Raw genomic sequence first — 88,337 nt, forward strand, 5'->3', positions numbered from 1 at the left:
CCACACGACGGCTGCAACGGGCGGATCACCGGCACGGACCCGACCCACCCACCGGACAGACGCCGCCACCCCCGCTCCGGGCCGGCCTCGCCACCCCCGCTCCGGGCCGGCCGACACATCCGCTCCGGCCCGGCACCGGACTCCGGCCCCGCACCGGCCCGGCACCTGACTCCGGCCCCGCACCGACCCGGCACCGGACTCCGGCCCCGCACCGACCCGGCACCGGACTCCGGCCCCGCACCGACCCGGCACCGGACTCCGGCCCCGCACCGGACTCCGGCCCGGCACCGGACTCCGGTCCGGCACCGGACACAAACGGAAGTCCGTTCATGCCCGAATCGAGCCCGAACCTGTTTACTTTCCGGAAATCCGGGCGTAGCCTCCGAGTGAAACCACAGGTTCGGGCACCATGCGGAGGCGAGCGGACATGTACGCACCGGAGCGACAGCAGGAGATCCTGCGGCTCGCCCGTGACGGCGGACGGGTGGATGTGCTCTCGCTGGCCGAGGAGTTCCAGGTCACCGCGGAGACCATCCGCCGGGACCTGAAGGCCCTGGACCGCGCGGGTCTCGTACGCCGCGTGCACGGCGGGGCGATCCCGGCCGGGCGCCTGGACTTCGAGCCCGACCTCGCCGAGCGCGAGTCCACGTCCGCCGACGAGAAGGACCGCATAGCGCGGGCCGCCCTCGCCGAACTGCCCGGCGACGGCACGGTGATCCTGGACGCCGGGTCGACCGTCTCCCGGCTCGCCGGTGCGCTCCCCCTGGAGGCGACGCTCACCGTCGTCACCCACAGCCTGCCCATCGCCGCCCGCCTCGCCGACCACCCCGGCATCCAGCTCCACCTCGTCGGCGGGCGCGTCCGGCACCGTACCCGCGCCGCCGTGGACGCCTGGGCGCTGCGCGCGTACGGCGAGATCCGCGCCGACGTCCTCTTCATCGCGGCCAACGGCTTCTCGGCCGAGTACGGACTGACCACCCCCGATCTGGCCGAGGCCGCCGTCAAGCGCGCCGCCCTGCACGCCGCGCGCCGCGTGGTGCTGCTCGCCGACTCCTCCAAGAGCAGCCAGGAGCACTTCGCCCGCTTCGGCGACCTGTGTGACGTGGACCTTCTGATCACCGATCGCGGGCTGAGCCCCGAAGACGCCGCCTCTGTCGAGCGCGGCGGAACCGAAGTGCTGTGTGTGTAGCGCACGGCGCGCGAGTGCCGTGCGGAGATCGCGGCATGCGAGTGCCGCGTGGAGAACGCGGGCCCGTCAGTACCGTGGCCGAGAAACGAGTGCGCATGATCCTGACCGTCACCCCCAACCCCTCCCTCGACCGTACGTACGAGGTCCCGTCGCTCGACCGCGGCGAGGTCATCCGGGCCACCGGCGAACGCATGGACCCGGGCGGCAAGGGCGTGAACGTCTCGCGCGCGGCCGCCGCGGCCGGACGGCACACGGTCGCCGTCCTCCCGCTGGGCGGAGCGCCCGGCGCACTCGTCGCCCAGCTGCTCGACGCGCAGGGCATCGAGGTCGCGCCGGTCCCGGTCGCCGGAGCCACCCGCTCGAACATCTCGATCGCCGAACCCGACGGCACGCTCACGAAGATCAACGCGCCGGGTCCCGAACTCTCCGCGGCCGAGGCGGAACTCCTCCTGGAGACGGTCCGCCGGCACTACCGCCCCGGCAACACCGACTGGATCGCCTGCTGCGGCAGCCTTCCGCGCGGGCTCGCGCCGTCCTGGTACGCGGATCTCGTCGCGCGAGCCCACGCCGCGGGCGCCCGGATCGCGCTGGACACGTCCGGCCAGGCGCTGCGGGAGGCACTGCGCGAGCGGCCCGACGTGGTGAAGCCGAACGCGGAGGAACTCGCGGAGGCCATCGGGCGCCCTCTCGCCACGGTGGGCGACGCCGTCAAGGCGGCGGAGGAGTTGCGCGAGCAGGGCGCACGCGCCGTACTCGCGAGCCTGGGCGCGGACGGGCAACTGCTGGTGCAGGAGACGGGCGCCTGGTTCGGCAGCGCCCGCGTCGACGCCGTACGCAGCAACGTGGGCGCCGGAGACTCCTCGCTCGCGGGGTTCCTGATCGCCGGCGGGCGCGGTCCCGCCGCGCTCGCCTCCGCCGTCGCCCACGGCGCGGCCGCCGTCCAGCTCCCCGGCAGCTTGATGCCCGGACCGGCCGACCTCGACGCCTCCGCGGTGACGGTCACGACGGAGATCCCGATGGACCTTCCCCTCACGGAGCCGGTGCCATGACCGCGGCCGCCGGCCCGGCCCGTACGCCCCTGATACGACGGGGACTGCCCTTCCTCGCCGCAGCCGAACGGCTCCTCGCCCCAGCCGATCAGCTCCTCGCCGCAACCGAACGGCGAGGACTCTCCGGTCCCGCAGCCCCCTCCCCCACCGCTGCCACTTCCCTCACCCCTCTCACCCCTCTCACCCCTGTTCCCTCTGGGCGCAGCATCCCCGTCCTCACCCCCGCCCACGAAACCCCACGGGCGATACGCGTGCGAAGGAGCCCGCGATGAGCGAGATGATCACCGCGGACCTGGTCGACCTCGACCTGTCCGCCGATACGAAGGAAGCGGCGGCACGCGCCCTCGCGGAACGCATGGTCGCCCTGGGCCGGGTGACCGACCTCGACGGCTTCCTCGCCGACGTGGCGGCTCGCGAGGCCCAGATGCCGACGGGCCTGGACGGCGGCATCGGCATCCCGCACTGCCGCAGTGAGCACGTCACCGAGCCGACGCTCGCGTTCGGACGCAGCGCGGCTGGCGTCGACTTCGGCGCACCGGACGGACCCGCCGACCTGATCTTCCTGATCGCCGCCCCGGCGGGCGCGGACGACGCCCACCTCACCATCCTGTCCTCCCTGGCCCGTCAGCTGATGAACGCCGAGTTCACATCCGCGCTGCGGGCCGCGGACGACGCGGCGGCCGCGGCGGCGCTCATCCGCGGCGAGGAGCCCCCGGCCCCCGCCGCGACCCCCGAGAACTCCGCGACGGTGCCGAATGCGGCGGCCTCCGCCGGCACCGACGTGGACGGCACGGCCCCGGTGTCGGGTGCGACCGTCGAGGACGGACCCGCCCCGGCGCCGGGCGCCACCGACGCGGAGCCCGAGCGGCCGTTCCGTGTCGTCGCCGTCACCTCCTGCCCCACCGGCATCGCCCACACCTACATGGCGGCCGAGTCCCTGGAGAACGCCGGCCGCGAGGCAGGCATCGAGGTCGTCGTCGAGACGCAGGGCTCGGCCGGATTCACCCCTCTCGACCCCGCGGCCATCGCCGCCGCGGACGGCGTGATCTTCGCTCACGACGTGCCGGTGCGGGACAAGGACCGCTTCGCCGGCAAGCCGACCGTCGACGTCGGCGTGAAGGCGGGCATCAACAAGCCCGCCGCGCTCATCGCCGAGGTGCGGGACAAGGCGGCCCGCGGCGAGGTCACGTCCGCGGCGGCCCACAGCACGCCCGTCGAACGCGCCGGCGAGTCCGGCGAGGGCTACGGCACCAAGCTGCGCAAGTGGCTCATGTCCGGCGTCAGTTACATGGTCCCGTTCGTCGCCGCGGGCGGTCTGCTGATCGCTCTGGGCTTCGCGATCGGCGGCTACGAGATCAACAAGGCGCCCTCGGTCATGGACCACTTCCTGTGGACCCAGGTGGACAGCTGGGGAGCCCTGTTCTTCCAGATCGGCGTCGTCTCCTTCGGCTTCCTCGTGCCGGTCCTGGCCGGTTACATCGCCTACGGCATGGCCGACCGGCCAGGACTCGTGCCCGGCTTCGTCGGCGGCGCGATCTCCCTCACCATCAACGCGGGCTTCCTCGGCGGTCTTGCCGCCGGTCTCATCGCCGGTGCGGTGGTGCTCGCCATCCAGCGGGTCAGGATCCCGGCGGCCCTGCGCGGCATCATGCCGGTCGTGGTGATCCCGCTGATCTCCGCGGCGATCGTCGGATTCCTGATGTTCGTGGTGATCGGCAAGCCCATCGCCTCCGCGCAGAAGGGCATGACGGACTGGCTGAACGGCCTCACCGGCACCAACGCCATCCTCCTCGGAACCCTCCTCGGCCTGATGATGTGCTTCGACCTCGGAGGCCCGGTCAACAAGGTCGCGTACACCTTCGCCACCGCCGGCATCGCCGTCGCGAGCCCCAGCGACTCGGCGATGAAGATCATGGCCGCGGTGATGGCGGCCGGCATGGTCCCGCCGCTCGCGATGGCCCTGGCGACGACCGTGCGCGGCAAGCTCTTCACCCAGACCGAACGCGAGAACGGCAAGGCCGCCTGGGTCCTGGGCGCCTCCTTCATCTCGGAGGGCGCGATCCCGTTCGCCGCGGCCGACCCGCTGCGCGTCATCCCCGCTTCCATGGCGGGCGGCGCGGTCACCGGTGCGCTGTCGATGGCGTTCGGCGCCACCCTGCGGGCCCCGCACGGCGGCATCTTCGTGGTCCCGCTGATCGGCAACCCGTTCCTCTACCTGATCGCCATCGCCGCGGGCGTCGGTGTGAGCGCAGCTCTGGTCGTCGTCCTCAAGGGCATGCGCAAGCAGGCTCCGGCGGGCGTCGCGGCGGGGGCCGCGGACGCTCCGATATCGGCGAAGGCCGAGACGCAGCAGCCCCTCGCGGTGTGAGGGACGCTGCCCCTGCCCTTTTGCGGCATCTGTGAGTTGTTCGAGGTATCTGCGAGATGCGTCACGGTCCGGGATCAAAGTCCCGGACCGTGGTGTCTACTGGGACGCATGCCTGAGCACGTGTCGACCTTTCAGCTGATAGGCGTGCCCCTGATCGCCCTGGCGACCGCCATCTGGATCGTCGGGCTCTCACGCTTCATGCGCCGCGCCCGCCTCCGGGACGCGATGCGGCGCGCGGACGACACGCTGCGGGCCATTCCCGAGCAGTCGCGGTCCGGCCCGGTCTCCGAGTCGGTAGAGCTCACCCCCGAGGAACACGCCGCCTTCGCGGGCCTGGTACGCCGATTCGGCGACACCCGCCCCTAGATGCAACCCCGGCCCTCCGCGGCCGACACCTGCGCCTGGGTCCGACCCCCACCTCAGTGGCCGAGTCGCGCCGCGCGCCGCTCCATCGCCTCGCGCGCCGCCTCCTCCGTCGGGTACACCTCGCACATGTGACGCCGGTCCGGGGTCGCCGTGTGCTCGACCTCCCACAGGGAGATCTCCCGCCCGTCCCGCAGCAGGAACGCGTGCTCGTAGAGCGAGAAGCACAGCCCCGCCTGACCGGCACGGCACGGCTTCCCGAACGCCTGGGTGATCTGGTGCGCGAACGCCTCGCGCAGCAGCAGCGTCGACAGGTCGTCGCCCGGCCGGTCCGCGTTCTCCGCGCGCCGCAGCAGCCGGCGGACGTGGTCCGCCGAGTCGTCGGGCACGTACGCGTGGCGCGGCTCGGGGATCGGCGACAGCTGCACCAGCACGGGCAGCTCGAAGTCCGGTGCGTCCGGCGGCAGTGGCAGGCGCGCCGTGGCCGCACGCAGCTCCTCCTCGTCCACGTACACCTCGTGCTGAGGGTCACGGCCCGGGGCGGTGTTGTGCACGAGCTCCCACAGCGTGAGCGCCGAACCGTCGGCGAGCAGCCATGTATGCCGATACGTCTCGCGATGCAGCCCCGCGCTGTGGTGCGCGGAGTGCAGCGAACTGTCCTGGGCCAGCGCGCAGTCGAGCTGCCGTATCGTCTCGTCGGGCAGCTCGAAGGAGTTCAGGGCGCGGCCCAGGAGTCGCGCGAGATGCTCCTCCGGAGACTCGGGCGACTCGGGTGGTTCGTACGCTGCTGTCTCGTACGGAACGCTCAAGGCTTCTCCCGGCGTTGCTGCATGTCACCTTGTGGGTGCATACCGTAGCCCCTCGGTCGGACATCATGTCCGCGAACCGAGAAAACGTACGGACGGAAAACGGACGGGCCGCGCGGGGAGTTCCCGCGCGGCCCGTCAGGTCGTCAAAAACCGCTCGTCAGAGGGCACTTCCCGCCGTCCAGGCGCTCCACGACATGTTCCAGCCGTTGAGCCCGTTGTCCGGCGCGACCGTCTTGTCGGGGGAGTTCTTGACCGTCACGACGTCCCCGATGAGGGAATTGTCGTAGAACCACTTGGCGGTCGTGTCCCCCTGCGCGCCCTGCGTGTCGGCGAGTCCCACGCAGCCGTGGCTCGTGCCCTGCCGGCCGAAGGGCGGATTCCCGCGGTTGTACCAGTAGTTGCCGTGGATGAACGTCCCCGACGTCGTCAGCCGCATGGCGTGCGGCACGTCCGCGATGTCGTACTCGCCGCCGTAGCCGACCGTCGAGCCGTTCATCCGGGTCTGGACGAACTTCTCGGAGATCACCATCTGTCCGTTGTACGTGGTGTGCTCCGGGCTGCCCGCCGAGATCGGCACCGACTTGAGGGTCTTGCCGCCCCGCACGACCGTCATGGTCTGCGTACGGACATCGACCGTGGAGACCTGGGAACGGCCGATCGTGAACGTGACGGTCTTCTTCTGCACCCCGTACACGCCGTTCGCACCCTCTACGCCGTCCAGATCGATCTTCATCGTGACCTTGGAGCCGGCCTTCCAGTACGTCTCGGGCCGGAAGTCGAGCCGCTGCGCCCCGAACCAGTGGCCCACGACCTGCTGGCCGCTGCTCGACGTGACCTTGATGTGCGACTGCACGGCCTTCTTGTCGCCGATCACCTTGTCGAAGGTGAACGACACGGGCATGCCGACGCCGACGGTGGAGCCGTTGTCGGGCGTGTAGGTGCCGATGAAACTGTTGCCCGAAGACACCGTCGTGAAGATGGAGTTGGCCGCCGAGGTCCGTCCCTTCGCGTCCTTCGCGGTCGCCGAGATCTGGTACTTCGTGCCCCGCTCCAACTGCTCCTTCGGCTTCCAGGAGCCGCCGTTCGCGGATATCGTCCCGGGCACGGCCGTCCCGGTCCCGGCCACCGTCATCTTCACGTCGGTGAGCTCGCCGTCGCTGACCTTCACCCCGGTCGCGTTGATGGACGCGCCCGTCGAGCCGTCCTTGGCCGAGATGACGATCTTCGCCGTGGACGTCCTGGGCGCGCTCTTGCCGTCCTTGCCGCTGTCGGCGTTGGCGTCGCCGCCGCATGCGGTGAGCGTGAGGGCGCCGACCATCAGGGCGGCACAGGCCCCCAGTGCGCGCCGTGTTGTCCTGTCCGGCGTTGTCACGGGCTGCTCCAGTTTCGTGTGATGTGCGGGTTCCGCTCGGTTTCGAGGACAAAGAGCGAGCGTCGACGCGTCGGGTTCCCTCCGATCGCGTCGGATGCCATCACGTGACGGAACCGGGACAATCGCCCAGCGGCGGCTCCCCGTAGAGCTCCTCGTAGGACGGCCACAGGCCGCCCGGCCCGTCCACCGGCACGGCGGCCCGTACGGCCCGCACGATCGCCCGCGTCACCAGATCCGCGCCCGCCGCGAGGATCTCGTTGAGCGCGAGGGGGTTCTCCCCGGCGAGCGGCCGGGCACCCGTGGCCAGCGCGAACACCGTGTCCCCGTCGTTCAGCAGATGCACCGGCCGCACGGCGCGCGCGATCCCGTCGTGCGCCGTGCCCGCCAGCTTCTGCGCTTGGGCGCGCGTCAGATCGGCGTCGGTGGCGACCACGGCGAGCGTCGTGTTCAGCGGGGGCGGGGCGTTCCTCGCCGCGGCCTCGGCGAGCCGCGCCCGCGCCGCCTCGTGCACCGCCGCCGAGGGGTACTCGACCCGCCGGCTCGGCAACTCCCCGTACAGCACCCCGGTTTCCGGATCCGTCGCCGACCCCGCCGCGTTCGCCACCACCAGCGCGCCCACCGTGATGCCGGACTCCAGCACGGCGCTCGCCGTGCCGACACCGCCCTTGAGCCGCCCGACCACGGCCCCGGTGCCGGCGCCCACGCAGCCCTCGCGCACCGGTTCGCCCGGCTCGCTCGCGTCCGCCGCTTCGACCGCGGCCCGGCCGGTGGACGCGTCGGGCCTCGCCCGGAAGTCACCGCCGCGGCCCAGATCGAAGACGCACGCCGCCGGCACCACCGGCACCACGTGGGCCGGGTCTACTCCCACGCGCACCCCACGCCCCCGGTCCTCCAGCCAGGCCATCACGCCCGACGCCGAGTCCAGCCCGTACGCGCTGCCACCGGTGAGCACCACGGCTTCCACCTTCTGCACCAGATTGCGGGGGTCCAGTGCGTCGGTCTCCTTCGTGCCGGGCCCGCCGCCGCGCACGTCGACGGCCGCGATCGCACCGCCTTCCGGGGCGAGCACCACCGTGGTGCCGGTGAGCCAGCCGTCCCCGGTGCGCGTGGCGTGCCCCACCCGAAGACCCGTGACATCCGTCAGAGCGTCAACTGTCATGCGGTCACCCTTCCCCGCCCACCGGGTCATACGATCACATCACCGCACGACCACCCAGGCGCATGACCACCCGGGGACGACCGCCGAGGCCCCGGCTCCGCGGCTCCCCCCGACCACCCTCTCTCCGCCCCGCCCGCGCCTTCTCCGCCCGGCGTTCCTCGCCCCACCCGGCCGCCCTGTCTGCGCGCGGGCGCCCCCGTTCCCACCGGCCGCCCTTTCTCCCGTGAGGCCGCCCCGGTTCTCGCACGGTCGCCCGTCGGTGCGCAGACCTTCCGCGGCCCGTGCCCGCTTACGCGGTTCTCGGCGTCCGTCCCAGGACCGTCCGGGCCGGCAGCATCGTCCCGATCACCACCGACAGGGCCGAGACGATGCCCGCGGCGAGCACCGCCCACTCGCCCAGGAACGTGCAAACGATGACCAGCAGCGCGGTGGTGGGCAGGACGAGCTGCTGTGCGATCCCCACCTTGAAGTGGCGGGAGTGCAGCGTCCATACGGTGAGGAAGAACAGCGCCGTCGGGAGAGTCACCGCGGCGGACGCGGCAAGCGTCGAGACGTGCGCCTTGCCGACCGCCTGCTCGACCGCCACCTCCAGACCCGCGCCGATCGCGGCCGCCGACGCGAAGATCAGGTAGTGGCCGTACCCCCACAGGAACGCGTGCTTGCTGGAGCGCAGATGTCCGTGGATCGGCACCACGAAGTAGATCCACCAGGCGGAGAAGACGATCAGCAGCCCGCCCACGGCGATCGGGATCAGCTCGCCCACCGCCTCGTGCTCGTCGACGGCGGACTTCACGGCGATCGTGGCCGCGGCGATCGTCTCCCCGAGCACGATGATCGTGAACAGGCCGTACCGCTCGGAGATGTGATGCGGATGCCACGACGTGTTGAAGTCCTTCTCCGCGTACACCGGGACGCACACTTCGGCGATCACCATCACCAGGTACACCCACGGCCGGCCGGACTCCGGCAGGACCAGCAGCCCCAGCCAGCCGACCTGGCACAGCAGGACTCCGCCCGCGTACCGCAGGGCCATGGTTCTCTCGGCGCCCCGCGTGGAGCGTGCGGCCCGCAGCCACTGCGCGATCATCGCGAACCGCATGATCGCGTAGCCGAGCCAGACGAGCATGTAGTCGTGCTTCTCGAAGGCCTCGGACACCCCCGCCGCGAGGACGAGGACACCGGCGATCTGCACCAGGGTGACGAGGCGGTAGAGCGCGTCGTCGTTGTCGTACGCCGAGGCGAACCAGGTGAAGTTCATCCAGGCCCACCAGATCGCGAAGAAGATCATCGCGTAGTTCAGGATGCCCTCGCCGGCGTGACCCGCGGCCACGGCGTGCACCAGCTGCATGCCCGCCTGGGCGACGGCCACGACGAAGCACAGGTCGAAGAAGAGCTCCAGCGGGGAGGCGACCCGGTGTGCCTCGTCCCGGCCGCGGGCGGTCATGCGGCGCAAGGGCCTGCGGCCGGAGGGCCGCGGCGGGGCCGCGGCCGGCTCGGAAGGGGGGCTGGACGTCATACGGCCAAGCACAGCAGAAAAGCGCCGGAAATTCATGTGAAGGCGTTCACAAGCGATCCTGGGTGCGATGCCTCCGGCGTACCCTGAACGCATGAGTACCCCCGCCGCCCCCGAACCGCGCGATCCGAAGCCCGCGCTGGTCTTCGACGACCCACTGAACCAGCAGTCCTCGGACGACACGGACCGTGGGTGGGGCGAGCGGGCCGAGAGCACCGGCGACAGCGCGGCCGACCTGAAGCGCTTCCTCGACGAGAAGCCGCCCCACCACATCTGAGCGCGGCCACCGCGCCGCCGTGGACGGCAGCCGGGGTCCGCCGTCAGTCCTGGGCGCGTCCCTGGCCGCGCCGGGCCACGAGTTCGTCGCGGATCTCCTTGAGCACTTCCAGCTCGGTCACCTCGATGACCTCGTGCGTGCTCTCCTTCGCCTTCCGGCGGGCCTCCATCCGTGCGAGGTACTTGGCCATCGGCAGCACCATCAGGAAGTAGACGACGGCCGCGGTGATCACGAAGCTGAGCGTCGCGCCCAGCACCGAACCCCACAGGATCCGGACGCCCGTCGCGGTGTCCCCGCTGCCGCTGCAGGGGTCCTTGATGCAGGTGGTGTAGCTGTCGAGGTTCTTCGTGCCGATGGCGCCCACCAGCGGGTTGATGATGCCCTTCACCACGGAGTTGACGATGTTGGTGAAGGCCGCGCCGATGACCACCGCGACGGCCAGGTCGACGACGTTGCCACGCATCAGGAAGGCCTTGAAGCCCTCCCAGACGCCGGGTTGCTTCTTCTCGCCCACGAGCAGGCCCCTCCGCACAAGTTGTGGAACAACGCTCCGCAACCTACGTCAGGCCGTGCGGGGCCCGCCCAATGGGGCAACTTCGACGTGGCACTTGACACCACATCGTCAGTCATCGCAGCGTCACTGCCAGTCGTGCGCCGGCACTCGCGCCGGCCAGCCGTGCCGCCGCAGGCCGGGGGACCGAGAGGAGGACCAGCGCTCCGCTCTCGGTGGCCTCCGCCTCCGGCACCTCGGTGACGCGCGCTCCGGCCGCGACGACCCGGCCCGTGCCGCCGCCGTCCGCGGCGATCACGTCGATCAGGTCGCCCGGCCGCAGCAGACGGACCGTGGCGGCGTCCGTGATCCGCACCGGCGCCGTCACCGTGTCGGCCGCGCGGTGGTCGCGCACGGGATCGGAGGCGGCCGCGGACGCCGCTGCCGAAGGGGCCGGGACGGCGCCCGATGGATGCCCCCGCGCCCGCTCGGAGTCCCGCGGGCCCGCTGCCACGAGGGCCGCAGCCGTGACCGCGAGCCCCGCGGCCAGGGCCCGCTTCCGGTGCCGCGCGAGACGCCGCAGGGCATACCGTCCGCCGTGCACGCGCACGGGGGCGAAGTGCGGCACCTCGCAGGTCGAAGGCGCGTCCGCGCCGGGCGGGCGCACGAGAAGGGAGAGCTGAGCCATGGTGACCACCACCTGCGACGAGAGACCGGCTTGCGATCCCACGATGAGGCTTCGTGGCCGAGCCCGCCGCGCCCCGTGGACCACCCACGGGTTGTGGACAACTCCCTCACCCGAACGGGAAGTTCCACCTCTCACGTGTCCCCGCCGTCAAGCCAGGTGCCCCGCCGTCAAGCCAGATGCCCCGCCGTCAAGCCACTGCCCCGCGGTCAAGCCACTGCCCCGCCGCCGAACCAGGTGTCCCTGGCATCAAGGCACTCCCGCACCCGCCAGGAGAGCCCCGCCCCGCGTCACGGCAGGTCGAACCCCGGGTCCATCCCGCCGAGCGCCTTCGTGCACAGGCAGTCCCGCGTCCCGTTCTCCGGCAGCCCCGCGACCGCGTCGAAGAGCACGCCCCGCAGCCGGTCCACGTTCGCCGCGAACACCTTCAGCACCTCCTCGTGCGAGACACCCTCGCCGCTCTCGGCGCCCGCGTCGAGGTCGGTGACCAGGGTCAAGGAGGTGTAGCAGAGCTCCAGTTCGCGGGCGAGCGCGGCCTCCGGGTGGCCGGTCATACCCACCACCGACCAGCCCTGCGCCTGGTGCCAGAGGGATTCGGCACGGGTGGAGAACCTCGGCCCCTCGACCACGACGAGCGTGCCGCCGTCCACCGGCTCCCAGTCCCGTCCGCGGGCGGCGTCGAGGGCGGCCTTGCGCCCGACGGGGCAGTACGGGTCGGCCAGCGACACGTGCACCACGTTCGGCACGGAGCCGCCCGGCAGTGGCATCCCGTCGAAGTACGACTGTGTCCGCGTCTTCGTGCGGTCCACCATCTGGTCCGGGACGAGGAGGGTTCCGGGCCCGTACTCCTCGCGCAGCCCGCCCACCGCGCAGGGGCCGAGGACCTGGCGTACGCCCACGGAGCGCAGCGCCCACAGGTTGGCCCGGTAGTTGATGCGGTGCGGCGGCAGATGGTGGCCGCGGCCGTGGCGGGGGAGGAAGGCGACCCGCCGACCGGCGATCTCGCCGAGGAACAGGGAGTCGCTGGGCGCTCCGTAGGGCGTGTCCACCTGTATCTCGGTGACGTCGTCGAGGAAGGAGTAGAAGCCCGAGCCGCCGATCACACCGATCTCGGCCCTGGCCGCGGTCTGCTCCTCGTCGGGGCGCTGTGCGTTCTCCGTGTTCGCCATGGACCGCACACTAGCCGGACGGGCGACGTGGCAGCCGGGCCGGGGAACACCTAAGACCTCGCCCCTGTACGGCGGCGAGGTCTCGGGCGGGAGAACGGGTCCGGGGCCTGACGGCGCTCCGGGAGCGGTGCCGGCCGAGGAAGCCCGGCCGAGCCGTCCGGGCGAACCGGCCGAGTGGCACGAGACGGCCGGCCCGCCGGGGTGCTGCGGCAGCCGCGCCCTGGCGGGCTAGGCGGCGGAGCTGCTGGACGAGCCGGTTCCCGCCGACTTCGAGTCGGAGGACGACGACGAGGCCGTCGAGGACGAGGACGAGGCCGACGTGGAGGAGCCGGACGTCTTCGCGGACGCGGGCGAGCTGCTCGACGAGGAGCCGCGGCTGTCGTTGCGGTAGAAGCCGGAGCCCTTGAAGACGATGCCGACGGCCGAGAACACCTTCTTCAGGCGGCCACCGCAGTTGGGGCACTCGGTCAGGGCGTCGTCGGTGAACTTCTGGACCGCCTCAAGGCCCTCGCCGCACTCGGTGCACTGGTACTGGTAGGTCGGCACTTGTCTTCCTCCTGGCACTCTCACTCAATGAGTGCTAACGACAGTCCATAGTGACGTATTCCGAGAGATCAGTCCACTGTCACCGGCACTCGGTGACCGACGCCACGTGCCACGGTCCGCCCCGCACCCCTGGGTGTCAGGTGTGACCGCAGGGTCACCAGGGTCGCCAGAGCCAGCACCGTACCGGCCATCGGGACCAGGAGACCGGCACCGTCCCAGAGCCGGTCCTCCATCTGCCCGGCCACTGTGACGGCCGCGGCCTGACCCAGTGCGACGGCGCCGGTCAGCCAGGTGAAGGCCTCGGTGCGGGCGCCCTGCGGCACCAGGCCCTCGACGAGGGTGTAGCCGGTGATCAGGGCCGGTGCGATGCACATGCCCACGAGCAGGCCGATCCCGGCGAGCACGACCACGGAGTGGGCCGCCCACAGGCCGGAGGCGGTCAGCGCCAGCGCCGCGTACCCGACGACGAGGCGCCGCTGCGGCGCCGCCTTCCAGGCGATGGCACCGCAGACGATGCCGGAGAGCATGTTGCCCGCGGCGAAGACGCCGTACAGGACGCCGTTGAGACCGGGCTCGCCGATCGACTCGCTGAACGCGGCCAGCGAGACCTGCATGCCGCCGAAGACGGAGCCGATGCCCAGGAAGGTCACGATCAGGACCCGTACGCCGGGGACGCGCAGGGCGGAGACGTGCTCCACGCGCGCGTGCCCGGCGGTCGTGACGGCCGGCTGCGTGCTCCTCCGCGCGGCGAACAACAGACCGCCGACCAGGGTCAGCGAGGCCTCGGTCAGCAGTCCCGCGGTGGGATCCACGGCCGTGCACAGCGCCGTGGCGAGCAGCGGGCCGAACACGAAGGTCAGCTCGTCCGTGACGGACTCGAAGGCCGCCGCCGTGGTCATCAAGGGGGAGTCCTGGAGCTTCGCGCCCCAGCGGGCCCGCACCATGGGGCCGATCTGCGGCACGGAGGAACCGGTCGGCACGGCGGCGGCGAACAGCGCCCACAGGGGGGCGTCGGCGAGCGCGAGGGCGGTCAGGGAGAAGCCTGCCAGGGCGTGCACCAGGACGCCGGGCAGCAGGACGGCCCGCTGTCCGTGGCGATCGGCGAGACGGCCCGTGAAGGGCGCGAACAGCGCCATGGAGACACCGGTGACGGCGGCCACGGCGCCGGCGCTTCCGTACGAGCCGGTGGTGTGCTGCACGAGCAGCACGATGGAGATGGTCAGCATCGCGAACGGCTGGCGTGCGGCGAAGCCGGGGAGCAGGAACGTCCAGGCGCCGCGGGTGCGCAGCAGCTGTCCGTATCCGGGGCGGGAGGTGACCGTGGATGCCACGGCCCGTGCCTTTCTGCCACCTGGTAGCGCGACCCGTCGCGGCGTGCTCGCCTCAGGGGTGCCGGGGCCGGTGCCGGGCGGTGACCGTGCGGTCCCCTCGGACTCGTACGCTCACGCCCTGGGCACCGGCGCTCCCCTTCGACTCACTCGCCCTGCGGGGGCGCCGAGAGCTGTCCTCTTGCGCGGAACTGCGGTAGATACCGTCGCCCACTGCGGGAGGGCGTCACGGCCGCCGTGCGGTCGCGCCAGCTCTGCGTCAGGCAGAGGTGGTTCGATCTAGGTGTGCCTTCATCGTACAGGGGCCAAAGGGGCCGGGCCTGTGAAAATGAGCACCACGGCGGCGTCCGCCTGTGAATGCCCATCGCCCCTCAGTGGCCTGTTCGCCGGTGCGTTCCCGGGCCGTCGGTGCCCAGCCAGCCGGCCAGCTTGCCGCCGTGTCCCACGGCGCGCAGCCGCTTCTCGGCGGCGTCCCGGACCTCGTCGGTGGCGACGACCAGCAGTTCGTCGCCGCGCCGCAGCACGGTCGTGGGCAGGGGGACGAACGAGGTCTCGTCGCGCACGACGAGGGTCACGGCGGAGCCCGCGGGCAGCCGGAGCTCGCCCACCTCGACGCCGTGCATGCGCGAGCCCTCGGGGATCGCGACGGACAGGAGGTGGCCGCGCAGCCGCTCCAGGGGTGCCGACTCGATGCCCAGGTCGGCGGCGCCCGTGGTCTCGCCCAGGTGCAGCTTGCGCGCGAGCCAAGGCAGGGTGGGCCCCTGGACGAGGGTGTAGGCGACGACCAGGACGAAGACGATGTTGAAGATCCGGCGGCTGCCCTCGATGCCGCTCACCATCGGGATGGTCGCGAGGATGATGGGCACGGCGCCGCGCAGTCCGGCCCAGGACATCAGCGCCTGCTCCTGCCACGGGATGCGGAACGGCAGCAGGCCGGTCACGACGCTGAGGGGCCGGGCCACCACGGTGAGGACCAGGCCGATGATCAGCGCGGGCACGATGTCGCCGCCCATGTTGTGCGGGGTCACGAGCAGGCCGAGGAGCACGAACATCCCGATCTGGGCGATCCAGCCGAGTCCCTCCGCGAATCCGCGGGTGGCGGGCCAGTGCGGCAGCTTGGCGTTCCCCAGGAACATCGCGGCCAGATAGACGGCGAGGAAGCCGCTGCCGTGGGTGAGCGCGCCGGCGGCGTAGGCGACGACGGCGATGGCCATCACGGCGATCGGGTAGAGACCGGAGGCGGGCAGCGCCACGTGCCGCAGTCCGTACGAGCCGAGCCAGCCCACCGCGATGCCGACGGCCGCGCCGATGGCCAGCTCCAGTGTGATCTCGCCCAGCAGCTCGTACCAGTGCTCCACGGGGCCCGCCGCGCAGAACGCGACGACGAGGATCACGACGGGGGCGTCGTTGAAGCCCGACTCGGCCTCCAGGACGCCCGTCACGCGCGCGGGGAGCGGGATCTTACGCAGCACGGAGAAGACCGCCGCCGCGTCCGTCGAGGACACCACCGCTCCGATGATGAGCGCCTGCCGCCACTCCAGGCCGATGAGGTAGTGAGCTGCCGAGGCCGTGACGGAGACGCTCACCGCGATACCCACCAGCGCCAGCGAGGAGGCGGCCGGGAGGGCCGGCCTGATCTCCTTCCACTTCGTGCCCAGGCCGCCCTCGGCGAGGATCACGACCAGTGCCGCGTATCCGATGACCTGGGTCAGTGCGGCGTTGTCGAACTGGACGTCGCCGATCCCGTCCTGGCCGATCGCGACGCCGATGCCCAGGTACACGAGCAGCGTGGGGAGCCCGCTGCGTGAGGAGATCCGGACGGCCACGACCGCGAAGAGCAGGACGAGCGAGCACACGAGCAGGAGCTGGTTGAGGTGGTGGACAGTCAGCGGCCGTTCCTTTCTCGCCAATCCGGCCCCGCCACGGCGGGCACGCGGATGTGAGCACTGGAATCCGGTACTTCAGTGCAAGTACTTCGTTACCTTACCTAACTCTTGACGTTTTCTTGACGCTTCACGGGACAGGATCGAACGTCTGTGCTCCCGGCTACCCGACTCCGCGTCAAGGCGCTCTTGGCCCTGCGCCTATGGTTGCTCCAGCACTCCAGGACCGCCTGCCGCTCGCGTTAGGACAGCAAGGACAGCGATGCCCCCCAACACCACCGCCTCTTCCGGCACAAAGCCCGGCAAGTCCGGCAGGAAGAAGGGGCGCAAAGCCCGTCTGTTCTTGATTGTCCTGGTGCTCGCCGTCATAGCAGGCGTCGCCTTCGGCGCGTACTGGAGCATCAGCACGGTGCGCGCGTCCTTCCCGCAGACGAAGGGCAGCATCCGGCTCGACGGGCTGTCGGGCCCGGTCGACGTCGAGCGTGACAGCTACGGAATCCCGCAGATCTACGCCTCCTCCGACGAGGACCTGTTCATGGCGCAGGGCTTCGTGCAGGCGCAGGACCGGTTCTACGAGATGGACGTGCGCCGGCACATGACCTCGGGCCGGCTGTCCGAGATGTTCGGCAAGGGCCAGGTCGACAACGACGAATTCCTGCGGACCCTGGGCTGGGACCGGATCGCGAAGCAGGAGTACGACACCAAGCTGTCGGCGTCCACGAAGAAGTACCTCCAGGCGTACGCCAAGGGAGTCAACGCCTACCTGAAGGGCAAGGACGGCAAGGACATCTCCCTGGAGTACGCGGCCCTCGGCTTCACCAACGACTACGAGCCCCAGGCGTGGACGCCGGTCGACTCGGTGGCCTGGCTCAAGGCGATGGCCTGGGACCTGCGCGGCAACATGCAGGAGGAGATCGACCGCTCGCTGATGACGAGCCGGCTCGGCCCGAAGCAGATCGCGGACCTGTACCCCGACTACCCGTACAGCCGGAACAAGGCCATCGTGCAGGAGGGCCGCTACGACGACGCCACGGGGTCGTACGTCCAGGGCGACACCACCTCGACGGCCACCGCGGGCACCGGCCTCACGGGCGGCGCCACCGCCCCCTCCGGCTTCCAGAGCCAGCTCTCGGGGCTCTACGACGTCCTCGACGACGTGCCCACGGCCGTCGGCGTGAACGGCAACGGCATCGGTTCCAACTCCTGGGTCGTCTCCGGCAAGCACACGATCACCGGCAAGCCGCTGCTGGCCAACGACCCGCACCTGTCGGCCTCGCTGCCGTCGGTCTGGTACCAGATGGGCCTGCACTGCACCAGCCTCTCCGACAAGTGCCGGTACGACGTCTCGGGCTACACCTTCGCGGGCATGCCCGGCGTGGTCATCGGCCACAACAAGGACATCGCCTGGGGCATGACCAACTCCGGGGTCGACGTCACCGACCTCTACCTGGAGAAGCTCACCGGAGACGGCTACCAGTACGACGGCAAGGTGCTGCCCTTCAAGTCCCGCAAGGAGACGATCAAGGTCGCGGGCGGCGCCTCCAAGGAGATCGTCGTCCGGGAGACCAACAACGGACCGCTGCTGTCCGACCGCGACGACGAACTCGTCAAGGTCGGCAGGAAGGCCACGGTCGACACCGCGGCACCCGACCGCGGCGACGGCTACGGCATCTCGCTGCGCTGGACCGCGCTGGATCCCGGTACCTCCATGGACGCCGTCTTCCAGATGGACAAGGCGTCCGACTGGGCGGAGTTCCGCAAGGCGTCCACGTATTTCGACGTGCCGTCCCAGAACCTGGTCTACGCCGACACCAAGGGCCACATCGGCTACCAGCTGCCGGGCCGTATCCCGATCCGCGGCGAGGGCGACGGCTCGCTCCCGTCGCCGGGCTGGACCTCCAAGTACAAGTGGACCGGCTACATAAAGCAGGCCGAGCTGCCCTACGAGTTCGATCCGGACCGCGGCTACATCGTGACCGCCAACCAGGCCGTCGTCGACAAGGACAAGTACCCCTACACGCTCACCACGGACTGGGGCTACGGCACGCGCAGCCAGCGGATCGCCGACCTGATCGAGTCGAAGACCAAGGGCGGCGGCAAGATCTCGACCGACGACATGCGCCAGATGCAGCTCGACAACAGCAGCGAGATCGCCAAGCTGCTCGTGCCCAAGCTGCTCAAGATCGACGTCGACGACCCGGACGTCCGCCAGGCGCAGAAGCTGCTCGAGGGCTGGGACTACACCCAGGACGCCGACTCCGCTGCGGCCGCGTACTTCAACGCGACCTGGCGCAACATCCTCAAGCTCGCCTTCGGCAACAAGCTCCCCAAGGAACTGCGCGTCAAGGGCCAGTGCCTGTGGGTCGACCCGGTCGACACGACGGGCCCCGCGGACGAGGACCGGTCGGTGCGCGAGTGCGGCCAGCGCGACGCCGACCAGGCGCAGCCGGACGGCGGCGACCGCTGGTTCGAGGTGGTCCGCAAGATCGTCGACGAGGAGGACAACGACTGGTGGCAGTCGCCCAAGACGCGCACCGACAGGGCGACCGGCACCCGTGACGAGCTGTTCGGGCGCGCCATGAAGGACGCCCGCTGGGAGCTGACCGCCAAGCTCGGCAAGGACATCGACACCTGGAGCTGGGGCCGGCTGCACCGCCTGTTCCTGAAGAACCAGACGATGGGCACCGAGGGCCCGGCCTTCCTGAAGTACATGCTCAACCGAGGGCCCTGGAAGCTCAGCGGCGGCGAGGCGACGGTCAACGCCACCGGCTGGAACGCGGCGGGCGGCTACGGCGTGGTCTGGGTGCCGTCGATGCGGATGGTGGTGAACCTCGGGGACCTCGACAAGTCCAGGTGGATCAACCTCTCCGGTGCCTCCGGACACGCGTACAACGCCCACTACACCGACCAGACGGACAAGTGGGCCAAGGGCGAGCTGCTGCCGTGGGCCTTCTCGAAGCGGGCGGTCGACGGCAGGACGAGCGACACCCTGGTCCTGAAGCCGTGAGGCGCTGACGGAGCGGCGCGGGCATCGGCCCGCGGCCCGCGCTCCGGCCGGGGTGGCCCTCCACGCACGCGTGGGGGGCCACGTCCGTCTGCGGGCCGGACGGGCGAGGACGCGCTCGCGCCGAGGTCCCGCGTGTGCGGGGCCGGCTCCGGTCGCGCGGGTCACGCGTGCGTGGAGCCCCCTCGCGCGTCCGGGGCAGGGCGGGCCGTCAGCGGAAGCGGCGCACGCCCGAGGGGGTCACCACGGCATGGACGGGTCGGTCGTGCGCCTCGGCCGGCACCCGCTCGACGACCTCCGCGTCGTACAGCAGCACCACGAGGGCCGGATCGGCCCCCGCGCGCTCCAGGCGGGCCAGCACGCGGTCGTAGGAGCCGCCGCCCCGCCCCAGGCGCATGCCGCGCGCGTCGACGGCGAGGCCGGGCAGCAGGACGACGTCCGCGTCCCGGACGGCCTCCGGCCCGAGCCGGTCGCCGGCGGGCTCCAAGAGAGCCATCCTCCCGCCGTGTTGGACGCGCACCAGCGATTCCTCCCCGGTGTACGCACCCCAGTCCAGGTCGTTGTCCGACATCAGGACCGGCAGCAACACACGCACCCCGCGCGTAAGGAGCGCGTCCAGGAGCGCACGGGTGCCGGGCTCGCTCCCCACTGAGACGTACGCCGCCACCGTGCTCGCGTGCGCCAGTTCGGGCAGCTCCAGTGCGCGCAAGGCGAGTCTCTCAGCCGTTTTCCGCACGTCACCGGCCGTCAACCCGCTTCTCACCGCGAGGAGGTCTCGCCGCAACATTCGCTTGTCAGGCTCCGGTTCAGGTCCGCGCTGGCTCACTGATGGCCCCCGTATCCTTTCTAATGCGCTCATATGAGAGCGAATTAACCGGAGCCACATGTTCCGCACATAGCCACCGGTTATGGTTGCGGGCATGACTCAGTCGCACCCCAGGATCAGCAAGGCTGTCATCCCCGCAGCAGGCCTCGGCACCCGGTTCCTGCCGGCCACCAAAGCCACTCCCAAGGAGATGCTGCCGGTCGTCGACAAGCCGGCGATCCAGTACGTGGTCGAAGAGGCCGTGTCGGCGGGTCTCGACGACGTCCTGATGATCACCGGGCGGAACAAGCGCCCCCTCGAGGACCACTTCGACCGCAACTACGAGCTCGAGTCGGCCCTCCAGAAAAAGGGTGACGCCGACCGGCTCGCCAAGGTCCAGGAGTCCAGCGACCTGGCCACCATGCACTACGTCCGCCAGGGCGACCCCAAGGGCCTCGGTCACGCCGTCCTGTGCGCGGCCCCGCACGTGGGCCGCGAACCCTTCGCCGTCCTCCTCGGCGACGACCTGATCGACCCGCGCGACTCCCTGCTCGCGCGCATGGTCGAGGTGCAGGAGCAGCGCGGCGGCAGCGTCATCGCGCTCATGGAGGTCGCGCCCGAGCAGATCCACCTCTACGGATGCGCCGCCGTCGAGGCCACCGAGGAGGGCGACCTGGTCAAGGTGACGGGCCTGGTCGAGAAGCCCGACGCGGCGGACGCCCCCAGCAACTACGCGATCATCGGCCGCTACGTCCTGGACCCTCACATCTTCGACATACTCCGCAAGACGGAGCCGGGTCGTGGCGGCGAGATCCAGCTCACCGACGCCCTCCAGCAGCTCGCGGCGGACGAGAAGGTCGGCGGCCCCGTGTACGGCGTGGTCTTCAAGGGGCGGCGCTATGACACCGGCGACCGTGGCGACTACCTGCGTGCCATTGTCAGACTCGCATGCGAACGTGAAGACCTGGGCCCGGACTTCCGGGCCTGGCTTCGCAGTTACGTAGCCGAGGAGATGTAGGGATTTGAGCAGCGCCGCGACCCGCGCCACCGGCCAGGACCACCTCTGGTCGGTGACCGAGCACCTGGAGGACATCCTCACCACCGTCCGCCCCCTCGAGCCCATCGAGCTTCAACTCCTCGACGCCCAGGGCTGCGTCCTGGTCGAGGACGTCACGGTGCCGGTCTCCCTGCCGCCGTTCGACAACAGCTCGATGGACGGGTACGCGGTCCGGGTCGCCGATGTCGCGGGCGCGAGCGAGGAGTACCCGGCGGTCCTCACCGTCGTCGGCGATGTCGCCGCCGGCCAGGCCGAGCAGCCGCACGTGGGCCCCGGGCAGGCCGCCCGGATCATGACCGGCGCGCCGCTGCCGCCCGGTGCCGAGGCCGTCGTGCCGGTCGAGTGGACCGACGGCGGACTGGGCGAGGGCCCGGTCTCCGGGATGCGCGCCCACAGTGCGGCCCCCGAGGGAGCCTCCGGCCAGGTGCACGTCCACCGCCCGGCCGAGGCCCGCGCGCACGTGCGCTCGAAGGGCAGCGACGTGAAGGCCGGTGACCGCGCCCTCGAAGCCGGCACGATCCTCGGCCCGCCGCAGATCGGCCTGCTCGCCGCGATCGGCCGCGGCACCGTGCGGGTGCGCCCGCGCCCGCGCGTCGTCGTGCTGTCCACCGGCAGCGAACTGGTCCAGCCCGACGAGGCGTTGGGCTCCGGCCAGATCTACGACTCCAACAGCTTCGCCCTCTGCGCCGCAGCCCGCGACGCCGGCGCCATCTCCTACCGGGTGGGGGCGGTCGCGGACGACGCCGAGACGCTCCGCGCCACCATCGAGGACCAGCTCATCCGCGCGGACCTGGTGGTCACCACGGGCGGCGTGAGCGTCGGCGCGTACGACGTCGTCAAGGAGGCCCTGTCCTCCGTGAGCGACGAGGACGAGGCGGGCGGCGGCGTCGAGTTCCGCAAGCTCGCCATGCAGCCCGGCAAGCCCCAGGGCTTCGGCTCGATCGGCCCGGACCACACCCCGCTGCTCGCGCTCCCGGGCAACCCGGTGTCGTCGTACGTCTCCTTCGAGCTGTTCGTGCGCCCCGCCATCCGCACGCTGATGGGTCTCAAGGACGTCCACCGGCCCACCACCACCGCGACGCTGAGCGCGGACAAGGCGCTGACCTCGCCCGCGGGCCGCCGGCAGTTCCTGCGCGGCACGTACGCGGACGGCGAGGTGAAGCCCGTCGGAGGCGCCGGATCCCACCTGATCGCGGCCCTCGCGCACGCCGACGCACTGATCGTCGTCCCCGAGGACGACACCTCGGTCGAGCCCGGCGCCGAGGTGGAGGTGGTCCTGCTCGGCTGAGCCGGCGGGCCCCGGAGCCCGGCCCGCGATCCGGCGAAGCTGGCGGTCCCTCACCGGGGCGTGGGCGGAGGCGGACGGGCGGTAACGTGTCGCGCACAACAGGCCCACGCGCCGCACCGCGACGGGCCCGGACCGGGAGCGCCCACGCACATGAGTACGCAGGACCGACTGACGCACATCGACGAGGCGGGCGCCGCCCGCATGGTCGACGTATCCGGGAAGGACGTGACCGCGCGCACCGCCCGCGCCAGCGGCCGCGTCCTGGTCTCGCCGAGGGTGGTCGAGCTGCTGCGCGGCGAGGGGGTCCCCAAGGGCGACGCCCTCGCCACCGCGCGCATCGCGGGGATCATGGGCGCCAAGCGCACCCCGGACCTGATCCCGCTGTGCCACCCGTTGTCGGTGTCGGGTGTGAGAATTGATCTGTCGGTCGCGGACGACGCCGTCGAGATCCTCGCCACCGTGAAGACGACCGACCGCACGGGCGTCGAGATGGAAGCGCTCACCGCGGTCAGCGTGGCGGCCCTCACCGTGATCGACATGGTCAAGGCTGTCGACAAGGGGGCGGTCATCACGGACGTACGCGTCGAGGAGAAGACGGGCGGAAAGTCCGGCGACTGGAGCCGTTCATGACCGGCGGCCCCTCCCTGGGCGGCGCTCTCGCGGCGCCGTACAGCGCCCTCGTCGTCACGGCGTCCAACCGCGCCGCCGCCGGGGTCTACGAGGACAAGGGCGGCCCCCTGATCGCGGAGGGCCTGACGGCGTTCGGCTTCGCCGTGGACGGTCCGCAGGTCGTGCCCGACGGCGACCCGGTGGAAGCCGCACTGCGGGCGGGCGTCGAGGCCGGGTACGACGTCATCGTGACCACCGGCGGGACGGGTGTCTCGCCGACCGACCGCACCCCCGAGGCGACGCTCAAGGTGCTCGACCGCGAGATCCCGGGCATCGCCGAGGCCATCAGGGCGTTCGGATGGGAGAAGGTCCCGACCGCGGCCCTGTCCCGGGGGCTCGCGGGCGTCGCCGGCGGGACGTTGATCGTCAACCTGCCGGGCTCCACCGGCGGGGTGCGGGACGGTCTCGCCGTCCTGGAACCCTTGGTGGTCCACGCCGTCGACCAGATCCGCGGGGGCGACCACCCCAGACCCAGTGGCAGTGGGGGTGCGAGCTGAACAGCCCATCCTGGCCGGTCGAGCTGGTGGACGGCGACGTCGTCCTCCGGCCGATAAAGCTGCGCGACCAGCGGGCCTGGCGCGAGGTGAACCGGCGCAACCGGGACTGGCTGCGGCCCTGGGAGGCGACGATCCCGCCGCCCACGCCCAGCGGGCCCATCGCCCACCGGCCGACGTACCGTCAGATGGTCCGGCATCTGCGCGCCGAGGCCGGTGCGGGCCGGATGCTGCCCTTCGTGATCGAGTACCAGGGGCGCCTGGTCGGCCAGCTGACCGTCGCGGGGATCACCTGGGGTTCCATGTGCTCGGGGCACATCGGCTACTGGGTGGACCAGTCGGTGGCGGGCCGCGGAGTGATGCCTACGGCCGTGGCGCTGGTGACCGACCACTGCTTCCGCACGGTCGGACTGCACCGCATCGAAGTCTGCATTCGCCCGGAGAACGGCCCCAGCCGCCGGGTCGTGGAAAAGCTCGGATTCCGCGAGGAAGGGCTGCGTCCGCGATATCTCCACATCGACGGGGCCTGGCGCGATCATCTCGTCTTCGCACTGACCGCCGAAGAGGTGCCCGACGGACTCCTCGGCCGCTGGCGTCGCGCGCGCTCGGCGCAGAACCGTTCGGAGCAGGTGGGATCGGATCAGACGGGACCGCAGAAACCGAGTGGGCCGCGGAACGCCGGACGAGGCCGGGAAATGAAATAGGTGTTCGAAATTGATCGCCGGGTGATCGGCTCAGGGCATTAAATTCGCGCTCCAGGGCGAGCTGCTGATCGCATGGGTCACAAAAAAAGCTCGAAATATCAGCCAGATCGTGCGACACACCGGCCCAATTGGCAGATGGCCTCATGCAAACCCCTCTACCGTGTGAGGCGTGAGCAGCAGCGGCCTCATCTACGCAGTCATCGTCGGGGCCTGGGCCGCCTACTTGGTGCCGATGTGGCTCCGTAGGCAGGACGAGCTGAACGAAGCCCGTCCGACGGAACGCTTCAGCACCGCCATCCGGCTGCTGTCCGGACGGGCGGGTATGGAGCGCCGGTACGCCAAGGACCTGCGCGCACGCTCCGCCGACCAGGGGGAGTCCAGCGCCGACCCGGGCGACGTCACCGATTCGGTGGACGTCCGGGCCTTCGCCGCGCCTCCGTCCCGGACACAGGCGCATGCCGAGAACCGGCCGCAGGTGCAGGAGCGGGTCCAGTCGCAGGCGCCGGCCCAGGCGGAGCAGAAGCCGGCAGCGCGGCCCGCCGCCCGACCGGGCGGCGCCGCACAGGAGGCGCCGGGCGCCACCAGACCCGTTCCCAGGCAGCCGGGCAAGCCCGCACCGCAGTCCGCCCCGCCGTCCGCGACCGGGCGGCCACCCGGGGCGCGCCGCGCGCCGTCGGCGGAGGCCGCAGCGCGTGCCAGGCGCACGAAGGTGCTCGCGCGCCGCAGGCGTACGACGGTGCTGCTCTTCCTCGCCTTCACGCTCGGCGCGATCGTCGCGGCCGTGGGCGGCCTCGCCTTCCTGTGGGCTCCGGGCGTGCCGGCCATGCTGCTGAGCGGGTACATCGTGTACCTGCGGGCCCAGGAGCGGCGGCGCTTCACCTACACCATGGACCGGCGCCGGGCCGAGGCCGCGGCGCAGCGGCTCAGGGAACGGCAGCCGCGCCGTCGGCCCGCGCTCGACGAGGGTGTCGACGAGCCGGAGGAGGGACCAGCGACGGACACCGACACCGGTCTCTCCGCCCTCGCGGCCGACCGCCGCGCGCTCGTCGAGCAGACCGACCACGCCGAGTGGGTCGACCAGCAGCGCGAGCGTCAGCGCGGTCCGGGGCAGGGCGACAGCTGGGACCCGGTGCCGGTTCCGCTGCCGACCTACGTGACCGCGCCCGTCGCCCCGCGGGCCACGTCCAGCGTCGACCTGGGGGCCCCGGACGCGTGGAGTTCCGCGCGCTCCAGCGCCGCGGAACCGGCCGTGCCCGAGTCCGCCCCCGTGGCGGAGGAGGCCCCCGACGGCACGGAGGGTGCCGACGACGGCCGCAGCGACGCGCGGCGCGCCGCGTCCGCCCGGCGCGCCCGTGAGCGCGGTCGCACCCCGCTCTTCGACCAGTACGAGGACGGGGAACGGCCGCGTGCGGCCAACGAGTGACGGGTGGGAGGGGAACTGTCCGGGAGTCCTCGGCTGACCTGCCAGGAACGGATTTCCAAGCACCTCGATGAGGATGCTAGAGTTTCACTCGTTGCAAGGGCCTGTGGCGCAGTCCGGTAGCGCACCTCGTTCGCATCGAGGGGGCCAGGGGTTCAAATCCCCTCAGGTCCACTGCAATCACTGTTTCCGAGCTTTGCTCGGGGCAGTTGACTGGATCCCGTCCGATCTCATGATCGGGCGGGATCTTTGCGTTGCACTCAAAACGGCAGCCCTGACGGCCGGTCAGAAGACCGGCCCGAAGGGGGCGGCGGTGCCGGCCGCGGGGCTAGAGCGCCTTGGCGTAGCAGAGGCTCAGCTCGTGGAAGCGGTAGTAGCCGAACTTCACGCAGGGCTCGTAACCGCTCGACCGGTACAGGGCGACCGCCTCGGGCTGCTTGGAGCCGGTCTCCAGGACCATGCGGGCACGGCCCGCCGCGCGGGCGTCGTCCTCCAGCGCGGCCAGCATCCGGCGGGCGAGGCCGAGGCCGCGCGCCTCGGGGATCACGTACATCCGCTTGAGCTCGGCGTCGCCGTCGGAGTACCCCTCGTCGTTCTGCTCCTGGGTGCGCCAGCCGCCCGTGGCCACCGGACGGTCCTGTTCGTCGTACGCGATGAGGTAGAGCCCCAGCGGCGGGGCGAACATCACCGCGTCGAGCGGTGTGGCGTCGCCGTCGTCGCCGTAGCGCTCGGCGTATTCGGCCTGCACCTGGTCGTTGAGCTTGACGGCGTCGGGGTGGTCGAAGGGAACGGGCTGGATATTCATACAGGAAATCGTACTTCTATGCATAGGGTCAGGGTTACGGATTAAGTATCGTGCCCGGGTGCTGACTGTGACCTCTGTGAATGTGAACGGGCTCCGGGCGGCCGCGAAGAAGGGATTCGTGGAGTGGCTCGCGGAGACCTCCGCCGACGTGCTCTGCCTCCAGGAGGTGCGGGCCGAGCCGGGGCAGCTCCCCGACGAGGTGCGGGCGCCCGAGGGGTGGCACGTCGTGCACGCTCCCGCCGCCGCGAAGGGCCGGGCGGGTGTGTCCCTCTACACGCGCCGTGAGCCCGACAGCGTCCGGATCGGCTTCGGGTCCGAGGAGTTCGACACCGCAGGGCGCTACGTCGAGGCCGATCTGCCCGGCGTGACCGTGGCCAGCCTCTATCTGCCCTCCGGCGAGGTCGGCACCGAGCGGCAGGACGAGAAGGTCCGCTTCATGGAGGCGTTCCTGGCCCATCTGAAGGTGCTCAGGGAGCGGGCCGCCGCCGACGGGCGCGAGGTCGTCGTCTGCGGCGACTGGAACATCGCCCACCAGGAGGCCGACCTCAAGAACTGGCGGGGCAACAAGAAGAACTCCGGCTTCCTGCCCGAGGAGCGGGCCTGGATGGGGCAGGTCTTCGACGCGGGCGACGGCGGCTACGTCGACGTCGTGCGCGCCCTGCACCCCGACGCGGAGGGGCCCTACTCGTGGTGGTCGTACCGCGGCCGGGCCTTCGACAACGACACCGGCTGGCGCATCGACTACCAGGTCGCCACGCCGGGCCTCGCCGGCAAGGCCCTCAAGGGTTACGTGGAGCGGGCGGCGACCCACGGGGAGCGGTGGTCCGACCACGCGCCGGTCACCGTCGTCTACGACCACTAGGCGGCCACCCGGGGTGCCGTGCCCCCTCCGGTCCCCGCTCGCCGCTGTCGGGCCGCCGCCCGAGCGGTTCAGGCGTCCCGGTCGCCCCCGTGCGCGCGCAGGCGTCGGTCCAGTGCCATCGACAGCTCCGCCTCCACCACGCTCTTCGCGAGCGGGCGCAGGCGCTGGAGGTCCTCGGTGGAACGGTCCCGGGTGAGGACGAGGCCGGTGAAGAGCTCGGCGAGCGCGTCGGCGTGGTCGCGTACGCGGCGGGCCGCGCGCAGTACGTCCGCGAGCGGGATGCCCTCGCGGACCAGGGCCGCGGAGACGTCGAGCAGGCGGCGGCTGACGTGCACGATCTCGCCGCCGTCGGTGCCGAGGTAGCCGAGGTCGAGGGCGGCGGCGAGGTTCTCCGGGGTCGCCTGGCCCGCGAAGACGTCGGCCAGTGCCTCGGGGGAGAGGCGCACCGGGGTCTCCTCGGTGGGTTCGCCCAGGCCGAGCAGCTCGCCCACGTCGCGGCCGTGGTCGAAGGCCTCGGCCAGCTCGGCGATGCCGTTGAGGGTGTGGCCGCGCTCCAGCAGTGCCGAGATCGTGCGCAGCCTGGCCAGGTGGGTGTCGTCGTACCAGGCGATGCGGCCCTCGCGGCGGGGCGGCGGTATGAGCTTGCGCTCCCGGTAGAAACGCAGAGTGCGGACGGTGATGCCGGCCTCCTTGGCCAGCTCCTCCATCCGGTACTCACGCCTGCGGGGGCCGGTCGTTCCCGGTACGCGTGGGCCGGTGCCCGCTTCCGGGGCCGATGTCGCGCCGGGGCCCCGTGTCAGGCCTTCGGACCGTCCCGCCGTGCCGGTGTCCGGCTGATCCGGCGCCGCCGAGCCGTGCTTCCGTGTCGGGTCGTCACGTCGCGTCCGCGCCCTCACGCCCCGCTCGCGCGCCCCGGCGCCCCGCTTCCCTGATCCCTCGGCCACCTCCGCACCCTACGTCGTACCCCCGGTAACTTTCCCGGTCGCGACCCCTACCCATCAGTACGCCGCTGCTCTACTCTCCCCATTGCGCCAGTGTTCACTGGCAGAGTCGCGCGGCCCAGGGAGGCGTCGGGATGACCGAGCACGAGCATGTACGGGTGGCGGTGATCGGGTCCGGCTTCGGCGGGCTGGGGGCCGCGGTGCGGCTGCGCCGCGAGGGGATCACCGACTTCGTCGTCCTGGAGCGGGCCGGCGGCGTGGGCGGCACCTGGCGCGACAACAGCTACCCCGGCTGCGCCTGCGACGTGCCCTCCCACCTGTACTCGTTCTCGTTCGCGCCCAACCCCGAGTGGCCGCGCACCTTCTCCGGTCAGGAGCACATCCGGGCCTACCTGGAGCACGTGGCGGACGTCTTCCGGCTCCGGTCCCACCTGCGCTTCGACTCCGAGGTCAAGATGATGACCTGGGACGCCGAGAAGCTGCACTGGGCCATCGAGACCAGCGGCGGCCACCTCACGGCCGACGTCGTCGTGTCCGCCACCGGGCCGCTCTCCGACCCCAAGGTCCCGGACATCGCGGGGATCGACACCTTCCCCGGCAAGGTCTTCCACTCGGCCCGCTGGGACCACGACTACGACCTGCGTGGCAAGCGCGTCGCCATGGTCGGCACCGGCGCCTCCGCCATCCAGATCGTGCCGTCCATCCAGCCCGACGTGGAGCGGCTGACGCTCTTCCAGCGCACCCCGCCGTGGGTGATGCCGCGCGTGGACCGGGCCATCAGCGGGGCCGAGCGGTGGCTGCACCGGCAGCTGCCGTTCACCACCCAGGCCCGGCGCGGACTCCTGTGGGGCATCAGGGAGTTGCAGGTCCAGGCGTTCACCAAACGGCCCGACGAGCTCGGCCTGGTGGAGCGGCTGGCCAAGCGGAACATCGCGCGTGCCGTGAAGGACCCGGCGCTGCGCGCGAAGCTGACCCCCGACTACCGGATCGGCTGCAAGCGGATCCTGCTGTCCAACACCTACTACCCCGCGCTGACCCGGCCGAATGTCGACGTGGTGGCCTCCGGGCTGGCCGAGATCGACGGCTCGACCCTCGTCGCCGCCGACGGCAGCAGGGCCGAGGCCGACGCGATCGTCTTCGGTACCGGCTTCCACGTCACCGACATGCCGATCGCCGAACGGGTCGTCGGCGCGGACGGCCGGACGCTCGCCGAGGCGTGGAGCACCGGGATGAAGTCGCTGCGCGGCGCCACCGCGGCCGGCTTCCCCAACTGGATGACGATCATCGGGCCCAATACGGGTCTCGGGAACTCGTCCATGATCCTGATGATCGAGTCCCAGCTGAACTACATGGCCGACTTCGTACGGCAGTTGGACGTCCTCGGGGGCCGCGCCGCCCTCGACGCGCGCCCCGCCGCGGTGGACGCCTGGAACGACCGGGTCCAGGAACGCATGAAGCGCACGGTGTGGAACACCGGCGGCTGCACCAGCTGGTACCTCGACGCCAATGGCGTCAACACCACCATCTGGCCCGGTACGACGAGCGAGTTCCGCAGCGCCACACGCCGCGTCGACCTCGGGGAGTACGAGGTGCTGCGCGCGCCCGAGCCCCGGGACGCGCCGGAGCCGCGCCGCAAGGGCACCCGCAGGAACACGGTGGAGGCAGGGGCGTGAGCCGACTGACGCACGTGGTGCACGGGGCGTACGCGCCTCCCGTGCCGGCCCGGGAACTGACCGCCGTCTCCGCCGACGGCGCGCGGCTGCACGTCGAGGTGCACGGCCCCGAGGACGCGCCCACCGTCGTCCTCGCGCACGGATGGACCTGCTCCACCGCCTTCTGGGCGGCGCAGATCCGTGACCTCGCGGCCGACCACCGGGTCGTCGCCTACGACCAGCGCGGGCACGGACGCAGTCCCGCGAGCGCCGTGTGCAGCACCGAAGCGCTCGCCGACGACCTGGAGGCGGTGCTCGCCGCCACCCTCGCACCGGGCCAGAAGGCCGTCCTGGCGGGGCACTCCATGGGCGGTATGACGCTCATGGCCGCCTCGGCCAGGCCGCGCTTCCGGGAGCACGCCGCGGCGGCCCTGCTGTGCAGCACGGGCAGCTCGCGGCTGGTCGCCGAGGCGCGCGTGGTGCCGATGCGCGCGGGGCGGCTGCGGACCCGCCTCACCCGCTCCGTCCTCGGCTCCCGGGCGCCGCTCGGTCCCGTCACTCCGCTCGCCCGGCGGATCCTCAAGTACGCGACGATGGGGGCCGGTTCGTCGCCCGCCATGGTCGAGGCGTGCGCGCGGATCGTGCACGCCTGCCCGCGCAAGGTGCGGCACGCCTGGTCGGCCGTCCTCGAAGCGCTCGATCTCGACCACGGCGTCGGGGAGTTGCGGGTGCCCACGGTCGTGGTCGCGGGGACGGCGGACCGGCTGACCCCGGTCGTGCACGCGCGCGCCCTCGTGGCGGCGTTGCCGAACTGCGTCGGTGCCACCGAGCTGCCGGGACTCGGGCACATGACGCCGGTGGAGGCACCGGAGTCGGTGACCTCCCGCATACGCGAGCTCGTCTCGGCGTACACGGACAGCGCGGGCGGCGCGGCGACGGGCGCCGCGGACGGCGCGGAGATCAAGGAGGGCGCATGAGCAGCAGGGTGAGCCTGGAGGGACAGGTCGCGGTCGTCACGGGAGCGGCGCGGGGCGTCGGTGAACTCCTCGCGCGCAAGCTCTCCGCACGCGGCGCGAAGGTCGCGCTCGTCGGACTGGAGGCGGACGCGCTCAAGCAGGTCTCGGAGCGGCTGCACAGCGAGAGCGGCCACTGGTACGCCGACGTCACCGACCACGAGGCGATGGCGCGGGTCGCCGAGGAGGTCAAGCAGCGGTTCGGCAAGGTGGACATCGTCGTCGCGAACGCCGGTGTCGCCAGCGGCGGGCCGTTCGTCGACTCCGACCCCGTCGCCTGGCGGCGGGTGATCGAGGTGAACCTCATCGGATCGGCGGTGACAGCCCGGGCGTTCCTGCCCGTGCTGACGGAGAGCCGGGGCTACCTGCTCCAGATAGCCTCGCTCGCGGCGATCACGCCCGCCCCGATGATGACCGCGTACTGCGCGTCCAAGTCGGGCGTGGAGGCGTACGCGCACAGCCTGCGCGCCGAGGTCGGCTACAAGGGCGTACGCGTCGGCGTCGGGTACCTGTCGTGGACCGACACCGACATGGTGCGCGGCGCCGACCAGGACGAGGTCATGCGCGAACTGCGGCAGCGGCTGCCGTGGCCCTCCAACAAGACCTATCCGCTGGGCCCGGCCGTCGACCGGATCGTCGCCGGGATCGAGCGCCGCTCCAGCCATGTGTACGCGCAGTGGTGGCTGCGCGGCATGCAGGGCATCCGCGGCTGTCTGCCCGGCATCATCGGGGCGGTCGGGCAGCGCGAGATGCGCCGGTTCGAGCCGCGGCTGGGCGAGGTCCGCACCGGGTTGGTCGGGGCCGGCGGGGCTGCCGACGAGGAGGAGCGGACACACAAGTGACCTGCGGCTTCCCTGGGTTGGTCACCATGCGTGACTGATCGAAATGCGTGCGTAGTCGTGCCGTGTCAGTCTGGTCGAGCCCGATCCCCCTCACCCGAAACGGGAGTGAATCTCATGGGCATGCAGGACCAGTTCAAGGAGAAGGCCGAGCAGATGAAGCAGCAGGCGAAGAAGAAGATGGGCGACGCCCGCCAGGAGCCGGGCCAGCGTTCGCCGCAGGGTCACGAGCGCTCGCCCCAGGGTCACGAGCGTCCTCAGCAGGGCGGCGAGCGCGCCCAGCAGGGCCGCGAGCGTGGCCAGCAGGGCCGTGACCGCTCCACGCCGGACGCGGAGCGTACCCAGCGTGAGGCGCAGGACCGCTTCGACCAGGACTACGACGCCTAGTCGCTGCGCTCGCTTGAGCCGGGAGTGGGGTGCCCCCTTTGCGGGTGGGCACCCCGCTTCTTTTGTGTGGGTGGGTGGGGCCACGGGAGTGGGGGGCGTGGGTTCGTTGCCTCGTGCGGTGGGTGGGGGGCTGGGCGTGCAGTTCCCCGCGCTCCTGGGGGTGGGTGGTTGTGGGTTCGTCGCCTTCTGCGGGTGGGGTGTGGCTGGTCGCGCAGTTCCTCGCGTGGTTCTGTGCGGTGGGTGAGGGGCTGGGCGCGCAGTTCCTCGCGAGCCCGGGGTGTGTGTCTGGTCGTGTGGATCCTCGCGTCCCTGCGGGGCGGGCGGTCCGAGAGCGGTGGTAGCCCCGTCAGGGGCGCGGGGAACTACGCGATCGGCACCGGGCTCCCGCGGTGCACCGCGAACCCTGGCCCCCCGGGGGGAGCCCTGCTGGAGGCCCCCTGGCTACTGGTGGGGTCTCGGAGGGAGCTTGGGGCGGGAGCGGTTGGGGACCGTGGAGTAGTCCGGCGGAGAGGCCGCGGAGTGGGACTTCAGGAGGTCCAAGGCCAGCTGGATCGCGTCGTCGAGCTGGGCGTGGCGGCCCTCCGCCCAGTCGAGCGGGGTGCGCAGGATCTCCAGGTCCGGGATGACGCCCCGGTTCTCGACGGACCAGCCGTACGCGTCGAACCAGGCCGCGTTCATCGGAACCGTGATCACCGTGCCGTCGCCGAGACGGTGGCGGCCGGTCATGCCGACGACGCCGCCCCAGGTGCGCTGACCCACCACGGGCCCCAGCTTCAGCAGCTTGAACGCCGCGGTGATCATGTCGCCGTCCGACGACGTCGCCTCGTCGGCCAGCGCGACCACCGGTCCGCGCGGCGCGTTCGAGGCGTACGACACCGGCTGGGCGTTGCGGGTCAGGTCCCAGCCCAGGATCGTGCGGGTCAGCTTCTCGACGACGAGTTCGCTGATGTGGCCGCCCGCGTTGCCGCGCACGTCCACGATGAGTGCCGGGCGGGACACCTCCATCCGCAGATCGCGGTTGAACTGGGCCCAGCCCGAGCCGCCCATGTCCGGGATGTGCAGATAGCCGCAGTGGCCGCCGCTCAACTCCCTTACGACCTCGCGGCGTTTGGCCACCCAGTCCTGATAGCGCAGCGGCCGTTCGTCGATCAGCGGCACGACGGCCACCCGCCGCGACCGGCCCTCGCCCGCGGCGGGCGTGAACGTCAGCTCCACCGTCGTGCCGCCCGAGCCCGCCAGCAGCGGGTAGGGGCCCGTCACCGGGTCCACCGGACGCCCGTCGACATGGGTGAGCACCGCGCCCTCGCGGATGCCCGAGCCGGCGAGCGGTGAGCGCGCCTTGGAGTCGGAGGAGTCGCCGGGCAGGATGCGCTTGAGCATCCAGTTGCCGTCGCGGCGTACGAAGTTGGCGCCCAGCAGGCCCTGCCAGCGCTGGTAGTGGGCCGGGCCCTCGTTGCGGCGGGCGGCGGCCACGTACGCGTGCGACGTGCCCAGTTCGCCGAGGACCTCACGCAGCAGGTCCGCGAACTCGTCGGGCGAGGCGACCCGTTCGACCAGGGGGCGGTACTGGTCCAGGATCGCGTCCCAGTCGACGCCGCACATGTCCGGTTCCCAGAAGTAGGCGCGGGTGATGCGGCCCGCCTCCGCGTAGGCCTGGCGCCACTCGGCGGGCGGGTCGACCTCGTGCAGGATGCGGCGCAGATCGATCCAGACCGTGGAGTCGCTGTCGCCGGCCTCGGTGGAGGGCACGGCTCGCAGGTCGCCCTCGTCGGCGACCACCAGCCGGGCCCCGTCGCCGCTCACCGCGAACCAGTCCAGGTGCGAGACGAGTTCGGACTTCTTCGCCTTCGTGATGTTGAAGAACTCCAGGGTGGGGCGGCCGGTCATGTCGTCGGGGTTCGCGAAGGTCTCGCCCAGCGCGCCGGAGATCGGCCAGCGCAGCCAGACCAGGCCGCCGCCCGCGACCGGGTGGAGCGCCGAGTACTTGGAAGCGGTGACCGGGAAGGGCGTCACCCGGCTCTCCAGGCCTTCGAGTTCGACGGTGACCGCGCCGTCCCCGCCCTCGTCCTCGACCGGGTCCAGGCCTCCGGCGACCGGCCGCCCGTCCGGGTTGAGCGCGAAGGGGGAGGGTGTGGCGGAGGACAGCGGCACCAGGTACGGGCGGCAGCCGAGCGGGAAGGACAGGTCCCCGGTGTGCACGTCGTAGACGGGGTCGAAGCCGCGCCAGGACAGGAAGGCCAGGTAGCGGCCGTCGCGCGTGAACACGGGGTTCTCGTCCTCGAAGCGGCCGTTGGTGACGTCGACGATCAGGCGGTCCTTTATCCGCGCCATCTTGATCTGCCGCAGCGAGCGGCCGATCCCGGGATGGGACCAGGTCACCCACGCCCCGTCGGGTGAGAAGGCGAGGTCACGCACGGGTCCGTTGATCGACCGGATCAGCTCGGTGACCTCGCCGTTGGACTCCTCGGTCGCGTCGGCGAGCAGCAGCCGCCCGTCGTTCGAGGCGATGGCGAGCCGCTCGCCCGCCGGGTCCGACACGAGCTCCTGCACCACGCCGAGTTCGCCGGAGGCCAGGCGGCGCGGCTCGCGTTCGCCGCTCGCGCGCGGCAGGTAGGCGATCTCGATGGCGTCCTCGCCGTCCGCGTCGGTGATGTAGGCGACCTGTCCGCCCGAGCCGAGCATCTCCGGCAGCCGGACCCGTACGCCCGGGGTGTCGACGATGGTGCGGGCCGGCCCGTCGCGGTGCGTGAGCCAGTACAGGCTGCCGCGGACGACGACGGCGCTGGCGCGGCCCGTCTCGTCCACGGAGATGCTGTCGACGTTCTGCGTCGCGGGCACCTGGTAGGTGCGGCGGCCGGCGCGCGGGCCACCGAGGCGTACGTCGAGGCGGCGCGGGATGGAGTGCGCGGTCAGGTCGTCGACGATCCACAGGTCGCCCGCGCACTGGTAGACGACCCGGGTGCCGTCGGAGGCGGCGTGCCGGGCGTAGAAGGCGTCGTGGTCGGTGTGGCGGCGCAGGTCGCTGCCGTCGTACGCGCACGAGTACAGATTGCCGATGCCCTCGTGGTCGGAGAGGAAGGCGATCCGCCCGCCCGCGAACATGGGGCAGGACAGATGTCCTTCGATGTCGGCGAGCAGATGCCGGCCGTGCAGCCAGATGCGCCCCATCGCGCCGCCCCGGTAGCGCTTCCAGGAGGCGGGTTCGTGCGGCGGGGTGCCGGTCAGCAGCAGCGTCTTTCGCTCGCCCTCGAAGTCGGCGACCGCGATGTCGGCGACCGGCCCCCAGGGCAGCTTGCCGCCGGGGTCGCCGTCGGTGGGGACCTTGTAGGCCCAGGTGAAGTAGGAGAAGGGCTGGCCGTGCGAGGCGACGGCGAGGATGTCGCCGTCGGGGGACCAGCTGCAGACCTTGGTGTCCGAGCTGCCCCAGTAGGTGAGCCGTCTGCCGGGGCCGCCGGCGACCGGCGCCAGGTGGATCTCCGGCACGAGGCTGCGCCAGCTCGTGTACGCGATGTGCCGGCCGTCGGGGGAGAAGCGGGGGTGGCCGACCTTGGTGCGGTCGACGGTGACCCGCCAGGCGCGGCCGGGGCTGCCGAGGGGCGCCACCCACAGGTCGTCCTCGGCGACGAAACAGAGCAGGTCGCCGCTGACGTGCGGGAAGCGCAGGTAGCCGGGCGCGTCGCCGTCCGGGGCCGACGTCTGGGACTGGTCCTCGTACTCGTCGCTCACGTCCCCATGCTTTTCCGCTCGGCGACCCCCGGCAACTCGTGCGATCGGAGACGTGACCCAACACACGTACGAAACTGTTTCGTTTCGCTTACGTCGAGGGTATCTTCATGGACGTACACAGAAGATGTACGCGCAGTCTTTCGGAGCAGGGAAGGTGAGTGGGATGGCTGAAGCCGCGACGGTGCGCCGCAGCCGGATCACGCCGGAGCGCGAGGCCGAGTTGTACGGCGCCGTGCTCGACCTGCTCCGCGAGGTCGGCTACGACGCCCTCACCATGGACGCCGTGGCCTCCCGCACCCGGTCCAGCAAGGCCACCCTCTACCGTCAGTGGGGCGGAAAGGCCGAGCTCGTCGCCAAGGCGATCCGGCACATGAAGACGTCCGCCGGCGATGTCGACACCGGGTCCCTGCGGGGTGACTTCCACGCGATGGTGACGCGTGAGGACGACTGCCGGATGGAGCAGAACTCCGCGCTCATGCGGGGCCTGGCCATGGCACTGCACGGAAATCCCGATCTCCTGCAGGCCTTCCGGGAGCTCATCATCGATCCCGAGACCGAGGAACTGCGCGCGGTACTGCGGCGCGCCGTCCAGCGCGGGGAGATCCGCCCGGACAACCCCGCGCAGGACTACGTGCTGCACATGCTGATCGGTGCCTTCGCGGTCCGCGGAATCATCGACCAGCGCCCGCCCACCCAGGAGTTCCTCGCCTCCTACGTCGACGCCGTGATCCTCCCCGCTCTCGGCGCCTGACTCACCACTTTCCGATCTGCCCCTGCCAGCGCACCTGACGCGACCGCTCACGTCGTCGGGCTGATCACCCCTGCCCCACCGGGCGATCACACCAGCCCCTGCCATCCCACGACCTGACCGGGAGAACGCCCTCGTGGCCACGTTCCTCTACAAACTCGGCCGACTCGCCTTCCGGCGACGGCACTTCGCCGCCCTGATCTGGGTGGCGCTGCTGACGCTCGCGGGCGTCGGCGCCGCCTCCGCGCCCGCACCGGGCCCGTCCTCCTTCTCGATCCCCGGCACCGAGGCGCAGAAGGCCTTCGACCTGCTGGAGAACCGCTTCCCCGGCACGAGCGCCGACGGAGCGACCGCGCGCGTCGTCTTCAAGGCGCCGAGCGGAGAGAAGATGACGGACAAGGCCAACAAGGCCACCGTCAAGAAGACCGTCAAGGAGCTCGCGAGCGGCTCCGAGGTCACCTCCGTCGCCGACCCGTTCAAGGCGAAGGCCGTGAGCAAGGACGGCTCGGTCGCCTATGCGGCGGTGAAGTACAAGGTCTCCGGCATGGAGCTGAAGGACTCCTCGAAGGACGCCCTGGAGACGGCGGCGCAGGACGGGCGGGACGCCGGGTTGACCGTCGAGGTGGGCGGTGACGCGCTGCAGGCGACGCCCGAGACCGGGTCCACCGAGATCATCGGCATCGCGATCGCCGCGGTCGTCCTCGTCATCACCTTCGGTTCGCTGATCGCGGCCGGACTACCGCTGCTGACCGCGCTGATCGGCGTGGGCATCGGCGTCTCCACCATCGCCGCCCTCGCGAACGCCCTCGACCTGGGCACCACCACGTCGACCCTGGCCATGATGATCGGCCTCGCCGTCGGCATCGACTACGCCCTCTTCATCGTCTCCCGCTACCGGGCCGAGCTGGCCGAGGGCCGCGAGCGCGAGGAGGCGGCCGGACGGGCCGTCGGCACCGCGGGCTCCGCGGTGGTCTTCGCGGGCCTGACGGTCGTGATCGCGCTGGTCGGCCTGTCGGTCGTCAACATCCCGATGCTGACGAAGATGGGTGTCGCGGCGGCGGGCACGGTCGCCATCGCCGTGCTGATCGCGTTGACGATGATCCCCGCCCTGCTCGGATACGCGGGCGGGAAGGTCCAGCCCGCGGGCAAGAAGAGCAGGCTGCTCGGTGGCGGGCGCGCCGCCAAGAAGGCGCCCCGGCCGAACATGGGCACCCGCTGGGCGAGCTTCGTGGTGCGCCGTCCGCTCGCCGTACTGCTCCTCGGCGTCGTGGGCCTGGGCGCGGCGGCGGTCCCGGCGACCTCCCTCGAACTGGGTCTGCCCGACGACGGCTCGCAGCCGACGTCGACCACCCAGCGCCGCGCGTACGACCTGCTGTCGGACGGCTTCGGCCCCGGATTCAACGGCCCGCTGATGGTCGTCGTCGACGCCAGGTCCAGCGACTCCCCGAAGTCGGCCGTCGACGAGGTGTCCGACAAGGTCAAGGACCTCAAGGGCGTCGTGACGGTGACCCCGGCGGCGTACAACAAGGCCGGCGACACCGCGACGATCACCGTGATCCCCGACACCAAGCCGTCCTCGGTCAGGACCGAGGACCTGGTGCACTCCATCCGTGACGCGGGCGGCGAGATCAAGGCGGACACCGGCGCCGGCGTCCTGGTCACCGGCTCGACGGCGATGAACATCGACTTCTCGCAGAAGCTCAACGACGCGCTGGTGCCCTATCTGGCGCTGGTGGTCGGTCTGGCGTTCCTGCTGCTGATCGTGGTGTTCCGCTCGGTCCTGGTCCCGCTGAAGGCGGCCCTCGGCTTCCTGCTCAGCGTCATGGCGGCCCTCGGCGCGGTCGTCGCGGTCTTCCAGTGGGGCTGGCTGTCCGGCCTCATGGGCGTCGAGGAGACCGGCCCGATCATGTCGATGATGCCGATCTTCATGGTGGGCGTGGTCTTCGGCCTGGCGATGGACTACGAGGTCTTCCTCGTCACGCGGATGCGTGAGGCGTTCGTCCACGGGGAGAAGCCGGGCCAGGCGATCGTGACCGGCTTCAAGCACGGCGCGCGGGTCGTCACGGCGGCCGCGGTCATCATGATCGCCGTCTTCTCCGGCTTCATCGGCTCCAGCGAGTCGATGATCAAGATGATCGGCTTCGGTCTCGCGATCGCCGTCTTCTTCGACGCGTTCATCGTGCGTATGGCGATCGTCCCGGCGGTCCTGGCGCTGCTGGGCAAGCGGGCCTGGTGGCTGCCGAAGTGGCTCGACCGCTCGCTGCCCAACGTGGACGTCGAGGGCGAGGGCCTGCGCGGCCTCGACGGCGGACGCCGGGACGAGGACGACGACCGGGCGCTGGCCCGGGTCTGATCCCCGGGTCACCGTCGGGCGGTACGTGTCCCGCGACGGCCGGCGGCTGCCGGGCCCACCCCGTGGTGGGCTTGGCAGCGCGGCTTTTCAGTGGGCGACCGGGGTGCCGGCGACCGTGTAGGTGCGGCGCAGGAAGCGCAGCAGCGCCTTCGAGTCGACCTGCACGAGTGCCACGCCCTTCGCCGAGTGGAACTCCATCACCGCCTGCACCCGGCCGCAGGGCCAGACGCGGACGTCGCCGCTGGTGACGGGTCCTCGCAGGCCCTGCTCCAGCAGCTCGCGCTCGAACGTCCACTCATGGGGGCCGGGCAGCGTGATGTGCACCTGGCGGGGGTCGTCCTCGGGGTCGTAGCGGAGGGCCACCGGGACGGTCCGGCGTTCGTCGTCGAGGGAGTCGGCGGTATCGGTGACGATGTGGGCGCGGGCGTACTGTTCAACGGCGTGCATGGACCGACTCCTTACGCTGCGTGCTCGTGAGCGGAATGTGTGAATCCGCTACCATTCCAATGTGCCACATCTCACGGAAGTTGCTCTCCGGAGAGCCTTGACGGTCGGGTTTCAGGGGCGTAAAAGCGGGTCGGCATTATTCGAGGGTGCATCGCTCTTGCAAGCCATTCGCAACAAGGCACTATCATCGAGCGGTGCATGTACCTGACGGATTCATCAACGCCCCGGTCTCCGCGGCCACCGGAGTGGTCGCCGCCGGTGCCGTCGCCGTGAGCCTGCGAGGTGCCCGCCGTGAGCTCGACGAGCGGACCGCGCCGCTGGCCGGCCTGGTCGCGGCCTTCATCTTCGCCGTGCAGATGCTGAACTTCCCGGTCGCCGCCGGGACCAGCGGACACCTGCTCGGCGGTGCCCTGGCCGCGATACTCGTAGGCCCCTTCACGGGAATCCTCTGCGTCTCCGTCGTCCTGCTGATGCAGGGCATCCTCTTCGCCGACGGCGGTCTCACCGCCCTCGGCGTCAACATCACCGACATGGCGATCGTCACCACGGTCGTCTCCTACGCCGCCTTCCGCGGCCTCGTGAAGGTGCTGCCCCGCACGCGGCGGTCCGTGACGGTCGCCGCCTTCGTCTCCGCGCTGCTGTCCGTCCCGTCCGCCGCCGTGGCCTTCACGCTCATCTACGCGGTCGGCGGCACCACCGACGTCCCGATCGCCAAGGTCGCCACGGCCATGATCGGCGTGCACGTCCTCATCGGCATCGGCGAGGCCACGATCACCGCGCTGACGGTCGGCGCAGTCATCGCCGTGCGACCCGACCTCGTGCACGGCGCGCGCGGGCTCCAGCAGCGGCTCAGGCTGCGGGTGAACGGGGAGCTCGTCGACGCCCCGGCCACCGTCCCCGCCCCGGCGGCCGCCCGCTCCTCGCACCGCAAGGTGTGGATCACGGGCCTGGTCACCTCCCTCGTTCTCGCCGGGTTCGTCAGCTTCTACGCCTCCGCGAGCCCCGACGGCCTGGAGAAGGTCGCCAAGGACAAGGGCATCGACACGAGGACCGGGAAGCACGTGACGGAGGACTCCCCGCTCGCCGGATACGGCGTCAAGGACGTCTCCGACGCCCGGATCTCCGGCGGTCTCGCGGGCGTGATCGGCGTCGGCGTCACCGTCGTCGCGGGCAGCGCGGTCTTCTGGGCGGTCCGCAGACGCCGTACGTCCGAGGACGTGTCCCCCTCGTCCACCTCCCAGGTGGCCTGACGTGGGCGCGGGGCACGCACACCGCCTCTACCGCCACGGGCACTCGCCCGTCCACACGCTGCCTCCGCACACCAAGCTCGCGGCGTGCTTCGCCTTCGTGGTCGTGGTCGTCTCCACCCCGCGCGAGGCGATGTGGGCGTTCGCGCTGTACGCCGTGCTCCTCGCGGCCGTCGCGTACGCGGCGCGCGTACCCGCCGGGTTCCTGCTCAAGCGGCTGCTGATCGAGATCCCGTTCGTCGCCTTCGCGGTGCTGATGCCGTTCGTCGCCGAGGGCGAGCGGGTGGACGTCCTCGGGCTGTCGCTGAGCGTGAACGGCCTGTGGGGCGCGTGGAACGTCCTGGCCAAGGGCACGCTGGGCGTGGCCGCCTCGGTGCTGCTGGCCTCGACCACCGAGCTGCGCGAACTGCTGCTCGGCCTTCAGCGGCTCAGGCTCCCGCCGCTCCTCGTGCAGATCGCCTCCTTCATGATCCGGTACGGCGACGTCATCACCGACGAGATGCGGCGGATGCGCATCGCGCGGGAGTCGCGCGGCTTCGAGGCCCGCGGCGTGCGGCACTGGGGTGTGCTCGCCAAGTCGGCGGGCGCGCTCTTCATCCGGTCCTACGAGCGGGGCGAGCGCGTGCACCTCGCCATGGTGAGCCGCGGCTACGCCGGCTCCATGCCGGTCATCGACGAGGTGACCGCGTCCCGGGCGCAGTGGACCCACGCGCTCGCCCTGCCGTTCGCCGCCCTCGTCGTATGTCTGCTGGGATGGACACTGTGACAGCTTCTCTGGAGGTCTCCGGCCTCGCCTTCGCCTACCCCGACGGCCACCAGGCCCTGTTCGGCGTGGACCTGCGCATCGAGCGCGGCGAACGCGTCGCGCTGCTCGGCCCGAACGGCGCCGGCAAGACCACGCTCGTCCTGCACCTCAACGGCATTCTGACCGGCGGTGCCGGCACGGTGACGGTGGCCGGTCTCCCGGTCGGCAAGCGGAACATGGCGGAGATCCGCCGCAAGGTCGGCATCGTGTTCCAGGACCCGGACGACCAGCTCTTCATGCCGACGGTGCGTGAGGACGTCGCCTTCGGACCTGCCGCGGCCGGCCTCAAGGGAGCCGAACTGGAGGAACGCGTCCGCACGGCGCTGGAAGCGGTCGGCATGGCGGCCTTCGCCGACCGTCCCCCGCACCACCTGTCGTTCGGGCAGCGGCGCCGGGTGGCGGTCGCGACCGTCCTCGCGATGGAGCCGGAGATCCTCGTCCTGGACGAGCCCTCCTCCAACCTCGACCCGGCCTCCCGGCGCGAACTCGCCGACATCCTGCGCTCGCTGGACGTCACCGTCCTCATGGTCACGCACGATCTGCCCTACGCCCTCGAACTGTGCCCCCGCGCCCTCGTCCTGAGCGAGGGCGTGATCGCCGCCGACGGGAGGACCAGTGAACTGCTCGGTGACGACGAGCTGATGCGCACGCACCGCCTGGAGCTGCCCTTCGGGTTCGACCCGCGCTCCGTGGCGATGGGCGCGTGACGAATCGACAGGATCCCGAGACGGCGGTGCCCCGCAGCTCCCACCGGTGCCTGCTGATCGGCGACCAGCTCTGCTTCGCGCCGCGCGGCGGTCGGTGACCGCCGCGTACCGTCCGCTGCTCGAGAACCCGGCCTCACCTACCCGCAGTGTCATGCTCCTGCTGGGGGAGCGCGCCGAGACCACCGTGAAGGAGCCGGCGACCGCGCTGCACCTCGACCACGGCACGGTGTCGTCGCTCCTCACGTGTCCGGAGTCGGCGGGGATGGTGCGCCGCGAGCGCTCGGAGCGCGGCGAACGCTCCGTGCTCGTCGCGCTCACCGGGCGCGGGGAGATGCTCCGCGAACGTGCGGCGGACGTGCGGCGGACGTGCCGCAGGCGCTGCTGGAGGCCACGGGGCTGTGCGGCGCCGGGGCCGAGCGGCCCCGGGAGGAGCCGGGCCGCCTGGCGGCGCGGGCCGGGAAGGCGGCGCGGGCTCGCTCGGCCGCGAAGCGCCCGGCCCAGGAATCGGAGCCGGTACGTGCGTGTTGCACTGACCGTCGGCAGCGGTACGAGTGGGTGACAGGAGCGCGGGCGTGGACGTGAACGGCACAGTGGCCGAGGGCTTCGAGCCGGTCAGGGAGGCGTTCGTACGCAACTTCGAGCTCCTCGGGGACCGGGGCGCCGCCGTCACCGTGTACCGCGACGGCCGGCGCGTGGTCGACCTGTGGGGCGGCACCCGCGACGTCGACGGCACCGAACCCTGGCAGCACGGCACCGCGCAGATCGTGCGCTCCGCGACGAAGGGCGTCGCCGCCGCCGTACTGCTGCTGCTCGCCCAGCGCGGCGAACTCGACCTGGACGCCCCCGTCGGCCACTACTGGCCGGAGTACAAGGCGCACGGCAAGGAACACACGCTCGTCCGGCACCTGCTCGCGCACCGGGCCGGGGTGCCCGTCCTGGACCGCCCGCTCACCCCCGCCGAGGCCGGCGACCCGGACCTGGCCGCCGCGGCCGTGGCCCGGCAGGCTCCGGCGTGGGAACCGGGGACGGAGCACGGCTACCACGCGCACACCTACAGCTGGCTGACCGGCGAACTGGTCCGGCGGGTGACCGGGCGCACGATCGGCGCGTGGATCGCGGACGAGATCGCCGGGCCGCTGGGGCTGGACCTGTGGGTCGGGCTGCCGGACACGGAGACCGGACGGGTCGGGCGGGTCGCGCAGGTCGAGGCCCCACCGGCGCCGGGCGGCCTGCGGACCCGGCCCAAGCGGGCCGTCTTCGAGGCGTACGCCGACCCGGAGAGCCTCACCAGCAGGGCCTTCAAGGTCATCACCCCGCCGCCGGACGAGAACGACCCCACCTACCGGGCGGCCGTCATGCCCGCCTCCAACGGCATCGCCACGGCGGACGGCCTGGCCCGCTTCTACGCCGCGCTGATCGGCGAAGTGGACGGCGTCGGGCTGTTCTCCCCCGACACGGTGTCGGCCGCGCGCACGGAACAGTCGGCGGGCCCCGACCGTGTCCTGGTCGTGGGCACCCGCTTCGGCCTCGGCTACATGCTGCACGGCTCGGCCTCGCCCCTGCTGTCCCCGGGATCCTTCGGCCACCCCGGGCGCGGCGGCCCCCTCGGCTTCGCCGACCCCGAGTCGGGCATCGCGTTCGGCTACGTCACCAACGGCTTCCGCAAGAGCGTGACCGCGGACGCGCGGGCACAGGCACTGGTCCGGGCGGTCCGCGCGTCGGTCGACGCCTGACGCCCCACGGGGCGCGCGCGTGCCGGCCGGGCCCTCCCGGCCCTAACCGGTGTGCAGCATCAGGCCGATGCCCACGACCAGCAGTCCGGCCGCCGCGATCCGGGTCACCCCGAACCGCTCCTTGAAGAAGACGGCGCCGATGGCCGCGCCCACGATGATCGAGGACTCCCGCAGAGCGGCGATCGGCGCGAGCTCCGCGCGGGTCTGCGCCCACAGGACCAGCCCGTACGCCGCGACGGAGAGCGCCGCGCCGAGGAAGCCGACCGCCGCGAACGGCCGCAGCACGGAGACGAGTTCGCCGCGCCAGCGGTGCACGGCGTACGCCGGGATCACGACGCCCTCGACGGCCATCAGCCAGGCGATGTACGCGAGGGAGGAGCCCGAGGCGCGCACGCCCAGACCGTCGACCACGGTGTACGCGGCGATCGACGCGCCCGTCGCCAACGCCGCCCCGATCGCCGCCCAGTTGGGTCGGTGCCCGCGCAGCCCCCACAGGGCCACACCCGTCAGTCCCGCGCAGGACAGTGCGATGCCCGCCGCCGCCCAGCCGTCCGGCACCTCGTGCGCGAAGACCGCCGCGAGCGCGGTGACGATCAGCGGGGCGGTGCCGCGGGCGATCGGATAGGCCTGCCCGAAGTCACCGAGCCGGAACGAACGCATCAGCAGCACGTAGTACGCGACATGGATCACGGCCGACGCGATCAGGTACGGCCAGGCCCCTGACGCGGGGAACGGCACGAACGGCACCAGGGCGAGGCCGATCAGCATGCCGCCGCCCGCGATCAGCGTGAAGCCGACGAGCTTGTCGCTGATGCGGTGCGCGATCGCGTTCCAGCAGGCGTGGGTGACCGCGGCGAGCAGGACGGCCGCGGTGACGACAGGGGTCACGCGGTCTGCTCGCGCACGTCCGCCAGCGTCGCCCCGGCGTGTGCGACCAGGCTCTCGGGGTCCATCGGGAAGACGACGTACGGGGTGCCCGCCGCGGCCCACACCGTGTCGTGGGCGAGCAGCGAACGGTCGGCCAGGACACGGGTCCTGGTGCGGTGGCCGAACGGCGGTACGCCGCCGATCGCGTACCCCGTGCTCTCCCGCACCACGGCGGCCTGGGCCCGGGTCACCTTCTCTGCTCCGAGCTCCTTGCGGACGAGTTCCACGTCGACCCGGGACGCGCCGTCCATGAGCACGAGCACCGGCACACCGTCCGCCGCGAAGATCAGCGACTTGCAGATCTGGCTCAGCTCGCAACCGATCGCGGCGGCCGCCTCGGCGGCGGTACGGGTCGCGTCGGGGAAGCGGCGGATGCGTCCGTTCAGCTCGTCCAGCCCCAGCTCCGTGAGGGCCTCGGCGAAACGTGGGTGGGCGGCGTTGTCTTCCGTGGCGGTCATGAGCAGCACGCTAGCGGCCGGTGTACGCGGCACGCGAACGACTTCCGGCCGCCCCCGCGCACGGACCGGGCCGCACCGGAGCCCGGTCCGCCGCCGGGAATCGTCGGACAGGGGCCTAGTCCCACCAGAAGCGCCACAGCGGGGCGCCGACGAGGGACTGCGCGTACCGGGGGAATGGCGTCGGCGGGTCGTCCACGATGTTGTCGGCCGTGGTCAGGAGGTGTTCGAGAGCGACGCGTTCGGCCTGTTCCCGGGTGTGCGGCGGGCTCGCCACGGAGACGTACAGCGTCGCCCCCACCAGGGTGAGGACCCGGGCCCCGAAGCGGTCCTCCCAGCTGCGCAGCAGGGCGCACAGCAAGGTCTTCGGAGCGCCGCCGTACCAGTCGAGGAGCGCGGGGATGTCGGCGCTCCGCTCCGCGGCGACCAGCCCGAGGCGGGCTTCCGTCAGCGCGTACGGGTCGTCGTCCACGAGGTGCGCGAAGGCGGCCCGGGCGGCCTCGTCGGGGTCGACGCCGCCAGCGGGCAGGGTGGCCGGGGCGAGTCCGGGCCACTGCTCGAAGGGCGGGCCGGGGTCGTCTTCCCACGGCTCGACGTCCTCGGGGCAGTCGAACGGCTCCGACGGCCCGTCGGACACGGCGAACCTGCGCCGGCGGTACTCGGCCCAGTTCTTGGCCAGTTCGCCTTCGAGGTCGAAGGCGTCGACGTCCGCGGGGTCGAAGGGGGTCGGGCGGACGTCGCGGTAGCAGAGGACCGGCAGCAGACCGGTGGCGGCCTGCCGGCGCTGATGGCCGATCCAGGCCGCGTGCGGGTCGGCCGGGGGGCTCTCGGAGCACCACATGACCGGGGTGCCGTCCGGGGTGCGTATGAGGTGGCCGGCGGGCAGTCGGTCGGGGAGCGGGAACGTCATGCCCGGAGCGTAGAGCCGGCCACCGACAGCGCTCTTCGGGCCGGTCTAGCTTCCGCTCTTGAGCAGGGCCGCCACGATCGGTCCGGCCGTGTCGCCGCCGTGCCCGCCCTGCTGCACGACACCCGCCGCCGCGAGGTCGCCCTTCCACGCGGTGAACCAGCCGTTCGGCTTCTTCTGGCCGTCGACCTCGGCGGAGCCGGTCTTGGCGCCGTAGTCCGGGCCGAGGCCGGACATCGCCTCCGCGGCCGTGCCGTACGCCGCCGTGAACTGCATGACCTCGCGCAGCTGCGAGAGGGTCGAGGCGGACATCGTGCGGCCCGCCTCGGCCAGGGTGCGGTGGTCCACCGACGGCGCGACCAGGTAGGGCTGGTGGAAGGTGCCGGCCTTGACGGTCGAGGCGACCGAGGCCATGTTCAGCGGGTTCATGCGGACGCCGCCCTGGCCCATCAGCTCCGCCGCCATCTGCGCGGCGCTCTGCACCGGCACGGCGCCGTCGAAGGACGGCACCCCGATGGACCAGTTGTTCAGGCCGATCCCGAAGACCTGCTGGGCCTGCTTGGTCAGGTCGTCGTTCTTCAGCTTCTTCGCCTGGGTGATGAAGGCCGTGTTGCAGGACCGGGCGAAGCTCGTCTTGAACGTGCCGTTCTTGATCTCGAAGTCGTCGTCGTTGTGGAACTTCCAGCCGCCGTACGTCGCGGTCTTGGGGCACGGGTGCTGCTTGTCGGCGGAGGCGAGCCCCTTGTCGAACAGCAGCGACGCCGTGATGACCTTCATCGTGGAGCCGGGCGCGAGGGAGCCCTGGAAGGCGGTGTTGAAGCCGTGATTCGTGTTCGCGACGGCGAGGATCTCACCCGTCGACGGGCGCATCACGACCACCGAGGCCTTCTCCTTGGCGGCCACCTGACGCTCGGCGGCCGACTGGAGGGCGGGGCTGAGCGTCGTCTCCACGGTGCCCGGTGTGCCCTCGCTCAGCGTCAGCAGGGTCTTGTCGGGGGTCTTCTGTGTGCCCTTCTTCGCGGCCTTGCGGACCACGCGCAGCTCGATGCCCGCCTTGCCGCCGGCCGTCTTGCCGTATTTCTCGCGCAGCCCGTCGAGGACGGTGCCCAGCGAGGGGTACTTCGCGGCGGTCAGCTCCTTGCCCTCACGGTCGAGGGCCTTGACCGGGGGCGTGCCCGACTCGCCGGTGACGAGCCGGTCGCCGTCCTGGAGGTCCGGGTGGACTACGGACGACGCCCAGCCGACCAGCGGGACGCCGTCCTTCGCGCGCCGCACGACCGTCAGCTTGGACTCGTACGCGAGGGGCTTGCTCCTGCCCTTGTACGTGACGGTGGCCTTGACGGAGAACGGGACGGCGGCGCCCGAGCGCGTGCCGCCGGTCAGCGTCACACCGGTGATGTGCGCCTCCTTGGCGTAGCCGGTCAGCGCGGTGGCCGCGGAGGCCGAGTCGTCGGTGGCCGCTGCGGCCTTCGCGACGTCGCCGCTCTGCCAGGCGGTGAGGAAGGCCGCCGAGGCCTTGTGCACCTCGGCCGCGGACAGCGGACCCGTCTTCACGGCCTTGCGGGTGGTGGCCCGCGATCCCTCGTCCGCCGCCGCCCCGCCGTCGTACAGGCTGTGGACGCCGAACGCCCCGCCGATCGCGACGACGGCGATCACCCCGCCGAGCACGGCGGGCTGCTTCGTCTTCCGCCGCTCGGCGACGCGTCTTCTCTTGCCCACAGCTGCTCGTCCTCCGCTGAATACCCTGGTTCCCCCGTGGCCTCACGTTTCCAACGATGACCACCACCCTAGGGTCCCGCGCCGTGAAGGGTGACTTCAGCCACCTGTTCGTAGCACAGCTGCGACGATCGGGCCGGCGGCGTCGCCCCCGTGACCGCCCTCCTGGGTCATCGCGGCCGCCGCGACGTCGTTGCGGTAGCCGGTGAACCAGCTGTTCGACTTCGTCTGGCCGTCGACCTCGGCGGAACCGGTCTTGGCGCCGTAGTCCGGGCCGAGCCCGGCCATCACCTGGGCGGCGGTACCGCTGATCGCGGTGCGGTTCATCATGGCTCGCAGCTGGGCGACCGTGCCCGCGGACAGGCCCCTGGCCTTGGCCAGCTCACGGTCGTCGAGGGCGCGCGGCACGATGACCGGCTGCCGGAAGACGCCCGTCATGGCGGTGGCCGTCACCGAGGCCATGTTCAACGGCGACATCTGGACCTGGCCCTGGCCGATCAGGTTGGCGGCCGTGTCGGGGCCCCCGGAGGCGGGGACGGAGCCGTCGAAGGACGGGATCCCGGTCTTCCAGTTGTTCTGGCCGAGGCCGAAGTTCTGCTGCGCCTCGTTCGTGAGCCAGTCGACCTTGAGGTCGTCCGCGTACTTCACGAACGCCGTGTTGCACGAGCGCGCGAACGACTCGGACAGCGTGGCGTTCTCGTTGGGCTGCATGTTCTTCAGATTGTGGAAGGTCTGGCTCTGCCACACGGCCTGGGGCGGGCAGGGCGCGGGCCCCGTCGCCGTCGTGACGCCGCGGTCGATGAACATGGCGGCGCTGATGATCTTCATGGTGGAGCCGGGGGCGAGCTTGCCGAGGAAGGCCGCGTTGAAGCCGTCCTCGCGGTGGTTGGCGACCGCGAGGACCTCGCCGGTGCTCGGCTTCACGGCCACCACCGACGACTCGTCGTACTGGCGGACGGCCTTCTCCGCGGCGGCCTGCGCGTTCGCGCTGAGTGTGGTGCGGACCTTGCCCGCGCGCCCCTTCGCGAGCACCACCAGCGGGGTGTCCGGGCTCTGGTCGCCGTGCCGGACGGCCAGCTCGATCCCGGGCGAACCGCCCGCCGTGTCACCGTACTTGTCGCGCAACGCGTCCAGGATCGGCCCCAGAGAGGGGTACTTCTCCTTCGTCAGGACGGCGTTGTTCCGGTCCACGGCCTCGATCGCCGGGCTCGCCGACTCGCCCGTGACCAGCGTGTCCCCGTTCTTCAGGTCGGGGTGCATGACGGAAGGCTTCCAGCCGACCAGCGCCTTCCCCGTCGTCTCGCCCCGCACGACGCTCAGTTCGGAGTCGTACGAGAAGGGCTTGCTCTTCCCCTCGTACGACACCGTCGCGCTGACCGAGAACGGCACGGTCGTGCCGGACGGCGTGCCCGGTGTGATCCGTACCTTCGTGAGACGGGCCTCGGCGCCGTAGGAGGCCAGCAACGTCTCGGCCGCCGTCGCGTAGTTGGTGTACTGCGCGGCCTTGGCCGCCTCGCCCTTCTCCCAGGCCGTGAAGAAGGCGCGGCTGGTCTCCTTGACCTCCGCGCCGCTCGGCGGGCCGGTCTTCACGGGGTCCGGCCCGGCCGTGCCCCCGTCCCCGCTGACCGCGGTCACCAGGTTGTACGCGCCGTACCCGGCGCCCCCCACCATCACCGTGAACACGCTGCCGATGACGACAGCCTTCGCCCCTCTGCGCATCGCGCCGCCCCTCCCCGTAGGCCTTCGCACTGTAGGCCCGGGAAGTGACGGCCGTGACCGGAGTTTCCAGATGTTGTCCGAAGAGAGATCAGAAACGGGACCGAACCAGACAGCGGGCCACAACGCTGAACACTGTTCATTCATGGGTTTGTGTGAACGGGCGCGAGGGTGCGGCGGGTTGCCGCGCCCTCGCTTCTCGGCGATCGGCCGGCCGAGTCGCCCTCGGCGGACCGGGGGACGGGCGGGCGGTGGCTGTGATGCGACTGTGACGTTACGGCGGTGCCGCTCGATGCCATGCTGCGCACATGTCTGATGAACCAGTCGACGGCGGGGTCGCTCCGCCGCCCGCCTCGGCGCCGGCGGGGTCCGGCAGGGCACGGGGGCGTCGGTTCCGGGGCGCCCTGGTGGCGTCGGCGGTCGCCGGGCTCGTGGTCGGTTCGGGTGCGGTCGCGCTGGCCTGGAATCTGTCCGGGTCCGACGACGACCGGGCGTTCACCCTGGTGGGACAGGTGCGCATCAAGGGCGGTCCCCCAGCCTCCGGGTCCTGCAGCGGCAGTCACGAGCTCAGCGACCTCGACAAGGGCGCACTGGTGACCGTCTACGACTCGGCAGGCCGGGTCGTCGCGACCGGGTCGCTCGGAAGCGGCGCCTACGACCACTCCTCGGCGTGTGTCTTCCCGATCGCCGTGCGCGGGGTGCCGGGCGGATCGGCGTCGTACTCGGTGCAGGTCGGCTGGCACCGGAAGCAGCGGATCACGAACGAGCAGGCACGGACCGGAGGCCTGGTCACGAAGTTCGACTAGCCGGGGTGGTCCGCGGGGCGTACGAGGACGGCCAGGGGCAGTCGACGTACGAGGCGGCCCGCGACAGCCGGCAACGACGACGGCGCGGCAGTCCGCCGCGCCGTCGTCGTATGCCCGGCGTCGTATGTCCGCGCGGCTAGACCCAGGTGTCCAGCCACATCCGCGATCTCCAGTCGTCCATGGGGATCGAGGTGCCGGTGTACAGGGGCCAGAAGGAGATGAAGTCCGCGTGATCCGGCCGGGCAGGGCCTCGACCAGGCCGTTTGCCTCTGACTGGGGCCGTCTCATGCGGCTCGGGCCGCCTGTGGGCCGCGATCTTGCCCAGGCTTGCGCTTCGAGGGGGTGTGCGCTGCACAAACTCCGTGGCCGCGATATCAGTCACCGACCGGCGGCCGCAGTCTCCGCTTGGTAGCACTCCTCGCACGTCAGTCGTCTGGCTTTGGGTGCTGGGCTGGAGGAGTCGATTGAGTCGACGAGCGTCTCGGCGGTGACATGCGCATGCTTGGCGCAGATTCCGGCCCCACATCGGGCGCAAACGGCGTGCGCTATTGCCGGAGATGGCGGAACGGTCGAAGCGCGACTCGTAAGAAGGCAGTCAAAGCAGTGCATGGCAACTGGCCTTTCTGGGCTTCGAGGCCTTACTCACCTTAATAGTATGCTCCACTCGTTTAGGTCGCATCGGGACCGCGTTCGCTTCCGGTTGCTGCTCTCCAACGGCCGTACACCTCTCTCAACGAGCGCCGTGGCGCCCACTCCCAAACGGTCCCCGTTTGCCGCTTAGGTCGAACTGGCATGCACCCATCCATTCGGAGGGCGCACGGTGTTTTCCGCGTTACGGATTGAAGCTTCGGTCAATACGACTGCCAACGTGTAGGCATCGAACTCGACGCGGGTGATTTCCTGCAGCTTTACTGGTTAGCCCCAGGAAGATTTGCAAGAAGTGTCTGGAAGGCGGGGATGGTGCGTGGGACTTGGAAAAACTCATCTTGCTCACCGGGGCGAGTGATGAGTGAGCCCGATCTCCAACGTGAGGATTCTCCTGATCGGCAATCCTCTGGAAGCTTTCCGAAATACCGCGCGCACTCATGCCCGCTTTATCGACGGCCAACAACGACCTAGAGGGCGCGGCCACCGGCCGCGCCCTCTAGGTGTATCCGCCCAGCTAGACCCAGGTGTCCAGCCACATCCGCGATCTCCAGTCGTCTATGGGGATCGAGGTGCCGGTGTACAGGGGCCAGAAGTAGATGAAGTTCCACGCGATCAGCAGGACCAGGACGCCGGCGCCGGCCGCGCCGATCACGCGGCGGCGTTCTCCGCAGCCGGGTGGGCCGAGGATCGCGCCGATCAGCATGGCGACGGCCAGGCAGAGGAACGGCACGAAGACGACGGCGTAGAAGAAGAAGATCGTGCGTTCCTGGTACATGAACCAGGGCAGATAGCCGGCCGCGATGCCGCAGGCGATCGCGCCCGCGCGCCAGTCGCGGCGGAACGCCCAGCGCCACAGCACGTAGAGGACCGCGAGGCAGGCCGCCCACCACAGGAGCGGGGTGCCGAGCGCCAGCACCTCGCGGGCGCACTTGTCGCCCGCGTCGGCCGGGCAGCCGTCCTTGCCGGGCAGCGGGGACTCGTAGAAGTACGAGACCGGACGTCCGAGGACGAGCCAGCTCCACGGGTTCGACTGGTAGGTGTGCGGCGAGGACAGCCCGACGTGGAACTTGTAGACCTCGTGCTCGTAGTGCCACAGGCTGCGCAGCCAGTCGGGCAGCCAGGTCCAGTGACCGCCCCTGCCGTCGGTCACCGCCCAGTTGCGGAAGTAGCCGCCCCTGCCGTTGTCCGGGGACAGGATCCAGCCGAGCCAGGAGGTGACGTAGACGGCCAGCGCGACCGGGACCGTCGCGAGGAACGTGATGCCGGTGTCGTGCCGGAGCGCCGCGAGGTAGGGATGGCGGGCGCCCGCCACGCGGCGCGAGGCCACGTCCCACAGGACCGCCATGACGCAGAACGCGGCGAGGATGTAGAGGCCGTTCCACTTGGTGCCGATGGCCAGGCCCAGCATCAGGCCCGCGCCCCAGCGCCAGGGCCGCCATCCGAGGCGGGTCGTCTCGGCGATGTGCGCGTCGGGGCGCACCACCCCGTCCCCGTCGGCGGGCAGCGCGGCCGCGAGCCGGGCGCGGGCGTGGTCGCGGTCGACGACCAGGCAGCCGAAGGCGGCCAGCACGAAGAACATGAGCACGCCGTCGAGCAGCGACGTGCGGCTCATCACGAAGTGCAGGCCGTCCACCGCCATCAGCGCGCCCGCGAGGCAGCCGAGGAAGGTCGAGCGGAACAGCCGTCGCCCGATCCGGCACAGCAGCAGCACCGACAGCGTGCCGAGCAGCGCGGTCATGAACCGCCAGCCGAAGGGGTTGAACCCGAACATCCACTCGCCGAGCCCGATGACGTACTTGCCGACGGGCGGATGCACGACGTAGGCGGCGTCGCTCGGGACGGTCACATGGCCGTTGCCCTGGAGGATCAGGTCGTTGGCGTCCTTGGCCCAGTTGACCTCGTAGCCGCGGTGGATGAGCGCCCAGGCGTCCTTGGCGTAGTACGTCTCGTCGAATATCACCGCCTTCGGGCTGCCCAGGTGCCAGAAGCGCATCAGCCCGGCCATCAGGGTCACCAGCAGCGGGCCGCCCCAGCCGGACCAGCGCGTGATGCGCTCCGCGACCTCGTGGCGCAGCCCGAGCGTGGCCCAGATGCGAGGGCTGGGCTCGGAGTACGGCGGTACGAGCCGGTCGCGCACATCGCTTCTGGGCAGCGCCGTGTAGCCGAAGCGGCGCAGCCGCAGCTGCCACGACGGCCACTGCGCGTCGGTGGCCTGCCCCTGCCGGGTGTCCGTGGAGGACGCGGTACTGGTCACCGCGCCATCGTAGGGAACAGGTCTGTGGGAGTCCCGTGCACCGGCCGTAAATGGGTGGAAGCCGCTGTCCGGGCGGACACCCGAGCCCGATTCCGGCCGCACGCCCGAGCCGGATTCCCGGGCGGGCGCGCGGCCGGATTCCCGGGCGGGCGCCCGCGCGGATCTCCGGGCGGGCCTGCGGCGGGGCGGGCGGCGACCGACGCCGCCGGGCCCTGCGAGGATGGAGCCGTGACAGGAACCCTTGTGTTGGCAGGCACCCCCATCGGCGACATCGAGGACGCGCCGCCGCGGCTCGCCGCGGAACTGGCCGGGGCCGACGTGATCGCCGCCGAGGACACCCGCCGGCTGCGCCGGCTCACCCAGGCCCTGGGCGTGCAGCCCGCCGGGCGCGTCGTGTCCTACTTCGAGGGGAACGAGTCCGCCCGCACACCGGAGCTGGTCGAGGCGCTGGCCGGCGGAGCGCGGGTGCTGCTGGTGACCGACGCCGGCATGCCGTCCGTGTCGGACCCCGGCTACCGGCTGGTCGCCGCCGCGGTGGAGAAGGACATCAAGGTCACCGCCGTACCCGGCCCCTCCGCCGTGCTCACCGCGCTGGCGCTGTCGGGGCTGCCCGTCGACCGCTTCTGCTTCGAGGGTTTCCTGCCGCGCAAGGCGGGCGAGCGCCTGTCGCGGCTGCGCGAGGTCGCCGACGAGCGCCGCACCCTCGTCTACTTCGAGGCCCCGCACCGGCTCGACGACACGCTCGCCGCGATGGCCGAGGTGTTCGGGACGGAGCGGCGCGCCGCCGTCTGCCGGGAGCTGACGAAGACGTACGAGGAGGTCAAGCGGGGTCCGCTGGGCGATCTCGCGGCCTGGGCCGCCGAGGGCGTGCGCGGGGAGATCACCGTCGTCGTCGAGGGCGCCGCGCAGAAGGGCGCCGAGGAACTGGACGCCGCCGAGCTGGTGCGCAGGGTGCGGGTGCGTGAGGAGGCGGGGGAGCGGCGCAAGGAGGCGATCGCGGCGGTGGCCGCGGAAGCAGGTATTCCCAAACGTGGGGTCTTCGATGCCGTCGTCGCGGCAAAGAATGCCGAACGAAGCGCGCCATAGAAGGGCAAAGGGCTGTGCCACAAGGCAAAGCCCAGGTCGGGTCGCGGGACCTTTCCGACAAGGAACGGCCAAAACGGATCCAACACTCGACAGGCCTGATGCGTTCGCGTGCGCGACGGCGTCCACTGGTTGAAGGGACGCACCCGTCCCTCGCCCCCGTTCGCCGGGGGCGCTCGTCCAGCGGACGACAGGAGCCGGCATGAGTGAGATCGCAGGACAGACCGGGCATCGCAGCGCGGCGACCGCCGTCGTCCATGAGTCGTACTCCTTCGCCTGCATGCGCTGCGGGCACGGCTGGGAGCAGTCGTACGAGATAGAGCACCACCTCGACGCCGAGGGCAGTGAGTTCGTGATGTACGTGGCGAACGGGCACGTCGTGCCGTCGCCGCTCAGTCGGCCCACCTGCCTCAACTGCGACAGCCATGTGGTGCGCATCATGCGCGCCGGTCAGGTCTCCTCCGCTCTGAACTCCATGCACGCCGCGCACCAGCACCGTGCGGTGCCCCGGCAGCCCGAGCGGGCACCGCGGGAGCAGGGCGGCGACGGCGCGGCCCCGGCGGAGCCGAAGGAGCCGCACCACTGGCACCTCTCGGACCTGCTGCACCCGTTCCAGCACCGCAAGGCGGGATGACCTTCCTCGGGTGAGGGCAGGCATGCCCCTTTCGTAGGATCGGGGCATGCCTTCCTCCGCCTCCGACAAGAACGCCGCACCCCCGCTCCCCGAGCCCCTGCGGGTGCCCGTCGCCGACTCGCACACCCATCTCGACATGCAGTCCGGCACGGTCGAGGAGGGCCTCGCCAAGGCCGCGTCGGTCGGAGTCGCGACGGTCGTCCAGGTCGGCTGCGACGTGAAGGGCTCGCGCTGGGCCGCCGAGACGGCCGCCGCGTACGACGCCGTCCACGCGACGGTCGCCCTGCACCCCAACGAAGCGCCGCGTATCGTGCACGGCGACCCCGACGGCTGGTCCCGGCAGGGCGCACGGCGCCCGGGCGGCGAGGCCGCGCTGGACGAGGCGCTCGCCGAGATCGACCGCCTCGCGGCGCTGCCGCAGGTCAAGGGCGTCGGCGAGACCGGGCTGGACTACTTCCGCACGGGCCCCGAGGGCAAGGCCGCGCAGGAGCGCTCCTTCCGTGCCCACATCGAGATCGCCAAACGGCACGGCAAGGCCCTCGTCATCCACGACCGCGACGCCCACGCCGACGTGCTGCGCATCCTCAAGGAGGAGGGCGCTCCCGAGCGGACCGTCTTCCACTGCTACTCGGGCGACGCGGACATGGCCGCGATCTGCGCGGGCGCCGGCTACTTCATGTCCTTCGCCGGCAACATGACCTTCAAGAACGCCCAGCCGCTGCGCGACGCGCTGGCGGTGGCGCCCCTGGAACTGGTGCTCGTCGAGACCGACGCGCCCTTCCTGACGCCCGCGCCGTACCGCGGACGGCCCAACGCGCCGTATCTCATTCCGGTCACGGTGCGCGCCATGGCCGAGGTGCGCGGTATCGACGAGGACGCGCTGGCGACCTCGATCTCCGCCAACACTGCCCGCGCGTTCGATTACTGACGGATAACGGTTCCCGGGGTTCCCCCTGGTCACGCACGGGTCGTTCGCGGGGGAGTGTCGCGACACAGCGTAGTCGCGTTGCTTGGGAGAGTGACGACCGCTCCGCTAGGTTCTGGTCGCCCATTCCGGACCCTGGAGCGTGTCGTCGTGAGCAGCTCGCAGTACGAGACGTATGGAACGACTGGTGTCCCCACCGATGCGACGGGAGCGCCGCACCCGGACGAGACGCCGCCGCACGCGCCGCCGTACGACGACGAGACACCGCCGTACCCGGACGCCGCGGCGCCGCAGGGGAGCGAGGAGCCGTACCGCCCCGCCTTCTCGGACACCTACCGGCCCGCGTACGAGTCGCCCCGGGTGCCCCGGCACGAGGCGCCGACGGAGCCGTTGCTTTCCCGGCACGAGGCGCCGACGGAGCCGTTGCTTTCCCGGCACGAGGCGCCGACGGAGCCCCGGCTGCCCCGGCACGAGGCGCCGACGGAGCCCCGGCTGCCCCGGCAGGGCCCGGACGAAGACGCCGGCCGGCCGTCGCCAGCCGTGGGGGCGCCGCAGCCCGGCGGGCGGGCCGAGGTGCGGCGCGCGGCCCGGCGCAGGCGGGCCGCCGAGCGCCCCGACCCGCTCCGGCGGCTGCTCCCGCAGGCACTCGTCGTCGCGTTCCTGGCCGGCGGCACCTCGGCGTTCGTCGCCAGCGACAAGGCGATCGAACTCACCGTCGACGGGAAGTCGCGCACCCTGCACACCTTCGCGGACGACGTCTCCGAGCTGCTCGCCGAGGAGGGCGTGCGGGTGGGCTCGCACGACGTGGTGGCACCGGCTCCCGGCACACCGCTCGCCAGCGGCGACGAGGTCGCCGTCCACTACGGGCGTCCCGTGGAGCTCACCATCGACGGGCAGCGGCGCCGGGTGTGGACGACGGAACCCACCGTGGACGGGGCGCTCAGACAGCTGGGGGTGCGCGCCGAGGGCGCGTACCTGTCGGCGTCGCGGTCCCGGACCATCGGGCGTACGGGCCTCGACCTCGCCGTCCGCACCGAGCGCATGGTGACGATCATGGCGGACGGCCGGGCACGGACCATCCGCACGAACGCGGCGAGCGTCCGGGAGGCCGTCGAGGAGGCCGGCATCACCCTGCACGGGCAGGACACGACCTCCGCTCCGCCCGGCAGCTTCCCGCGCGACGGTCAGACGGTCACCGTCATGCGGATCACCGGCAGCCGGGAGGTCCGCGAGGAGGCCATCCCGTACGGGGTGCGAAGGACCCAGGACCCCTCGCTGTTCAAGGGCACCGAGGTCGTCGAGCAGGCCGGGCGGCCCGGGGCGCGCCGGGTCACCTACGCCCTGCGGACCGTCAACGGCGTCCGGGAGCGGCCGCGCCGCATCGAGGCCGAGACGGTGCGCGAGCCGCGGGTGGAGCTGGTGAAGGTCGGCACGAAGCCGCTCCCGGTGTCCGTCGACGGCGCCGACGGCCTCGACTGGGCCGCCCTCGCGGCCTGCGAGTCCGGGGGCCGGCCCCACGCGGTCGACCCCTCCGGCACCTACGGCGGGCTCTACCAGTTCGACAAACGCACCTGGCACGCCCTCGGCGGCAAGGGCCGTCCCCAGGACGCTCCCGCGGCCGAGCAGACCCTCCGGGCGAAGAAGTTGTATGTGCGGCGGGGAACCAGTCCCTGGCCGCACTGCGGGGCCCGGCTGCACGGGTGAGCACCCGGCCCGCGGCCCTGCGGCGGGGGCGTGAGAACGGCGGAGCCCGCCGCCCCCGTACGCTTGGTCCGTGACCAGCCCCACCCCCGACGCCCTCCTCGGCCCCGCCGACATCCGTGAACTCGCGGGAGCCCTCGGCGTACGCCCCACCAAACAGCGCGGCCAGAACTTCGTGATCGACGCGAACACGGTGCGCCGGATCGTCCGCACCGCCGAGGTGCGCGACGACGACGTCGTCGTGGAGGTGGGACCAGGCCTCGGCTCACTGACGCTCGCGCTGCTGGAGGCCGCCGACCGGGTCGTCGCCGTCGAGATCGACGACGTGCTGGCAGGGGCGCTGCCCTCGACCGTGGCGGCCCGCATGCCGGAGCGCGCGGACCGGTTCGCGCTGGTCCACTCCGACGCGATGGACGTCCAGGAGCTGCCCGGCCCGCCCCCCACCGCGCTGGTCGCCAACCTCCCGTACAACGTCGCCGTGCCCGTCCTGCTGCACATGCTGGAAACCTTCCCGACCATCGAGCGCACCCTCGTGATGGTCCAGGCGGAGGTCGCCGACCGGCTCGCGGCCGGGCCCGGCTCGAAGGTGTACGGCGTCCCGTCGGTCAAGGCGAACTGGTACGCCGAGGTGAAGCGGGCCGGGTCCATCGGCCGCAACGTCTTCTGGCCCGCGCCCAACGTCGACAGCGGACTGGTCGCGCTCACCCGGCGCGCCGAGCCCCTCAAGACCTCGGCCTCCAGGCGCGAGGTGTTCGCCGTGGTGGACGCCGCGTTCGCGCAGCGCCGCAAGACCCTGCGGGCCGCCCTCGCCGGCTGGGCCGGCTCCGCGGCGGCGGCCGAGGCCGCGCTGGTCGCCGCCGGCGTCTCGCCGCAGGCCCGCGGGGAGTCGCTGACCGTGGAGGAGTTCGCCCGTATCGCCGAGCACCGTGCCGCTCCCGGCGGCACCGGCACAGGCACCGAGACCACCGAGACCACCGAGACCACCGAGACCACCGAGAACGAGGAGTCGGCCCAGTCGTGACGCAGACGGTGACGGTACGCGTCCCTGCCAAGGTCAACGTCCAGCTCGCGGTCGGCGGCGCCCGCCCCGACGGCTTCCACGACCTGGCGAACGTCTTCCTCGCGGTCGGCCTGTACGACGAGGTGACGGTCACCCCGGCCGACGAGCTGCGCATCACCTGCGCGGGCCCGGACGCCGCCGAGGTGCCCCTGGACCGCACGAACCTGGCGGCCCGTGCCGCCGTCGAACTCGGCCGCCGCCACGGCATCGACCCGGCCGTCCACATCCACATCGCCAAGGACATCCCCGTCGCGGGCGGCATGGCGGGCGGCAGCGCGGACGGCGCGGGCGCCCTGGTCGCCTGCGACGCGCTGTGGGGCACCGACGCCTCACGCGACGAACTCCTCGGCATCTGCGCCGACCTGGGCAGCGACGTGCCGTTCAGCCTGGTGGGCGGGGCGGCGCTCGGCGTCGGCCGGGGCGAGCAGCTGCGGGCCCTGGAGGTCGGCGGGACGTTCCACTGGGTCTTCGCGACGGCCGCGCGCGGCCTGTCCACGCCCGCGGTGTTCCGGGAGTTCGACCGGATGAACGAGGGGCTGCGGGTGCCCGAGCCGGTCGCCTCGCAGGAACTGCTGGACGCCCTCGCGAAGGGCGACGCCGGTGCCCTCGCACGCGCCGCCTCCAACGACCTCCAGCCTGCCGCCCTCTCGCTCTTCCCGGAGCTCGCCGGCACCCTCGCCGCGGGCCGGGCGGCCGGCGCGCTCGCCTCGCTCGTCTCCGGGTCCGGTCCGACGACCGCGTTCCTCGTGGCGGACGCGGACTCGGCGGACGCGGTCGCCGAGGCCCTGCGTGCCTCCGGCACCTGCCGGTCGGTGCGCGCCACCGAGAGCCCGGCGCCGGGCGCGACGGTCCTGTAGCGAGCCGCTCACCCCGGACACCGCCCGGTGTCCGGGGACGGCCCCCGCCCGTCCGGGGCGGGTGCGGAGGTGCGCTGCGCGCGGTGACCGGGGTTCGGGTGCGTCCCGTCAGGGGCACGGGGAACTGCGCGCTCGCCCCTGCGGAGGCGCGGGCGCGTCTCGGGCGACCGTTTCCGGGCGGGTGCGGCTTGTCGTGGGTTGCTCGCGCAGTTCCTCGCGCCCTGGTGGCGCCCCGGCCGGCGGCTCGGGGGAGTGTGCGCCCGGCGCCTGCCGGGAGCAGAGGGGGCGGCGGCCCCGCGTCCAGGGAACGGCCGGTGCGGCGGGGACCGGGGAAAGCCCTGGCTCGGCCCCTTCGCCGCGCGGACTACCCTTGAGGGTCGATCGTCCCCCTTGGCAGGAGAGAAATGGCCGTCAATCTGGTCAATGTCGAGTCCGTCAGCAAGGTGTACGGCACCCGTGCACTGCTCGACGGAGTCTCCCTCGGCGTCAGCGAGGGCGATCGGATCGGCGTCGTCGGACGCAACGGCGACGGCAAGACCACCCTCATCCGGATGCTCGCCAAGCTGGAGGAGGCCGACAGCGGACGCGTCACCCACTCCGGCGGCCTGCACATCGGTGTCCTGACGCAGCACGACTCCCTCGACCCCGCGGCCACCGTCCGCCACGAGGTCATCCGGGACATGGCCGATCACGAGTGGGCGGGCAACGCCAAGATCCGGGACGTCCTGACGGGCCTGTTCGGCGGGCTGGACCTGCCCGGCTTCCCGCAGGGCCTGGACACGGTCATCGGCCCGCTGTCCGGCGGTGAGCGCCGACGCATCGCGCTGGCCAAGCTGCTCATCGAGGAGCAGGACCTGATCATCCTCGACGAGCCGACCAACCACCTCGACGTCGAGGGCATCGCCTGGCTCGCCCGGCACCTGCGCGAGCGCCGCTCGGCGCTGGTGTGCGTGACCCACGACCGCTGGTTCCTCGACCAGGTCTGCACCCGCATGTGGGACGTGCAGCGCGGCGCGGTGTACGAGTACGAGGGCGGATACTCCGACTACGTCTTCGCCCGCGCCGAGCGCGAGCGCATCGCCGCCACGGAGGAGGTCAAGCGGCAGAACCTGGTGCGCAAGGAGCTCGCCTGGCTGCGCCGCGGCGCCCCCGCCCGCACCTCCAAGCCCCGCTTCCGCGTCGAGGCCGCGAACGAACTGATCGCCGACGTGCCGCCGCCGCGCGACAAGAGCGAGCTGATGAAGTTCGCCGGCTCCCGGCTCGGCAAGACCGTCTTCGACCTGGAGGACGTGACCGTGCAGGCCGGGCCCAAGGTGCTGCTCAAGCACCTGACCTGGCAGCTCGGCCCCGGCGACCGGATCGGCCTGGTCGGTGTGAACGGCGCCGGCAAGACCTCGCTGCTGCGCGCGCTGGCCGAGGCCGCCCGCAGCGACGGGGAGCGTCAGCCCGCGGCCGGCCGGATCGTCACCGGCAAGACCGTGAAGCTCGCCTACCTCTCCCAGGAGGTCGCCGAACTGGACCCGAACTGGCGGGTCCTGCAGGCCGTACAGCAGGTGCGCGACCGCGTCGACCTCGGCAAGGGGCGCGAGATGACGGCGGGTCAGCTGTGCGAGACGTTCGGCTTCAACAAGGAGAAGCAGTGGACGCCCGTCGCCGACCTGAGCGGTGGTGAGCGGCGCCGGCTCCAGGTGCTGCGGCTGCTGATGGACGAGCCCAACGTCCTCTTCCTCGACGAGCCCACCAACGACCTCGACATCGAGACGCTCACCCAGCTGGAGGACCTGCTCGACGGGTGGCCCGGCTCGATGGTCGTGATCTCCCACGACCGGTTCTTCATCGAGCGCACGACGGACAACGTGTTCGCGCTGCTCGGCGACGGCACCCTGCGCATGCTGCCCCGTGGCATCGACGAGTACCTGGAGCGCCGCCGCGCGATGGAGGAGGCCGCGGCCGCCGCCGTGCTCGCCGCCGCGCCCGCGCCCGCGAAGACGGCGTCCGCCGCCGACGCCCGCGCCGCGAAGAAGGAACTCCAGAGGATCGAGCGGCAGCTGGACAAGATCTCCGAGAGGGAGACCAAGCTGCACGCCCAGATCGCCGACAACGCCACCGACTTCGGGAAGGTGGCCAAGCTCGACGCCGAGCTGCGCGAGTTGGCGGGGGAGCGCGACGATCTGGAACTGCGCTGGCTGGAGCTCGCCGAGGACGCGTGACCGGGGGCGTACGGTGCGCCGCCGTGCTGTGCGGCGGCGGCGCGCGCCCGGCGTGAAGAGCGCGTGAAGGCGCGTAACGACGGCATCACAGGCCGGTTCTCCCTTGGGAACAGGGGCCGGACCAACCCCCTGCGTGTACGCGACAGAGTGATAGAAAGGGCCGTCTGAGAACAGTCTGAGAACCACCGGGACAGAGCGGAAATCCAGCGCCGCCGGTGGGGCGCCACATCAGTGAAGAGGGGGAAGCGCTGATGAGTCAGCCGCCTGGTCAGCCGCCGCAGGGCGGTTTCGGAGCACCACAGGATCCGCCCCCGCAGGGCGGTTTCGGCGCTCCGCAGGACCCACGCGCACAGGGCGGCTTCGGTACGCCTCCGCCGCCCGCGCAGCCACCCGCGTCCGTGCCGACTCCGCCGGCCGGTGCCCCGCAGCCCGGCTACGGATACCCGCAGCAGCCCGGCCCCTACGGTCAGCCGGGACCGTACGGCCAGCCGCAGCAGCCCGGGCCGTACACCCAGCCCGGCCCCTACGGCCAGCCGCAGCAGCCCGGTTACGGATACCCGCCCCAGGCCCAGTACCCGGGCGCGCCCGGCACCCCGCCGCCCGGCGGCGGCTCCAAGAACCCCTTCAAGGGCAGGCCCGCCGTCGTCATCGGCGCCGCGGTGGCCGCGCTGCTCGTCGTCGGCGGCACCGTCTGGGCAGTCAGCGCCGACGGCGGTGACGACGGCAAGAAGCCCGTCGCCGACAAGAGCCACAGCCCGAAGCCCACCGTCTCCGACGATCCGGTCAACCCCGGGGACGGCAGCGGTGACGGCGGCGAGGACTCGGAGAACCTCAACGAGGGCCGGAAGCCGGGCGAGGCCAAGGTGCTCTGGTACAAGTCGGGGCCCGACGCGCCCGGTTCCGGTGCCGACGCCCCCGGCCTGTGGGTCACCGACAAGGCGGCGGTGAAGGCCGCGTACAAGCAGGTCTTCGCCTTCAACGTCACCGACGGCAAGCCCACTTGGGACGCGCTGACCATGCCGCAGAAGATCTGCGCGGTCACCCCGCAGAAGACGTCCGACGACAAGGCCGTCATCGCGTACATGAGCGGCCCCGGCAGCAGCGCCAAGTGCAACCAGCTCCAGCAGATCGACCTGAACACCGGCGCCAAGGGCTGGAGCGGCAAGGTCCCCGACGGTGAACTCTTCGACAGCACCATCTCGGTGGAGCTGTCCATCACCGGCGACACGCTGATGGTCGGCCGTTCCATGTCCGGCGTGGCCTACGACGTCGGCAGCGGCAAGAAGCTCTGGGAGAAGAAGAAGTACGGGACGGGCTGCTACCCCGCCGGCTTCGCGGGCGGCGCCAAGCTCGTGGCCGTCTCGTCCTGCTCGGTCGGCAGCGACAACAAGCACGACGAGGTGCAGGAGCTGGACCCGGCCACCGGCAAGGCCAAGTGGACGACGAAGATCCCCAAGGGCTGGACGGTCGAACGCGCCTACTCCGTCGCCCCCGTCGTCCTCTACATGACCAACGACGACAAGAAGCGGGTCAACGTCACCGCGCTGAAGAACAACGGCGGCCTGCGCTCGCAGCTGGAGAGCAAGGACTCCTTCGCGCCCGAGTGCGGATACGCCGTCCTCGACCGCGATCTGACGGGCTGCTTCGGCACCGCCGCCGACGCCAACACCCTCTACCTGCCGACCGAGGCGAAGACCGGCGCCAACGAGGTCGTCGCGTTCAGCCTGGAGACCGGCAAGGAGAAGTGGCGCGTCAAGTCCCCGGTGGACGAGACGATGCTGCCCATGAGGTTGGAGGGCACCAACCTCATCGCGTACGTCGAGCCGTCGTACGACGGCGGGGGCAGGATCGTCTCGATCCCCACGACCGGGAGCGGCCACCGGCCCACCACGCTGCTGCAGAACCCGCAGGGCACCGCGGACATCGAGAACGGTTTCTTCTCGAAGGCGGTCGACTACGTCGACGGGCGTTTCTACATCTCCACCACCCGGCTGACGGGCCAGGACGACGCGAAGGAGAAGTTGATGCTGGCGTACGGCAAGTGAGCCGGCCACCGCTCCCATCCGTCCGGGCCCCCCACTCCTTCGTCCCCTTCGCATCCGAGGTACACACGTCATGAGTCAGCCGCCGCCCCCGCCGCCGAACCAGCCTCCTTCGAACGAGCCCCCGCAGGGCGGTTTCGGCGCGCCCCAGGACCCGCCCCCCGGCGGTTTCGGAGCACCTCAGGACCCGTCCCCCGGCGGCTTCGGCGCCCCGACGCCCCCGCCGCCCGCGCAGGGCCCCGGCTACGGCTACCCGCAGACGCCCCCGCCGCCGCAGACGGCTCCACCCGCCGCCCCGCAGCAGCCGTACGGCTATCCGCAGACGCCGCCCCCGGCCCAGCCCGGTTACGGCTACCCCGGACAGCAGCCGCAGTACGGCGCCCCGGGCCAGCAGTCCCCGTACGGCTACCCGCAGCAGCAGACCATGCCGATGCAGCCGCAGGCCCCGCAGGGCGGTGGCGGCGGCTGGAAGGTCAACAGCCAGCTGGTCATCATCGTGGCCGCCGTGGTCGTGATCGCGCTGATCGTCGGCGGCGGTGTCTGGTACGCGTCGTCCTCCGGCAAGGACGGCAAGAACACCGCGAGCACGTCCGGCGGCAGCAAGGGCGGCAAGGGCGACGGCACGTCCGGTTCCACCGGCGGCAAGGAGAAGGTCCCCTCCGACACCAGCGCCGAGCTGCTGTTCCAGGTGCCCGCGCCCGCCGTCAAGAACGACAGCAGCGTCACCACCGTCGGCTCCTGGCTCACCGACAAGGTGTACGTCAAGAGCGGCAACGCCGAGGTCGACGGCTACGACCCCAAGACCGGCGCCAAGGTGTGGACGATCAAGCTGCCCGGCCCGGTGTGCCAGGCCAGCCGCCATGCCACCGAGGCCAACCGCACGGCGATCACCTACGAGCCCGCCATGCCGACCAAGGAGGACCCGTCGCACGGCTGCAGCCAGCTCGCCGCCCTCGACCTCGACGCCGGCAAGAAGCTGTGGACCAAGACGCTCAAGTCCGGTGACCAGCTGGTCAACATCGACAACGTCACCGTGAGCGGGAACACGGTCGCCGCGGGCAGCACCAGCGGCGGCGGCGCCTTCGACATCTCCACCGGAAAGGTGCTGTGGGCTCCCAAGCCGACCGACACCTGCTACGACGCCGGCTACGGCGGCGGCGAGAAGCTCGTCGCGGTCCGCAAGTGCGGCGAGTACGGCAGCACCCGCCAGCTGCACATCCAGACCATCGACCCGAAGTCCGGGAAGGTGCTCTCGGAGTACAAGATGTCGCCCGGCATCGAGTACGCGAGCGTCGTCTCCACCGACCCGCTGGTCGTGGCCGCCGACGTCGGCGACTCCGCCGGGGACGGCAGCGGCATCTCGGACTTCTTCTCCATCGACAACAAGACCGGCAAGCTGCGCACGAAGATCTCCGCGCCGGGCAAGACGTACGCGGCCCGCTGCGACGGCATCAGCCGGATCGAGTACTGCTCCGGTCTCGCCGTCGGCAACGACAAGCTCTACATCCCGACCGAGGAGCACGACGGCACCGGGGAGTACAGCCGCACCAACGAGATCGTCGCCTTCGACCTCTCCACGGGCAAGCAGACCGGTCAGCGCGGTGACGCCGGTGACGGCTACACCATCACCCCGCTGCGCATGGACGGCACCGACCTCCTCGCCTACAAGCGTCCGCCGTACGACAAGGGCGGGCAGGTCGTGTCCTTCGACGGCACCTCCTTCAAGGAGACCAAGCTCCTGGAGAACCCGGCGGGCGAATCGGTCCGCGACGCGGAGTCCAGCATGCTCCCGGAGTACGCCGAGTTCATCTACCGCGACGGCCGCCTGTACATGTCGCAGGTCTACGCCCACAAGCCGTCCTCCGCGGACGACAAGGAGTATCTGGTGGTCGCCTTCGGCGCGCAGTAGCCGAGCCGGTCCCCGCCGTGCGGCCCCGCCCCTGCTCAGGGGCGGGGCCGCACGCGTACCCCTCATCACTCCCGAATGGGAGGGATTTCGATATTCCGGGGCACATCTCTCCAGTAGGGGAAGCGCAACGTCGAACAAGCGTGTAGCTTCCGGGGGATGGAGAGCCGGGGGGCTCCTAATCCACGGGGAACCAGTGGGGATGCTTGGGGGGACTGGGGGGTTGCCTGATGGGAGTGCGGCTCATGGTGGTCGACGACCACCGATTGCTCGCCGAGGCGTTGGCCTCGGCCTTGAAGCTGCGCGGGCACCGGGTGCTCGCCGCGGCGGCGCCCGCCGCGGGGGCGGCGGAGCTGGTGATCACACGGGCACCCGAGGTGTGCCTGCTCGGCACGGCCGCACCGGCCGAGCCGGGGATCTTCGACCCGGTGGTGAAGATCAAGCGGGAACGGCCGCAGGTGGCCGTCCTCGTCCTGGGCCCGGTGCCGAACCCGCGGGGCATCGCCGCCGCGTTCGCCGCCGGCGCGTCGGGCTACGTACGCCACGACGAACGCATAGAGGGCGTCGAGCGCGCGATCATGAAGGCGCGCGCGGGTGAGGCGGCCGTGGCCCCGCAGCTGCTCCAGGGCGCCTTCAGCGAACTGCTCAACCCGGCCGCCCAGCCCGACGACGAGGGGCAGCGGCTGCTCCAGATGCTCACTCCGCGCGAGGTGGAGGTCCTCGTGCGGGTCGCGGACGGCGAGGACACCCGGCTCATCGCGGCCGGCATGGGAATAGCCCCGTCGACGGCCCGCACCCATGTGCAGCGGGTGCTGATGAAGCTCGGTGTGGGATCGCGTCTGGAGGCGGCGGCGCTGGCCGCCCGCACCGGTCTGCTGGACCGGGCGGGGCCGGTGACGGCCCCGCCCGGCGGGACGGAGGAGCCCCTGTGAGATCCGGGGTCTAGGCGGAGGGCCGCCGCTCGTCGAAGCTGGCGAAGTAGGCGGCGGCCATGTCCTCGTCGGCGTGGCCCTGGGCGGCGGCGCGGGCGAAGCGCTCAGCGGCCGCGGCGGCCACGTCGAGGCGGACGCCGTTGTGCTCTCCGGCCCGGACGATCAGACGGGCGTCCTTCTCGGCGGTGGCGACCGCGAAGCTCGCCGGTGTCAGCCGGTCCTCCAGGACCAGGTCGGCCTTGGCGCGCAGATAGACCATGTCGAGCGGGCCGTCGGCGATCAGGTCGAAGAAGCCGTGCGGGTCCACGCCCAGGCCCTGCGCCAGGGCGAGGACCTCGCCGGTGGCGGCGGTGGCCGCGAGGACCCAGCTGTTGGCGACGAGCTTGAGGCGCGTCGCGCTGCCGGCCGCGCCGTCCTCGCCGGTCCACACGGTGCGTGAGCCTACGGCGTCGAAGACCGGCGTCACGGTGTCGCGGTCGGCGGCCGGGCCGGCCGCCAGCACGGTCAGCTGCCCCGCCTCGGCGGGCTGGCGGGTCCCGAGGACCGGCGCGTCGAAGAAGACCAGCCCGTGCTCGCGGGCGAAGCCGGCCAGTTCGGGGACGGACTCGATGCCCGCGGTCGTCGACTGCACCCAGGCGGTGCCGGGGCGCAGGCCGGGCGCCGCCTGCCGCATGACGTCGAGGGCGGCGGCACCGTCGTACAGCACGGTGAGGACGACCTCGGCGTCCCGGACCGCCTCGGCGGGGGTGCCGGCGACGTGGATGCCGTCGGCGGCCAGCGGCTCGGCCTTGTCGCGGCTGCGGTTCCAGGCCCTGACGGTGTGTCCGGCCCGTGCGAGGCTGCGGGCCATCGCGGCTCCCATGATCCCGGTGCCGAGGACGCTCACGGTGAGCTTCACGGGCCGGTCGGTGGCGTTCGGCGTGGTCATGAGGGGTGCGCTCCTTCTCGGTGGACGGGGCAGGGGATGCCTACAGCGGTACGGGGCCGGAGTCCCGAAGAACTCCAGCCCCGTACGCGGACGCTACTCGCTGTCCTGCTCCTCGGGCAGGACGTGGGGTGTCGGCGGCGGCGTCGGACGCAGCTTCAGCCAGACGAGGAAGAACACGCCGAGGAGCAGCATGCCCAGGCCGGTCCACAGGTTGATGTTGACGCCCTGGGCCTTCTCGATGGCGGCGTCGGAGTCGGTGAGGCCGGTGATCCCGACGATGAGGCCGTAGAGCACGAACAGGAGTCCGATGATGCGGCGCAGGTCGAAGATGCGGGCGGCGGTGGCGGACTTGCCCTCCAGCTCGGTGACTTCCCGCTGGACGTCCTTCTCGGAGTACCCGGAGTGTCCGGAATGCTCGGTCATGGTTTCTCAATCCTCCCGCGATCAGAACGAGAACGGGATGTAGCAGGCGGCCGCGATGATCACTGCGCCCCAGCCCAGCAGGGCCGGCTTGCGGTACCAGGCGTCGTCCCCGGGGGCGGGCGGTTCCGCCATGCCGGGGGAGCGGGTTCCGTAGACCAGGCCCTGGAGCTCCTCCTCCGGCTTCGGGGCGGTGAACAGCGACACGACGACCATGACGACCGCGCCGGCGACGAAGCCCGCGATCGCGGAGACGAAGTTGGCGCCCTGGTCGGTGGGGATGTCGATGATGCCGCGCTTGTAGAGGACGAAGTAGTTCACCATCGCGGTCACGGTGCCGGCGAGCAGGCCCCAGAAGCCGGACTTGGTGGAGGCGCGCTTCCAGAACATGCCGACGATGAAGACGACGAACATCGGCACGTTGAAGAAGGAGAAGAGCGTCTGGAGGTAGCTCATGATGTTCGAGAACGACGACGCCAGGAACGCCGTGCCCACCGAGGCGGCCACACCGATCGCGGTGATGAGGCGGCCGAAGCGCACGTAGTACTCGTCCTCGCGGCCCCGGACCACGTACTTCGCCCAGATGTCGTTGGTGAACACCGTGTTGAAGGAGGAGACGTTGGCGGCCATGCCGGCCATGAAGGCGGCGAGCAGACCGGTCACAGCGATGCCGAGCACGCCGTTGGGCAGCAGCTCCTGCATCAGGTAGGGGATGGCGTCGTTGTACTGGAGGTCGGAGCCGGGGGTGCCGATCCTGGGCACGAGGACGGCGGCGACCAGACCCGGGATCATCACCAGGAAGACGATGAAGATCTTCGGGAACGCGGCGATCAGCGGGGTGCGCTGGGCGGCGGAGAGGTTCTTCGCGGACAGGGCGCGCTGCACCTCGGCGAAGTTGGTGGTCCAGTAGCCGAAGGACAGGACGAAGCCGAGGCCGAGCACGATGGTCAGCCAGTTGGCGCCGAGCGGGTTGGCGCTGCCGATGCCGGTGCCGCCCCAGGCGGTGACGAAGTCGTGACCGTGGGTCTTGGAGAGGGAGTCGGTCAGGCCGCCCCAGCCGCCGACCTTCTTCAGGCCGAGCACGACGATCGGGATGAGGGCCGCCAGGATCACGAAGAACTGGAGCACCTCGTTGTAGATCGCCGAGGACAGGCCGCCGAGCGTGATGTAGGCGAGCACGAAGAAGCCGGCGACCAGGATGGCCACCCACTGCGGCCAGCCGAGGAGCGCCTCGACGACGATCGCGAGGGCGTAGAGGTTCACGCCGGCGATCAGGACGGCCGCGAAGGCGAACAGGATCGAACTCAGCAGGTGGGCCGACTTGTCGAAGCGGAGCAGCAGCATCTCCGGGACGGAGCGGACCTTGCTGCCGTAGTAGAAGGGCATCATCACCAGGCCGAGGAAGACCATGGCGGGGATGGCGCCGATCCAGTACCAGTGGACGGTGTAGGCGCCGTACTGGGCGCTGTTCGCTGCCATGCCGAGGATCTCGGTGGCGGCCAGGTTGGCCGAGATGAAGGCCAGGCCGGTGATCCAGGCGGGCAGCGACCGGCCCGACAGGAAGAAGTCCAGGGTCGTCTTCACCGAGCGGCGGGCGGCGAGGCCGATGCCGAGAACCACGGCGAAGTAGATCGCCATGATCGCGTAATCGAGCCCGTTGGTGGGGAGCCGTAGCCCCGCCGCCAGTTCTGTGGGGATATGTGTGGGGGTTTGCATGCGTACTCGCTTCGTCTCGCGAACTGAACCTGAGCGGAACCTATGCCTCCATGTTCAGTAATTGAACACTTCTGATGGTGTTCTTTGTTTGATTGTGATGGTGGGGATCGTGGTGGCTTGTGTTCTGGTATGTTGGGTTCTGTTTGAAGGTTCGGTGGCTCGACTGGGGAGTCCGACGTGAAGAAGACCTCGACCCGACTGGCCGACGGTCGTGAGCTCATCTACTACGACCTGCGCGACGACACCGTGCGCGACGCGGTCGACCGGCGTCCTCTGGAGCGCACCGTCACGACTTCCGAGATCCGCCGCGACCCGCTGCTCGGCGACAGCGTCGCCGTCGCCTCGCACCGCCAGGGCCGCACCTACCACCCGCCGGCCGACCAATGCCCCCTGTGCCCCTCCCAGGGCGAGCGGCTGAGCGAGATCCCGGACTCCTCGTACGACGTCGTGGTCTTCGAGAACCGTTTCCCCTCCCTGGCCGGCGACTCCGGACGCTGCGAGGTCGTCTGCTTCACCTCCGACCACGACGCCTCCTTCGCCGATCTGACCGAGGAGCAGGCGGGGCTCGTCCTGGAGGCGTGGACGGACCGCACGGCCGAGCTGTCCCATCTCTCCTCCGTCGAACAGGTCTTCTGCTTCGAGAACCGCGGCGCCGAGATCGGCGTCACCCTCGGCCACCCGCACGGGCAGATCTACGGCTACCCCTTCATCACCCCGCGTACCGCGCTGATGCTGCGCTCGCTCGCCGCGTACAAGGAGGCGACCGGCGGCGAGAACCTCTTCGACGAGGTTGTCGCGCGTGAGCTCGCCGACGGCTGCCGGGTCGTCCTGTCGAGCGACCACTGGGTCGCCTTCGTGCCGTACGCGGCGCACTGGCCCTACGAGGTCCACCTGTATCCGCGCCGTCGCGTGCCCGACCTGCTCGGCCTCGACGCGGACGCGCGCAGAGAATTCCCCCAGGTCTATCTGGAACTCCTGAGGCGCTTCGACCGGATCTTCGATGGGCCGGGCGGAGGGAAGGAAGGTGCAGGTGAGCCCCCGACGCCGTACATCGCCGCATGGCACCAGGCGCCGTTCGGCACGCTGGAGGAGTTCGACGGCGTCAACCGGGACGACTTCGCGCTCCACCTCGAGCTTTTCACCATCCGCCGCACTTCCGGCAAGCTGAAGTTCCTCGCGGGTTCCGAATCCGGCATGAGCGTGTTCATCAACGACGTGCCGCCGGAGACCGCGGCCCAGCGACTGCGAGAGGTAGCGAGTTCATGAGTGGGAAGTACCTGGTCACCGGCGGCGCGGGCTATGTGGGCAGCGTGGTCGCGCAACACCTGCTCGAGGCCGGGCACGAGGTCACCGTCCTCGACAACCTCTCGACCGGGTTCCGCGAGGGCGTGCCCGCCGGGGCCGCCTTCGTCGAGGGCGACATCCGCGACGCCGCCAAGTGGCTGGACTCCTCGTACGACGCCGTGCTGCACTTCGCCGCCTTCTCGCAGGTCGGCGAGTCCGTCGTGAAGCCCGAGAAGTACTGGGACAACAACGTCGGCGGCACGATGGCGCTGCTCGCCGCGATGCGTGAGGCGGGCGTCCGCAAGCTGGTCTTCTCGTCCACCGCCGCCACCTACGGCGAGCCGGAGCGGACCCCGATCGTCGAGACCGCCCCCACGCGGCCGACCAACCCGTACGGCGCCTCGAAGCTCGCCGTCGACCACATGATCACCGGTGAGGCGGCGGCGCACGGACTCGGCGCGGTCTCCCTGCGCTACTTCAACGTGGCGGGCGCCTACGGCTCCCGCGGCGAGCGCCACGACCCGGAGTCGCACCTCATTCCGCTCGTCCTCCAGGTCGCCCAGGGCCGCCGCGACGCCATCTCGGTCTACGGCGACGACTACCCGACGCCGGACGGCACCTGCATCCGCGACTACATCCATGTCGCCGACCTCGCCGAGGCCCATCTGCTGGCGGTCGCGGCCGCCACCCCCGGCGAGCATCTGATCTGCAACCTCGGCAACGGCAACGGCTTCTCCGTCCGCGAGGTCATCGAGACGGTGCGCCAGGTCACCGGCCACCCCGTGCCCGAGGTCGTGGCGCCGCGCCGCGGCGGCGACCCGGCGGTGCTGGTCGCGTCGGCCGAGGCCGCCCGGGAGCGCCTCGGCTGGAATCCGTCCCGCGCGGATCTCGCGGGGATCGTCGCGGACGCGTGGGAGTTCGCACAGAGCAGGTCGAAGGAGCAGTAGGTGGGGGTTCGCGAGGGCTTCGAAGAGCTGTACGGCGCCGCACCCGAGGGTGTCTGGGCGGCGCCCGGCAGGGTCAACCTGATCGGCGAGTACACGGACTTCAACGAGGGGTTCGTCATGCCGCTCGCGCTGCCGCACACGGCCGTGGCGGCCGTGTCGCGGCGTGCGGACCGGGTGCTGCGGCTGCACTCCGCGGACATCGGGGGGCCGGTCGTCGAGTTGGACATGGACGCGCTGGTCCCGCTGTCCGACACGGGCTGGGCCGCGTACCCGGCCGGTGTGGTGTGGGCGCTCGGCCAGGCGGGGCACGCGGTCGGCGGCGCCGATCTGCATCTCGCCTCGACCGTGCCCACCGGGGCGGGCCTCTCCTCGTCCGCGGCGCTGGAGGTCGTGACGGCGCTCGCCCTCAACGACCTGTACGAACTCGGTCTCACCGGACCGGAGTTGGCGCGCCTTGCGCAGCGGGCCGAGAACGACTTCGTGGGCGTGCCCTGCGGGATCATGGACCAGACCGCATCGGCCTGCTGCACCGAGGGGCACGCCCTGCACCTCGACTGCCGGGACCTGTCGATCCGCCAGGTCCCGTTCGACCTGGCCGCCCATGGGCTCGAACTGCTGGTCGTCGACTCCCGGGTGAAGCACGCCCTGGGCGACGGGGCGTACGCCGAGCGGCGTGCAGGGTGCGAGGAGGGCGCGCGGCAGCTGGGCGTCTCCCATCTGCGGGACGTGCCCTACACCGGCCTCGACGCGGCGCTGGCGCGGCTGTCGGACGAGCGGGTCCGCCGTTACGTCCGGCACGTCGTGTCCGACGACCACCGGGTGGAACAGGTCATCGCCCTGCTGGACGCGGGTGACGTCCGGGCGATCGGGCCGGTCCTCACCGAAGGTCACGTCTCCCTGCGGGACGACCTGCGGATCTCCTGCCCGGAGCTGGACCTCGTGGTGGCGACGGCCAACGCGGCCGGGGCGCTGGGCGCGCGCATGACGGGAGGCGGCTTCGGCGGGTCGGCGGTCGTCCTGGTGGAGTCGGCCGACGTGGACACGGTCACCAAGGCGGTGGCCGAGGCCTTCGCCGCCGCGGGGTACACCGCCCCGCGTGTCTTCCCGGCGGTCCCGTCCGCGGGGGCGCGCCGCCTGGTCTGAGCGAGGACGCCGGGCGGGCCGCGCGAAGCGGTCCGCCCGGCCGGAGCCCGCCGCCGTCAGGCCAGTTGCTTGGTCAGGGTGTACTCCGTGACGCCCGGTGGATAGTCCGGGATCACGCAGACCACGTCGTAGCCGTGGCGACGGTAGAAGCCGGGGGCCTGGAAGTCCCAGGTCTCCAGACGGGCGGCGCGGCAGCCGCGCTCCTCGCCGGCCAGCCGCTCGGCCTTCGCGAGCAGGCGCGAGCCGAGCCCGGCGCCGCGGTGCCGGTCGTCGACCCACAGGTATGTCACGTGCAGCCACGTCGCCCAGGTGTGGCCGACCAGTCCCCCGGCGAGTGCGCCGTCGGCGTCCAAGGCCCAGACGTGGAGCGGAACTTCCCGTTCACCAGGGGTTCCGCGCAGGGCGCGGAGGACGGGAGACGCCCGCGTGTTGGTGTCGAGCAGACTTCGGCGGAGCAGATCCCGCCGCTCTTTGTCGTCTCCTGTCTCGATACGAAACATAAGGCTCACCATAAACGCGCTGGCCAACCAGTTCTGCAATTTACCTTCCGCTCCGGGCCCTTCGCCTTACCCTGATGAACAGCACCGGTGGGGGCCGGTGCTGATCAGGGGGCGAGACAGTCGGGTACGACGCCCGAAGTGGGGGTAGCACTTCCAGCACGGCGGCGGCCGTGCGGCTGAGGCACCCTGCTTTCCGGACCGGAAGCGGTCCGGGATCACTTCGGGCGCCGTACCCGCACCGGTCGTCCCCCGACAGTGGGGGTTTCAGTGGTTCGCATCCGAGTACTGGTCGTCGACGACCATCGCATCTTCGCCGAGTCGCTCGCTGCCGCACTCGCGGCCGAGCCCGACGTCGACGTGTCCGCAGCGGGCAGCGGCCCCGCCGCGCTGCGCTGCCTGGAACGCGCGGCGGCGGAGGGACGCCGGTTCGACGTGCTGCTCGTCGACGCGGACCTGGGCGGCAATCTGCCCGGGATGCGTCCGGCGGTGCAGGTCCAGGAGAGCAACGAGGACGGCATCGTCGACGGCATCTCGCTCGTGGCCGGCGTGCGGTCCGGGCAGCCGAGCGTCCGCACCGTCGTACTGGCGGAGAAGGACGATCCGCGCCGCGCCGCGCTCGCGCTCCAGGCGGGCGCCTCGGGGTGGGTCGCCAAGGACTGCTCCCTGTCGCGTCTGCTCACCGTCATCCGCGGAGTGCTGCGCGACGAGACGCACCTGCCGCCCGCCCTGCTCACGGGCGTGCTGCGGGAGCTGACCGCGGCGCGCAAGCACCGGACGGAGAGCGAGCGGCTCGTCGAGTCGCTCACGCCCCGGGAGCGGGAGGTGCTGCGCTGCATGGTGGCCGGGCTGGGGCGCAAGGCCGTGGCCGAGCGGCTGTTCCTGTCGCCGCACACCGTCCGGACGCACATGCAGAACGTCCTCGGCAAACTGGGCGTGCACTCGACGCTGGCCGCCGTGGCACTCGCCCGCCGGGCCGGCGTCGGGCCCGTCGACCTAGCCGGGGATGTTGTCGAACGGGGCGGTCAACTGGCGTAGCAGTCCCGCCAGTTCGCCGCGCTGGGCCCTGCTGAGCTCCGCCAGGATCGCGCGCTCCTGCTCCAGCAGGCCCGCCAGAGCCTGGTCCGCCCGGTCGCGGCCCTCGTGCGTCAGGCGTACCAGCACACCCCTGCGGTCGCTCGGGTCGGGCAGGCGCTCCACCAGGCCCTTCTTCGTCAGCCGGTCGATGCGGTTGGTCATCGTGCCCGAGGTGACGAGGGTCTGGGTGAGCAGCTGGCCGGGGGAGAGCTGATAGGGCGACCCGGCGCGCCTGAGCGCGGTCAGGACGTCGAACTCCCATGGTTCGAGGCTGTGCTCGGAGAAAGCCAGGCGGCGTGCGCGGTCCAGGTGCCGGGCCAGTCTGCTCACCCGGCTGAGTACTTCCAGCGGCTCCACGTCGAGGTCCGGGCGCTCCCGGCGCCACGCTGCGACCAGCCGATCGACCTCGTCCTCCATGACGATCAGTGTAATGGTTGTGTCGACATGAAGTCTCTTGATGTGGAGTCTCTTGACGTCGAGATATCTTGGGTGTGAAGGTGGAGGCAGGCGGCCGGGCGCCCCGCGGTGCCGCACGGCCCCGCGGCCGCGGCGATCGGGGGTCCGCCGCGGGCCCGGCCGCCGGGCCCTGCCGCCGCTCTTGCGACCGTCGTTACGAGGAGGCCTCCATGACCGCCGGCGCCACCCCCACCTGGGACCCGAGCCAGTACCTGCGTCACGCCGAGCACCGTGCGAGGCCCTTCGCCGACCTCCTTGCCCGCATCCCGGCCCTCCCGCACGAACCGGCCCGCATCGCCGACCTCGGCTGCGGCCCCGGCAACGTCACCGTCCAGCTCGCCGAACGCTGGCCGGACGCGCACATCACCGGCTACGACAACTCCCCGGAGATGCTCGCCAGGACGAAGGAGTACGCGGGCGCCACGGCCGGCGGCGGCCTGCTCGACTTCGCCCACGCGGACCTCACCGACTGGGCGCCGACCCAGACGTACGACCTGATCGTCTCGAACGCGGCGCTCCAGTGGGTGCCGGGCCACCTCGACGCCTTCTCGGGCTGGCTCGACGCCCTCGCCCCCGGAGGCGTCCTCGCCTTCCAGGTCCCGAACAACCTCGACGCGCCCCTGCACGCCCTGCTGCGGGAACTCGCCGGCACCGCCCGCTGGAAGGAGCACCTCGGCGGCCTCCTGCGCCCCGGCGACTCCGTCCACGACCCGCTCGTATACCTGGACCGGCTGGCCCGCCTCGGCTGCGCGGTGGACGTCTGGGAGACGACGTACATGCAGCAGCTGGCGGGCGAGGACCCGGTCCTGGACTGGGCGAAGGGCACCGCCCTGCGCCCCGTGCTCACCGCCCTCGCCGACGAACCGGAGGCGCGGGACGCCTTCGTCGCCGAGTACCGGGAGCTGCTCCGCGACGCCTACCCGGCCGAGCCCTACGGCACGGTCCTGCCCTTCCGCCGCCTGTTCGCCGTCGCCCGGACGGCCCGCTGATGCTCGCCGCCGTCGACCACGTCCAGCTCGCCGCCCCGCCCGGCTCCGAGGACCGGCTGCGGGCGTACTACGTCGGCGTCCTCGGGATGACCGAGGTGCCCAAGCCGCCCGTCCTCGCCGCCCGCGGCGGCTGCTGGTTCACGGCCGGGCCGGTGCGGCTGCACCTCGGCGTGGAGGAGGACTTCCGGCCGGCCCGCAAGGCCCACCCCGGACTCCGGGTCACCGGCATCAGGGCGTACGCCGCCCGCCTGGAAGCCTTGGGAGCGGTCGTGACCTGGGACGACGACCTCCCAGGCCATCGTCGTTTCTACTCCGAGGACCCCGTCGGCAACCGCCTGGAGTTCCTCGAACCCCGCTGAGCGGGACCGGGGGCCCCGACCCCCGCCACGGTCCCCGCTAGGACTTGCGGTGCCCGATCAGACGGGGCTTCGGCTCCAGGCCGTCCAGACCGTGCCAGGCGAGGTTGACCAGGTGCGCCGCCACCTCCGCCTTGCGGGGCTTGCGGACGTCCAGCCACCACTGGCCCGTCAGGGCGACCATGCCGACCAGCGCCTGCGCGTACAGCGGCGCGAGCTTCGGGTCGAAACCGCGGCTCTTGAACTCCCGGCCCAGGATGTCCTCCACCTGGGTGGCGATGTCCGAGATCAGGGACGCGAACGAGCCCGTCGACTGCGGGATCGGCGAGTCACGGACGAGGATGCGGAAGCCGTCCGTGTACTCCTCGATGTAGTCCAGCAGAGCGAAGGCGGCCTGCTCGCACAGCTCCCGCGGATGCCCGGCGGTCAGGGAACCGGTCACCATGTCCAGCAGCCGCCGCATCTCGCGGTCCACGACCACCGCGTACAGGCCCTCCTTGCCGCCGAAGTGCTCGTACACCACCGGCTTGGAGACGCCGGCCTTGGCCGCGATCTCCTCCACCGACGTGCCCTCGAAACCCTTGGCCGCGAACAGGGTGCGGCCGATCTCCAGCAGCTGCTGACGACGCTCGGCACCGGTCATGCGGGTGCGGCGCGCACGCCGCGGCTTGTCGTTGCTGCTCGGAGTGCTGGAGTCGGTCGCCACGCCGTCAATCATGCCGCGTCGGCGGTTTCCGACTTGCGCCGGGAGCCGGTCCCGTCCGTATTCCGGCGGGAATCGATACGGGAGCGTGACGGCCAGCGCACGTCGTACGCCCAGCCGAGCTGCTCGAACCAGCGGATGATCCGCGCCGAGGAGTCCAGCTGCCAGCGCTCCACGCCGTGCCGCGCGGACGTCGGGTCCGCGTGGTGAAGGTTGTGCCACGACTCGCCGCAGGAGAGCACGGCCAGCCACCACACGTTGCCCGAACGGTCACGCGACTTGAACGGGCGCTTGCCCACCGCGTGACAGATCGAGTTGATCGACCACGTCACATGGTGCAGCAGCGCCACCCGCACCAGCGAGCCCCAGAAGAAGCCCGTGAAGGCGCCCCACCACGACATCGTCACCAGACCGCCGATCAGCGCCGGCAGGGCCAGCGACAGCGCCGTCCAGAAGACGAACTGCCGGGAGATCGCACGGATCGCCGGGTCCTTGATCAGGTCCGGCGCGTACTTCTCCTGCGGGGTCTGCTCCTCGTCGAACATCCAGGCGATGTGGGCCCACCACAGGCCCCTCATCAGGGCCGGGACCGTCTCCCCGAACCGCCACGGCGAATGCGGGTCGCCCTTCGCGTCGGAGAACTTGTGGTGCTTGCGGTGGTCGGCCACCCAGCGCACCAGAGGCCCCTCGACCGCCAGCGAACCCATGACCGCCAGAGCGATCCTCAGGGGCCGTTTCGCCTTGAAGGAACCGTGCGTGAAGTAGCGGTGGAAACCGATCGTGATGCCGTGGCAGCCGAGGTAGTAGAAGAACACCAGCAGACCGAGGTCCAGCCAGCTCACCCCCCAGCCCCAGGCCAGGGGCACCGCCGCGAGCAGCGCGAGGAACGGGACGGTGATGAAGAGAAGAAGCGTGATCTGTTCGAGTGATCGCTTCTGCTCGCCGCCCAGGGTGGCGGACGGGAGCGGGGAGTCGTTCGCCTCCGGGGCGTCGTCGATCACATCGGAGCTCGTGGTCATGGGCGTCCCCTGTGGGGTTCGAGGGTGAGGAGAAGAGCCGGGTCCGGCCGAGAGTCCCCCCGCCGTCTGACGGGAGTCCCTACGGTTGCGTAACCTACGGCGTCGTAAGTATGGCAGCGCGTAGCCCGGCGGCAAGAGCCCGTGAGCCTGCGCGTCCGCATGGACACCTATCCTTGGAGTCGGTCGGACAGCGCGGTCCGTTCTGTTTTCTTCCCGGATGCCACGTCCCTAAGCGGCACCCGCCGCGCGGTCGCCACCCGGGTTCCCTCCCAGACGAGCTTCGAACGAGATTCCCCACTCTTCAGACGAGCTTCAACACTGCAAGGAGCCGCACCTGTGAGCAGTGCCGACGACCAGACCACGACGACCAGCAGCGAGCTGCGCGCCGACATCCGCCGAATGGGTGACCTCCTCGGAGAGACGCTCGTCCGCCAGGAAGGCCCCGAGCTGCTGGAACTGGTCGAAAAGGTCCGCCGACTGACCCGCGAGGACGGCGAGGCCGCCGCCGAGCTGCTGCGCGGCACCGAACTGGAGACCGCGGCCAAGCTGGTCCGCGCCTTCTCGACCTACTTCCACCTCGCCAACGTCACCGAGCAGGTCCACCGCGGCCGCGAGCTGGGCGCCAGGCGGGCCGCGGAGGGCGGTCTCCTCGCCCGGACGGCCGACCGGCTCAAGGACGCCGACCCCGAGCACCTGAGGCAGACGGTCAAGAACCTCAATGTGCGCCCGGTCTTCACCGCCCACCCCACCGAGGCGGCGCGCCGCTCCGTCCTGAACAAGCTGCGCCGCATCGCGGCCCTCCTGGAAACCCCGGTCATCGAGTCCGACCGCCGCCGCTACGACATCCGGCTGGCCGAGAACATCGACCTGGTGTGGCAGACCGACGAGCTGCGCGTGGTCCGCCCGGAACCCGCCGACGAGGCCCGCAACGCGATCTACTACCTCGACGAGCTCCACGCGGGCGCCGTCGGCGACGTCCTGGAGGACCTCACCTCCGAGCTGGAGCGCGTCGGCGTCGTCCTCCCGGACGAGACCCGGCCCCTCACCTTCGGCACCTGGATCGGCGGCGACCGCGACGGCAACCCGAACGTGACCCCCGCTGTCACCTGGGACGTCCTGATCCTCCAGCACGAGCACGGCATCAACGACGCACTCGACCTCATCGACGAGCTGCGCGGCTTCCTGTCGAACTCCATCCGCTACACCGGCGCCACCGAGGAGCTCCTGGACTCCCTGCGGGCCGACCTCGAACGCCTCCCGGAGATCAGCCCCCGCTACAAGCGCCTCAACGCGGAGGAGCCCTACCGCCTCAAGGCCACCTGCATCCGGCAGAAGCTGGAGAACACCAAGCAGCGCCTCGCCAAGGGCACCGCGCACGAGCCGGGCCGCGACTACCTCGGCACCGCCGAGCTGCTGCGCGACCTCACCCTCATCCAGACCTCGCTGCGCGAGCACCGCGGCGGCCTGTTCGCCGACGGCCGGATGAACCGCACCATCCGCACCCTCGCCGCCTTCGGCCTCCAGCTCGCCACCATGGACGTGCGCGAGCACGCGGACGCCCACCACCACGCGCTCGGCCAGCTCTTCGACCGCCTCGGCGAGGAGTCCTGGCGCTACGCCGACATGCCGCGCGACTACCGCGCCAAGCTCCTGGCCAAGGAGCTCAGGTCCCGGCGCCCGCTCGCCCCGACCCCCGCGCCGCTCGACGCCGCCGGGCAGAAGACCCTCGGCGTCTTCGAGACGGTCAAGAAGGCCCTGGAGATCTTCGGCCCCGAGGTCATCGAGTCGTACATCATCTCGATGTGCCAGGGCGCCGACGACGTGTTCGCAGCCGCCGTCCTGGCCCGCGAGGCCGGACTGCTCGACCTGCACGCCGGCTGGGCGAAGATCGGCATCGTGCCGCTGCTGGAGACCACCGACGAGCTCAAGGCCGCCGACACCATCCTGGAGGACATGCTCTCCGACCCGTCCTACCGCCGTCTGGTGGCGCTGCGCGGGGACGTCCAGGAGGTCATGCTCGGCTACTCCGACTCCTCGAAGTTCGGCGGCATCACCACCTCGCAGTGGGAGATCCACCGCGCCCAGCGCCGGCTGCGCGACGTCGCCCACCGCTACGGCGTACGGCTGCGGCTCTTCCACGGCCGCGGCGGCACCGTCGGCCGCGGTGGCGGCCCCTCGCACGACGCGATCCTCGCGCAGCCCTGGGGCACCCTGGAGGGCGAGATCAAGGTGACCGAGCAGGGTGAGGTCATCTCCGACAAGTACCTCGTGCCCTCGCTGGCCCGCGAGAACCTGGAACTCACCGTCGCCGCCACCCTCCAGGCGTCCGCCCTGCACACCGCGCCGCGCCAGTCCGACGAGGCGCTCGCCCGCTGGGACGCCGCCATGGACGTCGTCTCCGACGCCGCCCACTCCGCCTACCGGCGGCTCGTCGAGGACCCCGACCTGCCGACGTACTTCCTCGCCTCCACGCCGGTCGACCAGCTCGCCGACCTGCACCTCGGCTCGCGGCCCTCCCGCCGCCCCGGCTCGGGCGTCTCGCTCGACGGACTGCGCGCCATCCCCTGGGTCTTCGGCTGGACCCAGTCCCGGCAGATCGTGCCCGGCTGGTTCGGCGTGGGCTCCGGCCTGAAGGCGCTGCGGGAAGCCGGTCTGGACACCGTGCTCGACGAGATGCACGAACAGTGGCACTTCTTCCGCAACTTCCTCTCCAACGTCGAGATGACGCTGGCCAAGACGGACCTGCGGATCGCCCGTCACTACGTCGACACCCTCGTGCCCGACGAGCTGAAGCACGTGTTCGCCACCATCGAGGCGGAGCACGAGCTGACGGTGCGCGAGGTGCTGCGGGTCACCGGCGGCGAGAAGCTGCTCGACAGCAACCCGGTGCTCCAGCAGACCTTCTCCATCCGCGACGCCTACCTCGACCCGATCTCCTACCTCCAGGTCGCGCTGCTCAAGCGGCAGCGCGACGAGGCGGCGGCCGGTGAGGAGCCGGACCCGCTGCTGTCGAGGGCGCTGCTCCTGACCGTCAACGGTGTCGCCGCGGGGCTGCGCAACACCGGCTGACCGCACCCGTGCACGAAGGGCGTCCCCACGCGCGCGTGGGGACGCCCTTCGGCGTTCACCGGACCAGGACGGTCCTGCGTTCACAGGGGGAGGACCGGGACGCCCGGACGCTCACAGCAGGGGGACGGCGCCCCGGATGTTCACAGGAGGAGGAAGGTGACCGTCAGCAGGGCGACGCCCGTGCCCGCCATCGCCCACGCCGCACGCGTCAGGCGCAGACCGCCCGCGACCACGACCGAGGCGAGCAGCAGGGCACCTGCGAGCGGCACCCAGGAGTAGAGGAGCCCGGCGGGGCCGCTGCGGACGACGTCGTCGCTGCCCGGCTTCACGGTGACCGTGTACGTCCGGCCCTTCTTCACCGCGACCGACTGGTCGATCGTCACGCGCGCGCGAGCACTCGAACCCGCCGACACCGGCGTGTACGGCCCTGAACAGCGCCCGTCCGAGCACGTGCGCACGACCATCGTGCCCTGCTCCCGGCCCTTGCCGAGCATCACGTGCTGAGCGGTGCCCCAGGAGGCCCACACGCCCGCGAAGAGGATCAGCCCGGCGACCGTGCCCATCGCCGCGAGCCGCCCGAACCGCAGCACGGCGGACGCGCTCTGACTGGAGGTGACGGCAGGCATGGCGGGGATCATTGGCCATGGCCGCGCGCTCGGTCAACTCCGGTGGGGGACAAGTCGGCAGTTGTACGCGTACATCGGCCGCTCGAGCCGGCCGGTGCGAGCGGCCCGGCGGCCCGGCGCGCGAGCGTCCCGCCCGGTCGGCCGCGGGAACCCGGCCACGTCCGGGCCCGAGGCCGCGCCCGCTCAGGAGTTGTACGTGCCCTGCGCCCGCTCCAGACCCTCGATCACCAGGCACTCCACGGCATCCGCCGCGCGGTCCACGAAGTAGTCGAGCTCCTTGCGCTCCGCCGACGCGAAGTCCTTCAGCACGAAGTCCGCGACCTGCATACGGCCCGGCGGCCGGCCGATCCCGAACCGCACCCGGTGATAGTCCGGTCCCATCGCCTTCGTCATCGACTTCAGCCCGTTGTGGCCGTTGTCGCCGCCGCCCAGCTTCAGGCGCAGCACCCCGTAGTCGATGTCCAGCTCGTCGTGGACGGCGACGATGTTCGCCACCGGCACCTTGTAGAACTCGCGCAGCGCGTTCACCGGGCCACCGGACAGATTCATGTACGACATCGGCTTCGCCAGCACCACCCGGCGGTTCGCCGGTCCCGGCGGGCCGATGCGCCCCTCGATCACCTGCGCCTGGGCCTTCCCGGCCCGCTTGAACTTCCCGCCGATCCGCTCCGCCAGCAGATCGGCCACCATGAAGCCCACGTTGTGGCGGTTCATGGCGTACTCGGGGCCGGGATTGCCGAGGCCCACGATCAGCCAGGGGGCATTGGCGTCGGTCGTCACGTCCGTGTCTCCCATGTGTCCTTGATACGCGCCGGGTCCCGGCGACGGATACCTGGCGGGTCCTGCCGGTACGCCGTGCTCTCGATACGCGGCAGCCGCCGCTCCGCGAAGGAGCGGCGGCTGACGGAAGAGATCCCGGCGGGGATCAGGCCTCGGCGCCGGCCTCGGCGGCCTCTTCCTCGCCCTCGGCGGCGGGCTCCTCGGCCTGCGCGGCCAGGACCTGGAGGACGACCGCGTCCTCGTCGATCGCCAGCGTGGTGCCCTTGGGCAGCGTGATGTCCTTGGCGTGGACGGAGGCACCGGCCTCCAGGCCCTCGACGGAGACCGTGACCGACTCCGGGATGTGGGTCGCCTCGGCCTCGACCGGCAGGGTGTTGAGCACGTGCTCGAGCAGGTTGCCGCCCGCGGCCAGCTCGCCCTCCGTGTGGACCGGGATCTCGACGGTGACCTTCTCGCCGCGCTTCACGAGCAGCAGGTCGACGTGCTCGAGGAAGCCCTTGATGGCGTCGCGCTGGACGGCCTTCGGGATCGCGAGCTCGTTCCTGCCCTCGATGTCCAGGGACAGCAGGACGTTCGGGGTGCGCAGCGCGAGCAGCAGCTCGTGGCCCGGCAGCGTCACGTGGATGGGGTCGGTGCCGTGACCGTAGACGACGGCGGGAACCTTGTTCTCGCGGCGGACGCGGCGGGCGGCACCCTTGCCGAACTCGGTACGGGTCTCGGCGGTGAGCTTGACCTCGGACATCTTCACTCCTCGTAGATCTCGGGGATGGCGTCACCCGGCCAAACCATCGGCCTGCTACGAAGAGCGCGTCGATAACGGACCGCCGTGTCCGCGTCTGAACGCGGAACGGCCTCCCTCGCCGAGCAACTGTGACAGCTTACGCGGCGGGGAGGCCGTATCCGAAATCGATCTAACCGGACCGGGAGCGGCCCGGTCCGTCGACCGGTGCGGGCGAGGCCTACTGCTCCTCGAACAGGCTCGTCACCGAGCCGTCCTCGAACACCTCACGCACCGCGTTCGCGATCGTCGGCGCGATCGAGAGGACCGTGATCTTGTCGAGCTCCAGCTCGCCCGGGGTGGGCAGGGTGTCCGTGAAGACGAACTCGCTGACCTTGGAGTTCTTCAGGCGGTCGGCCGCCGGACCGGACAGCACGCCGTGCGTGGCGGTCACGATGACGTCCTCGGCGCCGTGCGCGAACAGCGCGTCCGCGGCGGCGCAGATGGTGCCGCCGGTGTCGATCATGTCGTCGACCAGGATGCAGACGCGGCCCTTCACGTCACCGACGACCTCGTGCACGGTGACCTGGTTCGCGACGTCCTTGTCGCGGCGCTTGTGCACGATCGCCAGCGGCGCGTCCAGACGGTCGCACCAGCGGTCGGCGACCCGCACCCGGCCGGCGTCCGGCGAGACGACCGTGAGCTTGGACCGGTCGACCTTGGCGCCCACGTAGTCCGCGAGGATCGGCAGCGCGAACAGGTGGTCCACCGGTCCGTCGAAGAAGCCCTGGATCTGGTCGGTGTGCAGGTCGACCGTGAGGATGCGGTCCGCGCCCGCCGTCTTCATCAGGTCCGCGATCAGACGCGCCGAGATGGGTTCACGTCCGCGGTGCTTCTTGTCCTGGCGCGCGTAACCGTAGAACGGAACGATCACCGTGATGCTCCGCGCGGAAGCCCGCTTCAGAGCGTCGATCATGATCAGCTGTTCCATGATCCACTTGTTGATCGGAGCCGTGTGGCTCTGCATCAGGAAGCAGTCGGCGCCGCGGGCGGACTCCTGGTAGCGGATGTAGATCTCGCCGTTCGCGAAGTCGAAGGCCTTCGTCGGGACGACCCCGACACCCAGCTGGTGGGCGACCTCCTCGGCAAGCTCGGGGTGGGCGCGGCCGGAGAAGAACATCATCTTCTTCTCGCCGGTCGTCTTGATCCCGGTCACAGCACTGTCTCCTCAGAGGTGTCTCAGCTGGGTGATGAGAGGTGGTCTCAGCTGGGGGTGCGGGTGCACGGTGCGGATGTGCACTTATCACGGTACGCCGTGTCAGACGTGCCTGTTTCCGGTCAGGCTTCGCCGCCCTGCTCCCGGGAAGCCGCTTCGGCCGCCTTCGCGGCCGCGCTTCCCGGACGCTTGCGGGCCACCCAACCCTCGATATTCCGCTGCTGGCCACGGGCCACGGCCAGTGAGCCGGGCGGCACGTCCTTCGTGATCACCGAGCCCGCCGCGGTGTACGCGCCGTCCCCGACCGTGACGGGAGCCACAAACATGTTGTCCGAACCGGTGCGGCAGTGCGAGCCCACCGTCGTGTGGTGTTTGTCCTTTCCGTCATAGTTCACGAAGACGCTCGCGGCGCCGATGTTCGAGTACTCGCCGATCGTCGCGTCTCCCACGTACGACAGGTGCGGCACCTTGGTGCCCTCGCCGATCGAGGAGTTCTTCGTCTCGACGTACGTGCCCACCTTGGCCTTCGGGCCCAGGCGTGTGCCCGGCCGGAGGTAGGCGAACGGGCCGACCGAGGCCTGCGGGCCGACCTCCGCGCCGTTCGCCACCGTGGTGTCGACGCGCGCTCCCGCGCCCACCGTGGTGTCCGTCAGGCGGGAGTTGGGGCCGACCTCGGCGCCCTCGCCGAGGTGCGTCGCGCCCTGGAGCTGTGTGCCCGGGTGCACGATCGCGTCCTGCTCGAACGTGACCGTGACGTCCACCCACGTCGTCGCCGGGTCGACGACCGTCACCCCGGCGAGCATCGCCTCGGTGAGCAGCCGGTCGTTGAGGATCCGGCGCGCCTCGGCCAGCTGTACGCGGTTGTTGATGCCGGCGATCTCCCGGTGGTCGCCGGCCACGGCCGCCCCCACGCGGTGCCCCGCCTCACGCAGGATCCCCAGGACGTCGGTCAGGTACTCCTCGCCCTGGCTGTTGTCCGTGCGCACCTTGCCGAGCGCGTCCGCGAGGAGCTGCCCGTCGAACGCGAACACTCCGGAGTTGATCTCGCGGATCGCCCGCTGCGACTCGCTCGCGTCCTTGTGCTCGACGATCGCGGTGACCGCGCCGCTCGCGCCGTCCCGCACGATGCGGCCGTAACCGGTGGCGTCCGGGACCTCCGCGGTCAGCACGGTGACCGCGTTGCCGTCGGCGCTGTGGGTGGCGGCGAGCTCGCGCAGCGTCCGGCCGCTCAGCAGGGGGGTGTCGCCGCAGACCACGACGACGGTGCCGTCCACCTGGCCGCCCAGCTCCTCCAGGCCCATCCGCACGGCGTGCCCGGTGCCGTTCTGCTCGGCCTGCACCGCCGTCCGTACGCCGGAGTCGGTCCCGGCGAGATGCGCGGTGACCTTCTCGCGCGCGTGGCCCACCACGACGACCAGATTCTCGGGCTCCAACTCGCGGGCTGCGGCGAGTACATGGCCCACCAGGGAACGGCCGCACAGTTCGTGCAGGACCTTGGGTGTGGCCGACTTCATACGGGTGCCCTCACCCGCTGCGAGGACGACGACGGCTGCCGGGCGATTGGCGCTCACGGAATTGCCCTTCGGCTTCGGATGACTGCGGGGTCTTCGGGGGGTGTGGACATCCGCAGGATACCGGGGCGTATCAGGAGCGACATGAGAGTGGACCCTGACGATGCTGTCAGGGCCCACTCGGTGCGAGCTCCCGGGGAAGGAATCGAACCCTCATTCAATGGACCAAAACCATTTGTCCTGCCATTAGACGACCCGGGATGGATCGCGCGCCATGTCCGTATTGGTTGATCGGCGCAGTGCGCGGACAACACTATGCCGTACCGGGCGCCTTCGGTGCGACGGTGTGACGGTGCGGCTGCGCGCTTCGGCGGACTTCGGCGGACTGTCGGTGAACTTCCGTGAACTTCGGTGGGCCGGTGGTCCGGCTCGGGCGGGTTGATGGTCGGGCCTGGGCGTCGGCCGTCCGGCCTGGGCGGAAGCGAGTGCCCGGGGCATACCGGCCGGGCGGAATGCGACGTTCCGTGGTCGAACGGTGATCGATTCAGCAGTTCGAGGGATAACGGGGAGTTTCGCTTCTGTTCGATTTCGCGGTGTGGTGCAGTCGGGTAGCCGAAACTCACCGGAAAAGGGGCGGGGCGCGCCCGTAGGCTGGGAGACATGACCACGACGGGGGAAGAGCACACCACGGCCGGGACCGGGCCGTGGTGGTGGGTCAGGTGGCGCAGTGCGGTGCTCGACGGAGGCCTCGCGCTGGCGTCGGCGGCCGAGTGCGCGGGAGAGGGAGTCCGGTTCGCGAACGACGCGGGACTGCCCGTACCGGTGGGAGTCGCGTTCGGGGCGGCCGCCGGGTCGGTGCTGCTGCTGCGCCGGAAGTGGCCCATCGCCGTCGTCCTCGTGTCCATCGCCGTCACACCCGCCCAGATGGGGTTCCTGATGGGACTCGTCGGGCTGTACACACTCGCCGCGTCCGAGCTGCCGCGGCGCATCATCGGCGCGCTGGCGGGGATGTCCTTCGCCGGCATGCTCATCGTCACGTTCGTACGCGCCCACCAGGGGGTGGTGCGCGGCGACGTGACCATGGGGGACTGGTTCGTCCCCTTCATCTCCATCACGACCGCCATCGGCATGACCGCTCCGCCCGTGCTCCTCGGCCTCTACGTGGGGGCGCGGCGCAGGCTCATGGAGAGTCTGCGGGAGCGGGCGGACTCGCTGGAGCGGGAGCTCCAGCTGCTCGCCGAGCGGGCCGAGGAGCGGGCCGAGTGGGCCCGCAACGAGGAGCGGACGCGGATCGCGCGGGACATGCACGACGTGGTCGCGCACCGGGTGTCCCTGATGGTCGTGCACGCCGCGGCTCTCCAGGCCGTGGCCCGCAAGGATCCGGAGAAGGCCGTGAAGAACGCGGCGCTCGTCGGTGACATGGGGCGGCAGGCGCTGACCGAGCTGCGCGAGATGCTCGGCGTGCTGCGGACCGGGGAGGGGGCGGACGCGCGGGTCCCGTCCGCGGCGGTGCCCCCCGCGCCCTCCGTGCCGCTCGCGGCGGTGGGTGCGGCGGCCGCGGCGGCGGCGTCGCGGGCCGCCGACGACTCCGTTGACGGGCCCTGTCTCGCCGAGTTGGACGAGCTCGTGGGGCAGTCGGCCGCGGCGGGGATGGTGGTCGAGCTGTCGGTGCACGGGGACGTACGGGACTACGCGCCCGCGGTGGAGCAGACCGCCTATCGCGTGGTGCAGGAGGCGCTGACGAACGTGCACAAGCACGCCGCGGGCGCGAAGACGCACGTCCGGCTCGCCCATCGGGTCTCGGAGATCGCCATGCAGGTGGAGAACGAGTGCCCGCCGGAGCCGGGGGACGTGTCGTCCGTGCGGCTGCCCAGCGGGGGGAACGGGCTGCTGGGGATGAAGGAGCGGGTGGCCGCTCTGGGGGGTGTGTTCGTGTCGGGGCCCACGGATGCGGGCGGGTTCCGGGTGTCGGCCGTCATCCCGGCCTAGGCGTCGGGCCCGCCGGGCCGGGGCCGGCTGTCGGGCTCGCCGGGCCGGGCCGGGGCTGGTTGTCGGGCTCGCCGGGCCGGGGCTGTCGGGGCGGGGCTGGCTGTCGGGCCGTTTCGCCGTCTGTCCGGTGGGTGGGTCGGGTCCGTGCCGGTGATCCGCCCGTTGCAGCCGTCGTGTGGTCCGGTGTGTCGGTGCGGTGGGTTCGTGT

Annotated in this window: 75 protein-coding genes and 2 tRNA genes; 43 read left to right on the forward strand and 34 right to left on the reverse strand. The window is 71.4% G+C overall.

What is annotated here, in order from left to right:
- Nucleotides 1–427: 427 nt before the first annotated feature.
- The 4 genes from H305_RS0136750 to H305_RS0136765 all read left to right on the forward strand — a co-directional run bounded on the left by H305_RS0136750 (nucleotide 428) and on the right by H305_RS0136765 (nucleotide 4,972).
- The gene (locus H305_RS0136750) at nucleotides 428–1,189 is read left to right on the forward strand and encodes a DeoR/GlpR family DNA-binding transcription regulator (protein ID WP_028804844.1); all 762 of its coding nucleotides are present in this window, start codon (nucleotides 428–430) and stop codon (nucleotides 1,187–1,189) included.
- Nucleotides 1,190–1,284: 95 nt separating this feature from the next.
- Nucleotides 1,285–2,238, forward strand: coding sequence for a 1-phosphofructokinase (gene pfkB / locus H305_RS0136755; protein ID WP_028804845.1), 954 nt, complete (start codon nucleotides 1,285–1,287; stop codon nucleotides 2,236–2,238).
- 268 nt (nucleotides 2,239–2,506) lie between these two features.
- Nucleotides 2,507–4,606 carry a PTS fructose transporter subunit IIABC gene (locus H305_RS0136760; protein WP_028804846.1) on the forward strand — a complete coding sequence of 700 codons (2,100 nt, stop codon included), beginning with the start codon at nucleotides 2,507–2,509 and terminating at the stop codon, nucleotides 4,604–4,606.
- Nucleotides 4,607–4,714: 108 nt separating this feature from the next.
- Nucleotides 4,715–4,972, forward strand: coding sequence for a hypothetical protein (locus H305_RS0136765; RefSeq protein ID WP_028804847.1), 258 nt, complete (start codon nucleotides 4,715–4,717; stop codon nucleotides 4,970–4,972).
- A 53-nt stretch (nucleotides 4,973–5,025) separates the two neighbouring features.
- On the opposite strand, the gene H305_RS0136770 is transcribed toward H305_RS0136765, so the two are convergent.
- The 4 genes from H305_RS0136770 to H305_RS0136785 form a co-directional block, all read right to left on the reverse strand.
- Nucleotides 5,026–5,778 carry a DUF6227 family protein gene (locus H305_RS0136770; RefSeq protein ID WP_028804848.1) on the reverse strand — a complete coding sequence of 251 codons (753 nt, stop codon included), beginning with the start codon at nucleotides 5,776–5,778 and terminating at the stop codon, nucleotides 5,026–5,028.
- Between the two features lie 157 nt (nucleotides 5,779–5,935).
- The gene (locus tag H305_RS0136775; RefSeq protein WP_199791510.1) at nucleotides 5,936–7,150 is read right to left on the reverse strand and encodes a L,D-transpeptidase; all 1,215 of its coding nucleotides are present in this window, start codon (nucleotides 7,148–7,150) and stop codon (nucleotides 5,936–5,938) included.
- 100 nt (nucleotides 7,151–7,250) lie between these two features.
- Nucleotides 7,251–8,309, reverse strand: coding sequence for a P1 family peptidase (locus H305_RS0136780; RefSeq protein ID WP_028804850.1), 1,059 nt, complete (start codon nucleotides 8,307–8,309; stop codon nucleotides 7,251–7,253).
- Between the two features lie 289 nt (nucleotides 8,310–8,598).
- The gene (locus H305_RS0136785; protein WP_028804851.1) at nucleotides 8,599–9,825 is read right to left on the reverse strand and encodes a low temperature requirement protein A; all 1,227 of its coding nucleotides are present in this window, start codon (nucleotides 9,823–9,825) and stop codon (nucleotides 8,599–8,601) included.
- Between the two features lie 91 nt (nucleotides 9,826–9,916).
- Between H305_RS0136785 and H305_RS0136790 the strand changes: the two genes are divergently transcribed.
- Nucleotides 9,917–10,099, forward strand: coding sequence for a hypothetical protein (locus H305_RS0136790; protein ID WP_028804852.1), 183 nt, complete (start codon nucleotides 9,917–9,919; stop codon nucleotides 10,097–10,099).
- A 43-nt stretch (nucleotides 10,100–10,142) separates the two neighbouring features.
- Here the strand turns inward: H305_RS0136790 and mscL are convergent, their stop codons facing one another.
- From mscL to H305_RS0136820, 6 genes are all read right to left on the reverse strand, one after another.
- Nucleotides 10,143–10,613: a large conductance mechanosensitive channel protein MscL gene (gene mscL / locus H305_RS0136795; RefSeq protein ID WP_028804853.1), complete on the reverse strand. Its 471-nt coding sequence runs from the start codon at nucleotides 10,611–10,613 to the stop codon at nucleotides 10,143–10,145.
- Between the two features lie 112 nt (nucleotides 10,614–10,725).
- Nucleotides 10,726–11,277 carry a hypothetical protein gene (locus H305_RS0136800; RefSeq protein ID WP_051371393.1) on the reverse strand — a complete coding sequence of 184 codons (552 nt, stop codon included), beginning with the start codon at nucleotides 11,275–11,277 and terminating at the stop codon, nucleotides 10,726–10,728.
- 287 nt (nucleotides 11,278–11,564) lie between these two features.
- Entirely contained in the window at nucleotides 11,565–12,443 is an 879-nt protein-coding gene (locus tag H305_RS0136805) for an S-methyl-5'-thioadenosine phosphorylase (protein ID WP_051371382.1), read from the reverse strand.
- A 228-nt stretch (nucleotides 12,444–12,671) separates the two neighbouring features.
- Entirely contained in the window at nucleotides 12,672–12,989 is a 318-nt protein-coding gene (locus H305_RS0136810) for an FmdB family zinc ribbon protein (RefSeq protein ID WP_028804856.1), read from the reverse strand.
- Between the two features lie 68 nt (nucleotides 12,990–13,057).
- Nucleotides 13,058–14,320: an MFS transporter gene (locus H305_RS0136815; RefSeq protein WP_028804857.1), complete on the reverse strand. Its 1,263-nt coding sequence runs from the start codon at nucleotides 14,318–14,320 to the stop codon at nucleotides 13,058–13,060.
- Nucleotides 14,321–14,688: 368 nt separating this feature from the next.
- Entirely contained in the window at nucleotides 14,689–16,227 is a 1,539-nt protein-coding gene (locus tag H305_RS0136820) for a potassium/proton antiporter (RefSeq protein ID WP_028804858.1), read from the reverse strand.
- Between the two features lie 235 nt (nucleotides 16,228–16,462).
- On the opposite strand from H305_RS0136820, the gene H305_RS0136825 reads away from it, so the two are divergent.
- Complete coding sequence (locus H305_RS0136825; RefSeq protein ID WP_028804859.1) at nucleotides 16,463–19,207, forward strand: penicillin acylase family protein; 2,745 nt, start codon at nucleotides 16,463–16,465, stop codon at nucleotides 19,205–19,207.
- A gap of 208 nt (nucleotides 19,208–19,415) precedes the next feature.
- On the opposite strand, the gene H305_RS0136830 is transcribed toward H305_RS0136825, so the two are convergent.
- Nucleotides 19,416–19,991: a 5-formyltetrahydrofolate cyclo-ligase gene (locus tag H305_RS0136830; RefSeq protein WP_051371384.1), complete on the reverse strand. Its 576-nt coding sequence runs from the start codon at nucleotides 19,989–19,991 to the stop codon at nucleotides 19,416–19,418.
- A gap of 133 nt (nucleotides 19,992–20,124) precedes the next feature.
- On the opposite strand from H305_RS0136830, the gene galU reads away from it, so the two are divergent.
- The 7 genes from galU (at nucleotide 20,125) to H305_RS0136865 (ending at nucleotide 25,815) form a co-directional block, all read left to right on the forward strand.
- Entirely contained in the window at nucleotides 20,125–21,027 is a 903-nt protein-coding gene (gene galU, locus H305_RS0136835) for a UTP--glucose-1-phosphate uridylyltransferase GalU (protein ID WP_028804861.1), read from the forward strand.
- Nucleotides 21,028–21,031: 4 nt separating this feature from the next.
- The gene (gene glp, locus H305_RS0136840) at nucleotides 21,032–22,354 is read left to right on the forward strand and encodes a gephyrin-like molybdotransferase Glp (protein WP_028804862.1); all 1,323 of its coding nucleotides are present in this window, start codon (nucleotides 21,032–21,034) and stop codon (nucleotides 22,352–22,354) included.
- Between the two features lie 150 nt (nucleotides 22,355–22,504).
- Complete coding sequence (moaC, locus tag H305_RS0136845; protein WP_028804863.1) at nucleotides 22,505–22,984, forward strand: cyclic pyranopterin monophosphate synthase MoaC; 480 nt, start codon at nucleotides 22,505–22,507, stop codon at nucleotides 22,982–22,984.
- The gene (locus H305_RS0136850) at nucleotides 22,981–23,520 is read left to right on the forward strand and encodes a MogA/MoaB family molybdenum cofactor biosynthesis protein (RefSeq protein WP_051371386.1); all 540 of its coding nucleotides are present in this window, start codon (nucleotides 22,981–22,983) and stop codon (nucleotides 23,518–23,520) included. Before moaC ends, H305_RS0136850 begins: the two co-directional genes overlap by 4 nt.
- Before the next feature lie 23 nt (nucleotides 23,521–23,543).
- Complete coding sequence (locus H305_RS48160; protein WP_420708191.1) at nucleotides 23,544–24,221, forward strand: GNAT family N-acetyltransferase; 678 nt, start codon at nucleotides 23,544–23,546, stop codon at nucleotides 24,219–24,221.
- A 169-nt stretch (nucleotides 24,222–24,390) separates the two neighbouring features.
- Entirely contained in the window at nucleotides 24,391–25,644 is a 1,254-nt protein-coding gene (gene glpR / locus H305_RS0136860; protein WP_028804865.1) for a gephyrin-like molybdotransferase receptor GlpR, read from the forward strand.
- Nucleotides 25,645–25,741: 97 nt separating this feature from the next.
- A tRNA-Ala gene (locus H305_RS0136865) sits at nucleotides 25,742–25,815 on the forward strand.
- A gap of 154 nt (nucleotides 25,816–25,969) precedes the next feature.
- Here the strand turns inward: H305_RS0136865 and H305_RS0136870 are convergent.
- Nucleotides 25,970–26,446, reverse strand: coding sequence for a GNAT family N-acetyltransferase (locus tag H305_RS0136870; RefSeq protein WP_028804866.1), 477 nt, complete (start codon nucleotides 26,444–26,446; stop codon nucleotides 25,970–25,972).
- Between the two features lie 58 nt (nucleotides 26,447–26,504).
- On the opposite strand from H305_RS0136870, the gene H305_RS0136875 reads away from it, so the two are divergent.
- Nucleotides 26,505–27,308, forward strand: coding sequence for an exodeoxyribonuclease III (locus H305_RS0136875; protein WP_028804867.1), 804 nt, complete (start codon nucleotides 26,505–26,507; stop codon nucleotides 27,306–27,308).
- A 68-nt stretch (nucleotides 27,309–27,376) separates the two neighbouring features.
- Here the strand turns inward: H305_RS0136875 and H305_RS48165 are convergent, their stop codons facing one another.
- Complete coding sequence (locus H305_RS48165) at nucleotides 27,377–28,015, reverse strand: MerR family transcriptional regulator (protein WP_037766535.1); 639 nt, start codon at nucleotides 28,013–28,015, stop codon at nucleotides 27,377–27,379.
- 368 nt (nucleotides 28,016–28,383) lie between these two features.
- On the opposite strand from H305_RS48165, the gene H305_RS48170 reads away from it, so the two are divergent.
- The 4 genes from H305_RS48170 (at nucleotide 28,384) to H305_RS0136900 (ending at nucleotide 32,140) form a co-directional block, all read left to right on the forward strand.
- Nucleotides 28,384–29,922 carry a flavin-containing monooxygenase gene (locus H305_RS48170; RefSeq protein ID WP_037766536.1) on the forward strand — a complete coding sequence of 513 codons (1,539 nt, stop codon included), beginning with the start codon at nucleotides 28,384–28,386 and terminating at the stop codon, nucleotides 29,920–29,922.
- Nucleotides 29,919–30,878 carry an alpha/beta fold hydrolase gene (locus H305_RS0136890; RefSeq protein ID WP_028804868.1) on the forward strand — a complete coding sequence of 320 codons (960 nt, stop codon included), beginning with the start codon at nucleotides 29,919–29,921 and terminating at the stop codon, nucleotides 30,876–30,878. The genes H305_RS48170 and H305_RS0136890 overlap by 4 nt, the downstream gene beginning before the upstream one ends.
- Nucleotides 30,875–31,756 carry an SDR family oxidoreductase gene (locus tag H305_RS0136895; RefSeq protein WP_028804869.1) on the forward strand — a complete coding sequence of 294 codons (882 nt, stop codon included), beginning with the start codon at nucleotides 30,875–30,877 and terminating at the stop codon, nucleotides 31,754–31,756. The genes H305_RS0136890 and H305_RS0136895 overlap by 4 nt, the downstream gene beginning before the upstream one ends.
- A gap of 114 nt (nucleotides 31,757–31,870) precedes the next feature.
- Nucleotides 31,871–32,140 (forward strand): hypothetical protein, encoded by a 270-nt coding sequence (locus tag H305_RS0136900; RefSeq protein ID WP_037766560.1) that lies wholly within the window; start codon nucleotides 31,871–31,873, stop codon nucleotides 32,138–32,140.
- 441 nt (nucleotides 32,141–32,581) lie between these two features.
- Here the strand turns inward: H305_RS0136900 and H305_RS0136905 are convergent, their stop codons facing one another.
- Nucleotides 32,582–35,866: a S41 family peptidase gene (locus H305_RS0136905; RefSeq protein ID WP_051371387.1), complete on the reverse strand. Its 3,285-nt coding sequence runs from the start codon at nucleotides 35,864–35,866 to the stop codon at nucleotides 32,582–32,584.
- 163 nt (nucleotides 35,867–36,029) lie between these two features.
- Between H305_RS0136905 and H305_RS0136910 the strand changes: the two genes are divergently transcribed.
- Nucleotides 36,030–36,617, forward strand: coding sequence for a TetR/AcrR family transcriptional regulator (locus H305_RS0136910; protein WP_028804872.1), 588 nt, complete (start codon nucleotides 36,030–36,032; stop codon nucleotides 36,615–36,617).
- A 133-nt stretch (nucleotides 36,618–36,750) separates the two neighbouring features.
- Nucleotides 36,751–38,967, forward strand: coding sequence for an MMPL family transporter (locus tag H305_RS0136915; protein WP_037766538.1), 2,217 nt, complete (start codon nucleotides 36,751–36,753; stop codon nucleotides 38,965–38,967).
- A gap of 87 nt (nucleotides 38,968–39,054) precedes the next feature.
- On the opposite strand, the gene H305_RS0136920 is transcribed toward H305_RS0136915, so the two are convergent.
- Nucleotides 39,055–39,414, reverse strand: a complete 360-nt coding sequence (locus H305_RS0136920) for an SsgA family sporulation/cell division regulator (protein WP_028804874.1) — start codon at nucleotides 39,412–39,414, stop codon at nucleotides 39,055–39,057.
- A 194-nt stretch (nucleotides 39,415–39,608) separates the two neighbouring features.
- On the opposite strand from H305_RS0136920, the gene H305_RS0136925 reads away from it, so the two are divergent.
- From H305_RS0136925 to H305_RS0136945, 4 genes are all read left to right on the forward strand, one after another.
- Complete coding sequence (locus H305_RS0136925) at nucleotides 39,609–40,664, forward strand: energy-coupling factor ABC transporter permease (protein WP_028804875.1); 1,056 nt, start codon at nucleotides 39,609–39,611, stop codon at nucleotides 40,662–40,664.
- 1 nt (nucleotide 40,665) lies between these two features.
- Nucleotides 40,666–41,427 (forward strand): cobalt ECF transporter T component CbiQ, encoded by a 762-nt coding sequence (gene cbiQ, locus H305_RS0136930; protein WP_028804876.1) that lies wholly within the window; start codon nucleotides 40,666–40,668, stop codon nucleotides 41,425–41,427.
- The gene (locus tag H305_RS0136935; RefSeq protein ID WP_028804877.1) at nucleotides 41,415–42,173 is read left to right on the forward strand and encodes an energy-coupling factor ABC transporter ATP-binding protein; all 759 of its coding nucleotides are present in this window, start codon (nucleotides 41,415–41,417) and stop codon (nucleotides 42,171–42,173) included. The genes cbiQ and H305_RS0136935 overlap by 13 nt, the downstream gene beginning before the upstream one ends.
- Before the next feature lie 572 nt (nucleotides 42,174–42,745).
- Nucleotides 42,746–43,906 (forward strand): serine hydrolase domain-containing protein, encoded by a 1,161-nt coding sequence (locus tag H305_RS0136945; protein ID WP_028804878.1) that lies wholly within the window; start codon nucleotides 42,746–42,748, stop codon nucleotides 43,904–43,906.
- Between the two features lie 42 nt (nucleotides 43,907–43,948).
- Here the strand turns inward: H305_RS0136945 and H305_RS0136950 are convergent, their stop codons facing one another.
- From H305_RS0136950 to H305_RS0136970, 5 genes are all read right to left on the reverse strand, one after another.
- Nucleotides 43,949–44,794, reverse strand: a complete 846-nt coding sequence (locus H305_RS0136950; protein WP_028804879.1) for a DMT family transporter — start codon at nucleotides 44,792–44,794, stop codon at nucleotides 43,949–43,951.
- Nucleotides 44,791–45,291: a YbaK/EbsC family protein gene (locus H305_RS0136955; RefSeq protein ID WP_028804880.1), complete on the reverse strand. Its 501-nt coding sequence runs from the start codon at nucleotides 45,289–45,291 to the stop codon at nucleotides 44,791–44,793. Before H305_RS0136955 ends, H305_RS0136950 begins: the two co-directional genes overlap by 4 nt.
- Nucleotides 45,292–45,406: 115 nt before the next feature.
- Nucleotides 45,407–46,198 (reverse strand): DUF4253 domain-containing protein, encoded by a 792-nt coding sequence (locus tag H305_RS0136960; protein WP_078629431.1) that lies wholly within the window; start codon nucleotides 46,196–46,198, stop codon nucleotides 45,407–45,409.
- A gap of 45 nt (nucleotides 46,199–46,243) precedes the next feature.
- Nucleotides 46,244–47,914 (reverse strand): penicillin-binding transpeptidase domain-containing protein, encoded by a 1,671-nt coding sequence (locus H305_RS0136965; protein ID WP_028804882.1) that lies wholly within the window; start codon nucleotides 47,912–47,914, stop codon nucleotides 46,244–46,246.
- A gap of 96 nt (nucleotides 47,915–48,010) precedes the next feature.
- Nucleotides 48,011–49,630, reverse strand: a complete 1,620-nt coding sequence (locus H305_RS0136970) for a penicillin-binding transpeptidase domain-containing protein (protein ID WP_028804883.1) — start codon at nucleotides 49,628–49,630, stop codon at nucleotides 48,011–48,013.
- Nucleotides 49,631–49,935: 305 nt separating this feature from the next.
- Between H305_RS0136970 and H305_RS49625 the strand changes: the two genes are divergently transcribed.
- Complete coding sequence (locus H305_RS49625) at nucleotides 49,936–50,433, forward strand: hypothetical protein (RefSeq protein WP_158690649.1); 498 nt, start codon at nucleotides 49,936–49,938, stop codon at nucleotides 50,431–50,433.
- Nucleotides 50,434–51,595: 1,162 nt separating this feature from the next.
- Here the strand turns inward: H305_RS49625 and H305_RS0136985 are convergent.
- Complete coding sequence (locus tag H305_RS0136985) at nucleotides 51,596–53,335, reverse strand: dolichyl-phosphate-mannose--protein mannosyltransferase (protein WP_028804884.1); 1,740 nt, start codon at nucleotides 53,333–53,335, stop codon at nucleotides 51,596–51,598.
- 228 nt (nucleotides 53,336–53,563) lie between these two features.
- On the opposite strand from H305_RS0136985, the gene rsmI reads away from it, so the two are divergent.
- The 10 genes from rsmI (at nucleotide 53,564) to H305_RS0137035 (ending at nucleotide 66,685) form a co-directional block, all read left to right on the forward strand.
- Entirely contained in the window at nucleotides 53,564–54,421 is an 858-nt protein-coding gene (rsmI, locus tag H305_RS0136990; RefSeq protein ID WP_028804885.1) for a 16S rRNA (cytidine(1402)-2'-O)-methyltransferase, read from the forward strand.
- Between the two features lie 199 nt (nucleotides 54,422–54,620).
- Nucleotides 54,621–55,052: a hypothetical protein gene (locus H305_RS0136995; RefSeq protein ID WP_028804886.1), complete on the forward strand. Its 432-nt coding sequence runs from the start codon at nucleotides 54,621–54,623 to the stop codon at nucleotides 55,050–55,052.
- 46 nt (nucleotides 55,053–55,098) lie between these two features.
- Nucleotides 55,099–55,980: a TatD family hydrolase gene (locus H305_RS0137000; RefSeq protein WP_028804887.1), complete on the forward strand. Its 882-nt coding sequence runs from the start codon at nucleotides 55,099–55,101 to the stop codon at nucleotides 55,978–55,980.
- A gap of 147 nt (nucleotides 55,981–56,127) precedes the next feature.
- Nucleotides 56,128–57,681 (forward strand): ubiquitin-like domain-containing protein, encoded by a 1,554-nt coding sequence (locus tag H305_RS0137005; RefSeq protein ID WP_028804888.1) that lies wholly within the window; start codon nucleotides 56,128–56,130, stop codon nucleotides 57,679–57,681.
- Between the two features lie 70 nt (nucleotides 57,682–57,751).
- Complete coding sequence (rsmA, locus tag H305_RS48185; RefSeq protein WP_051371391.1) at nucleotides 57,752–58,699, forward strand: 16S rRNA (adenine(1518)-N(6)/adenine(1519)-N(6))-dimethyltransferase RsmA; 948 nt, start codon at nucleotides 57,752–57,754, stop codon at nucleotides 58,697–58,699.
- Complete coding sequence (locus H305_RS0137015; protein ID WP_028804889.1) at nucleotides 58,696–59,595, forward strand: 4-(cytidine 5'-diphospho)-2-C-methyl-D-erythritol kinase; 900 nt, start codon at nucleotides 58,696–58,698, stop codon at nucleotides 59,593–59,595. Before rsmA ends, H305_RS0137015 begins: the two co-directional genes overlap by 4 nt.
- A 404-nt stretch (nucleotides 59,596–59,999) precedes the next feature.
- A complete protein-coding gene (locus tag H305_RS0137020) occupies nucleotides 60,000–61,805 on the forward strand; it encodes an ABC-F family ATP-binding cassette domain-containing protein (RefSeq protein WP_028804890.1) in 1,806 nt (601 codons plus the stop codon).
- A 251-nt stretch (nucleotides 61,806–62,056) separates the two neighbouring features.
- Entirely contained in the window at nucleotides 62,057–63,850 is a 1,794-nt protein-coding gene (locus H305_RS0137025; protein ID WP_028804891.1) for a PQQ-binding-like beta-propeller repeat protein, read from the forward strand.
- 70 nt (nucleotides 63,851–63,920) lie between these two features.
- Nucleotides 63,921–65,756, forward strand: a complete 1,836-nt coding sequence (locus H305_RS0137030; RefSeq protein ID WP_028804892.1) for a PQQ-binding-like beta-propeller repeat protein — start codon at nucleotides 63,921–63,923, stop codon at nucleotides 65,754–65,756.
- Nucleotides 65,757–65,983: 227 nt separating this feature from the next.
- A complete protein-coding gene (locus H305_RS0137035) occupies nucleotides 65,984–66,685 on the forward strand; it encodes a helix-turn-helix transcriptional regulator (protein ID WP_028804893.1) in 702 nt (233 codons plus the stop codon).
- 10 nt (nucleotides 66,686–66,695) lie between these two features.
- Here H305_RS0137035 and H305_RS0137040 read toward each other — a convergent pair whose 3' ends face one another.
- The 3 genes from H305_RS0137040 to H305_RS0137050 all read right to left on the reverse strand — a co-directional run bounded on the left by H305_RS0137040 (nucleotide 66,696) and on the right by H305_RS0137050 (nucleotide 69,749).
- Nucleotides 66,696–67,613, reverse strand: coding sequence for an NAD(P)-dependent oxidoreductase (locus H305_RS0137040; RefSeq protein ID WP_037766545.1), 918 nt, complete (start codon nucleotides 67,611–67,613; stop codon nucleotides 66,696–66,698).
- A gap of 93 nt (nucleotides 67,614–67,706) precedes the next feature.
- On the reverse strand, nucleotides 67,707–68,036 hold the full coding sequence (locus tag H305_RS0137045) for a hypothetical protein (protein WP_028804895.1): 330 nt from the start codon (nucleotides 68,034–68,036) through the stop codon (nucleotides 67,707–67,709).
- A 21-nt stretch (nucleotides 68,037–68,057) separates the two neighbouring features.
- Entirely contained in the window at nucleotides 68,058–69,749 is a 1,692-nt protein-coding gene (locus H305_RS0137050) for a sodium:solute symporter family protein (RefSeq protein ID WP_028804896.1), read from the reverse strand.
- Between the two features lie 177 nt (nucleotides 69,750–69,926).
- Between H305_RS0137050 and galT the strand changes: the two genes are divergently transcribed.
- Genes galT through galK form a run of 3 tightly spaced genes read left to right on the forward strand, consistent with a single transcriptional unit; the run spans nucleotide 69,927 to nucleotide 73,123 of the window.
- Nucleotides 69,927–71,015: a galactose-1-phosphate uridylyltransferase gene (galT, locus tag H305_RS0137055; RefSeq protein WP_028804897.1), complete on the forward strand. Its 1,089-nt coding sequence runs from the start codon at nucleotides 69,927–69,929 to the stop codon at nucleotides 71,013–71,015.
- Entirely contained in the window at nucleotides 71,012–71,980 is a 969-nt protein-coding gene (gene galE, locus H305_RS0137060) for a UDP-glucose 4-epimerase GalE (protein WP_028804898.1), read from the forward strand. The genes galT and galE overlap by 4 nt, the downstream gene beginning before the upstream one ends.
- Nucleotides 71,981–73,123: a galactokinase gene (gene galK / locus H305_RS0137065; RefSeq protein ID WP_028804899.1), complete on the forward strand. Its 1,143-nt coding sequence runs from the start codon at nucleotides 71,981–71,983 to the stop codon at nucleotides 73,121–73,123.
- Between the two features lie 56 nt (nucleotides 73,124–73,179).
- Here galK and H305_RS0137070 read toward each other — a convergent pair whose 3' ends face one another.
- Nucleotides 73,180–73,635 carry a GNAT family N-acetyltransferase gene (locus tag H305_RS0137070; RefSeq protein WP_028804900.1) on the reverse strand — a complete coding sequence of 152 codons (456 nt, stop codon included), beginning with the start codon at nucleotides 73,633–73,635 and terminating at the stop codon, nucleotides 73,180–73,182.
- A 255-nt stretch (nucleotides 73,636–73,890) separates the two neighbouring features.
- Between H305_RS0137070 and H305_RS0137075 the strand changes: the two genes are divergently transcribed.
- Nucleotides 73,891–74,658, forward strand: a complete 768-nt coding sequence (locus H305_RS0137075; protein ID WP_028804901.1) for a LuxR C-terminal-related transcriptional regulator — start codon at nucleotides 73,891–73,893, stop codon at nucleotides 74,656–74,658.
- On the opposite strand, the gene tamR is transcribed toward H305_RS0137075, so the two are convergent.
- Complete coding sequence (tamR, locus tag H305_RS0137080) at nucleotides 74,617–75,114, reverse strand: MarR family transcriptional regulator TamR (RefSeq protein WP_028804902.1); 498 nt, start codon at nucleotides 75,112–75,114, stop codon at nucleotides 74,617–74,619. The genes H305_RS0137075 and tamR overlap by 42 nt on opposite strands.
- A gap of 209 nt (nucleotides 75,115–75,323) precedes the next feature.
- Here tamR and H305_RS0137085 point away from each other — a divergent pair, with 209 nt between their 5' ends.
- Nucleotides 75,324–76,142, forward strand: coding sequence for a trans-aconitate 2-methyltransferase (locus tag H305_RS0137085; RefSeq protein WP_028804903.1), 819 nt, complete (start codon nucleotides 75,324–75,326; stop codon nucleotides 76,140–76,142).
- On the forward strand, nucleotides 76,142–76,501 hold the full coding sequence (locus H305_RS0137090; RefSeq protein ID WP_028804904.1) for a VOC family protein: 360 nt from the start codon (nucleotides 76,142–76,144) through the stop codon (nucleotides 76,499–76,501). Before H305_RS0137085 ends, H305_RS0137090 begins: the two co-directional genes overlap by 1 nt.
- A 37-nt stretch (nucleotides 76,502–76,538) precedes the next feature.
- Here the strand turns inward: H305_RS0137090 and H305_RS0137095 are convergent, their stop codons facing one another.
- Together H305_RS0137095 and H305_RS0137100 are read right to left on the reverse strand one after the other, a co-directional pair.
- The gene (locus tag H305_RS0137095) at nucleotides 76,539–77,216 is read right to left on the reverse strand and encodes a TetR/AcrR family transcriptional regulator (RefSeq protein ID WP_028804905.1); all 678 of its coding nucleotides are present in this window, start codon (nucleotides 77,214–77,216) and stop codon (nucleotides 76,539–76,541) included.
- A complete protein-coding gene (locus tag H305_RS0137100; protein WP_028804906.1) occupies nucleotides 77,213–78,220 on the reverse strand; it encodes an acyl-CoA desaturase in 1,008 nt (335 codons plus the stop codon). Before H305_RS0137100 ends, H305_RS0137095 begins: the two co-directional genes overlap by 4 nt.
- 336 nt (nucleotides 78,221–78,556) lie before the next feature.
- On the opposite strand from H305_RS0137100, the gene ppc reads away from it, so the two are divergent.
- Nucleotides 78,557–81,289 (forward strand): phosphoenolpyruvate carboxylase, encoded by a 2,733-nt coding sequence (gene ppc, locus H305_RS0137105; protein ID WP_028804907.1) that lies wholly within the window; start codon nucleotides 78,557–78,559, stop codon nucleotides 81,287–81,289.
- Between the two features lie 140 nt (nucleotides 81,290–81,429).
- On the opposite strand, the gene H305_RS0137110 is transcribed toward ppc, so the two are convergent.
- From H305_RS0137110 to H305_RS0137140, 6 genes are all read right to left on the reverse strand, one after another.
- A complete protein-coding gene (locus H305_RS0137110) occupies nucleotides 81,430–81,927 on the reverse strand; it encodes a hypothetical protein (RefSeq protein ID WP_028804908.1) in 498 nt (165 codons plus the stop codon).
- 171 nt (nucleotides 81,928–82,098) lie between these two features.
- A complete protein-coding gene (gene pth / locus H305_RS0137120) occupies nucleotides 82,099–82,710 on the reverse strand; it encodes an aminoacyl-tRNA hydrolase (protein ID WP_037766549.1) in 612 nt (203 codons plus the stop codon).
- A gap of 130 nt (nucleotides 82,711–82,840) precedes the next feature.
- Nucleotides 82,841–83,437: a 50S ribosomal protein L25/general stress protein Ctc gene (locus H305_RS0137125; protein ID WP_028804910.1), complete on the reverse strand. Its 597-nt coding sequence runs from the start codon at nucleotides 83,435–83,437 to the stop codon at nucleotides 82,841–82,843.
- Nucleotides 83,438–83,654: 217 nt separating this feature from the next.
- On the reverse strand, nucleotides 83,655–84,629 hold the full coding sequence (locus H305_RS0137130; RefSeq protein WP_028804911.1) for a ribose-phosphate diphosphokinase: 975 nt from the start codon (nucleotides 84,627–84,629) through the stop codon (nucleotides 83,655–83,657).
- 122 nt (nucleotides 84,630–84,751) lie between these two features.
- The gene (gene glmU / locus H305_RS0137135) at nucleotides 84,752–86,200 is read right to left on the reverse strand and encodes a bifunctional UDP-N-acetylglucosamine diphosphorylase/glucosamine-1-phosphate N-acetyltransferase GlmU (RefSeq protein WP_078629432.1); all 1,449 of its coding nucleotides are present in this window, start codon (nucleotides 86,198–86,200) and stop codon (nucleotides 84,752–84,754) included.
- Between the two features lie 130 nt (nucleotides 86,201–86,330).
- A tRNA-Gln gene (locus tag H305_RS0137140) sits at nucleotides 86,331–86,401 on the reverse strand.
- Between the two features lie 399 nt (nucleotides 86,402–86,800).
- Between H305_RS0137140 and H305_RS0137145 the strand changes: the two genes are divergently transcribed.
- On the forward strand, nucleotides 86,801–88,129 hold the full coding sequence (locus H305_RS0137145) for a sensor histidine kinase (protein ID WP_028804913.1): 1,329 nt from the start codon (nucleotides 86,801–86,803) through the stop codon (nucleotides 88,127–88,129).
- Nucleotides 88,130–88,337: the final 208 nt, after the last annotated feature.

It is taken from the genome of Streptomyces sp. 142MFCol3.1, assembly GCF_000424945.1.
Taxonomy (GTDB): domain Bacteria; phylum Actinomycetota; class Actinomycetes; order Streptomycetales; family Streptomycetaceae; genus Streptomyces; species Streptomyces siamensis.

Bases quoted from the DNA above. Each gene is read 5' to 3' on its own strand.
- H305_RS0136750 (WP_028804844.1), top strand. From the start codon at position 428: ATGTACGCACCGGAGCGACAGCAGGAGATCCTGCGGCTCGCCCGTGAC.
- pfkB (WP_028804845.1), top strand. From the start codon at position 1,285: ATGATCCTGACCGTCACCCCCAACCCCTCCCTCGACCGTACGTACGAG.
- H305_RS0136760 (WP_028804846.1), top strand. From the start codon at position 2,507: ATGAGCGAGATGATCACCGCGGACCTGGTCGACCTCGACCTGTCCGCC.
- H305_RS0136765 (WP_028804847.1), top strand. From the start codon at position 4,715: ATGCCTGAGCACGTGTCGACCTTTCAGCTGATAGGCGTGCCCCTGATC.
- H305_RS0136780 (WP_028804850.1), bottom strand. From the start codon at position 8,309: ATGACAGTTGACGCTCTGACGGATGTCACGGGTCTTCGGGTGGGGCAC.
- H305_RS0136785 (WP_028804851.1), bottom strand. From the start codon at position 9,825: ATGACGTCCAGCCCCCCTTCCGAGCCGGCCGCGGCCCCGCCGCGGCCC.
- H305_RS0136790 (WP_028804852.1), top strand. From the start codon at position 9,917: ATGAGTACCCCCGCCGCCCCCGAACCGCGCGATCCGAAGCCCGCGCTG.
- H305_RS0136800 (WP_051371393.1), bottom strand. From the start codon at position 11,277: ATGGCTCAGCTCTCCCTTCTCGTGCGCCCGCCCGGCGCGGACGCGCCT.
- H305_RS0136805 (WP_051371382.1), bottom strand. From the start codon at position 12,443: ATGGCGAACACGGAGAACGCACAGCGCCCCGACGAGGAGCAGACCGCG.
- H305_RS0136825 (WP_028804859.1), top strand. From the start codon at position 16,463: ATGCCCCCCAACACCACCGCCTCTTCCGGCACAAAGCCCGGCAAGTCC.
- H305_RS0136830 (WP_051371384.1), bottom strand. From the start codon at position 19,991: ATGTTGCGGCGAGACCTCCTCGCGGTGAGAAGCGGGTTGACGGCCGGT.
- galU (WP_028804861.1), top strand. From the start codon at position 20,125: ATGACTCAGTCGCACCCCAGGATCAGCAAGGCTGTCATCCCCGCAGCA.
- moaC (WP_028804863.1), top strand. From the start codon at position 22,505: ATGAGTACGCAGGACCGACTGACGCACATCGACGAGGCGGGCGCCGCC.
- H305_RS0136850 (WP_051371386.1), top strand. From the start codon at position 22,981: ATGACCGGCGGCCCCTCCCTGGGCGGCGCTCTCGCGGCGCCGTACAGC.
- H305_RS0136870 (WP_028804866.1), bottom strand. From the start codon at position 26,446: ATGAATATCCAGCCCGTTCCCTTCGACCACCCCGACGCCGTCAAGCTC.
- H305_RS48165 (WP_037766535.1), bottom strand. From the start codon at position 28,015: ATGGAGGAGCTGGCCAAGGAGGCCGGCATCACCGTCCGCACTCTGCGT.
- H305_RS48170 (WP_037766536.1), top strand. From the start codon at position 28,384: ATGACCGAGCACGAGCATGTACGGGTGGCGGTGATCGGGTCCGGCTTC.
- H305_RS0136895 (WP_028804869.1), top strand. From the start codon at position 30,875: ATGAGCAGCAGGGTGAGCCTGGAGGGACAGGTCGCGGTCGTCACGGGA.
- H305_RS0136900 (WP_037766560.1), top strand. From the start codon at position 31,871: ATGGGCATGCAGGACCAGTTCAAGGAGAAGGCCGAGCAGATGAAGCAG.
- H305_RS0136910 (WP_028804872.1), top strand. From the start codon at position 36,030: ATGGCTGAAGCCGCGACGGTGCGCCGCAGCCGGATCACGCCGGAGCGC.
- H305_RS0136920 (WP_028804874.1), bottom strand. From the start codon at position 39,414: ATGCACGCCGTTGAACAGTACGCCCGCGCCCACATCGTCACCGATACC.
- H305_RS0136935 (WP_028804877.1), top strand. From the start codon at position 41,415: ATGGACACTGTGACAGCTTCTCTGGAGGTCTCCGGCCTCGCCTTCGCC.
- H305_RS0136955 (WP_028804880.1), bottom strand. From the start codon at position 45,291: ATGACCGCCACGGAAGACAACGCCGCCCACCCACGTTTCGCCGAGGCC.
- H305_RS0136960 (WP_078629431.1), bottom strand. From the start codon at position 46,198: ATGACGTTCCCGCTCCCCGACCGACTGCCCGCCGGCCACCTCATACGC.
- H305_RS0136970 (WP_028804883.1), bottom strand. From the start codon at position 49,630: ATGCGCAGAGGGGCGAAGGCTGTCGTCATCGGCAGCGTGTTCACGGTG.
- H305_RS49625 (WP_158690649.1), top strand. From the start codon at position 49,936: ATGTCTGATGAACCAGTCGACGGCGGGGTCGCTCCGCCGCCCGCCTCG.
- H305_RS0136995 (WP_028804886.1), top strand. From the start codon at position 54,621: ATGAGTGAGATCGCAGGACAGACCGGGCATCGCAGCGCGGCGACCGCC.
- H305_RS0137000 (WP_028804887.1), top strand. From the start codon at position 55,099: ATGCCTTCCTCCGCCTCCGACAAGAACGCCGCACCCCCGCTCCCCGAG.
- H305_RS0137020 (WP_028804890.1), top strand. From the start codon at position 60,000: ATGGCCGTCAATCTGGTCAATGTCGAGTCCGTCAGCAAGGTGTACGGC.
- H305_RS0137025 (WP_028804891.1), top strand. From the start codon at position 62,057: ATGAGTCAGCCGCCTGGTCAGCCGCCGCAGGGCGGTTTCGGAGCACCA.
- H305_RS0137030 (WP_028804892.1), top strand. From the start codon at position 63,921: ATGAGTCAGCCGCCGCCCCCGCCGCCGAACCAGCCTCCTTCGAACGAG.
- H305_RS0137035 (WP_028804893.1), top strand. From the start codon at position 65,984: ATGGGAGTGCGGCTCATGGTGGTCGACGACCACCGATTGCTCGCCGAG.
- H305_RS0137040 (WP_037766545.1), bottom strand. From the start codon at position 67,613: ATGACCACGCCGAACGCCACCGACCGGCCCGTGAAGCTCACCGTGAGC.
- H305_RS0137045 (WP_028804895.1), bottom strand. From the start codon at position 68,036: ATGACCGAGCATTCCGGACACTCCGGGTACTCCGAGAAGGACGTCCAG.
- H305_RS0137050 (WP_028804896.1), bottom strand. From the start codon at position 69,749: ATGCAAACCCCCACACATATCCCCACAGAACTGGCGGCGGGGCTACGG.
- galE (WP_028804898.1), top strand. From the start codon at position 71,012: ATGAGTGGGAAGTACCTGGTCACCGGCGGCGCGGGCTATGTGGGCAGC.
- H305_RS0137070 (WP_028804900.1), bottom strand. From the start codon at position 73,635: ATGGTGAGCCTTATGTTTCGTATCGAGACAGGAGACGACAAAGAGCGG.
- tamR (WP_028804902.1), bottom strand. From the start codon at position 75,114: ATGGAGGACGAGGTCGATCGGCTGGTCGCAGCGTGGCGCCGGGAGCGC.
- H305_RS0137085 (WP_028804903.1), top strand. From the start codon at position 75,324: ATGACCGCCGGCGCCACCCCCACCTGGGACCCGAGCCAGTACCTGCGT.
- H305_RS0137090 (WP_028804904.1), top strand. From the start codon at position 76,142: ATGCTCGCCGCCGTCGACCACGTCCAGCTCGCCGCCCCGCCCGGCTCC.
- H305_RS0137095 (WP_028804905.1), bottom strand. From the start codon at position 77,216: ATGATTGACGGCGTGGCGACCGACTCCAGCACTCCGAGCAGCAACGAC.
- H305_RS0137100 (WP_028804906.1), bottom strand. From the start codon at position 78,220: ATGACCACGAGCTCCGATGTGATCGACGACGCCCCGGAGGCGAACGAC.
- H305_RS0137110 (WP_028804908.1), bottom strand. From the start codon at position 81,927: ATGATCCCCGCCATGCCTGCCGTCACCTCCAGTCAGAGCGCGTCCGCC.
- pth (WP_037766549.1), bottom strand. From the start codon at position 82,710: ATGGGAGACACGGACGTGACGACCGACGCCAATGCCCCCTGGCTGATC.
- H305_RS0137125 (WP_028804910.1), bottom strand. From the start codon at position 83,437: ATGTCCGAGGTCAAGCTCACCGCCGAGACCCGTACCGAGTTCGGCAAG.
- H305_RS0137145 (WP_028804913.1), top strand. From the start codon at position 86,801: ATGACCACGACGGGGGAAGAGCACACCACGGCCGGGACCGGGCCGTGG.